This is a genomic window from Cupriavidus sp. CER-90 (genome assembly GCF_057652055.1).
In genome coordinates, this window is record NZ_JBYGYM010000001.1 from 2,045,662 (window position 1) to 2,159,413 (window position 113,752).

Genomic DNA, 113,752 nt, shown 5'->3' on the forward strand with positions numbered 1-113,752 from the left:
GGTGCCGCGCGAGCGCCGCGCCCAGGCCGTGGGCCTGGTCATGCTGGGCCTGACCGTGGCGACGCTGGTGGGCGTGCCCATCGCGGCCGGCATCGGCACGTGGCTGGGCTGGCGCGCCGCGTTCATGATCGTGGGCGCGATTGGCGCGCTGACGGTGCTGCTGGTCTGGCGCTGGGTGCCGTTCGTCCCGGCCGACCGCCATGCCAGCCCGCTGCGCGAACTGTCGGCGCTGGCGCGCAAGCAGGTGTGGTTCACGCTGGCCATCGGCGCGATCGGCTTTGGCGGCATGTTCGCCGTGTTCAGCTATGTCAAGCCGACCATGCTCGAAGTGGCGCACATGCCGGCCAGCGGCATTCCGATCGTGCTGGCGCTGTTCGGCGTCGGCATGGTGGCCGGCAACCTGGCGGGCGCCAAACTGGCCGACCGCGCATTGATGCCGACCGTGGGCGGTGTGCTGGTGTGGTCGGCGCTGGTGCTCGGCGCGTTCGTGTTCACGGCGCACCACGCCTGGCTGGCGTCGCTGAACGTGATGCTGGTGGGGACGGCGGTGGCGTTGGGCCCGCCGCTGCAGATCCGGCTGATGGACGTGGCCGGCGATGCACAGACGCTGGCCGCCGCGCTCAATCATTCGGCCTTCAACATGGCCAACGCGCTGGGCGCGTGGCTGGGCGGCGTGACCATCGCCGCCGGCATGGGCTGGACATCCACGGGCTGGGTGGGCGCGCTGCTGGCGCTGGGCGGCCTGGTGGTGTTCGCGTGGTCACTGTCCAGCGCGCCGCGCCGCGACGTTACCGTGACGGCTTGATGTCGGGGTTGGCGGCAGGCGCGCCGGCTGGCTTGGCCGCGGGCTCGCCGGCCGGCTGCGGCGCGGGGCTGGCATGCTCGCGCGCCGCCGCATCGATCACGCGATGCACGAACTCCAGCTTGGCCACCACGGCCGGCGACAGTGTGAACGGGTAGCCATCCGGCACGCCCAGGCTGCGGTTCAGGCTGTTCAGTACGTAGGTCAGCGGAAACCAGCGTTGCATCAGGCTGCGGAAGCTGGCGTCCTCCACGGGCGTCCGGTCGGTCAGCGTCGGCTCGCGCGGGCTTTCCGGCTTGAGCACCAGCCCGCACGACTGGGCTGTGTCAAGCGTATCCACCATATGCAGGTAGTGGGCCCAGGTTTCGGCCCAGTCTTCCCACGGGTGCATCGTCGCGTAGGCGCTGACGAACGACGCCTGCCAGTCGGGCGGCGCCCCATGGTCGTAGTGCCGTTGCAACGCCGCCGCGTAGTCGGCGCGTTCGTCGCCGAACAGCTTGCGGAACGGTTCGATGCGCCGCGTGCCGGCAACCAGCCGGTTGAAGTAGAAATGTCCCACCTCGTGCCGGAAGTGCCCCAGCAGGGTGCGATAGGATTCGCCCATCTCGGTGCGGGTGCGCTCGCGGTACGCGTCGTCGGCTTCGGCGATGTTGATGGTGATGCGGCCGTTGTCGTGCCCGGTCATCGCCGGGTCGTGCGGGCCGGTGTTGGCCAGGAAGTCGAACTGCAGGCCCGATACGGGGTCGTCGTCGCGCGAGATGACCGGCAACCCCAGCGACAGCAGCGTATAGAGCAGGCGCCGCTTGGCGGATTCCAGCCGGTACCAGTACAGGCGGTTCTCGGGTGCGTCGAGGTTGGGGATGGTGTGGGTCAGCTTGCACGCCTCGCACAGCGTGCCGGGATCGTCCGCGGGCACCATCCAGTTGCAGACGGCTTCCACCTGGTAGTTGTGACAGCGGCGAAACATGACGCCGTGGGCATCGGGATGCAGGCTGCGCCAGCCGGCAGCATCGTCGCCCTCGAAGGCTGCCAGCTGCGATATCGCAGGAATGAAGCCAAGCGTGGCCTGGCAGCGTTCGCAGGCGATGTTCTCGAAGAACACCAGGTTGTCGCAGCGATTGCAGTGGAACGTCTTCATGGCGCCGGCTCCCCTTGCCGGGCAGGCGGCGCCCGGTTGCCCTGATCGTGCCCGCAACGGAGCGGGCCGGCAACCGGAGGCTGTCCTACAAAGGCGGCCTGGGCCGCCGCCAGGTCAGAAGAACGACGAGTCGTCGTCCTGGCTGGCGTCGACGTAGTCGTCCAGCCCGTTGTCCAGGTTGCCGTTGTCGGCCAGCAGCGCGTTGTCGCGCTGGCTGCCGCCACCGTTATCGTCGCCGTAGAAGTTGTTCACCACGGTCTCGGAACCTGCCGCCGGCTGGCCGCCAAAAAACCCACCGCCGCTGTTGCCGCGATGGAACAGGTTTTCGATCCCCTGGAACAGCATCGCGCCGCCCGCCACACCGGCAGCCGTGGTGGCGATGGTGCCGAGCGTGCCGCCCAGCCCGCCGCCCAGGAAGCCCGGACGGGCCGCCGGGGCCGATTGTGCCGATTGTGCCGGCGCGGCCTGGTACTGCGGTGCGGCAGGGGGCGCGGAAGGATAGGGCTGCTGCGGCGCGTACTGCGGCGGGTAGTGCGGCGGGTACTGCGGCGCCGGGGCAGCCTGCGGCGCGCGGCCGGCGCTGTTGCCCCAGGTGGCGTCGTTGTCCAGGAAGCCGCGTCCGCCGGTGCCATTGGCGGCCTGCGCCGCCTGCAGCTGCGCCTGGAGCGAATGGATCTGCGCCTGCGCCTGTTGCAGCGCGCGGTCGAGCAGCATCGACCGCTGCACCAGCAGATAGGCGGTATCAGGCTGGCGGGCGGCGGCATCGGCAATCATTGCCGCCGCCTGGGCGTCCTTGTTGTCCACGCGCGCCTGGGTCAGCTGGTTCAGGAAGGCTTCCAGTGCTTGCACGTCTTGGGGAGTCATGGCTTCACCTCTTGGGGTTCAGTTGCGGTACGGCTCAAATCTAGGGCCGCAGACTTAAACGAAACTTAAAGCAACCGGCGGGGCCGGGGGCTACACTTTTGTTTCGAATGATCTTCACGCGAAACAATTCATGTCCGCCCTGCGCACGCTCTATCCCGAAATCGAACCCTACGAGACCGGCACGCTCGACGTGGGCGACGGTCATGTCCTGTATTTCGAACGCGTCGGCACGCGCGGCGCCAAGCCGGCCGTCTTCTTGCATGGCGGGCCCGGCGGCGGCATTTCGCCGGACCATCGCCGCCTGTTCGATCCGGCGCGCTACGACGTGCTGCTGTTCGACCAGCGCGGCTGCGGGCAATCCACGCCGCATGCGTCGCTGGAGGCCAATACCACCTGGCATCTGGTGGACGACATCGAGAAGCTGCGCCAGTTGATCGGCGTGGAACAATGGCTGGTGTTCGGCGGCTCCTGGGGCTCCACGCTGGCGCTGGCCTACGCGCAGACCCATCCGGCGCGTGTCAGCGAACTGGTGCTGCGCGGCGTCTACACGGTCTCGCAGGCCGAGCTCGACTGGTACTACCAGTTCGGCGTGTCGGAGATGTTTCCCGACAGCTGGGCGCGCTTCCAGGCCCCGGTGCCTGCCGCCGAGCGCGGCAACATGATGGCGGCCTATCGAAAGCTGCTGACCGGCGATGACCGGCAGAAGCAACTGGAAGCCGCGCGCGCCTGGAGCGTCTGGGAAGCCGAGACCATCACGCTGCTGCCCAACCCGGACATTGCGGCCAAGCACGACGAAGGGCACTTCGCGCTGGCCTTCGCGCGCATCGAGAACCACTACTTCACCCATCGCGGCTGGCTCGACGACGGCCAGCTGCTGCGCGATGCCCACAAGCTGGCCGGCATTCCCGGCGTGATCGTGCATGGCCGCTACGACATGCCGTGCCCGGCACGCTATGCCTGGGCGCTGCATCAGGCATGGCCCGACGCCGACTTCCACCTGATCGAAGGCGCGGGCCATGCATGGACAGAGCCCGGCATCATGGACCAGCTCCTGGCCGCCACCGACCGCTTTGCGGCGTAGATTCGCGGCAAATCGAGGAAAGGATCTACCCGCCGCAAAGCGCGTGGCGATCGAACGATCGTGCGCCTATACTGGCCTCTGTTGCGTTGCAGCAATGTCTGCCGGACGGGCGGACATGGTTGTTGCAGGGTCCGAAGTCAGAGTCTGGAGAGCACGATGGTTCCTTGCGAACTTTGCAAGAACCTGCTGGGTCGTCCCGGTCATGTTCCGCCCCATCCGCGCCTGGCGCGGTCCGGTGATGCGACGATGCACGCCGGCAGGCAGGTCTTTGTCTACACATGCCAGCATTGCCATCAGAGGATCGTGCTGTCCACGCACGATGATGGCGCCGATTACTGGACCGGGCACGAGCCCGGCGGACCCTAGGCCCGCCGGGGCCGCGCCCGTAGCGGCCGTCAGGTGCCCAGCGCCGCCGCCATGTTTTCCACGCGCAGCGTCTGGGGTTCGGACAGCGAGATATTGGCCGCCCGCAGCCGCTTGAGGATCTCGAACAGCAGGTCGCTCTTGGTGCCCGCCGCAATGCGCGGACTGCTCACATAGCCCGTGACGCTCAGCGTGATGCCATTGGGCGCCAGCTGGCTGAACGTGACCGATGGCGCGGGAATGTCCAGGATGCTGTCGTTCTCGCGGTAGACCTCCAGCAGCAGGTCGCGCACCGCTTCGGGGTCGGTGTTGAGCGGGAACGTGAGCTGCAGCGTGGCCACGCCCTGCGTGCTGTTGCTCATCGTGACGTTGCGAACATTCTGCGAGATCAGCTGCGAGTTCGGCACGATCACCGTCGAGCGGTCTCCCAGCTGGATTTCCGTGGCGCGCACGTTGATGCGGCGGATATCGCCTTCCACGCCGGCCAGGCTGACCATGTCGCCCACTTTCACCGGGCGCTCGGTCAGCAGGATCAGGCCCGACACGAAGTTCTTCACGATCTCCTGCAGGCCAAAGCCGATACCCACTGACAGCGCGCTGACGATCCACGCCAGGTTTTCCCATTTCACGCCCAGCAGCGACAGCGTCAGCAGCACCAGCAACACGTAGCCGACATTGCTGAACAGCGTGATCAGCGATGCGCGCAGGCCCGGCTCGGCGCAGAGCTTGGGCAGCAGTTCGGCGTCGAGCCAGCGGCGCACCGAGCGCAGCAGCCAGATGCCCACGGTCAGCGCGATCACCGCATTGAGGATGCGGTCCGGCATGATGTTCATGCTGCGCAGCCGTTCGCCGCCCAGCACGATCAGCAGGCTGTTGAGCAGGTCTACCGGCGTGGTGCCGAAGCCGCCCGTCAGCAGGGCCAGCACCGCCAGCAACAGCAGCACGCTGGCACCGATGCCGGACAGCACCGTCGACACCTGTTCCAGGTGCGAATCGCCCACCCCGAACAACTGCTTGATGATCCGGCCGCTGCGATGGCTGGCCGAGAACAGCGCCTCGCAGATGTCGCGCGTCAGCTGGGTCAGCAGGTACAGGCTGCACAGCACGATGTCGAACCAGACCAGTTCGTAGGTCAGGAAGCGCGCGAAGCTGATGTAGCCGATCAGCAGCGCACCGAACGACACCGCCACGATCAGGGTGACGGCCGCGTGGATCAGCCCGGCCAGCGTGGCGCGCTCTTCAGGCCGCTCGCCGGCGGCCACCAGTTCGCTGCGCACGCGGTTGGCGCGCAGCAGCGCCGCACCGATGGTCAGCACCACCACCAGCGAGACCAGGCCGCGTCCGAGCAGCGTGACCTGCACCGTGGTATCGGCCATGCGGTTCAGTTGTTCCACCGTGCCCGCGAGCAGCAGCAGGCCCGCCAGCACCGTGGGAAACGGCCGCATCGCCAGCGCCACCGGGTCCGCCAGCGCGGGCAGCCGCCAGCTCGGATGCCGCGTGCAGAGCAGCGCGCGCCCCAGGCCGGCGATCAGCGCGCTGGTCATGGTCAGCTTGGCGATCTCGTTCATCAGGTCCTGCAGCGCGGGCGATATCTCGTCGCCGCCCGTAAAGGCCGCATAGACGATGCGCACGGCCAGCGCCGTGGTGGCCACGGTGGTCAGCGCCGTGGCCAGGGCCAGCGCGCTGCGGCGCAGGCGCGTTTCAGGCAGCTGGGTCAGGCAGAACCATGCCAGCCCGCGTTCCAGCAGGCGCCGGCCCAGCGACCAGACCGCCAGCGCCAGGGCCAGCAGGATGATGGTCTTGCCGCGCTGCGATGCATCCCAGGCCAGCCGGATGCGGGGCCCGATGTCGTCGGTAAAGTTGCCCAGGCGCTCGCGGTCTTCCTCGGACACCTTGAACAGCGGCGTCCAGAAGGCGGGGTTCAGGATGCTGTCCGAGCGCAGCGCGAGCTGGTCCTTCAGGCGGCTGCGCTGCAGCTTGGCCAGCTGGTCGCGCAGGTGGGCGATGTTGTCCTTGCTGTCGGCGGCCTGCTTCAGTTCGTCGTCGAGCTGGCTCTTGCGCGCGTTCAGCTCCGCCCGCTGCCTGATGACGGCGGGCGCTTCCTTGGCGGCGTCCTTGGCCTTGCTGTCAGGGCTGGCTTCGGGCGGCGGCCCGAGCAGGTCTACCTGTGCCTGCAACTGGGCGCGCTGCGGCGTCAGCGCCGCCGTGAGCTTGTCGACATCGTCGTCGAGCTGCTTCAGTGTGTCGTTGAGATCGCCCAGCTTGATGATGCCGGACGCACTGGACGCCTGCTGTTTCACGCGATCCTGCTCGGACTGCAGGCGTTTCAGTTCGGAGATGGCTTCGGCGTGCGTCAGCGTGGGAATTTGCTGCGCTTCCGCCTCGGAGGCGGGTTCGGCCGCGAAACCTGCGGGCACTTGAATCAGTGCCGCGATGACAAGGCTCATGATGAGCCAGGAGATTCGGCGCATGACTTGGGGCGCGGTGGTTGACCGGCCCGGCAGTATAAAAGCCGCGCTCCGCTGGCCCGGTGTACATTACGCCTTGCACTGCACAGCTACACATGCTGTTACATAATCGCCGCTCCCGGGGCCACCTCGGGGACCACGAAAGGACGCCCCCGCCATGACGCTAGCGATCGAACGCCTTGACCATATCGTGCTCAATGTGAAGGACGTGGAGGCCAGCGTGGCCTGGTACGAACAGGTGCTGGGCATGCAGCGCGAAGACTTCGCGTCCCGCACGGGCCAGCGCGTGTCCGTCAAGTTCGGTCAGCAGAAAATCAACCTGCGCCCGGTGGACGAAGACACGGTGGCGTGGTTCACCGGCGTCCACCCGACATCGGGCAGCGACGATCTGTGCTTTATCACGAAGATGCCGCCGCAGGAGGTGGTCGCCCATTTCCTGGCACACAAGGTGGCCGTGGAAGTGGGACCGGTGCAGCGCACCGGCGCGCTGGGGCCGATGACGTCCGTGTATTGCCGCGATCCCGACGGCAACCTGATCGAAGTGGCGAGTTATCCGGTGTAGCAATACGCCTCGTGCGGCGAGTGCCTGCCCTCTCCCCCAACCCCTCTCCCGCGCGCGGGAGAGGGGAGCCACCCGGCAGCGTGCGACATGCCGCCCGCTGACTTCCCCTTGCGCATCATGAAGTCCGCTGCACCGCTTGCATTCACGCTGTTTGCCGTCACCGCCGCCCATGCCGCCGGCGACATCGACAAGGGCAAGGACATCTTCGCCACGCGCTGTGCGTCGTGCCACCACGTGGGTCCGTCGGCCCGGGCGGCCTTCGGGCCGCAGCTGAACGGCGTGTTCGGCCGCAAGGCTGGCGGGACCGATGACTACCGTTATTCCGATGCGATGAAGGCGTCCCCCGTGGTCTGGGGCGACGACACGCTGCGCGCGTTCCTGCAATCGCCGGCCAAGGTCGTGCCTGGTACGAAGATGCGCTTCTGGGGCATGAGCAACGCGCGCCAGCTGGACGACCTGCTGGCCTACCTGCGCACGTTCCCGCCGCAGCCATAGCGGCAGCCGTTATGCCACGTGGGCTTCGAGGATGTCGATCATCCGCTGCGCCAGCGGGGACAGGTAGGCCCCTGCGCGAGTGATCACGCCCACGCGGCGCCCCAGGTCCAGCGCATCGGCGCGCAAGGCAATGGGCCGCAGGCCCAGGCGCTTGCTGTTGGTGGTCGATCCGGCAATGCACAGCATCTCGGTGCCGCGCACCAGGTCGAACAGCGTGGCGCTGCCGAAATCGGTCTCCACGCGCAGCAGGGGCGCCGGCAGGCCGATGCTGGCAAAGGCGCTGTCGATCTGCTGGCGGATCAGTACGTGCCCGGTCGGCAGCAGCCAGTGCTGGCCCACCAGATCGGCCAGCGTCAGGTCGCGCCGGCGCTGCAGCGGATGGTTTTCATCGGCCACCACGGCCAGGCGGTCGGTAAACAGTTCTCGCGTGGCCAGCGCCGGGTTGGCCTGGCGCGGCAGCGGGGCCACGGCCAGGTCCAGATCGCCGGCCTGCACCTGGTCCATCAGCTCGCGCGCCACGCGCATGCTCAGGCGCAGCCGCGCCACGGGCCGTTCGCGCAGCAACTGCTGGCAGGCGCCCAGCACCAGCGCGTTGGGCATCGAAGGCGAATAGCCCAGCCGCAGCAGGCCCTGTTCGCCGGTCTGGATGCCGCGCATCTCCTTGATGGCATCGTCGTATTCGAGCCGTATGCGCCGTGCCCGCTCCAGGAATACCGTGCCGGCCTGGGTCACGCGCATGCCCAGCGTGGTGCGCTCGAACAGCGGTACGCCAAGTTGCGCCTCGACCCGCTGGATCGCCTTGGTCAGCGCGGGCTGGGTCATCCCAAGGGCCTCCGCCGCGCGCCCAATGCCGCCGTGGGCGCCCACCGCCAGCACATAGTCCAGATCACGCGTTTCCATCGTGTCTTGTGTTCCTCATTCCTGTTGGTTATGACTTGATGCCAGTCGCGACATTGTGGTGATGCCCGCCATCTTACAGACTTGGCTCACACCACAACATTCCAATGGGAGACCACGATGACGTTCGCCTACTTCCTCCGGCGTGCGGCGCGCTACTGGGGCGACAACCCCGCCGTGCTGTACCGCGACCGCGTGCTGACCTACCGCCAGCTGGACGAACGCTCGACCCGGCTGGCCAATGCGCTGCTGGCGCTGGGCCTGCGGAAGGGCGACCGCGTGGCGATCCAGTCGCGCAACTGCCCGCAGATCGTCGAGATCGAATGTGCGCTGTACAAGGCAGGGCTGGTCAAGGCGGCGCTGAATCCGCGCTTCACCGCTAACGAGGCATCGGACGTGGTCGAGAACTGCACCCCGCGCGTGATGATCGCGGGGCCCGGCTATACCGGCTATACCCGTGACACACGCGGGTTTGGCTGCGTCGAGCATTTCATTGCCATTGCGGGCGCGGACGAAGGTGCCTATGCAGCCTACGAATCCCTCATCGAGCGCGGCGCGAATTCGGCAATCGACTATGTTCCGCGGCCCGACGACCTGGCCGTGCTGCATTTTTCGTCCGGTTCGACGGGCAAGATCAAGGCGGCCATGCAGAGCTACGGCAACCGGCTGGCGTCGATGCGCAAGATGATCCTGACCATGGACCGCCCGGCGCGCCCCGGCGACCGGCTGGCGCTGATCGGCCCGGTCACGCATGCGTCGGGCATGCTGGTGCAGCCCTATCTGTTCCTGGGCGCCACGCTGGTGCTGTTCGAGAAGTTCGAGCCCGCCGGCTTTCTGGCCGATGTGGCGCGCCTGAAGCTGACCCACGTCTTTATGGTGCCGGCCATGATCAACATGCTGCTGGCCGAGCCGACCCTGGCCACGGCCGACCTGAGCAGCCTCAAGACGCTGGCCTACGGCGCCGCGCCGATGGCGCCGGCGCGCATCCGCGAGGCCTGGGAACGCATCGGCCCGGTGCTGTCGCAAGGCTACGGCGCCAGTGAATCGACCTCGGGCGTGACGCGCCTGTCCACGGCCGACCACGCGCTGGCGATCGAAAGCAAGCCCGAGCGGCTGGCATCGTGCGGCCGTGCGCTGGGCGAAACCGAAGTGCGCGTGGTCAACGAACGTGGGGAGGAAGTCAGCGGCGATGAAATTGGCGAACTGGTGATCCGGGGCGAGGACGTGTTCCAGGGCTACTGGGGCGAGCCCGATCTGACGCGCGAAGTGCTGATCGACGGCTGGCTGCATACCGGCGACCTGGCGCGCGTGGATGCCGATGGCTACCTGTACCTGGTGGACCGCAAGAAGGACATGATCATCTCGGGCGGCTTCAACGTGTATCCGACCGAGGTCGAAGCCACGCTGTACCAGCATCCCGACGTGATGGAAGCCTGCGTGATCAGCGTGCCCGACGACACCTGGGGCGAAAGCGTCAAGGCTGTGGTGGCGCTATGGCCGGGCCGGCAGGCCAGCGCCGCCGAGCTGATCGGGCACTGCCGCGCGCGCATTGCCGACTACAAGTCGCCGCGTTCGGTGGATTTCGTCGCCGAACTGCCCAAGAACGCCAGCGGCAAGCTGGCACGCAAGCTGGTGCGCGAGCAGTACTGGCTCGGCGCCAGCCGCCGCGTGAACTGATCCACGGAGAAGAGACACATGTTCGACCATCTGACCAATCCCGTGCTGATCGAAACGCGCGCGGCGGTGCAGCGATTCATCGACGAGGAACTGCTGCCGCTGGAACGCGAACTGGGCCTGGGCACCGAAGACCCGTGGCCGCGTGATGTGCTGCGCAACGTCTGGCGCCGCTCCAGCGAACTGGGGCTGTACGCGGCCTGCCTGCCGGTGGAGCTGGGCGGCAAGGGCCTCAATATCTCGGAACAGTGCGCGCTGAAGGCCGATCTGGCCGCCAGCGGCGCGGTGCTGGCGCCGCACGTGCTGGGCGACCTGGGCGGGCCGCCGCGCGTGGGCAATATGCTCAAGTACGCCACGCCGGACCAGGTGGCGCGCTATTTCCGGCCGGTGATCCGGGGCCAGAAATCCACCTGCTTCGCGCTGACCGAGCCGCATTCGGGCTCCGATGCGCAGAGCATCCGCACCAGCGCGGTGGTGGAGGGCGACGAGCTGGTCATCAACGGCGAGAAGCACTACATCAGCGGCGCGCCGTTTGCGGACTTCGCCATCGTGATGTGCGTGACCGATACCACCACCACGCCGCCGTCGATCACGGCCGTGCTGGTCGATCTGGACCTGCCCGGCGTGACCGTCAGCACCGAGTACGTGCCGATGTCGGGCCAGCATATCGACGCCGACATCCGCTTCGAGAACGTGCGCGTGCCGCGCGCCAACATCTTTGGCGGCGAAGGCCGGGGGTTCAAGCTGGGTATGTCACGCATCAACGTGAACCGGCTGCTGCATTGCCCGTCGATGCTGGGGCTGGCCACGCGCGCCTACGAGGCATCGGTGGCATACGCGGGCCAGCGCCGCCAGTTTGGCGGGCCGATTGCGCGCTTCCAGGCCATCCAGCATATGCTGGCCGACATGGCGGCGGCGCTGTGGGCGTGCGAGAGCATGATCGCCCAGACCGCGCTGCTGGCCGATGCCGGTGCCGACCTGCGCATGAAGGCGGCCGCGTGCAAGCTGTTCGTGTCGGAACGCTGCTTCGAGGTGGCCGACAAGGCCGTGCAGATCCACGGCAACCTGGGCGTCACGCGCGGGCATCCAGTCGAGCAGACCTGGCGCAAGCTGCGCATGTTCCGCATTTTCACCGGCACCAGCGAGATCCAGCGCAACACCATCGCCAAGGCCATCCTGGACCCGGCTGGGGCCTGACTGCGCGCCACACACACGCCGCACATCAAAAAAACGCAGGAGACAACATGAATCGTCGTCAATGGCTGGCTACGGCAGGCGCCGCAGCCGGTTCCGCCGCACTGGGCGGCGTGATGAGCCGCGTGGCCGTGGCCGCCGCGCCGTATCCGTCGCGCCCGATCCGGCTGATCGTGCCGTTTATCGCGGGCACCGCGCCCGATTCCATCGCCCGCACCCTCTCGGCGGAACTGTCGCCGGTGCTGGGGCAGCCGCTGGTGGTGGAAAACATCGGCGGGGCCGGCGGCATCATCGGCGCCCGGGCGCTGAAGCGCGCCGAGCCCGATGGCTACACGCTAGGCATCCTGGCCAACCAGCATGTGATCAACGTGCATCTGTACAAGGACCAGCCCTACGACGCCCCCCGCGACTTCACGGCGATCTCGGCGCTGTCGGGCGGCCCGGTGATCCTGGCCGTGCCGGCGTCGTCGCCATTCAGGACGGCGCGCGAGCTGATCGACGCGATGAAACAGAAGCCCGGCGCGCTGAACTACGGCTCTGGCGGCAAGGGCAGCGTCTCGCATCTGGCCGTGGAATCGCTGCTGCACCAGCACCATGTCGAAGCCGTGCATATCCCGTACAAGGGCGCCAGCGAAATCCTCACGTCGATGCTGAGCGGCCAGACGCAGTTCGGCATGCCGGTGATGTCCACGGCGGCGCCGTTCCTGCGCAACGGCCAGATCCGTGCGCTGGCGGTGTCATCGGCTGCGCGGACCAGCTACTTCCCGAACGTGCCGACGCTGGCCGAATCGCTGCCGCCCGGCTTCGTGCTCGATAACTGGAGCGGCCTGTTCGCCCCGGCAGGCTTGCCGGCGCCCATGGCGAAACGGCTATTCGATGCGGTGGCGGCGCTGCAGGCGAGCGGCAAGCTCGACGCGACGATGAAGGCCAATGCGGGGGAGATTCGGAAAAGCGATTCACCGGATCAGTTCACGCGGATGGTGGCGGCGGATAATGCGCGGTATGGGAAGCTGATTGGGGAGATTGGGATGCGGGGGGAGGCGGGGTGAGGCGGCGGAAGCGTTGACTGTTGGAAAAGAAAAAACCCCTGGGGAAAGGCCAGGGGTTTTTTTGAGTGCTCAGACGGTATGCCGATCAGCCTCCAGCAGCGGGCTGCTGGCCGCCGTTGTTGCCGCCTGCAGCAGCAGCAACCGGGCAACCGGCCGGAGCATAAGAATCTTTGAAGGTGCTTGCGTTCGCCTTTGCACTGGCGCACGACCAGCTTCCGTTAGCTGCGCGAGTGATGGTGATCGTTGCGCCTGCGATAGCCGTTTGAGCCTTGTTGCCCAGCGTACCCACGTAGTTCAGAGTGCCGTCTGCGCCAGCAGCAATGTTTGCTGCGAACGGAAGCGCGTCGGCCTTCAGAAGATCCGAGGTAACGTAACCGACCTTGTCGGCGGTGATGGTCGTGTCGCCCTGGTTCAGGCGGTCTTCGATTGCCGTCTTGTATGCCGACAATTCGCTAACAGCACGCGCAACTTGCGACTTCGCCACGTAATCCTGATATTGCGGAATCGCAATAGCAGCCAGGATACCGATGATCGCGACCACGATCATCAGTTCGATCAGCGTGAAACCCTTCTGGACCCGTTGGTGGATTCCCATCCGTGCTTTTTTCATGGAATTGACCCCTTTGAATTAGTTGAGAACAGCAGTTGCTGTCAGGGTCCTATAGAGCAACAGGTGTGCCAGGCCAGATTCCGACTAGAAATCGTTGAAATGTGAGATTTCTTGTCACCTGTAACCAAATGTGTCTGCCAAATCTTGTCACCCTACTCTGGTAGGGTGTGGCTAAAGATGCATAAAGTGACGGTTTTTGTCAGAGAAAGTGGCGCTTAATTCGCCCTTAATGTGAGGTCAGCGCGGTTGAAACACGATCACGGCCATGCCAGCGACGGCGATTGTGACACCTGTCATATCCCAGACGCTGGGCCGCACGCCGTCCACCAGCCAGAGCCAGACGATAGCTACTGCTATATAGATACCGCCGTAGGCGGCATAGACCCGGCCCGAGGCGTCGGGGTGCAAGGTCAGCAGCCAGGCAAAGACCGCCAGCGACGCCGCGCCGGGCAGCAGCACCCAGGAGCTGGCGTTCTGACGCAGCCAGAGGTAGGGCAGGTAGCAGCCGAGGATCTCGGCCAGCGCGGTCAGGAAGTAGAGTGCTACGGTCTTCATTGGATTGTTTGTCTTGGTTGATGGAAGGTGCCGGCGGTTCAAATTGCCACATGCCGGCAAGCAGAACCTCGATGCCCTTTCCCCCGGCCCCTCTCCCATTGCATGGGAGAGGGGAGAACACCCGAGGGCTTCGAAGGCTGGCGGTTCGCTCCCCTCTCCCGCACGGCGGGAGAGGGGTCGGGGGAGAGGGCAAGCCCATCCCCATCCACCGCCCCCAAATCCCACTACGCCACCGCCGCCTTCAACGCCGCCACCAGCGGCTTCACCAGATCGTTCTCCTCCGACTCGCGCCGCCACATCAGGCCCACGGGCGGCAAGTCCCAACTAAGCGAAAACGGCAGCGTCGCCGCGTCGCCCAGTTCGATCAGTTCGGCGGCCACGGCACGCGGCACGATGGTGATGGCGTCGGGCTGGCTGCGCAGCAGCGTGGCCATCGGCTTGATCGAGTAGGTTTCGACGATCGGCAGCGGCGGCGCCACGCCGGCCACCGCGAACATCGTATTGATGGTGCGGCGTACCGGCGTATGCGGCGGCGGCAGGATCCAGTCGAGTTCGGCCAGCCGCTTCCAGTCGAGGTCGCCGCGCGACAGCCGCGCCCTGGCCCGCGAAGGTACCACGAGCACGGGCTCTTCCCGGTACAGCGGCTCCTGCACGATGTCTTCCCCTGCCAGATAGAACGAGCGCGCAATCGCGCAGTCCAGTTCGTGCTGGCGCAGCGCGCCGACCAGTTCGTCGGTGGTGCCCTCGCGCACGACCACCGAGAGGCGCGGCTGCTGGTTGAGCCCGTACGCCAGCGCGGCGTCCAGCACCGCGCGGGCCGTGTACGGGATCACGCCCAGCCGCAGCCGGCCACGCCGGCCGGCCTCGATCACCGCCAGTTGCCGGCCCAGCGCCTCGGCATCGGCCAGCGTCATGCGCGCGTGGCTCAGCACGGCCGCGCCGGTGGCCGTGGGCTCCAGGCCGTTGCGCGTGCGCGTGAACAGCGGCGTCATGAAGATGTCCTCGATCTCGCGCAGCGCCTTGGTCACGGCCGGCTGGGACAGGTTCATCTCGGCCGCCACGCGCGACACGGATCGCTGCCGCTCCAGCGCCAGCAGCAGCGGCAAATGGCGCAAACGCAGGCGCGACACGATCTGATGCAGCAGCTTGTCGGTGGCAATCGGCATGGGGCGGGGCGAGAAGGCGGCAATGGGTATAACCGAATGGTAATGCAACGATAAGTAATTCGACGTTGGCAGTTATTTTGGCTGCCTATACTCGAATCACAAATCAAATGCATCAAACAGGAGTCATTTGCACATGTTCACGACACGCCCCGAGATCGTCGGCACGTTCGGCGTCGCTGCTTCCACCCACTGGCTGGCCACCCAGACGGCCATGGGCGTGCTGGAGCGCGGCGGCAACGCATTCGACGCGGCCGTGGCGGCGGGCTTCGTGCTGCAGGTGGTGGAACCGCACCTGAACGGCCCCGGCGGCGAGGTGCCGATCCTGTTCTGGAGCGAAAAGGACCGCGCGGTGCGCTCGGTCTGCGGCCAGGGCCCGGCCCCGGCGCTGGCCGACCCCGAGGCGCTGCGCAAGCAGGGCATGGAACTGATGCCCGGTATCGGCCTGATGCCCGCCACGGTGCCCGGCGCGTTTGGCGCCTGGCTGACCATGCTGCGCGACCACGGCACGTGGTCGCTGGCCGACGTGCTGGCCCCGGCCATCGGCTATGCGCGCAATGGCTTCCCGCTGGTGCCGCGCATCTCGCAGGCCATCCTGGCCGTGCAGCAATTGTTCCGTGACGAATGGCACAGCTCGGCCGAAACCTGGCTGCCCGATGGCCGCGTGCCGCGCCCCGGCGCGCTGCATACGCTGCCCGTGCTGGCCGATACCTACACGCGCATCGTCGAGACGGCCGTGAGCCGGAGCGACAGCCGCGAAGGCCAGATCGACGCGGCGATGCACTGCTGGTATCGCGGCTTCGTGGCCGAGGCCATCGACGCATACTGCCGCACCACCCCCGTGCGCGACACCACCGGCGAAAAGCACACCGGCTTGCTGCGCTACGACGATCTGGCCGGCTGGAAGCCCACCGTGGAGGCGCCGGTCTCGCTCGACTTTGGCCGCTATGCGGTGGCCAAGTGCGATATCTGGAGCCAGGGCCCGATGTTCCTGCAGCAGCTTGGCATGCTGCGCCACGCCAATCTGGATGCGCACGCGCCGACCTCGCCCGAATTCGTCCACACCATTGCCGAGGCCGCCAAGCTGGCGATGGCCGACCGCACGGCCTGGTACGGCGATCCGTTGTTCGAGGACAGTCCGCTCTGCGCGCTGCTCAATCCGCATTACCTGGCCGCGCGGGCCACGCTGATTGGCGACCGCGCGTCGCTGACGATGCAGCCGGGCGCGCTCAAGGGCCGCGCGCCGCGCATGCCGGACCTGACCGTGGCCGACCGTACGCTGGCCGCGGCCGATACGCGCTTCGGCATCGGCGAGCCCACGTTCGCGGCGCTGCCGCCGGTCAGCGAATGGGCCGAGCGCGAAGTGTTCGTCGGCGATACCTGCCATATCGACGTGATCGACCGCCACGGCAACATGGTGGCGGCCACGCCGTCGGGCGGCTGGCTGTCGTCGAGCCCCACCATTCCGGCGCTGGGCTTTGCGCTGAACACGCGCCTGCAGATGACGTGGCTGGAGCCGGGCCTGCCCAACACGCTGGCACCGGGCAAGCGCCCATGCACCACGTTGTCGCCGTCGCTGTGCCTGCGCGATGGGGAACCGTACATGGTCTTCGGCACGCCCGGCGGCGACCAGCAGGACCAATGGTCGCTGGCCTTCTTCATGCGCCATGCGGTACACGGCATGAACCTGCAGGAAGCCATCGACGCGCCGGCCTGGCATATCGACCATTTCCCGCAATCGTTCTGGCCGCGCCAGACCACGCTGAACCGCATCACCGTCGAGTCGCGCTTCCCGGCCGCCACCATCGAAGCCCTGCGCGCCCGCGGGCACGAAGTTCGCGTAGGGGAAGACTGGTCCGAAGGCCGCATGTCGGCGTGCATGCGCGAGCGCGACGGCAAGGGTCGCCTGGTGCTGCGCGCGGGCGCCAATGCGCGCGGCATGCAGGGTTATGCCGTGGGCCGCTGAATCGCATCACATTAGACAGTCCGAAGACAGAAGGGGAGTTGCATCATGAGGTCCGTATTGAAAAGCCTGCTGTGCGGCGCCGCCGCGCTGGCCATGTCGTTCGCCGGCCACGCCGGGGCCGCCGACGCCTATCCCGCCAAGCCGGTCACGCTGATCGTGCCCTGGGCCGCCGGCGGTTCCACCGACATCCTGGCGCGCGTGCTGTCCGAGCACCTGACAAAGTCGCTGGGCCAGCCGGTGATCGTCGACAACAAGCCCGGTGCGTCGGGCAACATCGGCTCGGCGATGGTGGCGCGTGCCCAGCCCGACGGCTACACGCTGCTGATCGGCTCGATGAGCACGCACGCCATGAACCCGGCGCTGATGGCCAACATGCCGTTCAAGGGCGTGGAGGATTTCACGCCGCTGGGCCTGCTGGCCTACGTGACCAACACGATGGTGGTGCATCCGTCGGTGCCGGCCAATAACGTCAAGGAACTGGTCGCGTACGCCCGCGCCAATCCGGGCAAGCTGGCCTACGCCAGCGCCGGGCCCGGCTCGACCAACCACCTGAGCGCCGTGCTGTTCGAGAAGATGGCGGGCATCCAGATGCTGCACGTGCCCTACAAGGGCGGTGCGCCGGCCGTGGTGGATACCGTGGCGGGCCAGACCCAGCTGCTGTTCTCGGCCGGCACGCAGACGCTGCCGCACGTGAAGGCCGGCAAGCTGAAGCTGCTGGCCGTGACCGAGGCCAGGCGGTCGCCGCTGCTGCCCAATGTGCCCACCGTGGGCGAGACCATCCCCGGGTATGAACTGTCGGTGTGGTACGGCGCGTTCGGTCCGAAAAACATGCCGCCCGCGCTGGTGGCCAGGCTGAACACCGAAATCAACCGCGTGATGTCGCTGCCGGAGGTCAAGGCCAAGATGGATGCGATCGGCGTGGAAACGGCTACCTCGACGCCGCAGGAGTTTGGCAAGATCCTGCGCCGCGATGCCGACCGCTACGGCAAGCTGATCAAGGACCTGGGCATCCACGGAGAGTGACGATGGCAAGCGTCGATACGCTGGGCCACTGGCAAACGCACCTGCATCCGCTGTTCGACCGCCTGCGCGCCGCCGCCACGCCGCAGGCCGTCATGGACGCCGTTGGCGCAGCCACGCTCGATATCGTCGGGCCGGGTTTGCTGACGATCAACGCCTGGCACGTGGAAAGCCGCGAAATCCGCCGGCTCTGGTCGTCGGACCCGGCGTCCTATCCGCCCGGCGGCAAGAAGGTCAAGGGCGATACGGGCTGGACACGCCAGCTGCTGGACCGTGGCGAAGTCTTCATGGGCGAAGGCGACGCGGCGCTGGCCGCCGTGTTCGACGACATCGCCACGATCCGCGCGCTGGGCCTGAACGGCGTGGTCAACGTGCCGCTGTGCCACGGTGGCCGGGTAATCGGCACGTTCAACTACCTGTCCGGCGTGGAATCGTGGACGGCCGAGGACATCACGGCGCTGCGGATATTGGGGCAGTTTGCGGCGGGGGCTGTCCACGAGGCCAGCGCGGACTGATTGTTGTCTCCCTCTTCAGCAGTGCGGGAGAGGGGAGCAAGCTGACGAAGGTTGAATGGCGGGTGGTTTTCTCTGTAGTGGTCAAGTTTTTTCAGACAGGTGTTAGGGTGGTCTGTTGGAACTTGTCCTCGTAGTCTGTTGGCGACGCGTAGCCCAGTGTCGAATGCAAGCGCACCGGGTTGTAGAAGCCCACGATGTACTGCGTGATGTCACGCCGGGCTTCGGCCCGGTCGGCGTACCGCCTCTGCCAGACCCGCTCCATCTTCAGGTTCAGGAAGAAGCGTTCGGCTACGGCGTTATCCCAGCAATCGCCCGACCGGCTCATGCTGCAAACCAGGCCGTGGCGCGCCAGCAATCCCTGGTACTCCTCGCTTGCATACTGGCTGCCCCGGTCCGAATGCACGATCAGTCCGGGCGCCGGATTGCGCTGCACGATGGCCATCTTGAGGGCCGACGCCACCAGCGCGGCGGGCATGGCCGCTGCGCTGGCCCAGCCCACGACCTTGCGCGAATACAGGTCCAACACCACCGCCAGATACAACCAACCTTCCCCCGTGCGCACATACGTGATGTCCGACACCCAGGCCCGGTTGGGCTGTGCGGGCCTGAACTGCCTGCTCAGCACGTTCGGCGCCATCGGTTTGCCATGCCGACTGTCAGTCGTCGCCACGAACTTGCGCTTCCACACCGGGCGCAGATTCTCCTGGCGCATCAGCGTGCGGGCTCGATAGCGCCCGATCTTCATCCCCTGTTTGTCCAGATCCTGCGCCACGCGCCGGCTGCCGTAGGTACGTCCGCTGGCCTCGAACGCCGCCCGCACATACACCGCCTGCCGCAAGGCCTTCTCCTTGGCGGCAGGCGCTCGCCCGGCCGCGTAATACCCCGCCCGGCTCACGCCCAGCACCCGGCATGCCCGACTGATGGAGATCGCCTCCTTCTGCAATCCGCTAACCACTCGATAGATCACTTGAGTTCGCGGGCGAAGAAGGCCGATGCCTTTTTTAGGATCAGATTGTCCTCCTTCAGGCGGCGGTTTTCCTCTTCGAGCTGGCGAATGCGCTGCTGCTCAGGCGTCAGCGGCTTGCCCACTCCCTTGCCGCCAGCCACTTCAAGGTCGTACTGGACCAGCCACCGGCGTAAGGCGGTCTCGCCAATGGCCATCGTGTGGCAAACCTCGGCGACCGATAGGCCCTGATCCCGGACCATCCGGACTACCTCCAGCTTGAAGGCAGCGTCAAACTTGCGGCGTTGCTTTGTCATGTCGTCTTTCCTCGTCGATCGTGATTTTCCACCTATCGACCTGTCTGAGGAAATTGGACCACTACACTCCCCTCTCCCGCTTGCGGGAGAGGGGCGGGGGAGAGGGCGGGCCGTTCAATCTGCGACAAGTCGGCAAGCAGAGCCACCGATGCCCTCTCCCCCAACCCCTCTCCCGCCTTGCGGGAGAGGGGAGAAGCCGACGGAGGTTGAATGGCGGGTGGTGTTCTCCGGCTCCCGCCGTGCGGGAGAGGGAGCAAGCCGACGGAGATTGAATGGCGGGTGGTTTTCTCCGCTCTCCCGCTTGCGGTAGAGGGCGGGCCGTTCAATCCGCGACAAGTCGGCAAGCAGAGCCACCGATGCCCTCTCCCCCAACCCCTCTCCCGCCTTGCGGGAGAGGGGAGAAGCCGACGGAGGTTGAATGGCGGCGCCGTGCGACAGAGGGCGCAAGCCGACGGAGGTTGAATGGCGGGTGGTTTTCTCTGTAGTGGTCCAATTTCCTCAGACAGGTCGATAGGTGGAAAATCACGATCGACGAGGAAAGACGACATGACAAAGCAACGCCGCAAGTTTGACGCCGCCTTCAAGCTGGAGGTAGTCCGGATGGTCCGGGATCAGGGCCTATCGGTCGCCGAGGTTTGCCACACGATGGCGATTGGCGAGACCGCCTTACGCCGGTGGCTGGTCCAGTACGACCTTGAAGTGGCTGGCGGCAAGGGAGTGGGCAAGCCGCTGACGCCTGAGCAGCAGCGCATTCGCCAGCTCGAAGAGGAAAACCGCCGCCTGAAGGAGGACAATCTGATCCTAAAAAAGGCATCGGCCTTCTTCGCCCGCGAACTCAAGTGATCTATCGAGTGGTTAGCGGATTGCAGAAGGAGGCGATCTCCATCAGTCGGGCATGCCGGGTGCTGGGCGTGAGCCGGGCGGGTTATTACGCGGCCGGGCGCGCGCCTGCCGCCAAGGAGAAGGCCTTGCGGCAGGCGGTGTATGTGCGGGCGGCGTTCGAGGCCAGCGGACGTACCTACGGCAGCCGGCGCGTGGCGCAGGATCTGGACAAACAGGGGATGAAGATCGGGCGCTATCGAGCCCGCACGCTGATGCGCCAGGAGAATCTGCGCCCGGTGTGGAAGCGCAAGTTCGTGGCGACGACTGACAGCCGGCATGGCAGGCCGATGGCGCCGAACGTGCTGAGCAGGCAGTTCAGGCCCGCACAGCCCAACCGGGCCTGGGTGTCGGACATCACGTATGTGCGCACGGGGGAAGGCTGGTTGTATCTGGCGGTGGTGTTGGACCTGTATTCGCGCAAGGTCGTGGGCTGGGCCAGCGCAGCGGCCATGCCGGCCGCGCTGGTGGCGTCGGCCTTGAAGATGGCCATCCTGCAGCGCAATCCGGCGCCCGGACTGATCGTGCATTCGGACCGGGGCAGCCAGTATGCAAGCGAGGAGTACCAGGGGTTGCTAGCGCGCCACGGCCTGGTTTGCAGCATGAGCCGGTCGGGCGATTGCTGGGATAACGCCGTAGCCGAACGCTTCTTCCTGAACCTGAAGATGGAGCGGGTCTGGCAGAGGCGGTACGCCGACCGGGCCGAAGCCCGGCGCGACATCACGCAGTACATCGTGGGCTTCTACAACCCGGTGCGCTTGCATTCGACACTGGGCTACGCGTCGCCAACAGACTACGAGGACAAGTTCCAACAGACCACCCTAACACCTGTCTGAAAAAACTTGACCACTACACTCCCCTCTCCCGCTTGCGGGAGAGGGGCGGGGGAGAGGGCGGGCCGTTCAATCTGCGACAAGTCGGCAAGCAGAGCCACCGTTGCCCTCTCCCCCAACCCCTCTCCCGCCCTGCGGGAGAGGGGAGCAAAGAGCGCGGCAGGCGGTCGACTACTCCGTCGTACTCGCGCTCCAGAACGCCTGGCTGACCACGCTGGTGCCGCCCAGGCGGGTCACGATCTGGTCGAGCACATCGCCATCGACCGATGTGGCTGCCAGCGCCGCTTCGATTTCCACATCCTGTTCGCCGAACGCGCGCACTTCGAGGTCGCGCGTCGGATACTGGGCCGCCTCCAGCGCCTCTTCCAGCAGGCGCATCGCCGTTTTCTGGTAGTCGCGGGCCGCGATCACGTGCACGGTGTGCGTGACCTCCACGGCCGTGGTGTCCAGCGGCTGGCGGTTGATCCGGTCAACCACCGGGCGCAGCAGCGTGTTGGCGGCCAGGATGAACAGCGCGGCAATGGCGGCTTCGGCGATCATGTCGGCGCCGGCGCAGGCGCCCACCGCCGCCGAGCACCACAGCGTGGCGGCGGTATTGAGCCCGCGCACGTTGCCTTCCTCGCGCATGATCACGCCCGCGCCGAGGAAGCCGATGCCCGAGACCACGTACGCAATCACGCGCACCGCGCCGTCATGCCCAGCGATATGGTTGGCCAGGTCGACGAAGATGGCCGCGCCCACCGCCACCAGCACATTGGTGCGCAGGCCGGCCGTGCGCTGGCGGTACTGTCGCTCGAAGCCGATCATGCCGCCCAGGATGAAGGCGGCGGCCAGGCTGATGGCGGTATCGAGCAGCGATTGCGGATTGATGTTCTGCAGGGCTTCCAGGGACATGGGCGGCATCCGGTCGGGCCAAAAACTGGCGCGATTGTGGCACAGCTGCCCCCGTTCCCTGAAACTTCCTGTTCAGCGCCAGCTGCCGGTGGCCAGGGCCTGCGGCGACGCGCCATCGGGATCGATGTCCCAGCGCAGCGGCAGGGCGCGGTCGCGCCGCACGATCTGCTCCGGCGTGAATCGCCACAGCCGTTGCGCACCGTCGAAGGTGGCAATTTCTGGCGAATCGATGATGACTTCGGTGCGGCCGCTCAGTTGCAGCAGGTCGCCGGTGGCATAGCTCACGAACACCAGGCCGGCCACCGGATTGGCCATCATGTTGCCGAGCGTGTTGAAGAACGTGTTGCCCTGGAAGTCTGGAATCGTCAGGGTGCCATCGTCATCGACGCGCACAAAGCCGGGCTTGCCGCCGCGATGCGAGACATCCACCTGGCGCAGCCTGCCGGGCAGGTCCACATAGGTGGCCACGAAAAACGAATCGGCATGGCGGATCAGCGTCCGCGCGCGGGCATCCAGCGCATCGAGCATCTCGGGCGGCTCGCTGGCCGGCGTGGCCGGGTCGCGGGTCATCACGGGCGCGCGCTTTTGGATGTACTGCGGGCAGTTGCCGAAACTCTGGCCCACCGCCACCTGAAAGCCCTGGGCGCCCGTTGTGGCATCGCGATGGATCGTGCCGTTCATCCGGTTGCGGCGCCGGGTATGCGGCTGGATGCCCAGCAGCCCGATGGCGTTGCCGTCCTCCATGCCCGCGTCGGCCGGATCAGCGGCGTCGCGCACCATCGCCACGTCGAGCTGGCGCGGATCGGGCGAATGGAGGAAGCCCGGATGACCGCCGCGCACCGTCGCCCAGGGCCGTCCATCCGGCGCCACCGCGCCAATCACGATCGACGGCAACATGGCGAAGAAGTCGCGATGCTGGTCCGGCATGTAGTCGCGCACCACGCGCGAGCCCACTTCGGCCAGGCGTTCCTCGGCGCCGATGCTGGCTTGCAGCAGGCGCTCGCCGGTATGCCAGGGCGAACCGGGCAGGATTTCCACGTGCGGAACCGGATGCGGGGTCATGACGGACTCCTGAAGTTATGCGGGATGCCGGAATGGCGGGAAGCGCCGGGCGGGTTCAGGCGGCCAGGCCGACCGGCGTGGTCTGGAACGGAACAAAGCCGGGCAACGCTTCCACGCGCGCCAGCCACTGGCGCACATTCGCGTAGTCCTTCAGATCGACAAAGCCCTCGGGCGCGCGCGCCGTGTAGCTGTACAGCGCCACGTCGGCAATGGTCGGATGATCGGCGGCAAGCCAGGCGCGGCCAGCCAGCGCGTCGTCCACGCGCTTGAGCACTACATGTGCGCGTTCGATCGCATCCTTGCTGTCGTACGGGGCCTGGAAGACAGTGATGATGCGGGCGCGGGCCGGGCCAAATGCGATGTCGCCCGCCGCCACAGACAGCCAGCGTTGCACGGCGGCGGCCTCGGCGGGGGCTTCGGGCAGCCAGTCGGTGCGGCCCAGCTTCTTGCTCAGGTAGACCAGGATCGCGTTCGAATCGCTGACCACCGTATCGCCATCGACCAGCACGGGCACCTGGCCGAACGGATTCATGGCCAGGAACTCCGGCGTCCTGTGGGCGCGTGCCAGCAGGTCCACATCGATCCACTCGGCAGGCTGGCCCAGCAGCGACAGAAAGAGCCAGGCGCGGTGCGAATGTCCGGAAAGCGGGTGGCCGTACAGTTTCATGATGGATGTCCTTGGTCGATTATTGTGGTGTCGGACGCAAACGCTGCGTACGGATCGACTATAGACACCCGGCAAAGCGGGAAAAACCGGTGGTGCCCGAAGGGACTCTTGCGAAATCCAGAAGAATCAGCGGTTTTGGGTGGTGTCGGGGATCTTCAGCGAAGCCTGGGCGCGCAGTAGCGCCACGGCCAGGTCGATAAAGGCGCGCACCTTGTGCATGGCGTGCCGGCCCTCGCGGTGGATGACGTGGATCGGCAAGGGGTCGGGTTCGTAGTCTTCCAGCACGATCCGCAGCCTGCCGTCGCGCAGTTCGTCGGCAATCTGGTAAGACAGCACGCGCGTCAGCCCGAAGCCGGCCACGGCGGCGGCAATCGCGGAATCGTTGGTGGTGGTGGCCAGGCGTGGGGTCAGCCGCACGGGCAGCGGCTCGGCATTGCGCATGAAGCGCCATTCGGGCGCGGTGGAGATGCCCGTGGTCTGGATCACCGCATGGCGCGCCAGGTCGTCGGGCGTGGCCGGTGTGCCGTGTTGCGCCAGGTAGTCCGGCGCGGCACAGACCACCCGCCGCACGTGGCCCACCGGGATGGCCTGCAGCGAAGAACTGGGCAGCGGGCCGATGCGAACGCCAACGTCGATGCCCTCGTCGATGAAATTCACCACGCGGTCGACGAACATGCAATCGACATCGACCTCCGGATAGCGGCGCAGGTACTCGACCACCACCGGCGTGACAAAGCGCCGGCCAAACAGCACCGACGCGGTGATCGACAGCCGGCCGCGCGGCGCCTCGTGCGCGCCGGCGGCGGCCAGTTCGGCGTCGTCGATCTCTGCCAGGATGCGGCGGCAGTTCTCGTAGTAGGCGGTGCCGGTGGGGGTGGGGCGCACCACGCGCGTGGTGCGCGTCAGCAGGCGTACGCCCAGATGCGTTTCCAGGTCGGTCACGATGCGGCTGACCACGCTCAGCGACGCATCGAGCTTGCGCGCCGCGGGCGTGAAGCCGCCGCATTCCACGACGGCCACGTAGGTCTTCATTGCTTGCAGTCGGTCCACGGCGTCTTTCGCGATTGGCGTCAGTGAGCCGCCGGGTCTTCGGCGTTGTTCAGGTCCCAGCAGGCGATGAACAGCGCGGCGATCAGCGGCCCGATCACAAAGCCGTTCAGCCCGAACAGCGCCATGCCGCCCAGCGTGGAGATCAGCACCACGTAGTCCGGCATCTGGGTGTCCTTGCCCACCAGGATCGGGCGCAGCACGTTGTCGACCAGGCCGATGACCACCAGGCCAAAGCCGATCAGCACGCAGCCCTTGAGCACCGAGCCGGTCAGCAGGAAGTAGACCGCCACCGGCGCCCAGATCAGGCCCGCACCGACGGCCGGCAGCAGCGACAGGAACGCCATCACCACGCCCCACAGCAGCGACCCCTGGATGCCCAGCACCGCGAAGATGCCACCGCCCAGCACGCCTTGCACCGCCGCCACGGCGATATTGCCCTTGACCGTCGCGCGCACGACCGTGGTGAACTTCTGGATCAGGTGCTGCTTGTGGGCCGCGCTCAGCGGCACGGCCAGCCGTATCCGGCGCGACAGCTGCGGGCCATCGCGCAGCAGGAAGAACAGCAGGTACAGCATGATGCCGAAGCCGATCACGAACTGCGCCGTGTTCTGGCCGATGCTCAGTGCGCGCGTGGCCAGCATCTGGCTGGCGGACAGCGCGCTGGCGCTGAGCTTGTCCTTGAGGTCGGAAATGCTGGCCAGGTCGGCGCGCGCCAGCATGTCGCGCACGAAAGGCGGCAGCGCATCGGCGGCGGACTGGAAGTAGTGGCCGAAGTTGATCCGGCCGGACCGGATGTTGTCGTAGAGGTTCACGCCCTCCTGGATCAGCGACATCGTGATCACGATCATCGGCAGGATTACCAGCAGCAGCACCAGCAGCAGCGTCAGCAACGCCGCGATGTTGTTGCGGCCACGCAGCGCCGCCACCAGCCGCCGCTGCAGCGGCGCAAAGATGATGGCCAGCACCGCGCCCCAGAACACCGCGCCGTAGAAGGGCAGAAGAATCCAGAAAAATGCGATGGTGACTAGTGCCAGCAACAGCAGGAACGTCTTGTGATGCAGACCGTCGGGGTCGGCCATGGGTCGAGCCTCAGATTGCGAGCCAGTGGCCATTCTACGATGTTTGCCGAATGGCGCCGTGGCGGTCGGCCTGCCGGGCGTTCAGTCGGCGCCGGGGCCGCCGGTGGTGGGCGGGTCGCCGGCACCCGTGGATTCCGCCACCAGGCTGTCCCACATCGACAGCAGCCGGACGGCGCACGGATAGAGCCGGCGCGCGGCGGCCGTGGGGTGCATCGACGCAGCCTCGCGGGAGAACAGCGTGGTGCCGAGCCGATCCTCCAGCCGGCGGATCGCATAGTGGATGCAGGCGGCGCGGATGCCGGTGTGGCGCTCCGCCGCGATGGCCGATTCGTGCTGCATCAGCATGACAAAGCGGCGCAATTGGGTCGTGTTGATGTGTCGGACGGGCAGGGGCGCATGCAGGCTGTCCGGCGGGCGGACCGGCAGGGAGCGCGCCAGACGCGGGCGGCGCGGCGCGCTGCCGAGAAGTGCGGAGTCCGGCTTTGCTTTGTCAATGTCCCACATTCTCGTGCTGCCCAAGGCGGTATTGCAATGAGGCCGGATTGTGCAGCGATTCGCTGCGCAGGCACTTGTCCCCCGACAAGTTGCGCAGCGTGCGACGGCAAAGAGGCCACGCAGGCCCGCGCGGCACCGCGTATCGACATCGGAATTCTCCGAATCGACGCGATGACGCGGATCGCAATTCGACGATTTTCTTCGACGTGGCAGGGGATTACGTCAACGACGCGTCCAACCTGCTGCGTGCCAACGACGCGATGCGGGTGTCAGCCAGCGGGACGCTGACCAACACCGGGACGCTCGCCTCGGCGGGAACGCTGACGGTGTCGGGCGCAAATGTGGTGAACGGCGCATCGGCGGATATCAATTCGGCGAACACCACCGTCACCGCGGGCAACCAGGTATCGAACGCCGGACGCATCGAGGGGGATACGGTCCAGCTCCACGGCCCGTCGGTGATCAACACGGGTACAGTGATCGGCAACAACGTCCAGGTGCAAGGGTCCGATATCGTCAACAACGGACCCTCGGCGCTGATGGCTGCCGTCCAGAACCTGAACCTGTACGCCGGCAACGCGGTGCAAAACCTTGATGGGGCCACGCTCTATAGCGCGGGCAACCTGCAGATCGCCCGCGATGGCACGCGAGACCCGAATACCGGCCTGCTGGCCAACCAGACCAACACGCTGATCAATCGCTCGGCCACGATCGAGGCGGACGGCGACATCGACATCGCGGCCAACCAGGTCAGCAACACCCGCACGAGCATTGTGACGACGACTGGCACGCCGGTGCAGACGGCGGTCAAGACGCTCCGATTGTGGCAGGCGGGGTTAAGCGATGGGGAGCTCAACCAACATCACAGCATTACGTTCCCCGGCTGGCGCTGGAGCACTCGGCGTGCGCAGGTCAGTACACCGCAGACCGACGCGCTGCTTGCGCCTGTCACCGTGACGGTGGACAAGGCGACGGTGACGAACCTGGACACCAGCAAACAGACGTTGTCGTTCACACAGTCGCCCGTCGAGGAGTACGGGGACCCGGCGGCAATGCGCTTGTTGTTACTGTATGGCATGAAGGTGGACAACCGATCGCGCCCTGTGGCAATTTGTTCTCCGCGACTTCGCCCGAACGCGCCAACCCAGGTCCGCTGGGCGGGCCGCTCACGCCGGAACAGAAGGCTATGCCCGCGAATACGCCGAACCCACAACTGGGCATGGCGGCAGGCGCTGGCCTTGGTCTCGTGGCGCTAGGAACAGTTGCTCCGGCCATCGCAACCGGATGGGCACTTGGTAGCGCTTATGATTACGCGGGCGACACTGTCAATCTTGTGTACGGCCTGAGCAAGGATGCGCCGAACGTCGGAAAGTCTATTGGTGTGGGTGCGATTGCGGGGGCGTTCGTGCCGCTCGGGTTGCCAATGACCCAGTTTGGAGCAGGTGTTCCCAAGCCAGTTGGCACTGTTATGAATCAAATGATACAGATTATTCCGGGGCCGATGCAGACTGCAATCGAAAGTGATATCAGTAAGAGATAATCCCCATGACTCCCGAACGAAGAAGCTTCCTTCGCAGAATGCTGATGGGATATCTAGGCTGTCTTTCACTTCCCCTATTCGCACTGGTATTTAGTCTTGCGCAAGGAGCAAGTTGGAGGCCTGTTATCTCCGGTGCCCCGATTTATTTGACATTCATCATTGCGTTAACCTATCAATTTATAAAGGATTGGCGGAAATTACGCCGAGATGAACGTGGCAAGCCCGAACCTCCGCCAAGAAAAGGATATTGGGACAGGGACTGACCGATTTAATCGGCAGTTGCATCCGGATGAACGGAAGTGGGCGAAGAATAATGCTCAGAAATTTGCGGAGTATTACAAAGATAAGACGGGTGACGCCATTTCCGTTGCTGATGCGGAAAACCTGCTCCTCGCCGGTGGATACCGACTCGTTGACTCTGCCGCCAAGAACGCCCCAGGCGCGGATTCGGTTGCCACAGAGTATATTTCCCGCAATGGCGGGGCGTTGTTCGGCGCCACTGATACGGAGCGAAGGGATTATGGAGAGTACGGGAATCTCAATGGGGCACCGACCCTCGAGCAGAGAGCCCTCAATACTTCGCATACTCTAATCCCTGCCTGACTCCTGCCATGGCTCTCCCTCCGCAATCCTTTGCGCCACTGACACAAACCGTTGCACATGCCGGTCGTCGGTGTCCTGCTGCGTGGCCAGTGCGATGCCGATGCGGTTGGTCGGGCGCGGGCTGGACAGGCGCAGAAAGCGCACACGCCGGTTGGTGTAGCGCGCGGTCACGCCCGGCACCAGCGCCACGCCCAATCCGCTTTCCACCAGGCTGACGATGGTCTGCACCTGCACGGCTTCCTGCGTGATGCGCGGCACGAAGCCGGCCTGCTGGCATAGCAGCATCGCCACGGCTTGCAGGTTCGGCACGTCGGCACTGGGATGCATGATGAACGGCTCGTCGGCCAGCGCCTTCAGCGCGATACTGTCCTGGCTGGCGAAGCGGCTGTCGGCGGGGACGGCGGCCATGAACGAATCTGACTCCAGCGGCAGCAGCTGAAACGGCCCGCTGTTCAGGATCGGAAAACGCACGAGGCCGGCGTCGAGCTGGCCGCGCTCGATGCGGTCCAGGATCGCCGCCGAGGTCGATTCATGCAGGATCAGCTCGATGCCGGGGTGTTCGCCGCGAAAAGCAGGGATCAGCCGGGGTAGCAGCGCATAGGTGGCCGATCCGACAAAACCCACGCGCAGCGCGCCGCGCTCGCCATGGGCGGCCGATTGGGCGGCGGCGCGGGCCTGCTCCGCATGGAACAGCGCACGACGCGCATCGTTCAGCGCGGCCTCGCCGGCCTGGGTCAGGCGCACGCCACGGGTCGTGCGCACGAATAGCGGCGTGCCTAGCGACGCCTCCAGCTTGCGGATCGAGATGGACAGCGGCGGCTGCGCCATATGCAGGCGCTCGGCGGCACGGTGGAAGTTGCCGGTCTCGGCAAGCACGACAAACTGCTGAAGCTGGCGCAGGTCCATGGCGATATACGGGCGATATACAGCAGATATCAGTTCCTAAATATCTAATATTAGACGCAAGCGGCCGACTGGACTACGCTAGGCCCCCATCAGATCCATAAAAGCCATAAGGAGACACCGCGATGCTGCCCTTGTCAGGTATCCGTGTCGTCGACCTGTCGACAGTCGTGATGGGCCCCTACGCCAGCCAGTGGCTGGCCGACCTGGGTGCCGAAGTGATCAAGGTGGAAACGCCGGACGGCGATTCCACGCGCCGCACCGGCCCGGCCACTGAAGATGGCATGTCCGCCATTTTTCTGGGCGTGAACCGCAGCAAGAAGAGCGTGGTGCTGAACCTGAAGCAGCCGGCCGCGCAGGCGGCACTGCACAGGCTGCTGGACACGGCCGATGTGTTCGTGCACAGCATGCGCCCGCAGAAGCTGGGCAAGCTGGACCTGGACCCGGCCAGCGTCATGGCGCGCCATCCGCAGCTGGTCTACGTGAGCCTGCTGGGTTTCGCCGAGGATGGCCCCTATGGCGGCCGCCCGGCCTACGACGACATCATCCAGGGGCTGTGCGGCAATGCCGCGCTGATGGCCGCGCAGACCGGCACCGTGCGCTACTTCCCGACCATCTCGGCGGACAAGACCAGCGGCCTGGTGGCCGCGCTGTCGATTTCCGCCGCGCTGGCCGGCCGTGCGCGTAACGGCGGCAAGGGTGGCCTGGTCGAAGTGCCGATGTTCGAGTCCATGGTGGCGTTCAACCTGGTCGAGCATCTGTACGGCCAGCATTTCGAGCCGCCGCGCGCCACGGCCGGCTATCCGCGCGTGCTGGCGCCGTTGCGCAGGCCTTACCAGACGGCCGACGGCTACGTCTGCATGATGCCGTACACCGATGCCCACTGGCGCGACTTCTTCCGGGCGGCCGGCCGCGACGACCTGGCCGCCGATGCACGCTTCACCGACATCGCCGCGCGCACGCGCCATATCGAGACGCTTTACGAAATGACCGGCGAACTGGTGCGCGAGCGCAGCACCGACGACTGGCTGGCGCTGTGCGAAACGCTGCAGATTCCGGTGGCGCGCGTGAATGACCTGGACGAGCTGGTGGATGACCCGCACCTGCGGGCCACGGGCTTCTTCGACCAGGTGGACGACCCGGCCATGGGCACGCTGCGCTTTCCGGGCGCGCCGGTGCGCTTCGACGGCGAGCGCGCGCATGCCGCCGTACCGCCGCGCCTGGGCGAGCACACGCGCGAAGTGCTGGGCAGTCTGGGCCTGAGCGACGCCGAGATTGCCGCGCTGGGCGATTGAGCCGCGAACACCCCCATCGACACACGACACGGAGACCACATGACCGCAGCACAGCCGCAACGCCTGGGACAGGGCTTCTACTGGCAGGACATCCGGGAAGGGCAGGTATTCGAGACCTTCCGCCGCACCGTGACCGAGACCGACCTGGTCAACTTCATTTCGGTCACCGGCATGCTGGAGGCCATTTTTATCGAGGAAGGCTACGAGGCCGGCGCGATCCAGGGCCGTCCCGTGCCGGCCGCGCTGACCTATGCGCTGATCGAGGGCTTCATCCTGCAGACGATGATCCAGGGCACGGGCCTGGCCATGCTGGAGCTGACCCAGAAGATTCACGGCCCGGTGCTGGTGGGCGACACGATCCACGCGCGCATCACCGTGACCGGCGTGCGGCCGACGTCGAAGAGCGGCCGCGCCGTGGTGGATTCGTCGATCGAGGTGTTCAACCAGCGCCAGGCGCTGGTCATGACCTATACCGCGCGGCGGCTGCTGGCCGGACGCGAGGCCTGACACGGTCCGACGGCCCGACGGCGTGACGGCGTGACGGCAAGTCACGCCCGTCGCGCCGGGGCAGGACACGGTTTTTACCGGAGGAGACAACCATGCCCACACAGAGCAGAATTGCCAGGCATTGCTTCAACATTTCCACGCGCCGCGCATGGCTGCTGGCACTGACGGGGTGCGCGCTGGCCGTCGCCGCGCTGCCTCGCCCGGTGCTGGCCGCCACCTATCCCGACCGGCCGATCCGGCTGGTGGTGCCGTTCCCGCCCGGCGGGCCCACCGACCTGGTGTCGCGCGTGATCGCACGAAAGATGTCGGACGAACTGGGCCAGCAGGTGCTGGTCGACAACCGGCCGGGCGCCAACGGCAATATCGGCAACGAGATCGTCGCCAAGGCGCCCGCCGATGGCTACACGGTGCTGTACAACACGTCGTCGATTGCCCTGAGCCAGGCGCTGTACAAGAAGCTGCCCTACGACGTGAAGCGCGACCTGCTGCCCGTGGCCATGACGGCCAATGTGCCGCTGGTGCTCGAAGTCAACGCGCAGGTGCCGGCGAACACGGTGCCTGAATTCGTGGCGTGGCTCAAGTCGCATCCCGGCAAGATGACGTACGGGTCGGCCGGCAACGGCAATGTCACGCATCTGGCCGCGTTCCTGTTCCTGCAGGCCAACGGACTGGACGCGGTGCATGCGCCGTACAAGGGCAGCGCGCCCGCGCTGACCGATCTGGCCAGCGGCCAGGTGCAGTTCATGACCGATACGATCAATTCGTCGCTGCCGTTTATCCGCGACAAGCGCATGAAGGCGCTGGCCGTCACCAGTGCCGCGCGCAGTGCGCAGTTGCCGGATGTGCCGACGCTGGCGGAATCGGGCATGCAGGGGTTCGAGGTGGGTGCCTGGCAGGGCATGATGGTGCCGGCGAAAACGCCGCCCGACATCGTGCGCAAGCTCAACGCCGCCGCGCTGAAGGCGCTGGGCTCGGCCGACGTGCGGGCCAGCCTGGCCGCGCAGGGCGCCGAAGCGCGCGGCTCCAGCCCCGATGCCTACGCGAAATACCTGACGCAGGAAATCGACCGCTGGCAGAAGGTGGTCAAGGACACCGGCGTCACGCTGGACTGACCGGCAACCGGTAAATGGATCGGTAAAGGAGTCGACATTGCATCCGTTGTTTGGCACGTTCGCGCTGACCGCGTTGCCTGCCGGGGCCGCCGCGTTCCGGCAGGAAGTGAAGGCCTTCCTGCGGGATCACCTGCCCGCGCTGCCGCCCGATGTACGGGCACGCTCGTGGATGGGTTTCGATGCCGGCTTCAGCCGCGCGCTGGCCCGGCGCGGATGGGTCGGTATCACGCTGCCCGCGCAGTACGGCGGGGCCGGTCTGGACGCGTTCTCGCGCTTCGTGCTGGTGGAGGAATTGCTGGCCTGCGGCGCGCCGGTTTCAGCGCACTGGATTGCCGACCGTCAGAGCGGCCCGCTGATCCTGCGCTATGGCAGCGACGCACAACGGGCGTTCTACCTGCCGCGCATCTGCCGCGGCGAGGCGTTCTTCTGCATCGGCATGAGCGAGCCCAATTCGGGCTCCGACCTGGCCAGCGTGGCCACGCGTGCGGTGCCGCTGCCCGATGGCGGGTGGCGCCTGAACGGCCGCAAGATCTGGACGACCAATGCCGACCGCTGCCACTTCATGCTGGCGCTGGTGCGGACGTCGGGCGAGACCGCAGACCGGCAGAAGGGGTTGTCGCAGGTGATCGTCGACCTGTCGCTGCCGGGCGTGACCGTGCGGCCGATCCACGACCTGGCCGGCGACGCGCATTTCTCGGAAGTCAGCTTTGAAGACGTGCAGTTGCCCGCCGACGCGCTGGTCGGGCAGGAGGGCGCCGGCTGGGAGCAGGTCAACGCGGAACTGGCTTTCGAGCGCAGCGGCCCCGAACGGCTGTATTCGAGCGTGGTGCTGCTCGATGCATGGATGGCCGCCCTGCGTCGGCAGCCGGCGGTGCAGCGCGATCTGGTGACTGTCGGGCGGATCATGGGGCAACTGGCCACGCTGCGCGCCATGTCCCTGGCCGTGACCGCAAGGCTGGCAGCCGGAGAAAGCCCGCTGGTCGAGGCCGCGCTGGTCAAGGACCTGGGCACCGGGCTGGAACAGTCGATCGGCGCGCTGGCCGAGGCGGCATTGGGCGACGATGCCGACCTGGCCGCCGATGCCGACCTGTATCGCACGGCGGCCTATGTGAGCCAGATCTCGCCGACCTATTCGCTGCGCGGCGGCACGCGCGAGATCCTGCGCGGGATGATCGCGCGCGGCCTGGGCCTACGCTGACACGGAGAGAGGGCATGGACGACATCTACGCCAATGCGCTGGAAACGGTGCTGCGCGATCACTGCACGCCAGCCGTGGTGCGGGCCATCGAGGCGGGTTCCGGGTCCGCGGCATCCGCGCTCTGGACGCAGCTCGATGCCAGCGGCTTCGCGGACAGCCTGCTGCCCGACGCCGGACTCGCGCTGCGCAACCTGTTGCCGATGCTGTGGGTCACCGGCCGCTACGCGACCCCGCTGCCGCTGGGCCAGACGATGTTTGCGCGCGCGCTGCTGCACGCGGGCGGCGTGGCGATACCGGACGGCCCCATCGCACTGGCCAGTTTCGGCGTGCCAGCGCGGACCCTGGTTGCCGACGGCGCCACGGCAAGCTGGTTCCTGGCGCAGCACGCGGATCGCGCCTGGCTGCTGCCGCGCGACGCCGCCGATGTGGCGCCGACCGGGGTGCACGGCGACCTCGCCGTCAGCATCGCCGGCACGCCGGCGTCAGCCTTTGCCTTGCCGTCGGGCACGCTGCGCACGATAGGCGCCGCACTGCATGCCGCGCAGATGGCCGGGGCCATCGCCCGTGTGTTCGATCTGACCCTGCAGTACGCCAACGACCGCGTGCAGTTTGGCCGGCCCGTGGGCAAGTTCCAGGCGATCCAGCACCAGATCAGCGTGATGGCCGAGCACGTGGCGGCCACCCGCATGGCCGCGCAGATCGCATTCTCCGGCGATGGGGCGACCCCGCATCGCATGCACGCGGCCATCGCCAAGTTCGTGGCCAGCGAAGCGGTTGCGCCGGTCACGTCGATGGCGCACGCCGTGCACGGGGCCATCGGCGTGACCGCCGAATACGACCTGCAGCTTTACACGCGACGGCTGCACGCCTGGCGCGTGGCCGACGGGTCGGAACGATACTGGGCCCGCGAGATCGGCCAGGCGGCCTGCCAGGCGAACGGTGGTGCGGTGGACATCATCCGTGCCTGGAGCGGCGAGGCCGCGTAGCGCGACGGGGAACGACGATCAGGCCGGCAGTACCGTGGTCCAGTAGCGGGTCAGGAAATGGATACGTACGGGCAGCATGCCGCGCAGTGCGTCGAGGATGCGGTCTGTGTCGGCAAGGGGGAACGTGCCCGACACGCGCAAATCCGCGATGGCCGGATCGCAGCGCAGATGGCCCGGGCGGTAGCGGTCGACATCGGCCAGGAACGCATCGAGCCGCATGTCGGCCGCCACCAGCATGCCGTCGGTCCAGGCGGTGGCGGCGTCGAACAGCGGCGCGGGTGCCTCCACGCCCTGCGCCGTGAACTGCGCGGCCTGGCCGGCCATGACGATGCGTTCGGCGGCGGCGGCCTCGGCGGGTCTCACAGATACGGCGCCTTCGGTCACACCAATCCAGCCCGCATCGGTGAGATGCCGTACCGCGAAGCGCGTACCCAGCGGCCGCAGCGTGGCGGCTTGCGTGGCGACGACGAACGGGCGCGGCGCGGGCGCGGTATCGCGCGCGGTTTCGATGTCGATTTCGCCACGCTTCAGGACCACGCGGCGCTCGGTTGCCGAGAACGCGATGTCGATGGCGGTATCGGTATTGAGCCGCAGGTGCGTGCCGTCGTCGAGCGTGAGCCGGCGCTGCTCGCCCACGGCGGTGGCGGCATCGGCGAGCCATCCCTGCAGCGGCGTGTGTTCGCGCGTTATCCACGCCACCCCGCCGCCCACGAACAATGTGGCGAGCGCGCGCACGGCCTGGCGGCGCCCGGCCGACCGGGGTGGCGTCAGCGCGGCACTGGTCACGGTGCTGGCCAGCGGCGATGCCACGCCGCGCAGCCGCGCCAGCCGGGCATTGACGGCTTCGATATGCGCCCATGCGCGGGCGTGTTCCGGATGCTGATCGAGCCAGCGGCGCCATGCCGCACGGGTGGCGTCATCGGCATCGCTGCCTTGCAGCGTGACCAGCCATTCCACGGCGGCATGCGCCACTTCGGACCTGACGGCAACGGTCGGGGCGGTTGCGCGGGTCATGACGCGGCCATCGCGAAATAGCACTGCGTGCCGGCGCGGATCAGATAGCGTTTGACGGTGGTGACGGAGATCCTCAGCGCAGCGGCGATGTCGGACTGGCTCAGGCCATCCAGTTGCGCCATCAGGAAGGCGCGCTGCACCGGCACGGGCAAGCCATCCAGCAGTTCGGCGATTTCCTGCAGGGTTTCGAGCAGGATGGCGCGTTCCTCGACCGAGGGCACCAGCGACGGCGGCTGGTGCGCCAGTGCTTCCAGGTACGCCTGTTCGAGCTTGTCGCGGCGCCACTGATTGGCCATCACGCGTTGTGCGACGGTAGTCAGAAAGGCGCGCGGCTCAAGGATGGAAGGGGATTCCTCGCGGGCCAGCAGGCGCATGAACGTGTCCTGCGCCAGGTCCGCCGAACGGTGCCAGCAGCCCACCTTGCGGTGCAGCCAGCCCAGCAGCCAGCGGTGGTGGTTGCTGTATAGCGCGTGAATGTCCTGATGTGGACCGGCGTCGGCGGCCATTGTCCTTTCCTTGTCGCCGCGGCGGGCCTGCTGAGGTACGAATACCGTGGAAATGAGAATCGTTATTATATGGAGGCATGCGGCAGCGGGCAAATGGAACTTTGGGGGCACGTGGCGAACGTCGTGCCGGTGCCACGCTTGGGGCGTGAGGCCGTCCTCAGTGGGCGGTCAGTGGGCGGTCATTTCCACGCGGCAGTCCATTTCCGGTTTGCCGGGCAAGACGAGCCGGGCATTCGGGCCTTTGTCCCAGAACTGGGCCTCGCCGTCCTTGAGCGTGGCGGCATAGCGCGCGCCCGAGGCCGCGGGGGCTTGCTGAAGCACGATTTGCTGATCGAGCCATCGCAGATAGGCGTAGCCGGGGTCGGTCTGCACGAAGGTGCCGGCGATCACCGCCTCCACGCCGGGGCAACGGATATTGAACGGGCCCCGGCTGATGCCCCGGTCGTCCTGGGTGCGGGCGCCTGCGTAGCCGTGACGCAGGTCGAAGATGCGCTGCAGGTAGGTGGTGGTGGTGCAGGCGTGCGCGTCGTCGGCCTTCCAGCAGTCGTTGCGGCCCTTGATCCAGCCCCGTTGCTCGGCGATCAGCGATTTCTTCTGCGCTGTCGGCAGCGACCGGGCATCGAGCGCCAGGCCGTAGAGCCGGGTGGTTTCGCGATCCAGCCGCGCCAGGGCGGCGTCCTTGCACACCAGCTGTTCGATCTGGCCCTCTGCCTTCTTGCAGTCGAAGCTCGGCGTGGCCGTGGGCTGCGCGGCGTGTGCCGGGCTGGCGAGAACCAGAATGGCCAGGAGCAGGGTCGGGACGGTCGGCAGGGCGCGGTGGCTGGGCATGGCAGGAACTCCTGCGGGCCGCTCAGCCCGCGTTGCGATCGATCACGACGAAATGCTTGCGCACCGGTTCGATGACTTCGAAGACGCCTTCGAAGCCCGCGGGGATCACGCAGGCATCGCCCGGGCCGAACTCCCGTGCGCTACCAGTATGGCTGGTGATGCGCAGCCGGCCACTGATCACGCAGAAGAATTCTTCCTTGCCGGCCGGAAAGGCGATGCGCCACGCGCCCGGCTGGCACGCCCAGATGCCACAGTCGAAATCGCCCTGCTCGGCGCTGTAGTGCGTCCACGTGGTGCGATCCGGATTGCCCGCCACCAGGCGGTCGGGACGTGGGTTGTCGTGGGCAGGCGCCGGTTCGGCACGGAAATCGACCAGGGAGACGGGTGCGGGGGACGTGGGATGCGACATCGATGGCAACCCGGCGAGAGCCGGGCCAGGCAGGGTGTAAAGCCGTAAGTGTAGCCGCCGATGGCAGGCCTGCCCGGTCGCCGGCCGGGCTTGAGCGGGCTTGAGCGGGCATCGGTCAGCGGCCGGCCGCCTTGTCGCGCAGGAAGGCAACCAGCGTCGTGACGGCACGCGTCTGGTAGCGGGCCGGCATGTACAACAGGTACATGGTGGTGCGCAGGAACGCCAGATCCTGGGGCGGCAGCGGCAATTGCAGCAAGGTGCCGGCGGCCAGGTCCCCATCGACCATGTAGTGGGGCACCAGTCCCACGCCCAGCCCTTTCAGGATGGCGTCGCGCAGGAAGAAAAAGTTTGCCGACATCAGCCGGGGGCGGATATTGGGCACCCCGCCCGCCGCGCCCGCCCGGCCGGCCGCATGCAGTTTCTGGCCGGTCAGTTCGGACGTGATCAGCGGCAGGTCCCGAAACTGGTCGAGCGTGCGCGGCATGCCGTATTGACGTACGAGCTGCGGGGTGGCGCAGGCGACATATTCGACATCGCCCAGGCTGTGGGCCACCGCATTGGTTGGCGCTTCTGCCATGACGCGGATGGAGAAGTCCACCGCCCCCTTGATCAGGTCCTCGATGTCGTTATCGAAGATGACGTTGAGCGTAATGGCCGGGTACATCGTCATGAATTCGATGAACCACGCCGACATGGTGTGCTGGCCGAACCCGCTCGGCACGCTGAGCCGCACCGTGCCGCTCAGGCGCTTGCCCAGGCTCTGCACCGATTCCTGGGCGGCCATCAGTTCCTGGCGGATGGCGCGGCCATGTTCGTAGAGTTGCCATCCCAGTTCGGTGGGTTCGAGCTGCCGGGTGCTCCGCCTGAGCAGTTCGGCGCCCAGTTGCCGCTCGAAATGATTGAGCCGCTTGCTCACATTGGCGCGGCTCATGCCCAGCTGGCTCGCGGCGCGGCTCAGGTTTCCGGCGTCGATGATATCGACCAGCAATGCGAGCGCGTTCAGGTCCATTGTCAACCTTGAGTATGCAGATATGTTGAAATCCGGTTGCAATTGTCAAGGATTGGGAACATATGGACAATGCTTGCTCGTAAAGACAACCGGACCTCCTTGGCAGGAACCGATCCGGACGCGGGGAGACGCATCAAAATGAAGCAAGAAAACATGGCATCGCTGCCGCTGGCCGGCGTGCGGGTGCTGGACCTGTCACGTGTACTGGCAGGCCCGATGTGCGCGATGGCGCTGGGTGACCTTGGCGCGGACGTCATCAAGGTGGAACATCCCGCCCGGGGTGACGATACCCGCGACTGGGGCGTGCGCATCGGCACGCGCAATACCTCCTACTTCAATAGCGCCAACCGCAACAAGCGGTCGGTGACGCTGGACCTGCAAAGCGAAGCGGGCCTGGCGCTGGCGCGACAACTCGCCGCGCAGTGCGACGTGGTGATCCAGAACTTCAAGGTGGGCGGCGCCGAGAAACTCGGCCTCGGCTACGAACAGCTCAGCGAAATCAATCCGCGCCTGGTCTACTGCTCGATTTCCGGCTATGCCCGGTTCACCCCGGAAGCCGAACGCCCTGGCTACGACCTGGTGGTGCAGGGCGAGTCCGGCGTGATGGCGACCAACGGCGAGGCCGGCCAAGGCCCGCTGAAGTTCGGCGTGGCGGCCGTGGACATGTTCACGGGCATGTATTCCGCCCAGGCCATCCTGGCCGCGCTGTTCGCGCGCCAGGCTAGCGGCCGCGGCCGCCACGTGCAAATGGCGCTCTACGACTGCGGCGTAATGATCACGTCCTACTACGGCATGGAGGCCTTGCTCAAGGCCGGCGATACGCCCAAGTTCGGCAATGCGCATCCGTCCATCGTCCCCTATGGCGTGTTCGAGGCGGCCGACGGGCCGCTGGTCATCACGGTGGGCAACAACGGACAGTTCCAGCGATTCTGCCGCGACGTCATCGGCTGCCCGGAATGGGCGGACGATGAACGCTTTGCCACCAACACGGCCCGCTCGGCGCATCGCGACGTGCTGCTTGCGCAGGTACGCGAACGGCTCCAACGCTTCACGCGTGCCGACCTGCTGCAGCGCCTGACGGCTGCCCAGATCCCGTGCGGCGAGGTGCTGGGCATGCTCGACGCCCTGCAATCCGAACGTACCGCGCAGGCGGGCCTGCTGCATCGCTTCGAAGACAGCGAGGCCGGCACACAGGCCGTGCTGGCCCCGCCTTATGCGTTCGATGGCCAGCGTCTGCCGGTGCGCATGCCGCCTCCCCACATGGGCCAGCACACGCACGAGGTGTTCAAGGAATTGCTGAAGCTCGACGACAACGCCATCGCGGATCTGCAATCCCGGGGCGTGATCTGACACCCCGAATTTTCGATCGACAGGAGACAAGACAATGACCAAGCTGCTACTGGGCCGCCGCCAGGTACTGAAGGCGGGTGCCGCCGCGTCGATGGCCGCCGTGATGCCCTCGGTGCTGGCCAAGACCGGCTGGCCCGACAAGTTCATCAAGATGGTGGTGGCCTTCCCCGCCGGCGGCCCCACCGATACCGCCGCGCGCATCGTGGCGCAGAAGCTGTCGGAACGGCTCGGGCAGCAGGTCATCATCGAGAACAAGCCCGGTGCCTCGGGGTCGATCGGCACGGCCAGCTTCCTCCGCAGCCCGGCCGATGGCTACAACCTGTCGATGTTCGGCATGCCGGCCCTGCTGGCGCCGCTGATGTACAAGACCAACGCCTACGACGTCAAGAAGGACTTCCTGTCCGTGGCCACGGTCTATGTGCTGCCGATGGCCATCGTCATCAACCCGGCCGTGGTGCCGCATGTCGAGACGCTGGCCGACCTGATCCGCTTTGCCAAGGCCAGCAAGGCCCCGTTGAGCTATACCAGTTCGGGCACCGGCAGCTTTGGTCACCTGGCCATGGAACAGCTCAAGGACCTGGGCGGCTTCGACGTGCTGCACGTGCCCTACCGTGGCAGCGCCCCGGCCGTGGCCGACCTGCTGGGCGGCCAGGTGGGCATCATGTTTGCCGACGTGGTCGCCGCGTTGCCCCATATCCGCGCCGGCAAGCTCAAGGCCATCGCGCTGAGCTCACCCAACGCCCGGGTGCTGCTGCCGGGCGTGAAGACCGTCTCGGAGCAGGGCTTCCCGGGCTTTGACTTCGATTCCTGGGGCGGCCTTATTGCGCCGTTGGCCACCCCGCAGCCTGTCGTCGATCGCATCGCCAGCGAAACGCGCGACATCCTCGGCAAGGACACGGAACTGCAGCAGAAGCTGGTCAGCGCCGGCGCCATCGCGTCGTTCCAGGACGGCAGGCAGATGCAGGCGCGGCTCAACAAGGACTACGACCGCTGGAGCGCCATCGTCAAGGCAAAGGGCATCAGTGCGAGCTGAGGCGGGTCGCCGCCGGCCGTCGTCCGGCACGTGAATGCGGCACGGGGGCCGGCATGCGTGGCCCCGGCGGCCCCCTGCCGAAAGGATCGATCAGCCGCACGCCGGTCTGGGCGAAGTCCCGCACGTTGCGCGTGACGACGGCCAGCCCGTGAATCATGGCGGTGGCCGCGATCATCTTGTCCAGCGGGTTCTCCGGATGGGGCACCCGCAGGTGGCCCCATAGCTCGACCACGCGGCCGTCCACGCCAAGGATGTTGTGTGCGTAGCGACGTTGGACCGCCAGCAGCCATTCATCGAGCGCCTGGCATTGCTGCCGGTCGCCCCGGAAGCGTTTCAGTTCCACGCCGCGCCGCAGTTCTCCCATCGTGACCACCGACACGAACAGGGCGTGGCCATCGGCCTCGGCATCGTCGAAGAAGGCCCGCACGCCGGGATCGGCCCGGCGCCCCTTGCGGCTTTCGCTGATGACATCGGTATCGATCAGGTACATGTGCCGGCCCCCCCGTCAGTGAATCCGTGCGAAGTCCTGGTCGTCGTACGCGTCGCCAGGCGGAATCGTCTTGAGGAACGCCGCGAACGTCGGCTTGCGGGCGGATCTGGCGCGGCTCGTACGCGGTTTGCCGCCGCTGCGTGACCGATCGCCCGCGTCGGGGCCGGCCGTGCCTTCATCGAGACCACCGGCATTGGATTTGTCGTGCTGTTTCATGCTGGACCTCCGTCATGAGTGAATGAGCGAGGCGCCATCTTGCATCCGGAAAGGCCCGAAATTTGTGTCCGGATGTGACGGGTGAGCGACTGTTGATCCAGCGCAATGTGGTGCCCGGCGTGGGCGGGGAGGCCAGGTCGGGCTCCCAAAAGAAAATACCCCGACGCGCGGGATCGTCGGGGTAGTAAGAGTTGCCAAGTCGTTTGGAGTCGTGTCGAAATGACCCCGCATCAGTGTGACGTTCCCTGCCAGCTACGCCAATAACTCACATGAGTTATTGGCGTATGCGGAACAATCCCGGGGAAACGCCCTATTGCGTCGCGGAATTCTGAACAAAGGAATGAAATTCCGATTGGGGGCCGTGGCACGCCCCGCCAGCCGTTGTTTCATCGCGACCCGCGCGGGGTCAAGCCATCATTCGCCAGTGTCCGGCCGGCCCGCCTTGCTGCGTTGCGCCGGGTGCCATGGATACAGTGCCAATAGGGCGCTGACCACGCCGTTGGTCCAGCCGAAGCCGTCCTGGAGCGGGTACTCGCCCCCGCCGCCGCCCTCGGCGCCTCCGGTGCGGCGGCGCTGCAGCCGGTATTTCTCCACCAGCTTGTATTCCGAGACATAGAGGCTGGCCACCGTCTGGAGCCAGCGGTGCGCAATGTCGTCGGCCAGCGCGTCGCAGCCATAGCGCCGCAGGCCCATGATGCCGATCCACTGCAGCGGCGCCCAGCCGTTGGGCCGGTCCCATTGCTCGCCGGAATCGATCTCCGTGGTGGCCAGGCCGCCTTCCTCGACCAGCCGGGCGGCCACCACGCCCGCCACCTGCGCCGCTTGTTCCGCGGTGGCCAGGCCCAGGAACAGCGGCATCAGGGTGGCTGCGCTCAGGCAGGGACGTGGCGTGCCGCGATGCCAGTCGAAGTCGACGAACGCGCCCGTGCCGGCGTCCCACATGATCGTGGCGATGGCCAGCCGGCGATGGTCCGCTGCTTCGCGATAGCGCGTGGCGCGGTCGATGTCGCCGGCGCGCTCGCACAGTTCGCCCAGGCGGCACTCGGTATGCCAGAGCAGGGCGTTCAGGTCGATGGGCAGGATCGCCGTGGTGCGGATGGTGGCCAGGTCGCAGGTTGGCTGACTGCCAGCCGGCGCCGGGTCGCACCAGCGCGAACTGAAGTCCCAGCCCGATTCGGCCGCGGCGCGCAGGTCGCGGAATACCAGGTGCGCGGGCCGGTCGGCGCGCCGGGCCGTGGCCACGTCTTCCAGGTACGCTTCCTCGCGCGGATGGGCGCGGTCGTCCCAGTAACGGTTGAGCAATGCGCCGCCGGGCAGGCGCACCAGGCGCCGGTAGGCGGTGCCGGGGGCCAGGTGGGCGGCGCCGTCCATCCAGAACGCATATTCGCGCTCGAGCTGGGGCAGGTAGCGTACCGCCGCATCGACGCCCTGGTCTTCGAACAGGTCGGTCATCAGCGCGAATACGGGCGGCTGCGAACGGCTCAGGTAATAAGATCGCGTGCCGTTGGGCACCAGCCCGTAGGTGTCCAGCAGGTAGGCGAAGTTGTCGGCCATGGCGCGCAGCAGGTCGTGCCGGCCGCTGGCCGACAGGCCCAGCATGGTGAAGTACGAATCCCAGTAGTACAGCTCTCGGAAGCGCCCGCCAGGCACGACATAGGGTTGGGGCAGCGGCAGCAGCGAGCATCGCGGCGGATGTTCGGCCGGTTCGCGCGTGAGGACGGGCCACAGCCCGTCGATGTGCTCGCGCAGCGAATTGTCCGGATCGGACTGGTAGTGATCGTCCGGAACCGTCTCGCGGGCGAAATAGTTGCGCACGAAGGCTTCGAGCGAAAAGTCGGGCGCGTCGCGCTCGGCGCGGTAGCGCGACAGGATGGCCTCGGGCGCATCGAGCGGAATGCAGTCGGGAAAGGTCTTGCTGTCCGCAAACATGCCGCTGGCCTGCACGGCGACGAACAGCTCGGCATAGCGTTCCGCTGGCGACATGGTGTCGGCGTCCGCGCATCCCGGCAGCGTGCACGGGGCGGGGGTGGGCAAATGGGTGATCGCGGGCGCGTGCCCGTGGCAATGCGGCGGCAACGGGGGCAGGCCCGGCACCGGCCCCGGGCCCGAGGCCCCAGCCGTGGCGGCCGGCGCGGAAACCGGGGCTGCGGGATGCGGGTCGGCATCCGCCTTGGCGGGCTCCGTTCGGGCGGGGACATGCGGCGTGCCGCCGGCCGACTCGACGTTATTGTTCCGCATAGTTCCAGAGGAGTCCGCCATCGATCACGAGCGTGGCGCCGGTGATGTAGTCGGCATCGGCGCTTGCCAGGTAGGCCACCAGTCCGGCCACTTCGTCGGGCTTGCCCAGCCGCCCCAGCGGGATGCTGGCCAGCAACGCCTGCAGTTCGGCGCGGTCGGCCATCAGCTTGCGGTTGATCGGTGTCTGGATGGCACCCGGTGCGATGTTGTTGACCGTGATGCCGGCCGGTGCCAGTTCGATGGCCAGGTTGCGCATCATCATGCGCAGGCCGCCCTTGCTGGCGCAGTAGCTCGTGAAATGGGGAAAAGGCAGGTCTTCGTGCACGGAGCTGATGTTGATGACCTTGCCCCCCAGCTTGCGCGCCAGCCGGTGCTTCACGAACTGCGGCGTGAGAAAGAACGGCCCCTTAAGATTGGTATAGAGCACGCGGTCGTAGTCGGCCTCGGACACCTCGGCAAACGGTGCCCGCACTTCGACGCCGGCGTTGTTGACCAGGATGTCGAGGCTGCCGGACGGTGCGACCGCCGCCACGGCCTGGTCGACGATGGCAAAGGCCTGCGCCACGTTGCCGATATCGCCCGCCACCACATGGGCGCGGCGGCCCGCGGCGCGCACGCCATCGGCCGTCTCCGCAGACTCGGCGTCGAGCTTGTGCACCGCAACAACGATATCGGCGCCTTCCTGGGCCAGGCGCAACGCGATGGCGCGGCCGATGCCACCCGCGCCACCGGTGACCAGAGCCGTCTTGCCTTGCAGCCGCATGGGGAACCTCCTGCATTCAGGGTGGTGTCACCGTCAGAGCCACGCGCCGGGCGCGAAGTTCAAACGTCGCCACGACTTGTTCCGACCTTGCCACGCCCGATGGCGGCCCGGTGTCGGCGCAGTCCGAATCCGGTGTCGGCCGGGGGCTCAATCGTGCGTGGCGGGGTCAGGGGCGGCGGTCTGGCCGCCAGGCTCGGAAGGGTCGCCCGGTTCGGGCGGGTCGCCAGCTTCGGAAGGGTCGGAGGGGTCGGTCGCCAGGCCCAGCTGGGCCAGCACGCTGGCGGCCGCCTGTGCCACGGTGCCCGCATGGGCCGGCATGATCAGGTGGGCGATTTCGCGGTAGAGCGGATCGCGCTCGCAGAACAGGGCTTCGAGCCGGGCGCGCGGGTTGTCCACTTGCAGCAACGGGCGGTTGCGGTTGCGGCGAACGCGGCGCCACAGTTCGGGCAGCGCCGCGTCCAGATAGATCACGTGGCCACGGGCGCGCAGCATTTCGCGGTTTTCGGGCCGCAGCACGATGCCGCCGCCGGTGGCCAGCACGATGCCGCTGCGCTGCGTCAGTTCGTCGAGGATGCGCGTTTCACGGCGGCGGAAACCTTCCTCGCCTTCCAGCTCGAAGATGGTGGTGATGCGCACCCCGCAGCGCGATTCGATCTCGTGGTCGGTATCGAAGAACGGACGGCCAAGCCGACGCGCGACGGTTCGCCCGATCGTCGTCTTGCCGGCCCCCATGAAGCCGATGAAAAAGAGGTTGTCTGACGCGGATCGGGGTTCCAAAAGTGTGCGCCGTAGCGTGCCGTCCCATTCTTCGCAACGGTAGCACGTAATGGCGTTTTCGCCATAGCGCAGCCGATTGGCGGGACGAAGCGGGATCGGCGCACTTCGCCTCGCGGTGCCGCGGCCGTCTCTCAGTGCCCGGCCACGGTCTGGCCGGCCGGTTCGCCGCCGTCCGCTGCGGCGCCTGCCCCGGAGAACTGCTTGACCACCAGTGCCCCGGCGGCGATGAACGCCGGCACCGTCAGCAGCGTGAAGATGGCGTCGAAACCAAGGTGCATGCGCAGCAGTTCGGCGCCCAGCAGCGCACCGGCAATGCCGCCAAAGCGGCCGATGCCGAGCATCCAGGCCACGCCGGTGGCACGGCCCTGCGTGGGGTAGAAGCTCGCTGCCAGCGTGGGCATCGACGACTGCGCGCCATTCATGGCCGTGCCGGCCAGGAAGATCAGCAGGCCGAGTACGAACTGGTCGCCGCCCGCGCCATGGCCCACGGTGTAGATCAGGACGCCGGTCAGCGCATAGGTGAACGCAATCACCTTGTTCGGGTTGAAGCGGTCCATGAACCAGCCGGCGGCAATCGTGCCGATGCCACCGCCCAGCGGGAACAGCGCGGTCAGCAGCGAGGCGCGCTGCAGCGTGAATCCGGCGTCCTTCATCAGCGTCGGCATCCAGCTGGTCAGCAGGTAGAAGATCACCAGGCCCATGAAGTACGTGAGCCAGAGCATGGCCGATCCCACGCGATAGCGCGGCGCCAGTACCGTGCCCACGGCTGACCTGGCTGCGGGCGCCGCCTCGTTAATCGTGAACACCTGTGCGGCGCCTAGCGCGGCGCCGGTCACGCGTGCCAGCACCTTGCGGATCTGGTCGGCGGGGTACTGGCGCACCACCATGTAGCGGATCGACTCCGGCAGGGCGGCCACCAGCACCACGGCCAGCACCAGCGGCACGATGCCGCCGAAGACCAGCACGCTGTGCCAGCCGAAATGCGGAATGATGGCTGCCGCGAAGAAGCCGCCGCCAGCCGACCCTAGCGGGAAGCCGCAGAACATCGTGTTCACCAGGATTGCGCGGCGGCGGGCCGGTGCGTACTCGGACATCAGCGTCACCGCATTGGGCATCGCGGCGCCAAGCCCGACGCCCGTCAGGAATCGCAGCACGGTCAGCCACGTCACCGACGGTGCGAAGGCCGTGGCCAGGCTGCATGCGCCGAAGAAGAACACCGACAGCACCAGCACGCGCTTGCGGCCCACGCGGTCGGCCATCGGCCCGGCGAAGATCGCGCCAAACGCCAGCCCGAACAGCGCGGCGCTCATGACCGGCCCGAGCGACGATTTCTCGATGCCCCACTCCTGGACAAGGGCCGGGGCGATATACCCCATGGCCGCCGTATCGAAGCCGTCAATCGCGACGATGAGGAAACATAGAATCAGGATGAGCCACTGATACGCGGAGAAGCGGTGGCTGTCGATAAATGACTGCACGTCGAGCGTGCCAGTCGCGGGGCGCGGGGGCTGGGACATGGGGTCTCCGTTCTTCGGATCGTTTCAGGCCCGATCAGGCGGTCTGTCGGGCGCTTCTTGTTCGTGATTCGCCTTGTTTGTTCTAAAGGCGAACTCATGTTCTCGATAGGAACGGATCATACGCAGCGTTTTTCGCGGCGAAATATCGGCGTTAACCCGCAAGCGGGGCGACGGCCGACGGGGGCCAAAGCGCGCTGGCCCGCGTGGCTAAAGGGCTGGCGGCGGGATGGAAGGGGTCGCAAGATTTTTTTCGGCGCGGGCGGGACGAATGGCAAAAGTGCCGCGCAGCGATCAGGCCCCCGGCTCAATGACGGCTGAACGGCGGCCGGGATCGGCTCAGCCGGGCTGGGCCGCGATGCGCCGGATGGTTTCCGCAAACGCCTCGGCTACCGGCCCCAGCGTGCGGTCGCTTCGGCGCAGCAGGCCGATCGGTTCCTCGGTGCCTTGCGTATCGACCGGCAGCAGCACCATTTCGCCGGCCGCCACCGCCCGGCGCGTGGCCGACAACGGCGCGGCCCACACGCTGTCGCCCTGCTGCGTGAGCAGGCGCCCCAGGTAGGCGTCGGCGGTTTCCAGGCAGCCTTCCGGCAACGCGAAGCCGTGGCGGGCCAGCAGGCTTTCGGTGCTGTGGCGCGGGATGGAACCGACGGCCGGCACCACCATCGGCCACGCCACCACGTCGCGCAGGCTCGGGCGGGGCTGCGCCGCCAGCGGGTGTCCGGCACGCACGGCCAGCACCAGCGGCTCCGCCGCCAGCGATTCGAACCACAGCCCTTCCATGGCCGCCGGGTCGTCCATGCGGCCGATCACGACGTCCAGCACATCGGCCTTGAGCAGGTCGATTAATGTGCGGTTCATGCCGCTCTGCACGGCCAGCGCCACCTCGGGATGCGTGGTGCGGAAGGCGGTCACGGCATCGAGCAGCAGCGCGGGCACGATGCTGGGCAGGGCGCCCACGCGGATGCGCTCGTGGCGCGTGGCGTCGCTGGCCGCGAGGCTGTCGGCGGCGGCGTCGATGTCCTCGAGGATCCGCAGCGCATGGCGCAGGAAGCGCATGCCGGCCGCGGTCAGGTTGGTGCCGGCCCGCTGGCGCACCAGCAGCCGGGCGCCGACCAGTTCCTCCAGTTCGGTCAGCGTCTTCGACACCGCCGGCTGCGTCAGGCCGAGCTGCTCGCCGGCCCGCCCCAGATGCTGCGCCTGGGCCACGGCTACGAAGCAGTGCAGGTGCCGCAGCCGGATGCGGCTGCGAAAGGCATCAACGGCGGAGTGGGGCGCGGGAGGGCGTTCCATTATAAAAATTCATCGTAATTACGCCAAATCTCAATTTACATGACTTCTGACGTTGCATACAGTCCACCCCATCGATTCACACCAACAACGGAGACAGCGCGATGCCCCACCGCTCCGATCGCCCCGCCCAGTACCGCCGGCCGTACTGGGACACCCAGCCCGAATACCGTTTCGACCCCTATGCCTCGACGCAACTGCGCTCGCCGGCCCAGCCGCTGATCGCGCTGCCGCAGTCGCTGTCCGAAGTCACGGGGCCGACGTTTGGTCCCGAGTTCGTCCGCGAGGGCGACAACGACCTGACCGTCGGCAACGGCGGCGCGCCGATTGGCGAACGCATGCTGGTCACGGGCCGCGTGCTGGACGAGAACGGGCGTCCGGTGCCCAACGCGCTGATCGAGGTCTGGCAGGCCAACGCCGCGGGCCGCTACACGCACAAGCGCGACCAGCACGACGCGCCGCTGGACCCGCACTTTTCCGGCGAAGGCCGCACCATCACCGACGCCAACGGCCAGTACCAGTTCAAGACGATCAAGCCGGGCGCCTACCCCTGGCGTAACCATCACAACGCCTGGCGGCCGCAGCACATCCATTTTTCGCTGTTCGGCAACGCCTACGCCACGCGGCTGGTCACGCAGATGTATTTCCCGGGCGATCCGCTGCTGGCGTACGACCCGATCTTCCAGTGCGTGCCCGACGAGAAGGCGCGCAATCGCCTGATCGCCACGTTCGACTGGGAAACCACGGCACCCGAGTACGCGCTCGGCTACCGTTTCGATATCGTGCTGCGTGGCCGCGATGCCACGCCGATGGAGTAAGGCCATGCTGTACGCCACCGCATCCCAGACCGTAGGTCCGTACCTGCATATCGGCCTGACCGGCCTGAACTGCGCCGACCTGACCGCCGACGCGCCCGACCTGGCCGCGCAACGCATCGTGATCGAAGGCCGCGTGGTCGATGGTCGCGGCGAACCCGTGCCCGACGGCATGGCCGAGATCTGGCAGGCCAACCCTGCCGGCCGCTACCGTCATCCCGAAGATGCCCGCGAACTGCCGCTGGTGCCGGGCTTCACCGGCTTTGGCCGTGTGCCCACCGAGGCCGATGGCTCGTTCCGCTTCACCACGGTCAAGCCCGGCACCGTGCCCGATGGCAATGGGCGTCCGCAGGCGCCGCACATCATGGTGTCGGTCTTCACGCGGGGACTGGTCAAGCATGTGGCCACGCGCCTGTACTTTCCCGAGGACACGGCCGCGCACGGCGCCGATGCGGTGCTGTCGCGGGTGCCCGCCGACCGGCGCGACACGCTGATCGCCAGGGCCGAAGGCCAGAACCGCTACCGCTGGGACGTCGTGCTGCAGGGCCCGGGCGAAACGGTGTTCTTCGATATCTGATACGTCGCCATCGTTGCCCGCCTGGCATGAACGCGGCGCCGGCTCACACCGGTGCCGCGTTTTGCATCACAATCGGCGCATTCCTTGCCGGCAACTCAAACGGTTCGCCCCCAACCGACCATGCCAACGTTTTCCCGCCTGACCGATCCGATGTTCGGCAGCCCCGCCGTGCTCGATATCTTTTCCGACACCGGCACGGTGCGCCGCATGCTCGATGTGGAAGCCGCGCTGGCGCGCGCCGAGGCACGCTGCGGCGTCATTCCCGAAGCGGCCGCCCAGATCATCGAACAGGTCTGTGCCGGCGACCCGGCCAAGGTGATCGACTTCGACGCGCTTGCGCAGGCCGCCGCCTCGGCCGGCAACCTGGCAATTCCGTTCGTCAAGCAATTGACGGCCGCCGTCACCCAGCGCGATGCCGAGGCCGGCCGCTACGTGCACTGGGGCGCCACGAGCCAGGACATCATCGATACGGCATTGGTGCTGCAGCTTGCCGACGCCTTGCAGGACATCGATGCCGGCCTGCTGGCTCTTGGCGATGCCTGTGCGGCGCAGGCCGTCGCCCATCGCGCCACGCCGATGGTGGCGCGCACCTGGCTGCAGCACGCGCTGCCCACCACGTTTGGCCTGAAGGCCGCCGGCTGGCTCGATGCCTTGCGCCGCGATCTGGCCCGACTTGACCTGGCGCGCACGCACGGGCGGGCGGTGCAGTTCGGCGGTGCGGCCGGCACGCTGGCCAGCCTGGGCGACGCCGCGCCGGCGGTTGCCGCGCAGCTTGCGCAGGGGCTGCAACTCGATCTTCCCGCGCTGCCGTGGCATGCGCACCGCGACCGCATGGTCGAAGTGGCCACCACGCTTGGCATGCTGACCGGCACGCTGGGAAAGATGGCGCGCGATATCTCGCTGCTGATGCAGACCGAAGTGGCCGAGGTGGCGGAACCATCGGGGCCGGGCCGGGGCGGCTCCAGCACGATGCCGCACAAGCGCAACCCCGTGGGCTGCGCGGCGGTGCTGACCGCGGCCGTGCGGATGCCGCCCCTGGTTGCCACGATGCTGGCCGGCATGACGCAGGAGCACGAGCGCGCGCTGGGCGGCTGGCAGGCCGAGTGGGACACCTTGCCGCAGATCGTCACGCTGGCCGCCGGCGCGCTGCGCCAGATGACCGACGTGGTGGCCGGCCTGCAGGTTGACGCTGCCCGCATGCGCCAGAACCTCGATATCACGCATGGCCTGATCCTTGGCGAAGCGGCCATGCTCGAACTCGGCCGGCGCATCGGCCGGCTGCCCGCCCATCATCTGGTGGAGCAGGCGTCGCGCCGCGCCGTGGCCGACGGTACGACGCTGCGCGACGCGCTGGCGCGCACGCTGGCCGACGATCCATCGCACCAGGGCCTGCTCGACGACGCCACGCTCGACCGGCTCGGCGACTCCGCGCAGTACGCGGGCCAATCCACAAGCTTCGCCGATGCCGCCGTGCAAGCCTGGCGGCACGCGCGGGCGCACCGCAACCACGCCTGACTGGAGACGACCTTGCCTTACCTCGATCACGCCGGTGCCCGGCTGTTCTATACCGTAGACGGCCCCGACACCGCGCCCGTCATCATCTTCTCGAACTCGATGGGTACCGACCACACGATGTGGAAGCCGCAGGCCGATGCGCTGGCCGGCCGCTTCCGCGTGGTGCGCCACGACATGCGCGGACACGGCCGGTCATCGACCGATGCGTCCGAGGCAACCATCGACGTGCTGGGGCGTGACGTCCTGGCGATCCTGGACGCGCTGCAGGTGGACCAGGCCGTGTTCTGCGGCCTGTCGATCGGAGGCCTGATTGGCCAATGGCTGGCCGTGAATGCCCCCGGGCGGTTCTCGAAGGTCATCGTCGCGAATACGGCGCCGAAGATCGGCACGGCGGATGCATGGCGCGCGCGCATCGACGGGGTGTTGCGCGACGGCATGGCGCCGCTGGTCGATGCCTCGCTCGGCCGCTGGTTCACCGAGAATTTCCGCAGTACCGCGGGCGGCGCGCTGGACGACCTGCGCGCGGTGCTGCAGGGTCTGGACCCGCGCGGCTACGCGCTGGGCTGCACGGCGCTGCGCGATGCCGACCTGCGCGAGGCCGTGAAGACGATCGCGGTGCCGGTGCTGGTGATTGCCGGCAGCGACGATCCATCGACCACCGCCGCCGAGGGCAGGGCGCTGGCCGATGCCATCCCCGGCGCACGCTATGTCGAGCTGCCGGCCGCGCATCTTTCCAACCGCGAGCAGCCCGGGCGGTTCACGGCGGCACTGCTGGACTTCATCCATGGCCGCTTGCCCGTGACCGACGACCACGCGCGCTACGAGGCGGGGCTGTCGGTGCGCCGCGCGGTGCTGGGCAGCGCCCACGTGGATCGTTCGCTGCAGAAGCTGACGCCGCTGAACGAAGAGTTCCAGAACCTGATCACGCGCTATGCGTGGGGCGAGATCTGGACGCGCGAAGGCTTGCCGCGCCATACGCGCAGCCTGGTGACCATCGCGATGATGGTGGCGCTGAACCGTTCGGAGGAGCTGAAGCTGCATCTGCGCGCGGCGGCCAACAACGGGGTGACGCGCGACGAGATCAAGGAGGTACTGCTGCAGACCGCCATCTACTGCGGCGTGCCGGCCGCCAATTCGGCCTTCCATATGGCCGAGGAAATCTTCGCGGAAGCTGACAAGGCGCGCGCCTGACGCGCGCCGCAGCCGCATCGGCGCTCAGCCTTCCCGCGTGGCGAATGCGGGAAGGCGCGCACGCCCCGATTCGCGGAACGCGGTGGGCGTCTGGCCCGCCAGCCGCGCAAAGAAGCGCGAGAAGTAGCCGGCATCCGAAAACCCCAGCGTCATGGCGATCTGCTTGATATCGAGATCGCTGAACAGCAGGTCGCGCTGGGCTTCCGCCAGCACGCGGGCGTGAATCAGCTGCAGCGCGCTCTGTCCGGCCAGCTGGCGGCAGATGCGGTTGAGCTGGGTGGGCGTGATGCCGATCGTGTCGGCGTAGTACGCCATTTCCTTCTGCTCGCGATAGTCGGTCTCCAGCAGCTGCTGGAACTGCTGGAAATGGCGGGCGGGCCGGCTGCTGGCACGCGTGGCGGCAGGCGCCGATGCCTCGGCAATGCGTGCGATGCCCACCAGCACCAGCGTGAGTAGCGCCGACAGCGCGGCGCCGCGCCAAGGGGCCACCGAGGCCATCTCCATCCTGAACATCGCCAGCGCGCTGGCCAGCGGGTGCTTGCGCGCCACGCGCTCGTGGCGCGGATGCTCGAACAGCGGCAGCGTGCCCGGCACGCCGGCCAGCAGCGTGCGCAGGTAGCTGTCGGTCATCGTCACGATAATGCCGTCCACGTCGGGCGAAAACACGAACCCATGCACATGGTGGGGCGGCACGCAGATCAGCGATCCGCCGGCCAGGCGCTCGCGCCGGCCGTCGAGCAGCGCCTCGCCGCTGCCGCTGTGGATGTACAGAATTTGAAGGAATCGCTCGTGCCGGTGAGGTTTGATCTCCCACGCGTAAAGCTGGCTGCGCGACGCGATCGATTCGAAATGGAGCTGGTCCAGCAACGGCTCGGCCGAATTGACGCCGTAGAGCGAATAGGTGGGGACGGTTCTCATGGGGGCGCGCTGCATGGTTCCGGGAATGTTCGAATTTTCACGTTCTTGGTTCGATCTGTCCATTCCGGCCGGGCGCGCGACGCTCTATCGTTGAGCCCAATAACCACATTCCAGATCAGGAGACACGCCATGGCCCCCAATGGCTCGCCGCATTCCCGTTCCACCCGCGTCGCCATCGTCGGCGCCGGCCCTGCCGGCCTGCTGCTCGGCCAGTTGCTGACCGTGGCCGGCATCGACAATATCGTCATCGAACAGCGCAGCCCCGAGTATGTGCAGGGCCGCATTCGCGCGGGCATTCTCGAATGCGTGACCGTGGAGGCGCTGCGGCGTGCGGGCGTCGATGGGCGCCTGCGCGAGGAAGGATTGGTGCATCACGGCATCGAACTGTCGTTCGGTGGCGCGCGGCACCGGATCGACTTCCACGCGCTGATCGGCCGCGACGTGACCGTGTACGGCCAGACAGAGGTCACGCGCGATCTGATGGCGGCGCGCCAGGCGGCCGGCGTGCCGACCGTCTACGAGGCGCAGGACGTTGCACTGCACGATTTCGATGGCGGACGCCCGCGCGTGTCGTATCGCAAGGACGGCGTCGAGCACGAGGTGGTCTGCGACTTCATCGCTGGCTGCGACGGGTTCCACGGTGTCAGCCGGGCCAGCGTGCCCGCGCCATCGAAGCGGATCTTCGAACGGGTGTATCCGTTTGGCTGGCTGGGCATCCTTTCGGACACGCCGCCCGTGGCCGACGAGCTGATCTACGCCAGTCACGAACGAGGGTTTGCGCTGTGCAGCATGCGCTCGAAGACGCGCAGCCGGTATTACGTGCAAGTGCCGTCGACCGAGAAGGCCCAGGACTGGTCCGATGCGCGTTTCTGGGATGAACTGCGCAGCCGGCTCGACCCGCAGGCGGCAGAATCGCTGGTCACGGGCCCGAGCATCGAAAAGAGCATTGCGCCGCTGCGCAGCTTTGTATGCGAGCCGATGCGTTACGGACGGTTGTTCCTGGCCGGAGACGCCGCGCATATCGTGCCGCCCACCGGGGCCAAGGGCTTGAACCTGGCCGCCAGCGACGTGCTCTACCTGGCTGACGGCTTTATCGCGCACTACCTGCACGATGATTCGCACGAGCTGGATCGCTATTCCGCGAAGTGCCTGGGCCGGGTGTGGAAGGCCGAGCGGTTCTCGTGGTGGATGACATCGCTGCTGCACCGCTTTCCGGATGCCGACGACTTTGCGCACCGCATCCAGCAGGCCGAGCTTGAGTATCTGGTCAGCTCGGAGGCGGCATGCCGGTCACTGGCGGAAAACTATGTCGGGTTGCCACGCTGAAGGCAACGTATCCATATGCCATGAATATGAATGGATAGGTTGGCATATATTTTACGTGGCATCACCCCGGTGATACCGTCTCGCTCCAGCATGCCGGCACAAGTACCGGCTGGACTGGAGGAGACGAACGATGAGAATCGGATACATGGGCAGCCACCCTGCGTGGCGGCTGGCCGCTGCATTGTCAGTGGCACTGCTGGTGTCCGCCTGCGGCGGCGGCGAGGATGCACCCGCCACGGCCAGCCAAGGCAACACGGGCGACACGGGCAACACCGGGGCCGGCGGTGATGCGGGACCGGCACCGGCCGCGCCGGCGCTCAGTGCGCTGGAGGCCTGCAACGCGCTCAATAGCGCGAGCCTGCCGGCATCGAGCCTGGCCTTGGCTTCGGGCGGCGCCACCGTCAGCAAGGCCACGCTGATCGCGGCCGATGCCCCCGGCAACAGGCTGGGCGAGTACTGCCAGGTGCGCGGCGCGATTGCCCCGGTCGATGCGTCGGCGTCCAGCATCCAGTTCGCCGTCAATCTGCCCACGCAGTGGAATGGCAAGGGCATCCAGTTCGGCGGTGGCGGTTTTGACGGCACGCTGATCGACGGCACCGAGACCGTGCGATTTGCGTTGCCCGGCGACCCCGCACCGCTGTCGCGTGGCTACGCCACGTGGGGCGACGACTCGGGTCACCAGAGTTCCAGCATCACCGATGGCCGCTTTGCCACCAATGACGAGCAACTGGCCAACTATGGCGGCGACACGCTCAAGAAAACGCACGATGTGGCGATCGCGCTGATCACGCAACGCTATGGCAAGGCGCCGGCGCGCGCGTATTTCCTCGGCACCTCGACGGGCGGCCGCGATGCGCTGCGCTATATCCAGCGATGGCCGGCGGACTACGCCGGCGTGATCGCCAACGAGCCCGCGCTCAACTACACGGGCACGCGGCTGTCGAACGTGGCCGTGGGCCGGGCGCTGTACCTCAACGGCGGCGCAGGCTGGCTCAATATCAACAAGACGCTGATGGTGCAGAAGGCGGCCATGGACGCGTGCGACACGCTCGACGGCGTGGCCGACAAGGTGGTCAGTAACGTGGAGGGCTGCCGCGTGGGCGCCATGCAGGTGCTGGCCAGCCTGCGTTGCGCGGGGGGCGCCGATACCGGCGACACCTGCCTGTCCGATGCGCAGATCGCCACGGTCAAGACCATCGAGCAGCCGCTGCAGCTCGGCTATCCGCTGGCCAATGGCGTGACGGTTGCCGGCGGCTACAACCTCATGGAAGGCGCGCTGGTGGCGGGGCCATTCACCACGCGCGACCTCGGTACGCGCGCGGTGCCGGGCAATCCGGCCACCACGGCAGACGCCAACATGTACGTGACCGGCGACCAGTGGGTGAAGTATTTCGTCACCCGCAATGCCACGTTCGATGCGCTGACCTTCGATCCGGCCAGCCCTGGGAGCTGGACGTCGCGCGTGCAGGCCGTGTCGGCCCTGACCGACGCCACCAACCCCGACCTGTCCGCCTTTCTGGCCAAGGGTGGCCGCCTGATCATGCTGCACGGTCTGGCCGACGAAGTCATCAGCCCCAATTCCACCATCGCGTGGTACAAGGCCGTCATTTCGCAGGTGGGGCAGGCGGCGGTGGACCAGGGCATCCGGTTCTATACCGTGCCCGGCATGGGCCACGGTACGGGCAGCTTCCTGCCGGCGTGGAATTCGCTGACCGCACTCGAAAACTGGGTCGAGATGGGCGTGGCGCCGGGCACCCGTGAAGTGATGGACACCAACGCGGGCACCTACGGCCGCACCCGGCCGCTGTGCCAGTACCCGTCGTGGCCCAGGTACAAGGGCACCGGCAGCGTGGACGCCGCCATCAACTACACGTGCGAAGGGGCTTCGGGCATCGTGCAGTCCTGCCTGAACCTGCCGTCGGTGGCCACCACCTGGAAGGGCGGCAACACCCATGGCGAGGAACTGTCGGTCCGCATCGACCCCGCCACGCTCAAGTACACCGTGACGATCGATGCGAGCGCCCAGCGTGCGGCCAACACCGTGCTGAACGGACAGCTCGTCTCGCTGGGTGGCTGCACGTACGCCAGCGATGAAAACGGCGCGCAGTTCTCGTTGACCGGCGGCGGTGTGCTGGCGGGCGGCGTCAAGCCGGTATCGGGGGGCGGGTTCCTGCCGCTGGTGGCGTTCCAGAACGTCTCTGCCGACTACAAGGCGGTGGCCGATATCTACAACGTCAACGGCATCCAGACCGCCGTCGCCGACGGATCGGTCACGGTACGCAACGGCTCGGCGCGGCTGCGGTCGTCGGCGGCCACGTGGCAGACGTGCGCGGCCACGGCCAGCGGCGGCTATATCGTCTATGACGCCGCGTGCACGAACACGGCCAAGGGCTACATCGTCTGGAACGCTGCCCGCAACGCGTTCGATTACTTCGTGGGCGGCACCATCGCGGCGGGTGATGGCGTGCTGAGCGGGTCGCTGATCAGCGGCATGGTCAATGGTGCGCCGGTACCGGTGGTCCTGACGCGTTCGGCCACCGCGTACGGCATGAACATCTACGCGCAGCAATCGACAGCAGGCCTGGCGGCCGGCGCCGCAGATGGCGCCTATCGCGTGATGGCCACCACAGGCGAGCAGGTCAATGCCGACCTGAACGGCACGCGCATCGTGCGTAACGGGGCGTCGGGCACGCTGGCCTACAACAGTCCGGTGCCGGGCGTGATCGGTGCAACGGGTGGGGTGGTCGCGTCCTACCTGTACAACAGCGGCCTGCTGATCGGCACGGCCGCCGGGCGCTTCGAGGTCGGGTTGCTGCACTGACGCCCGCCGCGCTGCCAGGGGATCGCCCCCGTGCTCGCGGGAGCGTTGGGGCGATCCCGGCTGGCAGCTATGCTTCTTCCTGCGCTGTCTTGCGGTGGCGTGTGGCGATGCGGTGGGTCAGGGCCACCAGTGCCGTCAGTGCGGCGTCATCCTGGCCCTCGCGGTAACCGAGCGTCAGCGGTGCGCGCAGCCGGTCGGCCTCGACCATCCGGCAGTAGGCCACGCCGTGACGGTTCAGGCCGGCCATCGATGCCGGCACCACACTCACACCGGCGCCGGCCGCGACGAGATTCAGGTTGGTCAGCATCCGTTCGACTTCGGCGCCGATGCGTGGCGTGAAGCCCAGCGCCTCGCATTCGCGCAGCAGGTCGCCGTACATGCCCGGCGCGCCCGGTCGCCGTACCAGGATGAACGGGTCGGATGCCAGCTCGCTCAGCGACACGGGCGCCCCAGCGTTCTGACCGCGCAAGGCACGGCGCCGCAGCAGGGCATGATCGAGCGGCAAGGCAATCACCATTTCCTCTTCCAGCAGCAGGTCGAAGCGCACGCCCTCGGGATGCGATACCGGTGCGCGCAGCAGGGCGGCGTTCAGCGTGCCGTCGGCCAGCCGTTCGATCGCTTCCGCGGCGTTGCATTCGGTCAGGGACAGCGCCACGCGCGGAAAATGCCGGCGGCAGGCGCGCAGTACCTCGGGCGTGAGCTTGTGGGCGGCCGCGGAACTGGTGAAGCCGATGGCCAGCGCCCCTTCGTCGCCCCGCGCCATGCGCTGCATGCGTGCGCGCATCTGCTCGATCCGGGCGAACAGATCCACCGCATCGGCATGCAGCGCCGTGCCGGCAGGCGTGAGCGCCACGCCGCGCGGCAGCCGTTCGAACAGGGTCACGCCAAGCTCGGCTTCCAGCACCTTGAGTTGCTGCGAAAGCGGGGGTTGCTGAATGCCAAGCTGTTCGGCGGCGCGCGTGACGGACCGGGTTTCCGCCACGGCCAGGAAGTAGCGCAGGTGTCTCAGCTCCATGGATCTATATCCAACACATATGGAAGTCTTGTGAGACATATATTTTACGTGCGGCCGGCGTGGCCGTAGTATTGGCGTTTCGCCCGATGCGCGCGGGCGGCCAGAACATCAAAGGAGACAGCTTCATGCGCCGCATTACGCAATACTTGGCCGTCACCGCCGTGGTCGCGGCGGTTTCGGTGCTGGCCGGTTGCGCCGGCCAGACCGGCACAACGGCTGCCATGGCTGTCACACCCGGCGCGCCCGGCGCAACCGGCGTCAAGCCTCAGTGGCAGCGCGTGCACCTGGGCAAGGGGGCCGGCTATGACTTCCCGGTCTATGCCAATCACGCGCTGAACGGCGACCTGCGCGGTATCCGTGAAGTGGTGTTCGTCCAGCATGGCTTGCAGCGCAATGGCGACGACTACTACGACGCGGGCGCGGCCTTGTTGAAGGCCAGCGGCCGGAACCCCGGCGAGGTGCTGCTGGTGGCGCCCAATTTCCCGGGCACGCCCGACGCCGCCAAGCATTTCGACAACATGCCGGTGTGGACCGTGCAGGGCTGGATCGGCGGCGAGGACGCGGTGTCCGGCCCCGGCGCCGGCGTCAGTTCGCTGCAGGTGATCGACGATCTGCTGGCCTACGTCACCGACAGGCAGCGCCTGCCGATGGTGCGCAAGGTCACCGTGGCCGGCCATTCGGGCGGGGCGCAGATCGTGCATCGGTACGCCGTGCTGAACAACGTGGACGAGACGGTGCGGGCGTCCGGCATCGACCTGCGCTACGTGGTGGCCAATCCGTCGTCCTACCTGTACTTCACGCCGGATCGTCCGGTGGCGCCGGATTACCGCCGCTTCGCGCCCTACAGCACCAGTACCTGTGCCGATTACGACAAGTACCGCTATGGCATGCGCGACATGGTGGCTTACGCGCGCGGCGCCGATGGCATGACGCTCTATCGGCGCTACATGCAGCGCCAGGTCACCTACATGGTGGGTAGCGAAGACAACGATCCGAACCATCGGGTTCTGGACAAGGCTTGCGGCGCCGAAGCCGAAGGTCCCACGCGCCTGCAGCGGGCACGCGCTTACTGGCGCTATGAGCAGGCCCTGGCCACGCCGGGGCAGGCCAGCGCGCACCGGTCGTTCGAGGTGGTGGGCGTGGGGCATGACCAGGCCCGCATGTTCGGTTCGCAGTGCGGCGCGCAGGCGGTCTTCGGCATGGACCCCGCCGCCAACGGCAATGGGGCGGCCTGTCGCGCGCCGCAGCAGTGAGATGACGGGCGTCTGGACACGTTGATATCGTCCGGCGGGTTTGTCCGGGCGGCAGACGTTGGCGCGCGGTGCTACGATGCCGCAGTTTTCCCCGACACCTGCCGCCGCCTTCATGTCAGTTCGTGCTCGCCGGCGCGTCACTGCGGCATTGCTGGCCATGCCGTTCGCGCGTCCCTGGCGGCCTGCCGCCGCTGCCCCGTTTCCGTCTCACGTTCCGCCCCTGCATCTATTGGTGGGCTACGCCGCCGGTGGCGGCGCGGACCATGTCGCGCGCATCGTGGCGGACGGTCTTGGCGCCGACGGCGAGCCCACGGTCGTCGACAATCGACCGGGTGCCTCTGGTCAGATTGCGATGCATGAAGCCGCACGCGCTGGCGCCGACCGCCAGACGCTGCTGCTGGGCACGGTCGGCTCGGTCAGCATCGGGCCGCTGCTGGCCAGCAGCCCCGAGGCGCCGGCGCGCCAGCTGCAACCGCTGGCGATCGTTGCCAGCACGCCCCACGTGCTGCTGATGGCTGGGGACGGTACGCGCTCGCAGCCGGAGCAGGCTCGCGCCACGCTGCAACGCCTGCTCGACAACGCCCGGCAACGTCCCGGCGAAATCGCCTATGCCTCGCTTGGCATGCATTCCAGCGCCCATCTGGTGGGTGAACTGATGTGCCGGCAGGCCGGCGTTTCCATGGCCCATGTTCCGTATCCCGGCAGCGCGCGTGCGCTGGTGGACTTGCAGGGCGGGCACGTGGCAGTGCTCGTCAGTACCTTGCAGGCCGCGTTGCCATTGATGCGGCAAGGCCGCGTGCGTGCCCTGGCGGTGACGGGAAGGTTGCGTAGTCCGCTGGCGCCCGCGGTGCCGACATTCGCCGAAGCGGGCATTGCCGGCATGCAGCAGGACGCCTGGTATGGCGTGCTGGCGTCCCCTGGCGTGCCAGAGGTACGCCGCACCGCGTTGTCCGCGCGACTGGCCCGGCTACTGCGCGAGCCATCGCTGCGGCAGCGCCTGGCGCAGGACGGCGCCGAGCCGCTGAGCCTGACCGGCCGGCAGGCCATCGACTATCTCGAACAGCAGCGTGAAGTGTGGCGGCAGGCGTTGGCGGTGGTGTCGGGCCGGCTGGGCTGAGCAGGGGATTGCAATCCCGAGCAAATAAGCGAGATACGCCTGCCCAACTAGAACGAAAGACGCCGGAACATCCATGGCGGATGTTCCGGCGCGGGGTCCCGCTTCCATGAGGCCGCGTCCTGACTTCAGACGTGGTGTGACAACCGTGGAGATGTCACTGCGGGACCCGGAAAGGAGAGGAAGTCGGCAGGATTACTGCTGACGGTTCTTCTGCTGCTGGGAGCCTTGCTGCGATCCCTGCTGGCTGCCTGTGCCGCTTTGCTGCTGGTGCTGGCCGGAGCTCTTGTCCTGGTTGCCCATCTGACCACCACCTTGCTGGCGTTGCTGATCCTGGCTACCTTGCTGCTGGTTGCCGCGCTGGCCGCCTTGCTGCTCCTGCTGCCTTTGTCCCGATTGGGATTGGCCACCTTGCTGTCCGGATTGGCTACCTTGCTGCTGTCCCATTGCTGTCTCCAAGTCCAAGTCGCGGCGGGCTGCCGCATTGAATAATGCAGCAATCCGCGTGCCAAACGCCAAAGTCGGGGGTATGGCATCTGGCAGACAGGCAGGTAACCCATGCGAGACATGCGCTTTGCCCCGATTTACAACGCATGCATGCTTTTCACGCGGGAAGGGCCGCACGGCCCGCGAGGCCGCGTGCCGACGTGGGCGCATGCTCTCCGGCATCGGCCTGCCGTACGGACCTCGGCACACCACGCGTCGTCCTTGAAGGGGCTTTGGAACGCTATTTGCAGCGTCATGGGCAAGCTGCCGGTGACCGTGCAAGCCGTACGCGCCGTACGAGCCGTACGGGCCGTACGAGCCGTACAAGCGCCAGGCGCGTTGCCCATGGTTCCGGCAATCATCCATCTGCGATGCCAACGCAAACAAGGAGAGCGCACATGAAAATCGTACCCAAGCTTCGCATTGCCCTGACGGTTGCCGCGCTGGCTGCCGCCGGCGGCGCCCACGCACTCGACAATGGCGGCTTCATGAAGATTGCCGATAAGAGCACGACCAGCGGATCGGCAATGCATCCCGCCCCGGCGAACAATGCGTCGGGCACGTCCGGCACGTCCGGCCGTACCGACGGTGACCGCACGACCGGGGCCACCACGGAATCCAGGACGGATGCTGGCGCGGACAACGCCAAGCAGGCCGTGACGGACGGGGCCCTCACAACCAAGATCAAGACCAAGCTGCTGGCGACCAAGGATCTGAAGTCCACTGGCATCCACGTCAAGACCAAGGATCGGGTGGTGGACCTGAGCGGTTCGGTGCCGAGCGCCGAACAGAAGCAGATGGCCGTGGACACGGTGAAGTCGGTGGAAGGGGTGGATTCCGTGAAGGACAACCTGAAGGTGTCGTCACGCTGAGGCAGGAAGGTGTTGCCGTCCGAGATTGTTAGTAACGGTTGATGATGCGCGGCGACCCAGGTCGCCACTGCGCTGAGCCGCGACTCTCCCACGTGTCGCGGCTCTTTTTCGTGTGCGTCGGGCAGGGTGGGGCCGTGGTGGCGACCTGCATCACGGACGCCCGGGATCAGGCGGCCTTGCGGGCGGTGGTGCGTGCGGCCTTGACTGTTTCGGCCTTGACTGTTTTCTTCGCGGTCGCCTTGCGCGCGGGGGCTTTCTTTGCAGTGCTCGCGGCGCTCCTGGCGTTGCGCTCGGCGGTGGCAGACGCGGTGCCAGACGCGGTGCCAGTCGACTTCGGTGAGGCCTTCGCGCGTGCTGGCCGCTCGCTGGTGCCCGGTTTGCGGTTGCCCGCCGCACCGCGTGGGACGGTTTTCTTGCGCGCTGTGGTGGCTGCTTTCGAGGGCTCGCCATCGCTGGCTGACGTCTCGCCAGCGGCTGCGCCGCCCTTGTCCCGTTGTCCCAGGCTCTGCTTGAGCAGCGCCATCATGTCGATCACCTTGGCACCCTTGCGGGCGGGCGCGGCGGTCTCGTCGGCGGCAGGCGTCAGCAGATGCGTCTTGCCGGCCTTGACCCGGGCGTGAATGCGGGCCAGCAAGTCCTCGCGATAGGTGTCGTGGTATTGCTCGGGGTTGAAGTCCTCGCTCATGTCTTCCACGAGCCTGGTGGCCATCTGTACCTCGCGGGCGCTGGCGGCGTGCTTCTTGCCGCCCGGCAGGCTCAGGTCGGCCACCGGCACCACTTCGTCCGCGAAGCGCATCGTGTTGAGTACCAGCGCCTTGCCGGCGACCAGCAACGCCGCCAGATGCTGGCGGTTGCGCAGCACCACCAGCGCCAGGGCGGCGCGTCCGGTCTTGCGCATGGTTTCGTGCAGCAGTGCATAGCCGCGTTCGCCGCGCTTGTCCGGCTCCAGGTAATAGGGGGTGTCGAAGAAATAGGGCGGAATCGCGGCGGCGTCGACGAAGCTGACGATATCCACGGTCTGGGTGGCTTCGACGTTGGCCTGCCGGAAGTCCTCGTCAGTCAGGACGACGTACTCGTCCTTTTCGTACTCGTAGCCCTTGACGATATCGTCGCGCTCCACCGGCTTGCCGGTGTGCTTGTTGATGCGCTGATAGCCCACCGGCGCCATGTCGCGCTTGTCCAGCAAGTCGAGATCGAGCGACTGCGTGCGTGACGCAGGCTTGACCGATATGGGGATGTTCACCAGCCCGAAGCTGATGGCGCCTTTCCAGATTGCGCGCGACATGGCCGGTCAGCCGATCAGGCCGCGTGGGGCCGGGCGGTCCGCGCGCTGCGGCGGCGGTGGGGGCAGGTCGCCGGGAGGCGGATCGTTGACCGGTTCCGGCGTCGTGTCAGGCGGCTCCGGCGGCGGCGTTTCCGGCTTCGGTGGCGTGATATCCGGTTCGGGTGTGATATGCATTGCGTTCCTTGTGCGGGCGCTTGCCCCTCAGGCGTCCAGTTCCTCGAGCAGGCGCGTCAGTGCGTTGAGATCCGCTGGCTTCACCAGATGCATGTCGAAGCCCGCGGCGCGGGTACGGCGCCGGTCGTCGGGCTGGCCGAATCCGGTCAGCGCCACCAGCCGGGCATTGCGCAGTTCGGGAATCTCGCGCAGCCGCCGGGCGGTTTCGAAGCCGTCCATGGTCGGCATGCCCAGATCCAGCAGGACGACGTCCGGTCGCACGCTGGCGGCGCACGCGATGGCGCTCTGGCCATCGGGCGCGGTCACCACGGTGTGGCCCAGCGTCTCCAGCGTCATCGTCATGGCCTCCAGGGCGTCGATGTTGTCATCCACGAGCATGATCGTGTGCGCGGCCGTGGAGGCCACGCGGGTCTTGCCGCTCGTCGGATGCCAGGTCTGCCAGGGCTCCACTGGCAGTTCGACGATGAAGGTGCTGCCAAGGTTCCGGCCCGGGCTTTCGGCGCTGATGCGGCCGCCGTGCAGGGTCACCAGCTTCTGGACCAGCGTCAGGCCGATGCCGGCGCCTTCGCGCGCGGCAAAGGCATCGGGGTCCGTGATGCCCGCCTGCGGGTCTTCGGCCTGGGCCTGCTGCGTTGGCTGGGCGGGCTGCTGCGCCGCGCGTTCGGCAGCCGGCCGGTCATCGTGTTCGCCGGCGCCGTGTGCGTCCGCGTCGCCGCCGCCCGCTGCAGGCGCCAGCGGGTCGAAGAGTTGCCGCTGCATGTCTGTCGACAGCCCGTTGCCGTTGTCGCGCACGCGCACCACGACCTTGCCATCGGAGGCCGTGGCCTCGACGGCGATCTGGCCGCCTTCGGGCGTGAACTTGGCGGCGTTATGCAGCAGGTTGGCAAAGATCTGCGTGAGCCGCACCATATCGCCCCGCACCGGCAGCGGCTGCTCCGGCAGCGCCAGGCGCAGCGTGTGGCGGCGAGATTCCAGCAGCGGACGTACGGTTTCCACCGCCGTGTTCAGGGCGCCGCGCAGTTCCACCAAGTCGCGGCGCAGGGTGATCTTGCCCTGGTTGAAGCGCGACACATCGAGCAGTTCGTCCACCAGGCGGGTGAGGTGATGCAGCTGGCGGCTGATGATGTCGCGCGCCCGGAACATGTCTTCGCGGCTTGGCGAAAACTGCTGAAGCAGGTCCACGGCGCTGCGCATCGGCGCCAGCGGATTGCGCAGTTCGTGCGCCAGCATGGCCAGGAATTCGTCCTTGCGGCGCTCTTCGTTATGCAGGGTGCGCTCGGCGCGGTTGTGGCGCGTCACGTCCTGGCAGATACCGGCCACGCGCAGGCATCGCCCATCGGCACCGCGTACCGGGAACGCCCGCATATGCACTTCGCGGATCTCGCCGTTCGGGCGTTCGAGCTGGAATTCCGAATCCAGACGGCCGTCGCGCAGCATGCTTTGCCATTCGGCTTCCAGGCGCGCGCGATCGTCGGATGTCACCCACTTCAGCCAGCAGGTGGGGTCTTGCTTGACCGAATCGGCCGGGCGGCCCCACAAGGCCTCGAAGGACGGGCTCATGAACAGGAAGCGGTGGGCCGCTGGATCGATGATCCAGACCACATCGGCGAAGGCCTCGGCCAGTTGGCGGAACAGGTCTTCGTTCTCGTGCAGCGCCTGCGAGGTGCGCCGGTAGGCGTCCTCGGCGCCCCGCATGCGCAGCAGCGCGTTGATGTTCGACACCAGTTCCTCGGGCTCCACCGGCTCGACCAGAAAGCTGTCCGCGCCGCCGTCCAGCGCCTGCACGCGGCGATGCGAGTCCGTCACGCCGGGCGAGGTCAGCAGCACCATGGTCCGGGCGGTCTGCGGATCGCTCTTGATCAGGCGGCAAACGTCCAGGCCATCGATGTCGGACAGCGGGCCCGCGAGCAGCACCAGGTCTGGCGCGTGCTGGCGAACCAGTGACAGCGCGGCCTGGCCGTCGGATGCCTCCAGCACGGCGAAGTCTGCACGGTTCAGGATGCGGCTCTTGACGTAGCGCGGCCCCTCGCGGCCCTCGACATTGAGGACGAGCGGTCGACGCGTCGGGTGGTGGGCAGGCGTGGCATTCATGGCTGACGGGCGGCAGACAACGCCGCTTTGGCTTTGGTAATGGCAAAGTCGGGTGAGCGCAGGGCACGAACCGGCGCGACGCGGCCCCAAGCGGCGTCCCGAGGTGGCGCCGACCTATCTTGAATTGTAGTTTTTACCTTCATTCCGCCCATATCGATTGTATTTATGACATTGGTGCGTTGCGCGGCCGGCAGATGTCAGCCGCCCGGCGCGTAGACGTGCAGCCGCGTACCCGCGGCGCGTGCGTCCGCCGGGGAAGCCAGCAGATAAGCCAGTGCGAGCATCAGCACGCCGATCAGGGCGCGCTGCCAGAATTCGCTCGAGTACCAGGGATCGGGGTCTTGTTTCATCGTTTCCAGTCCAACCGGGGCGGCGACAGGCCCAGGTTCTGGGTGCAGTGTGGCAAGAACCGTGCCGCACATGGCGCGATGGCTGACAGACGGACGCCGACAGGGGACGGGCGTTGTGGCGTGGGGGAGGCGTGTGCCGCGCTTCAGGCGGCGTCGAGCTGCCTGCGGGCCTGGGTCAGCGTCTGGCGAACCTTGTCGTGGCCAGCCCACGGGTCGTGGCGCGCCAGTTCGTCCAGGCGGGTGGCCACGTTGGCGATCGTCCATTGCGCGGCGCCCGTCAGGTCATCCAGTTCATCCCAGCTGACCGGAATCGACACGCCGAGGCCGGGACGCGCCCGGGCCGAGAAGGCGGCCGCCGTGGTAGCGCCGACACCATTGCGCAGGTAATCAATGAAAATCTTGCCAACCCGGTTGCGCGGACCGCTCTTCGATACAAAGCGTTCGGGGATCGTCCGGGCCATGTGCGTCACCGCGTCCTGCGCGAAGTCGCGCACGGCATCCCAGCCCGCGCGCGCGGCCAGCGGCACCACCACATGCAGCCCCTTGCCGCCGCTGGTTTTGAGGAAGCTCTGCAGCGACAGTGCGTCGAGCAGCGCCTTGACCAGGCTGGCCGCCTCCTGGATCTCGCGCCAGCTGACGCCTTCGCCCGGGTCGATGTCGAAGACGATCTGGTCGGGCTTGTCGATGTTGCGCGCCCTGGCATTCCAGGTGTGGAATTCCACGACGTTCAGCTGCGCCGCTTCCACGATGGCGGCGGCCGAGGTGATCTCCAGCAGGGGCGGATGGCCGGGCCAGAGTTCGGGGTCCAGGGCGTTGACGCCCTTCAGGTGCAGCGTGTCGCCATGGCGCTGGAAGAACTGCTCGCCGTCGATGCCGGAGGGCGCGCGAACCAGCGCCAGCGGGCGCCCGCGCAGGAACGGCAGCATCAGGCCGGAGGCGTGGGCGTAGTAGCCGACCAGATCGCCCTTGGTCAGTCCGGTGGATTTGTCGATCACGCGGTCGGCATGGCTGACCACGACATTGCCGATGGCAGCCTTGGTGCCTTTTCGCGGGGGCGCACCGGCGGTGGTCTTGGTGGCGGCGCTGGTGGTGGCGCTGGTGGCGGCCTTGGCGGCAGTCTTCGTAGCAGTCTTCGTGGCGGCTTTCATGGCGGTCTTCCCCGAGGGCGTGCGGCCCGGCGCGTCCGCCTTGGCGGGCACCTCCAGCGTGACCGAGGCCGCCGGCTTGTCGGTGCGCAGGGCGTGGAACACGGAATGGCGGATGCGGCCTTCGCGGGTCCAGGCGCCGAAGGTCACCTCGGCCACCAGCCTGGGCTTGACCCAATGGCCCTTGATGCCGCGCGGCAGCGGGTCGAACGGCGTGTCGTCGGTGCGCAGCGGTTCGAGCTGCTTGCGCAGCGCATCGAGCATGGCCGTGTCGAAGCCGGTGCCGACATTGCCGACATAGCGCAGTTTGCCGTCGGCATCATGCACGCCCAGCAGCAGCGATCCGAGCCCGCTGCGGCTGCCCTTGGGGTCGGTGTAGCCGCCGATCACGAATTCCTGCCGGTTCTGGCACTTGAGCTTGATCCATGATGGCGCGCGTGAACTGACGTAGGGCGCATCCACCCGCTTGCCGATGATGCCTTCGAGTTTCATGCGGCACGCTGCATCGAGCATGTCGGCCGGGGCGCCTTCGAAGTTGTCGCTGAAGCGCACGCGGCCCGACGTGTGACTGGCCAGCAGCCCGCGCAGCAGGGCCCGTCGCTCGGCCAGCGGCACCGCGCGCAGGTCATGCCCGGCAAACCACGGCAGGTCGAACACGTAGAACTGGATCGATTCGGCATGCGCGGTTTCGAAGGCATTCTGCAGCGCCTGGAAGTCGGTGATGCCGTCCTTGTCCACCACGACGATTTCGCCGTCGAGCCAGCCGTCGGGCCAGCCCAGTGCGGCGATCTCGGCCGCGAGCGCGCGCAGCTTCGCGGTCCAGTCGTTGCCATTGCGGGTGAACAGCCGTACATCGGCGCCATCGATGCGCGCCACGATGCGGTAGCCGTCGAACTTGATCTCGTATTGCCATTGGCTGGGGTCGGCGGGCGGCTTGTCGACCAGCGTGGCCAGTTGCGGCGCCAGCGCCAGGGGCAGGGCGGCCTTTTTGGCGCCGACAGGCAGCGCGGGCATCTTGCTGGCGGCCTTGCCGCCTTGGCCGCCCGTCTTCGACGTCTTTTTCGAGGCTGGCTTGTCCTTCCCGGTCGCGGCCGTTTTCGTCGGCGCCTTGGCCGTGCCGGCCAGCACGCTGTCGGGCATGGCCTCCACCACGTCGAACTCCGACGCGGGCCGCGCGAATTCGTCGCGCTCCTTGATCAGCAGCCACGCGTTGTCGTCGCGCGCCTTCTTGCCGCCCATGCGCACCAGCGTCCAGTGGCCCTGCAGCTTTTCACCGCGCAGTTCGAACTTGAGCTTGCCGTCCCGATAGCCGGCCTCGGGGTCCGTATCGGGGATCCATTCGCCGCGATCCCAGACGATCACCGTGCCCGCGCCGTAGTGGCCGGCGGGGATGACCCCCTCGAAATCGGCGTAATCGAGCGGATGGTCTTCCACGTGCACGGCCATGCGCTTGTCTGCCGGATCGTAGCTGGGCCCCTTCGGCACGGCCCAGCTCTTGAGCGTGCCGTCCAGTTCCAGCCGGAAGTCGTAGTGCAGCCGGCGCGCCGCGTGCTTCTGGATGACGAACGCGTGGGCGCCGTTGCCGGCGGCGGCCTTGCCCTTGCCGGCCTTCGCGGTCCGAGGGGCCTGCTTGCCGCTCGGTTCCGGCGTGGCCGCGAAGTCGCGCTTGCGCTGGTATTTGCCCAGCGGGGCGTCTGTAGAGGCGGAGGCTGCAGCGGACTTGGCCATGGGACGGATCTGAGGCGGTGGAGTCATTTCAGCTTATGCAGCGCACCCGACGTGCGAAAGCGGGAGCCGTCCTACAACGGGGGGCGGATTTTTCCCGGGTTTGTTTCCGGGTTTGTAATTCCTGACCGGACTTGCTGCGGTGCACATCGGCGCACGCGGCTCGCCTGTGCGGGCACGGGATGTGCGATTGGCAGCAACGGGCTTGGCCCAATCCTTTCCATCCCCAGCTAGAGAGGCAACATGAAGACGCTGAAGAAGATTGGCTCGCAGGTCATCGTGCTGACGGGCGCCACGAGCGGCGTGGGACTTATCACCGCGCGCAAGGCTGCCGCGCTGGGCGCCAGGCTGGTGCTGGTGGCGCGCGGCGAGGACGCCTTGCACAAACTGGCCGAGGAACTTCGCGAACACGGCACCGAAGTCATTACCGTCGCCGCCGATGTCGGCAAGCACGAGGACGTGGCCGCGGTCGCGCAGGCGGCCATTGACCGCTTTGGCGGCTTCGATACCTGGATCAACAACGCCGGCGTGACGATCTTCGGCCGCCACGACGATGTGCCGCTCGAAGATCACCGGCGGCTGTTCGAAACCAATTACTGGGGCGTCGTGCACGGATCGCTGGCCGCCGTGGCGCACCTGCGCCAGAACGGCGGGGCCATCATCAACATGGGAAGCGAGTCGTGCGACTGTCCGCTGCCGCTGCAAAGCGCCTATGTGGCGTCGCAGCATGCGATCAAGGGCTTTACCGACACGCTACGGCTGGAGCTCGAGCAGGAAAAGGCGCCGGTGTCGGTCACGCTGATCAAGGCGGCGGGGATGGATACGCCCATCGTCACCCACGCAAAAAACTTCCTCCACGTGGAGCCGAGGCAGGCGTCGCCGCTCTACGACCCATCGATGGCCGCCGAGGCGATCCTGTTTGCCGCGGAACACCCGCGCCGCGACATGTTCGTGGGGGCATCGGCCAAGGCGTATTCGGCAGCGGCGTACTACGCGCCGCACGCGTTCGACCGCTTCATGCGGCGCTTCATGGGTCGCGCCCAGCAGACCGCCATGCCGGCGGGGCCGCGCGACGACAACGCGTTGCACGCCGCCGGCAACAGTCTGATAGAGCGGACCGGAGACCGCCGGACCATGAAATCGTGTCCCTATACGGCCTCCACCCGCCATCCGATCCTGACGACGGCGCTGGTGGTGGGCGCCTCGGCCGCCATGGCCGCGCTGGTACGCCACCGGCGCGGGTAGGCAGCCGGCAGGTCTGCCGTTCAGAGGATCGTATCGACCACGCCGCCATCCACGCGCAGCGCGGCGCCCGTGGTGGCCGACGCCTGCCTGGAGCACGCGTAGACGATCATGTTGGCCACCTCGTCGACCGTGGCCGCACGCTGGATCAGCGACGTGCTGCGGTGCGCCTTGACGAAATCGGCGGCCACCTCTTCGGCCGATTTGCCGGTCTTCGCGATGTCATCCTTGAGCATGGCTTCGACGCCCTCGGACAGCGTGGGGCCGGGCAGCACCGAATTGACCGTCACGCCGGTGCCGGCCAGCCGCTTGGCCAGTACGCGCGACACCGCCAGCTGGGCGGTCTTGGTGAACCCGTAGTGGATCATCTCCACCGGGATATTGACGCCCGACTCCGAGGCCACGAACACGATGCGGCCCCACTTGCGCTGGACCATGCCCGGCGCATAGGCGCGCGACAGCCGCACCCCGGTCAGCACGTTGACTTCGAAGAAGCGCGACCATTCGCTGTCCGGGATCTCGAAGAAGTCCTGCGGCTGGAAGATGCCAAGGTTGTTCACCAGGATGTCGATGTCGGGATGGGCCTTGACGAGCGTGTCGCAGACGGCGGCATCGACCAGGTCGCCGGCAAAGCCGGCCACGTCGGCACCGGGCACGGCGGCGTTCAGCGCGGCAATGGCCTTGTCGACACTGGCCTGGCTGCGGCCGTTGAGAATCACGCGTGCGCCCGAGCCGGCCAGCCCGCGCGCCGTGGCAAAGCCGATGCCGGCGGTGGATCCGGTTACCAGGGCGGTCTTGCCCGACAGGTCGATCTTCATGTGAACTCCAAGGGTAGGTAGGCCCGTCAAGTGTATGAAGCCGGCGGCAATGTGCAAGGCTGGCGTGCGGAATGCAGCATTCCCGCCGTGCGATGCCGCAAAAAACAAAAAAGGCCGCAATCGCTTGCGGCCTTTGCTGCTTGCCCAGGGCGGGCAGGCGCTTACTGGAACAGCTTCATCGCCTGGGTGATGGTGTTCGACACACCCCACACCAGCGGGACCAGCACGTAGAGCCAGAAGGCGGCCAGCAGGGCCTTGTTGGTCGGTCGTGCGCTGAGGTTCTGGTTTTCCATTTGCATGACTCCTGATCAGTGGGCCGCGCCGGCACTGGCGCCCAGCCGGGCCACGTCGGCATCGCTCATGTGGTGCTTCGCGTTGACGCGCGACACCAGCAGGTTGCAGATGAAACCCACGACCAGCAGGCCGGCCATGATGTGCAGCGTCATGGCATAGGCCTGGGCGCCGGTCACGCCGTGCGCCACCTGGTATTCGCGGATGTAGTTCACCAGCACCGGGCCGGCGATGCCCGCGGCCGCCCAGGCGGTCAGCAGACGGCCGTGGATGCCGCCCACGAAGGCGGTACCGAACATGTCGGCCAGGTAGGCCGGGATGGTGGCGAAACCGCCGCCGTACATCGACATGATCACGCAGTAGCCCAGCACGAACAGCGCGATATTGCCGCTGGCGCCCAGTTGCGGCACCAGCCAGTACAGCACGGCGCCCAGCGCGAAGAACACGAAGTAGGTGTTCTTGCGGCCGATCCAGTCCGACGACGAGGCCCAGAAGAAGCGGCCACCCATGTTGAACAGCGACAGCAGGCCCACAAAGCCGGCGGCGGCCGCGGCGGTCACGCTGCCCTTGAAGCTTTCCTGGATCAGAAGCGACGCCTGGCCGAGCACGCCGATACCGGCCGTCACGTTCAGGAACAGCACCAGCCACAGCAGGTAGAACTGCGGCGTCTTCAGTGCCTCGTCGATATGCACGTGGTTACGCGTGATCATCTTGTTCTCGACCACGGGCGGGGTCCAGCCTTCCGGCTTCCAGCCCGGCGGCGGGACGCGGATTGCCAGCGAGCCGATGGTCATCGAGATGAAGTAGCCCACGCCCATGACCAGGAAGGTCTGGGTCACGCCCACCGAGGTGGCGCTCTTGAAGTAGTTCATCAGCGCCACGGACAGCGGCGCGGCAATCATCGCGCCGCCGCCGAAGCCCATGATGGCCATGCCGGTTGCCATGCCGCGACGGTCCGGGAACCAGCGGATCAGCGTGGACACCGGCGACACATAGCCGAGGCCCAGCCCGATGCCGCCCAGCACGCCGTAGCCCAGGTAAAGCAGGACGATCTGGTGGGTATAGACGCCCAGCGCCGAAATCAGGAAACCGCCGCCAAAGCAGCAGGCCGCCGTGAACATCGTGCGGCGGGGGCCGACGCGCTCCAGCCATTTGCCGGCAAATGCGGCCGAAATGCCCAGGAAGAAAATCGCCAGCGAGAAAATCCAGCCCAGCGTGGTCAGCTTCCAGTCGTCAGCTGCGGATTCGGTAATGCCGATCACCTTGGAAAGGGGGGCATTGAATACCGAGAATGCATAGGCCTGGCCGATACAGAGATGTACCGCCAGCGCGGCGGGCGGCACCATCCAGCGGGAAAATCCCGGCTTGGCGTAGGTTGCTTCCTTCGAGAAGAACGGCGCCGGCCCTTGGGACGCCATGCCGCCTTCATTCATAACACTGCTCATTGGATGTTCTCCAGTCGTGGATCCTCGGTAATCCGTCCGTGCAGTCTGGCGCGTCCGCCGGGTCTGGCTGGCCCGTCGGTTGACCCCGTCACACCCTCGGTGCGGATGACCTCCAGAGGTTGTCGCCGTACCGGGCTTTCAGAGACGTTTTGGCCCGGAAATGGCGACGGTTGCTACGGGTTGCTACAAAACGGATAAACGGAACCGGGCACGCGAACGCGCGCCGGCATGGCCCGAAAGGGCCGGGAATGAGGGCGGCTGGAGACGCTGGGTGCGTCCCGTCATGGAATGGATCATTGTTTTTCCGGCTGGGGCGAACAATATATGCACGCAGTTGCATATATTGCCGTGGAAAATATTATGCGCAGAACCATATCCCCCCGGATTGATCACTTCAATAGGCTAAAGATGACATATTCCGCGAATACCTGAATTTCTGGTGCTCATGAGAAAAAATCGGCAGTGGTTTCCTGTATCCGTTTGATTTTCACAACACTCTGGCCGCCATTCGACGGCCCCGCTTACCCCTTTGCCGGGCAAACATCCGCCATGGATTGGCCTGGTCATATGTCAGGACACGTTGTCATGCGGCTGACATGGGCGGCCACTACGATCCGTCCCGGTGGCGGTTTTCCTCTGCCATGAAAGAACAAGCCGGTCGAACCAGAAATGGGGTGCAACGGGCGACATAGTGGGTGTCGTGCGGACCGGCGAATTGACACGCTGCGGCCAGATCCTGGCCGCGGCGTTTTTTTTGCCTGCGATTTGTACCGCCCCCTCTGTGGGACAGGCAACAGGTGTTGGATGTATGAGTCATTCACGTCGGGTTCAACTTGTTGTCATAAACGGTCCATAGGATGCGTTCCGGCGCGGTCTTGTGCCGCCGACCTCACAACCGCGAATGGCCGGCCATGGGCATGGCGCGTTCGATAACAACCAGACGGGAACCATACAGATGTTCGAAAAACCTGACGCTTCGCGCCGCAAGGCCCTGAAATTCCTGGCCGGCGCGCCGATGCTGCCGCTGGGCCTGGCTTCCACCTCGCTGCTGGCGGGTTGCGGCGGCGGCGACGATGCGCCTGCCGTGACCCCGGGCGCCACCACGCCCCCGGGCACGGTCACGCCGAGCTTCGTTTCGGCAGAGTTCACGGGCATGGCCGCGCCTTCGCTGAGCAACCCGGCCGCCATGGCCACGACCACGGTCGGCTCCAGCCTGTCGGTGAAGCTGAGCGACGGCAGCACGCAGACCTACAAGCTGGCGTACCAGCCGTTCTTCATGACGGGCGACATGGTGCCGGACGGCAACGGCGGCCAGATCCTGGCCGGCGGCTACTTCAACATCAACAACAGCCCGATCATCGATCCGTCGGTGAGCGGCACCAGGCAGTTCTTCTCCGATTCGCCGGATGGCACGTCGCTGCTGAAGATCGACGGCGCCAAGGTGGCCGGCGTGAAGGGCAACACGGTCTTCGCCGTGGTGCAGTTCGAATACACGACGTGGGACCAGGCCAAGGCCAAGGACATGTACGGCCGCCTGCCGTCCCCGATCGCCGTGCTGACGCTGGACCAGGACCCCGCCACCGGCAAGCTGACGCTGGTGAAGTACCACAACGTGGACACGTCGGGCGCCAACGGCCTGTGGATTACCTGCGGCGCCAGCCTGTCGCCGTGGAACACCCATCTGTCGAGCGAGGAGTACGAACCGGACGCGCGCACCGCCGACACGAACCAGCAGTGCATCGACTATGCGCTGAACCTGTACGGCACCTCGACGATCAAGTTCAACCCCTACCTGTACGGCCACCTGCCGGAAGTCACGGTCAACCCCGACGGCACGGGCTCGATCAAGAAACACTACTGCGTGGGCCGTATCTCGCACGAGCTGGTGCAGGTGATGCCTGACAACCGCACCGTGCTGATGGGCGACGACGCCACCAACAGCGGCCTGTTCGTGTTCGTCGCCGACCAGGAAAAGGACCTGTCCGCCGGTACGCTGTACGTGGCCAAGGTGGGTTCGGGCTTCTCGGTGGACCCCGCCGCACCCGGCGCCGACCTCACCTGGATCAGGCTGGGCCATGCCACGAGCGCGCAGGTGGAAGCCTGGGCCAAGTCGCACACGTTCGCCGACATCATGGATTACTCGGCTACCGATCCGTCGGACAGCACGTACACGAAGATCATGCTCGGCGGTGCGGCGCAGTGGGTCCGCGTCAAGCCGGGCAAGGATCTGGTCGCCGCGTTCCTGGAAACCCACCGCTACGCAGCGCTGAAGGGCGGCAGCATGGGCTTCACCAAGATGGAAGGCACCACGGTCAACATCAAGGACAAGATCGCCTACTCGGCGCTGCAGAACATCGTCGATTCGATGGTGGTCAACAACACGGCCAAGGGCTGGTACGCCGAGAGCGGCATCAGCGTGCCGGCTGCCATCAACTCCGGCGGCGTACTGCAGCACAAGCTGGCCGGCGGCCAGAAGGACACGGCCGGCGCCCCCATCAACAGCGAATGGATGCCGGTGCATACCCAGGCGCTGATCGTCGGCAAGGACATCACGGCTGACGCGCTGGGCAACACGGCGGACCCGGAAACCATCGGCAACCCGGACAACCTGAAGTTCTCGGAAAAGCTGCGCACGCTGTTCATCGGCGAGGACAGCAGCCGCCACACCAACAATTTCCTGTGGGCGTACAACGTCGACACAAAGAAGCTGTCGCGCCTGATGTCGGTGCCGGCCGGTGCGGAATCGACGGGCCTGCACGCCGTGGACGAGATCAACGGCTGGACCTACATCATGAGCAACTTCCAGCACGCTGGCGACGGCATCAAGGCGCAGGTCAAGGCGCAGGTGGAGCCGCTGGTGTTCGCCAACTACAAGAACGGCCTGGGGGCCTCGGTCGGTTACCTGACGGCCGACGCCACGAGCATGAAGCTGGGCAAGTAATTCCGGCTGCCGTCAGGCATCAGGGCGCCGCGGGCCGAAGGGTCCGCGGCGTTTTCCTTTGCCTCGAAGATCCCGGGGCGTTCAGAACGCCTCGTTGATCTGGAAGTAGACGCCCTTGGTGCTGCGGCCGACGCCGACGTCGAACCGCACGTTGACGCGTGGCTTGAACTCGAAGCGGTAGCCCACGCCCGCGTTCGGCAGCCAGTGGGCCGACGTCAGGGCGCCGGGGTTGCCGGCGATGGCGCCGGTGCCCGCCCAGAACACCATGCCCTGGCGCCCGGCGATATGCCAGCGGTATTCCACCTGCGCGGTCAGCATGGCCTTGTCGCGATACTGGCCCATGAAATAGCCGCGCATGCGCCGGTTGTCGCCAAGCTTGGACATCATGCTCCAGGGCACATCGCCCCAGTTGAACTTGCCGTAGACGTCGAAGGCCAGCACATCGCGATCGCGCATCCGGAAGTAGTGGTCGTAGATGATTTCCAGCGATTCGAAGTCGTTGTCGCTGCCGATGGCGCGCCGGTAGACCGTGCCATTGACCAGCAGCGCCTGGCCCTTGTAGGGGTTGGGCAGGAAGTCGCGCGTGTCGTACGAGAAATGCGCGGTCAGCCCGCTGCTGAGCACCCGCGTGCCGTGCGGGTCGGTGGCCAGCGCGCTGCTGGCGCCGCGCTCCAGCTGGGCGGCATTGTCGTACTCGAAATCGTAGCCGCCGCCCACGTAGGTATTGGGGCGCACCCGCACCATGACGCGGGGCTGCACCACGATGCCGCGCCGCGTGTAGCCTTCCTTGTTGGCGTCGTTGATGGCGTTGTCGTAGCCGATGCCCCAGTACGAGGTGGGCATGTTGATCAGGGCGCCGCTGAAGACAAAGCGATAGCTGTCATCGGCGAAGAACGTGTTGTTGTCCACGCCGATACCCACGGCGCCCGAGGTGGTCAGAAAGCCGTGCAGGTTCAGCGTCGACAGCTGCGTGTCCTTCTCGGCGTTCTTCGGCTTGTACAAGCCCACCGCGGCGGCCCCCACGCCCAGTCCCATCTCGGGGTTGTAGAACGGTCCGGGCAGCACGCCCCAGTCGATGCCATGGCTCAGGTCCACTTCCTTCGACGCGCCGAGCTTGTTCAGCACCTTGTCGATCCAGCTTACGTGCTCGGGCTCGGGCCGGGGCGCCGGCGCCGCGTCGGCGGTGGAGATCTGTGCCCCCGCGCTGCCGGCGCAGACTGCCAGCAGCATCGTGCACAGAGTGGCCGGAAGCGGGGCGGCGCGCATGGTCGTCAGAACCGGAAGAACCCGGTGGCGATGATGTTGTTGCGGTTGTAGCCATAGCCGACCTCCATCAGCAGGCCAAAGCTGCGGTTGATCGTCCAGCTGGCGCCGACAGAGCCGCTCCAGTACCCCGTCACATGCTCGCCGATCCGGTAGTTCAGCCGCGCGGTCTGGCCGTCGGTGTCGGGCAGCGGCACGTCGAAATGCCCGGTGATGGTGGCGCGCGTGCGAAAGTACGTGGCGCCGACATACGGGGTCAGCAGGCCCAGCCCATGGCCCAGCCGGATATTCCAGCCCACGCGCGGCCCGATGTTGATCGACTTGATGGGCGTCTCGGACATGGTGATGTCCGCCACCGTGTACGTCACCGGCAGCGAAAAGAACAGCTGCCTGTAAGTGCCTACCAGCGTGAATCCGCCGCCATAGGTGTGCCCGCTGTAGTTGGCGTGCTGGGTGGGCAGCTTGATCGGCTGGCCGCAAGCCGCCCGCGGCCGGCGCCCGCCACAGCCGACGTTGATGCCGAAGAAGCGTTCCAGATCGGTCAGCGACGAAAAACCGATGTCGATCGATCCGCTGCCCTGCACGTTGCCGACGATGCCGTACACATTCATGAACGGAAACAGCCAGGCCCCCACCTGCACCTGGTTCGACGTGTTGTGGATGCGCGATTGCTGGAACTGGACGAAATCGGCCGCACGCAGCGGATTGCTGCCGGCGGAGACCTGCAGGTCGCTAAGCTGGTAACGCTGGTAGCCGTCGAAGTACGAATAGCCGATGTCGTACGGATTGGGCAGGTTGTAGCCCTTGTCGATCACGCGCTGGGCGAAGAAGGGCAGCGCGCGGTCCCATAGCGGCGGTTCGGCCGGCGCGGGTTCCGGTGTTCCCACCGGGCCCACGATGCCGCGATACGGACCCGAATGCGTATCGGGCGACGCCGTGGCGGCCGCGGCGCCGCCGCTGCCGCCCGTCGTCCACGCCCAGGCAAGGCCCGGCAGGGCGAGCGCCGCCGCCGCCGTCAGGCTGGCCAGCCTGGGGCGCAGGGACACTCGGACGGTGGCGCCGCGCTGGCTGCCGCAGGCGGACATGGATGGCTGGATTCCTGGGGATCGATGCGAATGGCACCGATATTCCCCGATTGCCCGCCAGCGCCGAAGTGAATGTTTTCGAAAAGCGACTTAGGAGATTCAGCGTGTGCGTCGGTTCATCGACTTCGTGGCCAAAGCGGGCGTGCGGCGCGCTGACAGGAGCCTGCGCAGGAACTTGCCTGCCGGCGGTGTCAGCTGGTATGGATCGGCGCGAGCGCTGCCTTCGGCGCGCTGGCCGAGGGGATGGCGGGGGTGGTGGCTGCGGCGGTGCCTGGGCCGGTCGCGGTATCGCAATGGCATGCGGCGGGCCTGACCTGCTGACGCTGATGGGCGTTGGCACGCGCGCGCTCGATCACGGCAAAGTCGGGACCGGCAACGGCGGACAGCGAGGCAAGGAGGGAGGCTGCGCCACACAGGGCGAGCAGGGCCGACTTCATCAAAGACTCCGGGGGGTGGGGAAACCGTTGGCTGCGATGATCCGCCTTTCCGGGTATAGCGTCCAAGACCGGTTTGTTATGCGGGGGATAGGCTGGGCCAATAGTGCGCCGCAGGCTGCGCAACCCGTACGGGCTGGCCCGCATGGCGTCGCGCATCGTGGGTGGCCGTGGCGCGCCGCAGCAGATCGAGCGGGATGCCGAATCTGTCATGGAATGATGATTCCACGTCGTGGCCCGGCGGCCAGCCCACACTGCGTTTCAGCGACGGCAGGCCGGCGCGCCCGTGCGGTGCCTCGAACAGCAGCCGCATCAGCCGCTGCGTCCGGCACAGGTCTCCGAAGGCGGCACCTTCCGCAAACAGTGCGCGCCGGATACGTTCGGGCGGCACACCCAGCAAGCCGGCAGCGAATTCGGCACGCCATGGCAGATCGGGTTGCAGAAAGATGCGCCGCGACAGCACGCGATGCAGCAGCGGGGGATCGGCAAGGTCAGTTGCCGGCGCGATGTCGATCCGGCAGCCGGCCGGCTGCGCCAGGCTGCCGGCCACCAGCAGGTCGAAGCCCTGGAACGGTTCTACCCTGCACGGCAGGCCCGGTACCAGCATGCGATCGAATCCGTCGCGCCGTAAAACGGCCGTGCCACGCGTGGCCGTGACCGTGACCGGAAACGCCGGCGCCAGCCGCGCCAGGCGCAGGTGCGACGCCGACTCGATGCTGAGCCGCATGTCGGCAGCCGGCTAGAGCACGCCCTTGGCGCGCAGGTCCGCCACGGCCTGCGGCCCCAGCCCCAGGCATTCGCGCAGCACTTCTTCCGTGTGCTGGCCCAGCGCGGGCGGCGCGTGGCGCAGCGTGGGCGGCGTGTCGGACAACCGTAGCGGACTGGCGGTGGAGCAGATCCGGTTCACGGTGTCGGCCTCCGGGCGGGCGGCCGTCGCATAGCGATACTGCTCCACGCGCAGCCCGCGATGCTGCACGTGCGCGTCGGCGAACGCCTGCCCGATGTCGTTGATCGGGCCGCAGGGCACCGACGCCGCCTCGAGCAGGCCGATCCATTCGTGGGTCGGCCTGGCGCGCGTGACCTCGCACATCATCGGAATCAGCGTGTCGCGATGGGTGACGCGGGCGCTGTTGGTGGCGTAACGCTCGTCGCGTGCCCAGTCGACATCGGCCACTTCGCAGAAACGCGCGAACTGGCCGTCATTGCCGATGGCCAGCAGCATGTTGCCGTCCCGGGTCGGAAAGTCCTGGTAGGGCACCACGCTCGGATGCACATTGCCCTGCCGCGTCGGCACGACGCCGGCGTTCAGGTACCCGGCGCCCTGGTTGGCCAGTACCGCCATGGCCACGTCGAGCAGTGCGATGTCGATCTGCTGGCCGCGCCCGGTGTGGTGGCGGGCCTCGATCGCGCCAAGGATGGCCGTGGTGGCATACATGCCCGTGAACACGTCGATCACCGCCACGCCTACGCGCAACGGGCCGCCGCCCGGTTCGCCATCGGGCTGGCCCGTGATGCTCATCAGCCCGCTCATGGCCTGCACCAGCAGGTCGTAACCGGGCCGTGCGGCATAGGGCCCGGTCTGGCCGAACCCGGTAATCGAGCAGTAGACCAGGCGCGGGTTCAGCGCGCTGAGCGTCTCGTAGTCGAGCCCGTAGCGTTTGAGGCTGCCGGTCTTGTAGTTCTCGATGACCACGTCGCTCTGCTGCGCCAGTTCGCGCACCAGCTTCTGGCCCTCGGCCGTGCCGATGTCCACGGTCACCGAGCGCTTGTTGCGGTTGCACGCCGCGAAGTAGCTGGCCTGGCGCGTGGGACCGTCATCGCCATCCAGGTACGGCGGCCCCCAATGCCGGGTGTCGTCGCCGGCGCCGGGCTTTTCGATCTTGATGACGTCGGCGCCCATGTCGGCCAGGTTCTGCGTACACCAGGGACCCGCCAGCACGCGCGACAGGTCCAGTACGCGCAGATGGCTGAGGGCGCCGGTCTGCCGCGACGGCGGCGGCAGGCCGGAGGTAGGTTCGTTGGAATCGGTCATGGCAAAAGGAATCAGGCGAATTGGGCGGGGCGGGCCATCAGGCAATCTCGGCCCAGCCATGGCTGAGCACGACCTTGTCGCGCTCCAGCACCCTGGCGCGCAGCTGGAACTGGCCGGCATGCTGCGGGTCGCGCCAGATCTCCGTCACCAGCGTCTCACCGGGGAACACCGGCGCGGCAAAGCGGATATCGAACGCGCGCAACCGTGCCGGGTCATGGCCGGGACATTGCCGCAGCAACGCGTGGGCCACCAGCCCGTAGCTGGCCAGGCCATGCAGGATCGGCCGCTCGAATCCGGCGGCGCCGGCCACGGCAGGATCGGCGTGCAGCGGATTGAAGTCGCCCAGCAGGCGGTACAGCAGCGCCGCCTCGGGCCGCGTGGGCTGGGTATCGACGAAATCGGGCGGACGGTCTTCGGGCACCGGGCGCAGTGCCGGCAGCGGTTCGTCGCTGGGTTGGCCGCCATCGAGCGTGCTGTAGCCGCCGTCGCCGCGCAGGAACGACACTTGCTGGATGGTGGCCAGCAACTCGCCTTGCACGGTTTCCAGCCGGCGCTCGGTGACCATGATGGCGCCTTTGCCTGCGCCCTTGTCGGTCAGGTGGGTGATGCGGTTATGACCGACCACCTCGGCATCCGCGGGCAGCGGGCGATGCAGCCGCAGCCGCTGCTCGCCGTGCAACAGCTTGACCCAGTCGATGCCGGTATCGGGCTCGCGGGCCCAGAAGCCGGGATAGCCCAGCACCACGGCCTGCGACGGCAGCGCGCGCAGCCCGCCTGGCGTGCCTTCGTAGACGAAGGGCAGGGCCGACGCGTTCATCGGGTCGTTGCCCAGGCCAAGGCTCAGCGCGTACAGCATGGTGTCGCGCATCGTGTAGTGCTGGCGCACCGGGGGAAAGGCGCGGTTGCGCAGGTGCTGGTAGCGGATGGCCATCGGCTGCTCCGCTCAGGACGCTTCGGCCGGCGCGAAGACGGGCATGGGTGCGCCGCCTTCGGTCTCGGCAAAGCGCACCTTCACGCGCTGGCCGATGCGCACGCTGTCCAGGTCCGTATCGACGATATGGGTGAGCATGGTCACGCCTTCATCGAGCTTCACATAGGCGATGCAGAACGGATGGGGGCCCGCGCGGCGGGTGATGCTGAACGAGTAGATCTCGCCTAGGCCGCTGGCGTCCTTCCAGTCGGTGTCGCCCATGCAGAACGGGCACAGCGCACGCGGATACCAGTGGGGCTTGCCGCACGCCTTGCAGTGGCGCACCAGCAGGCGGCCTTCGCGGGCGGCTTGCCAGAACGGCGCGTTGTCGGGCAGTTCGTCCGGGGACTTGAGAACGGTGGGAACGTAGGGAGTGGTCATGGTTAGCCTCGCGCTTATTCGCGTTCCAGGATCAGGGTGGCCGAGCCATGGCGCGATCCCATGTAGCCGCCGGTCCCCTGGGCCAGCGCAAGCTGGCAGTTCTTGACCTGCACGGCCGGATGGGCCTCGCCGCGCAGCTGGCGTACGGCCTCGATCACCTTGGTGATGCCGCCGCGGTTGGCCGGGTGGTTGTTGCACAGCCCGCCGCCATCGGTGTTGACCGGCAGCTTGCCCACGCCCGAGATCAGGTTGCCGTCCATCACGAACTTGCCGCCTTCGCCTTTCTTGCAGAAGCCCAGGTCTTCCAGCTGCATCAGCACGGTGATGGTGAAGCTGTCGTAGATCGATGCGTACTGGATATCGGACGGGGTGACGCCCGCCTCGGCAAAGGCGGCCGCGCCGGACACGCGGGCGGCCGACCATGACAGGTCCACCTGCCCGCCGAGCAGGCCCTTGACGTGTTCGCCCGCGCCCAGCACCTTGATCTTCGGCCGGTTCAGCTTCGCCGCGATCTCGGGCCGCGCCACCACCAGCGCACCGCCGCCATCGGATACCACGCAGCAGTCCAGACGATGCAGCGGATCGGAGATCATCGGCGAGTTCAGCACGTCCTCGACCGTCACCCGTTCACGCAACATCGCGTTGGGGTTGTGCTGCGCGTGATGCGAGGCGGCCACCTTGATCCACGCAAGCTGCTCGGGCGTGGTGCCGAACTCGTACATGTGGCGCTGCGCCACCATCGCGTACAGGTTGACGGTGACGGGGCTGAACGGCGCCTCGAACGGCTGGTCGGGCAGGTTCGCGCCCCAATTGCGGGCCTGCGTGCCGCTGGAGCCCTCCGAGCGTGGACGCCCGGCCAGCGTGATCAGCGCCACGTTGCACTTGCCGGCGGCAATCGCCTGGGCCGCGTGCGAGACGTGCGCGATATAGGACGACCCGCCCATTTCGCTCGAATCCACATGGCGCGCGTTCAGCCCGAGGTAGTCGACCATGTTGACCATGCCCAGGCCGGGCGCGTCGCCGGCGCAGAAGTAGCCGTCCACGTCGGCCAGCGTCAGGCCGGCGTCTTCCAGCGCGCCCCGGGCGCTTTCGGCGTGCAGTTGCGGCACGGTCTTGTCCGGTGCCTTGCGGGTCGGGTGCTCGTAGGCGCCGACGATGTATGCCTTGCCATGGATGCTCATGGATGTGTCTTCCTTCTGATTTCTGGTGTGCGGATCAGGCCGCGATGGGGGCCATGGAGGCGCTGTAGCGTTCGCTATGCAGGTCGGTGTCGCCGAGCAGCACATCGGTCATGGCCAGCGCCTTGAAATAGTCGCCAACTTCGAGCTCGTCGGTCATGCCCATGCCGCCATGCAGCTGCACGGCCTGCTGGCCGACAAAGCGTGCCGCGCGTGCCGTGACCACCTTGGCGGCCGATACCTTGCGGCGGCGTTCGTCGGCGTCGGTGGCATCCAGCCCCTGGGCGGCCACGTAGGCCATCGACAGCGCCAGTTCCTTCTGCAGCAGCATGTCGGCCATGCGGTGCTGCAACGCCTGGAACGATGCCAGCGGCTTGCCGAACTGCTTGCGCGCGCCCAGGTATTCGGCGGTGATCTCGATCAGCCGCTCCATCGCGCCGGCCGCCGCCGCGCACTGCGCGGCAATGCCGTGGTCGATGCCGAGTTCCAGCGCCTGCAGTCCGTTGACGGTGACCAGCGTGGCCGGCACATCGGTCAGCTTCAGGTCCGCGCCGGTCAGGCGGTCGATGGTCGGGTAGGCGGTCACGGTGAGCCCCGTCGCATCGCGGCTGACCAGGAACAGCGCCAGCGTGCCATCGAGCTTTGCCGAGACCAGGTAGGTATCGGCCGCACCGCCATGCCACACCACCGACTTTGCGCCGCTCAGCACGTAGCCGTTCGGTTCGCGCTGGCGCGCTTCGGTCTGGGCGGCGTCCAGCCGATAGCGCGTGGTGGGTTCCAGATAGGCCAGCGCCAGCACCTTGCTGCCATCGGCGATGGCGGGCAGCCATTCGGCCTGCTGCGCGGCCGGCGCATGGTGCGCCAGGATGGCCGTGGCAATGGCCGCCGGAATCACCGGCTCCTGCACCAGCCCGCGGCCCAGTTCGCGTTGCACCACCACCTGGCTGGCCGGGCCCTCGCCAAAGCCGCCATGGTCCGTCGGAACGGTCAGGCCCAGCACGCCCATGTCGGCCAGTTGCCGCCACGTGGCGCGGTCGAAGCCGCCGTGCTCGCGCGCATTGCGGCGGCGATGCTCGAACGAATACTCGGATGCGACAAAGCGGCGCAGGCTGTCGGCCAGCATCTGCTGTTCTTCGCTGTAGGTGAAATCCATGCCTGTCGTCCCCTGCGTTAGAAACCGATGATCATCTTCGAGATGATGTTTTTCTGGACTTCGGTCGAGCCGCCGTAGATCGTGGTCTTGCGCATGTCGTAATAGGTGGATGCGGCGGGCGCGGCCCAGTCCGGGCCGCTCACGGGCTGCGGCGCGCCGGGCTCCATCCAGTCCGGCGAATACGGCCAGCCGTTCGGGCCAGCCACTTCCATCTGCAGCATCGCAATGTCCTGCTGCAGTTCGGAGCCGCGAATCTTGACGATCGACGCCTCGGGACCGGGCGTGCCGGCGGCCTGGGTGGCAACGCGCAGCAGCAGCATTTCAAGCGCCAGCAGATCCATCTCCACGCGGGCGATCTTGTCGCGCATGCGCACGTCTTCGATCAGCGGGCGGCCCCGGCCGTCGGTGGTCTCGGCCGCGTAGTGCCGCAACTGGCGCAATTCGCGATAGCAGTGGCCGATGCCGGCAATACCGGTGCGTTCGTGCCCCAGCAGGTACTTGGCGTAGGTCCAGCCCTTGTTTTCTTCGCCCAGCAGGTTTTCCACCGGCACCTCGACGTCCTCGAACCAGGTTTCGTTCACGTCATGGCCGCCGTCCAGCGTCTTGATCGGCCGCACCGTCACGCCGGGCGACTTCATGTCGATCAGCAGCATCGAGATGCCTTCCTGCGGCTTGGCCTCGGCGTCCGTGCGCACGAGGCAGAAGATCCAGTCGGCAAAGTGGGCCATCGTCGTCCAGGTCTTCTGACCGTTGACGATGTACTTGTCGCCCTTGCGCACCGCGCGGGTCCGCAGCGATGCCAGGTCGGAGCCGGCGCCCGGCTCGGAATAGCCCTGACACCAGAAGTCTTCCACGGTCGGGATGCGCGGCAGGAAGCGCGCCTTGTGCTCGGCGCTGGCGTACTTCATCAGCACCGGGCCGATCATCGTCAGCCCGAACGGCAGCATGCGCGGCGCGCCGGCGCGGAAGGTCTCGATCTCGAAGATCAGGCGCTGCAGCGCGTTCCAGCCCGTGCCGCCCCACTCGGTGGGCCACGTCGGCGCCCCCCAGCCCTGGGCGTGCAGGATGCGGTGCCAGCGCACATAGTCGTCCTTCTCCACACGGCGATGGCCCAGCACCTTGTCGCGGATGTCGGCGGGCAGGCTGGCCCGCACAAAGGCGCCGACTTCCTCGCGAAAGGCTTCTTCTTCTCTTGTGAAACGCAGGTCCATGAACTGTCTCCGGTCAGTGAAAACGATTCTATGGGCGTGTACGCCACGCTGGTTCGAGATTGCCGAATCCAGCCTTCCGGATACCGAAATGCATGGCCGCCGCGTTCCGCAGCGCGGTTTCAGGCCAGCGAAGCCGGCCCTTGTGATTTACGAATGGCGCCTGCCAGGCTTTGGCGCCATGCTGCGCGAACCTCTTCATCGCATTCAGCAAGGACGGCTAGCGTGACCACCCGGATTCATGAGCTGCTTGACCATTGGTTGGCCGAGGCCCCCGATCAACCGTTTCTCCACCTGCCGGACGGCCGCAGCCTCAGCTTTGCCGATCTGGGCGCGCTGACGGACACGGCCGAGGCGGAACTGCGCGAACTCGACGTGCGGCCCGGTGACCGCGTGATGGTGGTGGCCGAGAACTGTCCCGAGCACGCCGCGCTGATCCTGGGCTGCAGCCGCGTGGGCGCGTGGTCGTGCGGCGTCAATGCCCGCATGGCCGACGGCGAGATCGATGCCTTCGCCGCCCGTGCCGATGCCCGGCTGGTGTACTTCACCGCCGCGGCGTCGCGCGCCGCCGCCGCGCACGCGCAACGTTTCGGGGCCGCACCGTCGGGGCTGCCGGGCATGCATCGGTCGGCGGTGCGTGCCGATGCCCTGCAGGAGCCGGCGCCGCTGCGCGACGACGTGGCCGCCCTGATCTTCACATCGGGCACCACGGGCGAGCCCAAGGGCGTGATGCTGACGCATGACGCCCTGATCCATTTCGCCCGAGTGACGCGCGATGCCCGTGCGCTAGGTCCGGCCGACCGCAGCTATGCCTTCGTGCCGATGACCCATATCTTCGGCCTGGGCACCGTGCTGCTCAGTTCGCTGCTGGCCGGCGCGCAGCTGGTGATGCGGCCGCAGTTCGATCCCGCCGACCTGCTCGACGCGCTGGCCCGTCACGGCGTGTCGCAGTTGCAGGGGCCGCCCACGCTGTTCTCGCGGCTGCTGGCTTACCTGCAGGAACAGGGCATCGCGCAGCCGGTGGCGCCGGCGCTGCGCTACCTCTACACCGGCGCGGGTCCGCTCGACCTGTCGCTGAAGACGCGCGTGGAAGCGACGTTCGGCCTGACGCTGCACCATGGCTATGGCCTGTCCGAATATGCGGGATCGGTCCATGTGACGCGCCTGGGCGAACAGCGCGCCGATACCAGCGCGGGCTACGCCGTGGCCGAGGCCGAGGTGCAAGTGACAGATCCCGTCACCGGCCTGCCATTGCCGCTGGGCCAGCGCGGCGAACTCTGGCTGCGGGGCAGGGGGCTGATGCCGGGCTACTTCCGCGATGCGGCGGCGACGGCGGCGGTGATGCGCGAGGGCGGCTGGTACGCCAGCGGCGACCTCGGCGAGATGCATGCCGATGGCGCGCTGTTCGTGGTCGGTCGCCTCAAGGAGATGATCATCCGCTCGGGCTTCAACGTCTACCCGGCCGAGGTGGAGTCCGCGCTCAACACCCATCCGAGCATCCAGCGGTCCGCGGTAGTCGGCGTGGCCGAGGGCGACGGCAACGAGGAGATCGTCGCCTTCGTGGAACTGCGCCCCGGCGCGGCGCTGGAACCGGAGGCGTTGCGCAGCCACCTGCACGGCCGCCTGGCGCCGTACAAGCGGCCGGCGCGCATCGTGGCGCTGCCCGAACTGCCCACCAATATCAACGGCAAGATCCTCAAGCGCGTGCTGCAGGAGCAGGCCGGTTCGATGTCGACCCAAGGAGACCCAGCATGAACCCATCGTCCGCCATGCGCAGGCGCCTGTTGGCCGCCGGCCTGTTCGGCGCCGCAGCGCACCCGTTTGCGTCGTTCGCCACGGAAACGTGGCCGGCCAAGCCCGTGCGCGTGATCGTGCCATTTCCGCCTGGCGGTCCGGTGGACAGCACCGCGCGCATCTTCAGCCAGAAGCTGGGCGAGATCTGGAAGCAACCGATCGTCATCGACAACCGCGCCGGCGCGGGCGGCACCATCGGCGCCACCATCGCCGCCAAGGAAGCCCCCGATGGCTACACGCTGTTCCTGGGATCGATCCATCACGCGGTCAACCCGTCGCTGATGGGCAAGCTGCCGTACGATATCGAGAAGGACTTTGCGCCAGTCAGCTTTGCCGCGATGTTCCCGGTGTTCGTCGTTGCGCATCCGTCGGTGCCCGCCAGCAACATCAAGGATCTGATCGCCTACGCCAAAAGCGGCCACACGCTGGCCTACGGGTCGTCCGGCAATGGTGGCGGCACGCATCTGGCGGGCGAGCTGTTCAACATCGAAGCGGGCACCAAGCTGCAGCACGTACCGTACAAGGGCAGCGGGCCAGCCATGAACGATCTGCTGGGTGGCCAGGTGCAGCTGATGTTCAGCGACGCGCCTACCGCGCTGCAACATATCAAGTCGGGACGCATCAAGGTGCTGGGCGTGGCCAGCCGCAAGCGTTCGGGCATGTTGCCCGACGTGCCGACCGTTGCCGAATCGGGGCTGCCCGGCTACGAGGCCTATTCCTGGGCCGCACTGTTCGCGCCGGCCCAGACGCCGAAGCCGATCCTCGACAAGATCAATGCCGATTTCAACGTCGCCATGAAGGACGCCGGCGTCAAGCAGCGGCTGCTGCAGGCTGGCGCCGAAGCGGACGCCGGCACGCAGGACCAGATGCGCCAGCGCCTGCACAGCGAAATCGAGAAGTGGCGCAAGGTGATCCAGACGGCGGGGATTACGGCGGGGTGAGCGTCAAGCCAATGCGATTTCCGCCGTTATGCGCTCCCCTCTCGCACGCCGTGGGGGAGGCGTTGGGGGTGAGGGCGTTGAGGCTCTGCTTGCCGATATGTCGATGATAGAGCCGCCAAGCCCTCTCCCCCGGCCCCTCTCCCGCAATGCGGGAGAGGGGAGCAAACCAGCGGGAGATGGGAGCAAACCGGCGGGAGATGGGAGCAAACCGTCAGCCTGCTACAGCCGGCCACTGGAACAGCGGCGGCTCTTTTTCCTTGAAGCGGCGCACGGCCTCGTGGTGGTAGTCGGTGGTAAAGGCGATGCCCTGGCCGAGCGATTCCAGTTCCAGCATGGTGCGCACGTCGGCACCGTTCGACAGATTCAGCGCCCGCTTGGTCAGCGCGAAGGCCGTCGGCGACGCCCCGGCCAGTCCGCGTGCCAGCTGCGCGGCGCGTGCGTGAAGCTGGTCCTGTTCGACGATCTCGAACACGGCGCCCATCTGCCGGGCTTCTTCAGCGCCGACTTCTCGGGCGCTGAAGACCAGGTCCCGGGCGCGTGCCATGCCCACCACGCGCGGCAGCGTGTACAGTGCGCCGCAATCGGGCACCAGGCCGACCTTCATGAACGGCATGCAAAAGCGCGCGCGCGGCGTGGCCACGATGAAATCGGCCAGCAATGCCAGGCTGAAGCCGGCGCCATACGCCACGCCATCCACGGCGGCCACGACCGGGCGGTCCAGATCGACAAGCAGGGCGATCCAGCCGTGCAGGTCGTCCATGCGATTGCGCCCGGCGTCGGCGGCGGTGACGTTCATCGCGCGGATATCGCCGCCGGAGCAGAAGTCGGTGCCGGCGCCGCGCAGCACCACGGCACGCACCGTACGGTCGGCGCGGATCTGCTGCACGGCGTCGCGCAGGGCATCGCGCATCGGGCCGTTCAGTGCGTTCTTGTTCTGGGGGCGGTTCAGCGTCAGCGTGGCAATGCCGTCGGCGATGTCCACCAGCAAGGTCTGTTCTTCTGCCATCGGGTGTCTCCATGAGGGTTCGATGGCACAGCTTGACCGATGCGCGGCCGCGCGGCTATTTGCATGTTTTGAATCCGGCATTCGCCGGCAGTGAAGGCGTCTCGGTAATTGCGAGAATGGAAAAAGTGCCGGCGTTCGGGGGATAATCGCTGGTTACCCTGGAGACAACGACATGCGCTTCGATCTGGTCGATCTGAATCTCTTCACGCATATTGCGGAAGCCAGCAGCCTGACCCGCGGTGCAGAACGTTGCCACCTGTCGCTGCCGGCGGCCAGCACGCGCATCAAGAACCTGGAAGAGCAGGTGGGGGTCAAGCTGCTGAGCCGCAGCAGCCAGGGCGTGAAGGTCACGCCCGCCGGCGAGACACTGCTGGCCCACGCGCGCCGGGTGCTGCGGCAGATCGAGCAGCTCAGCGGCGACCTGCAGGAGTACGCGTCCGGCATCAAGGGCCATGTGCGGGTGTTCGCCAACACCACGGCCATGAGCGAGTTCCTGCCCGGGGTGCTGCGTACGTACCTGGTCAATCATCCCGACGTCACCGTCGATATCCGCGAGCGGCTCAGCCCCGACATCGTGCGGGCCGTGCAGGAAGGCATGGTCGATATCGGCATCGCCGCCAGCGGCGTCAACATGGACGGGCTGGAGGTGATGCCGTACCGGCTAGACCGCCTGGTGCTGGCCACGGCGCTGAGCCACCCGCTGGCCCAGCGCAAGCGGGTGCGGTTTGTCGAGACGCTGGACTACGACTTCATCGGCCTGCCCGAGGAAAGCGCGATCCACAACTTCCTGAAACGCGCCGCCTCCGACCTGCAGCGCCAGTTGCACTGGCGCATCCAGGTCAGCAATTTCGAGACGGCGGGCCGGATGATCGAGGCCAATGTCGGCATCGGCGTGCTGCCGGAGAGCACCGCGCGCCGCCATGCGCAGACCATGGCGCTGAATATCGTGCAGATCGAGGACGACTGGGCCGAACGCAAGCTGCAGATCTGCGTGGCGGACCTGGACGCGCTGCCGGTCTTCGCGCGCAAGCTGGTGGACCTGCTGGTGGAAGACGGCACCGGCAACCCGGCCTGACGGCCGAGCGCGCGGGTGCCTGGGCGCGGAAAGCTAGGCCATTTCGGCGACGATGCCGCGCAACTGGTGCTTGTGCAGCTTGCCGCTGGCGGTAGTGGGAATGGCCGGTACGCGCACGATCTGCGCGGGGCGCTTGTACGGCGACAGCCGCTCGGCAAGATAGGCGTGCAGTTCGGCGGCATCGAAGGTCTCGCCCTCGCGCAATTCCACGAATGCCACGATCTCCTCGTTGCCATCGGCCGCGGGTCGGCCAACCACGGCGGACATCCGCACCGACGGGTGCGTGTTGATGACCGATTCCACCTCGATCGGATAGACGCTGAAACCCGAGCGGATGATCAGGTCGCGCGTGCGCCCGACGATATACAGCGCGCCATCCGGCCCCAGCCGGCCGATATCGCCCGTGTTGAGCCAGCCGTCGGGGCGCAGGGCCTCCGCCGTCTGGATGGGGTCCCGATAGTAGCCGCGCATGACGCCAGGGCCTTTCACCCATAGCTCGCCAGCCGTGCCCGGTGGCACCGTTTCGCCGTGGGCATCGACGATGCGCAGTTCGGCCCCTTCGACAATCTCGCCGGCCGAGCAGTCGCTGCGCGGGCGGTCCATGCGGGTAATGAACAGCGAACCCGCGTATTCGGTCATGCCATAGCCATGGTGCAGCGGCTGGCCGAAGACGGCTTCGACGTTGCGCTTGAGCGTGGGCTCCAGCGGGCCGCCGCCGGTATAGAGATAGCGCAGGCGTTTGGGGTGCAGCGTCGCGATGCCCTGTTTCTGCAGGTGCACCAGGATGCGGCTGAACATGGCCGGCACGCCCTGCAGGATGGAGATCGCGTCGCGTTGCAGCGCGGCGCAGGCGTCGGTGACATTGAACCGGGCCACCAGGTACAGGCTGCCGCCGCCCTGGAAGGTGGCCAGCAGCAGCGTGGCGAGCCCGAAGATATGGGACATCGGCATCACCGCGTAGGCGCAGTCGCCCGGCCCGATCCTGCGGGTGTCGGCCGTGACGCGCGCATAGTGCAGCAGGCCGCGATGCGTGACCATCACGCCCTTGGGCTGGCCCGTGGTGCCCGACGTGTAGATCAGCGCGGCCACCTCGTGCGCCAGCGCCTGTGGCTCGCGCTCGCTGCGCGCGTCCACATCGGCAGCCATCAGCGGCCCCAGTCCGGGCGGGGCGATCTCGCGGGCGCGGTAGCGCAGGCCGTGGCGCAGCGCATCGGGGGATGCGGCGTGCGTGAACAGCATCAACCGCGGCGTGCAGTGTGCGCGGATTTCCTCGATCTCGCGCGCCGTCAGCCGGGCGTTGGTCACCACCGGCCAGGCGCCCAGTTCGGATAGCGCAAAGACCAGCGTGATGACCGCCAGGCAATTTTCGCCGGTGATCATGACCCGGTCGCCGGTGCCGACGCCCTGGCCCTCCAGATACTGCCGCGCCAGCCCGACGCCTTCCCAGAGCTGCGCAAAGCTCACCGTGCGCTCGCCTTCATGCACGGCCACGTGGTCGGGCGCATGGGCCGCCCAATGGCGGGGAATGTCGCTGATGCGATTCGCGATGGCTCGGTCCTGCGGCATCTCGCTCAAGTCCTTTGCAGAGTGGATTTCGGAGTGGCGCCGGCCCCCGCAGTCACACGGATGCCGGCTCGTCGCAGTGTATGGGCAGCCAGGGGGCCGCGCAATTCGTCATCGGGAAAGCGGTACTTCGCCGGGGCGGAACGGCGCGCCCCGGGGGGTGGCAAGCTATTCCACCTCGATCCTGGCTGTCTTGACCACGTTGCCCCACAGGGCCAGTTCCTTCTTGATACGGTCCTGCAGCGGCGCCGGGCCGGTGATGTTCAGGTCGTAGCCGCCGTCGGCCATGCGGGCGCGGAACGCCGGGTCCTGGCCCACGGTCTGCTGGGCCTTGACCAGCCGGTCGGTCACGTCGGCAGGCATGCCGAGCGGGCCGACCAGCCCGTACCAGCCGGTCAGGTCATATTGCTTGAGCCCCGACTCGACCAGCGTGGGCACCGTTGGCAGCGCGGCGTTGCGGGTCTTCGACGTCACGGCCAGCGCGCGCACCTTGCCGCCCTGGATATGGCCGATGGCGGTGCCGGTGATGTCGAACATGAACGTCACCTTGCCGCTGATGACGTCGGCCATGGCCGGTGCGTTGCCCTTGTACGGCACATGCAGCATCTTCACGCCGGTCATCTGCGCCAGCAGTTCGGCGGACAGGTGGTTCGAGGCGCCGATGCCGGCCGACCCGAAGCTCACATCGCCCGGATGCTTGCGCGCATACGACACAAGTTCGTCGACGTTCTTCGCCGGGAAGTCCTTGTTGATGAGCAGGACGTTGGTGTAGTCGGTAATCAGACCCACGTAGGTGAAGTCCTGCGCCGGCTTGAAGCTGACCGATTTCTGGATCAGCGGCGTCATCGTCATCGTGGGGCTGGCCACGAAGTAGAGCGTGTAGCCGTCGGGCTTGGCGCTGGTGGTCATGCCGGCCGCGATGGCGCCGCTGGCACCGGCGCGGTTATCGACGATGACCGGCTGCTTGAGCACGCGGCCCATGTAGTCCGCGTAGATGCGCGCGGCGGTGTCAACGGGGCCGCCCGGCGCATAGCCCACCAGCAGCCGCACCGGGCGCGAGGGATAGGTGTCGGCCAGGGCCGCTCCGTGGGCCAGCGCCAGCACGGCGCCGGCAAGCATGATTCGCAGCATGGTCTCCTCCTGTTTCTGTATCAGGCTGTTGTTGGGGAGACTTTGCGGCACGCCCGCCGGTCAGGCAATTTGCATTTGTTGAAGGTGGGCTTTGTTGAAGCGATAGCGGGCACGCCGGCCCGCTTCCCGCCTTGCCCGCCAGGCTTCAGTCGAGCTGGATGCGTGCCGTGCGCACGATTTCCGCCCATTTCGGGGTGTCGTTGCTGACCACCGTGGCCAGTTCGGCCGGGCTGGAGGCCACCGGTTGCAGGCCCATGGCGGCAAGCCGCTGCGACACGTCGGGCTGCTTCACGATACGGCCGATTTCGGCCGCCAGCCGGTCGGCAATCGGCTGCGGCGTACCGGCGGGCAGGAACATGCCGAACCAGCCATTGGGCTCGAATCCGCGCAGGCCGGCCTCCGAAAACGTGGGGACGGCTGGCAGCGCCGCGTGCCGCTGCGTGCCCGTGATGCCCAGCACGCGAAACTTGCCGCCGGCCAGGTAACTGTTGGCCGACGTGACATCGACAAACGCGGCATCCACCTGACCGCCAAGGATGTCGCTGACCAGCGGCGCCGCGCCCTTGTACGGAATATGGACGATGTCGATGCCGGCCTGGATCTTGAACTGCTCGCCATGCAGGTGCGACGACGTGCCGTTGCCGTACGAGCCGTAGCTGAGCTTGCCGGGGCTGGCCTTGGCCAGCGCGATGAACTCGGCCAGCGTGCGCGCCGGCACGCGCGACGGCACCACGAACAGGTCGGACGAACGCGCTACCAGCGACACGGGCAGGAAATCCCGCTCCACGTTGTATGGCATCTTCCGGTACAGGCTGGGCGACTGGATCATCGCGGTGATGGCCAGCAGCAGCGTGTACCCGTCGGGCGCGGCCTTGGCGACGATGTCGTTGCCCAGGATGCCGCTGGCGCCGGGCTTGTTGTCGACCACCACCGGTTGCTTCCAGGCCTGCGCCAGCTGCTGCCCGATCAGCCGCGCGATGGTATCGGCACCGCCACCCGCCGGATACGGTACGACCAGCCGTAGCGGCCGGCCTGGATAGGTGCTGTCGGCCCGGACGGGCCAGCTTGCCAATGCCGCCGCGCCGCCCAATGCCGCGGCCTGGCCCATCCAATGTCTCCTGCTGTGCTGCATGTCAGTCTCCCAGGTCTGGTCTTTTATGTCGCGTCGCCCGGCGCGATGACGCCTGCGCGGGCCAGGGCCGTGACTTCGTCGTCGCCATAGCCCAGCTCGGCCAGGATGGCCCGGCTCTGCCGGCCAAGCGTCTCGCCGGCATGGCGATAGGCCGGCGGCGTTGCCGAATAGCGCACGGGATGGGCAATCTGCGGCAGCGTGTCCGCATCGCCCGGGTCAGTGACGGGCACATCGACCACCATGCGGCGCGCGCGCAACTGCGGATGGCAGGCCGACTCCTCCAGCGTGAGCACGGGTTCCACGCAGCAGTCCACGTTGGCAAACACCGCGCACCAGTGCGTATATGGCTGGCTGCGGAACACGTGGGCGATCTCGCGCTTCAGGCGCGGCATGTCGGCTTGCGCCAGCGCGAACCATTCCGGACGCCCCATCGCATCGCAGAAACGTTCGAGAAATTGCGGTTCCAGGCTGCCGACCGAGAAATGCCGGCCGTCGGCCGTGGCGTAGTAGTCATAGAAGGCGCCGCCGTTCAGGCGCTCCGACCCCGGGCGCGGGGCAGGGCTGCCGGCCAGGTGGGCCGCACCCGACATGGCGTTCAGGCTGAACGCGGCATCGGTCATGCTGACATCCACGTGCTGGCCCTCGCCGGTGCGGTGCCGGTGCGCCAGTGCCGCCAGGATGGCCACGCTGGCGTGCAGGCTGCCGCCCGCGATATCGGCCACCTGGATGCCCAGCGGGGCGGGATGGTCGTGGCCGTTGTAGCTGGCCGCGCCGGCAATGGCCAGGTAGTTGATGTCGTGGCCGGCGCGGTTGCGGTAGGGGCCGTCCTGCCCGTAGCCGGTGATCGAGCAGTAGATCAGCGCCGGCTGGATGGCGCGCAGCTGCTCGTAACCCAGGCCCAGACGGGTCATGACGCCGGGCCGGAACTGCTCGACCACGATGTCATGCGTGCGCAGCAGCCGCTGCACGATCCCGATGGCCTCGGGCTGCTTGAGATCCAGTGCCAGCGAACGCTTGTTCCGGTTGAGCCAGGCGTGGACGGCCGATACGCCATGCCGTTGCGGTGCCAGCCGCCGCACGGGATCGGCACGCGTGGGTGCCTCGATCCGGATCACGTCGGCGCCCAGGTCCGCCAGCGCCAGGGTCGCGAACGGCCCCGGCAGCAGCGTCGAAAAGTCCAGAACCCTCAGCCCTGCCAGCGGTCCGCTCATGCCCGTGTCACCCGTGTGTTGAAGTCCGGCCGATTCTTTCACCGGGGGCAAGGCCTGTCTTGGTCCGTTCGGACCAATCGCACCGCAGCATGCAAATTGGTTCGTTCGGAGCACGACACGGCGCCGGGGCGTCCGTACAGTCGGTGCCCAGGACATGACATTCACCGCCAGGCCATGCACCTGGCGTTCGCATCACATCAAGGAGGCGACACATGTATCTGACGCAGGGGCTGCATCGCTGCATGCAGCAGACGCCCGAGAGCCGTGCCAGCGTCTTTGGCGGCCGCACCCGTACGTTCCGGGCATTGCATGACCGCGTGGCGCGGCTGGCCGGTGCGCTGCGGGCGCTGGGCATGGCGCCCGACGACCGCGTGGGCATGCTGGCGCTGAACTCGGACCGCTATATCGAATACATGCTCGCGGTGTGGTGGGGCGGCGGCGTGCTGAATCCGGTCAATATCCGCTGGAGCGTGCCCGAGATCGTGTATTCGCTGGACGATTGCGATACCGGCATCCTGATCGTCGACGACCAGTTCGTGCCGATGGTGGCCGGCATCGTGGCCACGGCCAGGCGGCCGCCGCGCGTGATCTACGCTGGGGAGCGCGAAGTGCCTGACGGCATGCTCGACTACGAGGCGCTGATCGCCGAGGCCGGGCCGGTGGCCGACGTGTTCCGTGGCGGCGAGGACCTGGCCTCGATCATGTACACGGGCGGCACCACCGGCAAGCCCAAGGGCGTGATGCAGTCGCACCTGAATCTCTGGGCATCGGCGGTCTCGCGCATGGCCGAGTTTCGCACCGGGCATGGCACCTTCGTGTCGCTGCACGTGGCGCCGCTGTTCCACACCGCTGCGATGGCGCGGGCCGTCGGGCATATCGTGGCCGGCGACGTGCAGGTGATCCATCCGGGGTTTGCCCCGGCGGCGGTGCTGCAGACCATCGAGCGCGAGCGCATCGAGGAACTGATGATGGTGCCGACGATGCTGCAGGCCGTGCTGGACGATCCGTCCTTTGGCGATCACGACCTGTCGAGCCTGCAGCGCATCTACTACGGCGCCTCGCCGATTGCGGCCGGGGTGCTGGACCGCGCGCTGGCGGCCATGCCGGACGTCGCGTTCTATCACGCCTATGGCATGACCGAGGCGTCGCCGGTCATCAGCGTCAATCCGCCCGACAACCATGGCCCGGCGGGTCGCGCCAGCGGCCTGTATCGCTCGGCGGGGCGCGCCGGCTTCGGCGTGACGATGCGCATCGTCGATCCGCAGGGCAACGAACTGCCGCGCAATCGCGTGGGCGAGATCATCGTGCGCGGCGCCAATATCACGCGCGGCTACTGGAACCGGCCGCAGGAGACCGCGCAGGCGCTGCGCGACGGTTGGCTCTACACCGGCGATGGCGGCTACATGGACGACGACGGCTACCTGTTCATCGTGGACCGGCTCAAGGACATGATCGTCACCGGCGGCGAGAACGTCTATTCGGCGGAAGTGGAGAGCGTGCTGTCGCTGCATCCGGAGGTGGCCAGCTGCGCGGTGATCGGCATTCCCGACGAACGCTGGGGCGAGGCCGTGCATGCGGTGGTGGTGCCGCGCGCCGGAATGTCGCCGACCGACGTGGCGTTGCGCGAGCATTGTCGCGCGGCGCTGGCCAGCTACAAGTGCCCCAAGAGTTTCGAGTTCCGGCCGGCGCTGCCGCTGTCGGCCGCCGGAAAGATCCTCAAGCGCGATCTGCGCGAGCAGTACTGGCGCGGCCAGACGCGCCAGGTGAGCTGAACCGCTTTACCCGATTTCCCCGATTCCCCCGGTTTCACGCATTCCCCAATCTTCAAGGAAACGAACATGAGCAGGAAAGTGTTGGTTGCAGGCGTCGGCATGATTCCGTTCACCAAGGCCGGTGCCAGCGATGACTACCCGGTCATGGGTGCCAACGCGGCTCGCGCGGCGCTGGCCGATGCCCGCGTCGATTACGCGCTGGTGGAGCAGGCCTACGTGGGCTATGTGTACGGCGACTCCACGGCCGGCCAGGCCGCCATCTACGGCGTGGGGCTGACCGGCATCCCGGTCATCAACGTCAACAACAACTGCGCCACCGGATCGACGGCGTTGTTCCTAGCGCGCCAGGCGGTGGCCAGCGGCGCCATCGAGTGTGCCATCGCGGTGGGTTTCGAGCAGATGGTGCCCGGTGCCTTGAAGGGCGCCTATACCGACCGTCCGTCGCCGATGGCCCGCTTTGTCGATGCCATGCAGGCCATCCAGGGGTTTGATGAAACCGCGCCACGTGCCGCCCAGTTCTTCGGCGGCGCAGGCCGCGACTACATCAAGGAATACGACATCCGGCCCGATACGTTCGGCCGCATCTCGGTCAAGGCGCGCCAGCACGCTGCGCGCAATCCGTTCGCGGTGTTCCGCAATACGGTCACGCTGGAAGAGGTGATGGCGTCGCCCGCCGTGTTCGAGCCGCTGACCCGCCTGCAATGCTGCCCGCCCACCTGTGGCGCGGCGGCGGCCATCGTGTGCTCCGAAGACTTCGCGAAGCGGCACGGCCTGGATACGCGCGTGGCGATTCGCGCCCAGTCGATGACCACCGACCGGAACAGCACGTTCGACGAAGGCGACATGCGCAAGGTGGTGGGCTACGACATGACCCGGGCCGCCGCGCAGGCCGTGTACGAGGCATCGGGCGTGGCGCCCACCGACATCGACGTGGTGGAGCTGCACGACTGCTTTACCGCCAACGAGCTGATCACGTATGAAGGGCTTGGCCTGACGCCCGAAGGCACCGCCGAGAAATTCATCCTCGACGGCGACAACACCTATGGCGGCCGCGTGGTGACCAATCCGTCCGGCGGCCTGCTGTCGAAGGGGCATCCGCTTGGCGCAACGGGCCTGGCGCAATGCGCCGAACTGGTATGGCAACTGCGTGGCCAGGCGCAGGACCGGCAGGTGGCGGGCGCGCGACTGGCGCTGCAGCACAACCTTGGCCTGGGCGGCGCCTGCGTGGTGACGCTGTACGAGCGTCAGTAAGGAGTCCCAGATGCTGGACAAGAAACATATCGGCACGGTGGTGTCGCGCCACGTGGCCGAGGTGGAAGCCGGACGCCTGCGCTTCTTCGCCAAGGCCACGGGCCAGGCGGACGCCCGCTACACCGATGCCGAAGCCGCCAAAGCCGCAGGGTATCCGGGGCTGCCGGTGCCGCCGACATTCCTCTTCTGCCTGGAAATGGAGGCGCCGAATCCGCGCGCCACGCTGGACCTGCTGGGCATCGATATTGGCCGCGTCCTGCATGGCGAACAGGCGTTCCGCTACCACCGCATGGCGTTCGCCGGCGAGCGGCTGCACTTCGAGACGCGCATCGCGGACATCTACGAAAAGAAAGGCGGGGCCCTGGGCTTCGTGGTGCGCGACACGCGCGTCACCGATGCCGACGGCGCCGCCGTGGCGGACCTGCGCAGCGTGGTCGTGGTGCGCAACAGCCAGGAGGCCGCATGAATCCGGTTCGATTCGAAGCACTGGAGGTGGGCAGCACGCTGCCGCCGTTCACCGCCGAGCCGCTGAGCCGGCTCACGCTGGCGCTCTACGCCGGGGCATCCGGCGATCACAACCCGATCCACGTCGACACCGACTTCGCCAGACGCGCCGGCATGCCCGATGTGTTTGCGCACGGCATGCTGTCGATGGCCTATCTTGGCCGCCTGTTGACAAACTGGGCCCCACAGCACGCGATCCGCGAGTTCTCGGTGCGTTTCGCGGCCATCACCCATGTGGGCGATGTGGTCTCGTGCACGGGCGTGGTCACGCAGAAGGACGAGGCGGCGGGGACGGTGCGCATCGCACTGACCACGCGCAACCAGCAGGGCGACATCAAATTGACGGGCGAGGCGCTGATCGTGCCCGGCCGCTGAACATCAAGGGAGACAACACAAATGAGCAAGCTCAATGGCAAGGTTGCCATCGTATCGGGTTCGGGCCGTGGTATTGGCCGCGAGATTGCGCTGAAGCTGGCCGGCGAGGGCGCCGCCGTGGTGGTCAACGACCTGGACGCCGAGCCGGCGAATGCCGTGGTGCGCGAGATCGTGGCGGCAGGCGGGCGGGCCGTGGCCTGCACGGGCAGCGTCACCGAAGCGGACTTCGGCCAGCGTTTCGTACAGACCGCGCTGCAGTCGTTCGGCGCGCTCGACATCATCGTCAACAACGCCGGCTATACGTGGGACAACGTGATCCAGAAGATGACCGACGAACAATGGTCGTCGATCATGGACGTGCACGTGACGGCACCGTTCCGCATCCTGCGCGCGGCGGCGGACCATTTCAGGGAGACCGCCAAGGCGGAGGCCGAGGCCGGCCAGGAGATCTTCCGCAAGGTGGTCAACATCTCTTCGGTGTCGGGCGTGATGGGCAATGCGGGCCAGGCCAACTATTCGGCCGCCAAGGCCGCCATCAACGGGCTGACCCGCGCGCTGGCCAAGGAGTGGGGCCGCTACAAGGTCAACGTCAACAGCGTGGCCTTCGGCCTGATCAAGACACGCCTGACCGAAGCCGTGGCCGGAGACGGCAACAACTCGACCATCGACATCGCCGGCAAGGAGATCAAGGTGGGCGTCAATGCGCAGTTGATGAAGAACGTCGAGGCCATGATCCCGGTGGGGCGCGGTGGCACGCCGGCCGAGGCCGCCGGGGCGGTCTACCTGCTGTGCATTCCGGAGTCGAACTACATCAGCGGCCAGGTGCTGGTGGTGGGCGGCGGACGTCCATGAACCACGCGCAACGCAAAGGAGCACAGCCATGCCGACAAGCCAGAGCCCGTGGATGACCGAGGATCTGTCGATATTCCAGGACGCGATCCGCAAGTTCATCGAGCGCGAACTCGTGCCGCACGAGGAACGCTGGGGGAAGCAGCAGCATGTGGACCGCGAGACCTGGCGCAAGGCCGGCGAGGTCGGCATGCTCTGCGCCAGCATTCCCGAAGCCTATGGCGGCGGGGGCGGGTCGTTCGCGCATGAAGCGATCATCGCCTACGAGCAGGCGCGCGCCATGGCGACCAGCCTGGGTACCAACGTGCACAGCGCCATCGTGGCGCACTACATCCTGCGCTATGGCTCCGAGGCGCAGAAGCAGCGGTGGCTGCCGAAGATGGCCACCGGCGAGATGGTCGGCGCGATTGCGATGTCGGAGCCCGGCGCCGGATCGGACCTGAAGAGCGTCAAGACGCGCGCGGTGCACGACGGCGCGCACTATGTCATCAACGGCTCGAAGACCTTTATCTCGAACGGCCTGCTGGCCGACCTGGTCCTGGTGGTGGTCAAGACGGACCCGGACAAGGGTGCGAAGGGCGTGTCGATCGTGGTGGTGGAGACGGCCGGGCTGGAAGGCTTCCGGCGCGGCCGCGTGCTGGAGAAGATCGGGCAGAAGGGGCAGGACACCGCCGAGCTGTTCTTCGACAACGTGCGCGTGCCCCGCGAAAACCTGCTTGGCGCCGAGGAAGGGCGTGGCTTCTACCAGCTGATGCAGCAGCTGCCGCAGGAACGCATGGTGATCGCGCTGGGCGCACTGGGGTCGATGGAGCGTGCGCTGGAGACGACTGTGGCCTACGTGCGCGACCGGCAGGTCTTCGGCGCGCCGTTGCTGGCGATGCAAAACACGCGTTTCAAGCTGGCCGAATGCAAGACGCACGCCACCGTGGCGCGTGCCTTTGTCGATGACTGCATGGGCAAGGTGCTGCGCGGCGAGCTGACCGCCGAGACCGCGGCCATGGCGAAGTGGTGGTGCACGCAGAAGAGCTGCGAGATCATCGACGAATGCCTGCAGTTGCACGGTGGCTACGGCTACATGGCCGAGTATCCGATCGCGCGGCTCTACGTCAACGCGCGCGTGGGCAAGATCTACGGCGGGTCGAACGAGATCATGAAGGAACTGATCGCGCGGACGTTGTAGGCGGGCTGGGCTTTTCTCCCCTCTCCCGCCTGCGGGGAGGGGAGCCTTTCAGCCAGTCAGTCCAGCAACCCCCTCGCGCGCGCAATCGCCACCACCTCGGTGCGGCTTTGCGCGCCAAGCTTGGCGCTGATGCGGCGCAGGTGCGATTTCACGGTCAGTTCGGAGACGAAGAGCTTCTCGGCAATCGCGCGATTGCGGTGGCCCAGCGACAGCATCCGCAGGACGTCGAGTTCGCGGGCCGTCAGCGCGTCGAGGCCCGCGTCCGGTGCGGGCGGGCTCTGGAATGGCGACGGGGCGGCCGTGCCAGTGTTTTCCGACATGCCCATGCGCGCCAGCAGCGCCGGCACGAAGGTCGCGGCCACGCCGGACACCGTGCCGCCGCGTTGCGTGACCAGCCACCGCCGCAGCAGGCCGGCCAGGCGGTCGCCTTCGTCGGCGAAGGTGCGGATCAGTCCCTCGTGGCTGGCCACGCGCAGGGCGGCGGTCAGCGCGTCGAAGGCGGCCCGTTCCTCGCCCACCGAATCGAGCGCCATCGCATGCAGCAACCGCAGCTTGAGCAGGCGCCAGTGGCGCTGCTGCGCGGCAGCCGTGGCGATGGCGGCAGCCAGTGCATCGCACACCGCGCGACTGGGGCCGCGGGCAATGTCGAGCCGCCAGCGCGCTATCGTCGGGGTGTCCACCTCATTGCCGTAGCCGGCGTCGTCGAGGGCTTCCCACGCGCCGTGCGCCTGCGCGGCATCCAGCGACTGCGCGGCGGCATCGAGTGCGCCGTCGAGCGTGGCCACACGTGCGCGCTCGAGCCACGCCGAGCAGATTGCCCGCTGCGATTGCACCTGGCGGCCCAGTTCATCGAGTTCGTGCAGGCGGCGGTGCCAGAGGTCGCGATCGCCGCGCGCCAGCGCAATCCGGGCGCTGAGGATATGGCAGGTCGTCATCGAATCGACCGGGCCGGTCATCTTGGCAAACGGCAGCGTGTCGTTGACAAAGCGCGCCGCTTCATCGATCTGGTCCGATTCATAGACCAGCAGCCCCAGGATCACGCCCGCCGCGGCGCGGCCGCCGGTGACCGCGTCCGGACGCTCCTGCCACGCCTGCTGTGCCGTGCGCAGCCGGGCCATCGAACGTCCCAGCCTGCCGTGGATCAGGTCGATGATGCTCTCCAGGCAGTCGGCCACGCTGCGCAGCAATGCGGCCCCGGGCGCGGCCCCGAGCCGACCGCTGGCACCGGCATGGGCCAGCACCTGGCGCGCTTCGTCGTGCCGGCGCCCCGACACCAGGCCATATGCCACCGAATTGGCCAGCATCCAGTACTGGAACGAGTCGTCGGGTGGCAGGCGGTCGAGCAGCGGCAGGCCGGTGCGGCGGCAGGCATCGATCTGGTCCGTCATCGCGAACAGCACGCAACGGAGCGTTTCGGCCTGCAGCTGCACCGCTTCGCGTGCCGCGTCGGCGGTCGTGTCGTCTGCAATCTGCTGCACCGTGGCCATGGCTTCGTCGAAGCGGCGGTTCAGCAGCAAGGTCCATGCGGCGCTGATGCGCACGCGCGGGTCGGCGGTACGCAGCTTGTCGCGGACCAGATCGAACCAGCGGGACAGCAGCCTGACGCGCCCGTTGTTGAGCAGGGCGTCGGCGTGCTGTGCCATCAGTGCGATGGCTTCGTGGTGCAGGCCCGCGCGCAGCAGATGATCGATGGCAGGGACGGGCCGGTCGGCCGCCAGATACCAGCGCGCTGCCGCTGCGTGCAGCGCGGCTTCGCGTGCCGGGTCGAGCGCGTGCAGCCGATGCTGCAGGAAGCTGGCGAACAGGCTGTGGTAGCGGTACTCGTCGTGTTCGCCGTTGAGCGGGAACAGGAACAGGTTGTTGCGCTCCAGCGTGGCCAGCATGGCCTGGCTATCGGTGCGGCCCAGGATGGCATCGCACAGCGGCGCCGACAGTTGCGACAGGATGCTGGTTTCGAGCAGGAAGCTGCGCACGGCGTCGGTCTGCCCGCCGAGGATGTCCTCGGCAAGATACTCGGCCAGTTCGGTGTTCGAGCCCGAAAACGACGAGACAAAGCGGCCGTAATCGGTGCGCTGCCGCAGCGACAACGTGGCGAGGAAGATGGCGGTCGCCCAGCCCTCGGTATAGCGGTGCAGCCTCGATATCTCCGCATCGCCGAGCGGAAGGCCGCATTTGTCGCGGATGAACACCGTGGCTTCGGGCAGGGTGAACCGCAGTGCGCCAGGTTGCAGTTCCAGCAGATTGCCCCGGGCGCGGAGGCGGCCCAGGCCGAGCGCAGGCATGGTGCGCGAGGCCACCACCAGCGTGCCGACGGGCGGCAGCGATTCCAGCAGCAGCTGCACGAAGTTCAGCACGGATTCGCTCTGGATCGTTTCGAAGTCGTCGAGCAGGATCGCGAACGGTGCCTTCTGCGAGGCTACGGCGGCAATCACGCTGGCCGCCAGCCGTTCGGCGGAGGCCGATGCCTGCGGCGTGTCGGGCGCGAGTGCGCGCAGCCCCGCGCCCAGGTGCCCCAGGAAGCGCGGCAGGTCGTTGTCGGCGGCATCCAGCCGCAGCCACGCCGTGGTGTGCCCCAGCGACTGCCGCGCGGCCAGGTACTGCTGCATCAGCGTGGTCTTGCCGAAGCCGGCCGGCGCACGGATCAGCACCAGCCGCGCGCTGTGGGCGGTCAGCATGCTGTCCACCAGGTGCGGACGTGCCAGATGGGACTCGGCACAGGCCGGTGGCACCAGTTTCGACGCAACAATCGTCGGCATCGTCGGCATCGCCTGCGGCCTCGCGGTGCCGTCGGCGTCGTGCCGCCGCGCACCCGGCGGGCTGGGCTGCATGGCGGAGGGTCTCCTGGATCGATGTTCTTGTGGCCGCGATTGTTACATGGGTTTTGCGCGCATGGATACCCGGGGCCGCCCCGGTTTGCGGCAGGCGAAGGCCCGATTCGCAAATCGCAAATACGCAAGGCGGCGCCCCGTACTATCGTTGGGCGGCCTGCCTCCCCGATGACTTCCAGACTCCACGATGACCCTCCCATCCATGGTGCCCGCATCGACCGCCTGCCGCGCTGCGCACTGGCCGTCAGGGCTACCGCGCACGATCCACGTACCGGCCACCAGCCTGGTCTACAACGTCGAACACGCGGCGCGCCGCTATCCCGGCAAGACGGCGATCCAGTACTTTGGCACCGCCATTCCGTACACGCAGCTGCTGGAAGAGATCGAGCGGCTGGCCGGCTACCTGCAGCAGGACTGCGGCGTCCAGCCCGGTGACCGCGTGATGCTGTGCGCGCAGAATTGCCCGCAATACATCATTGCCAGTTACGCAATTCTGCGGGCCGAGGCCGTGCTGGTGCCGGCCAACCCGATGTGGCTGACCGGCGAGATCGAACATGTGGCGGCCGACAGCGGCGCACGCGTGGCCATCGTTGCCGAAGACCTCTATGCGCAGGTGGCGCCGCTGCACGGGCAGGCCATCGAACGCGTCATCACCTTTGCCTATGCCGATGCGCTTGCCGACGACGGCGGCCTGCCGGTGCCCGGGTGGGTACGGGATCGCAACCCGCCGCCCGCGTCCGGCACGGCCGGGCCGGCCACGACGTGGCTGGCGGCGATTGCGGCAAAGCGCGTGCCGTGGCCGCACCAGGCCGGCCCGGACACCCTGGCGCTGCTGGCCTACACATCGGGCACCACCGGACGGCCGAAGGGATGCATGCACACGCATCGCTCGCTGATGTGCGCGGCGGCCGGTTCGCAGGTCTGGCGCGCAAACGGGCCCGAGAGTGTGTTCCTGGCCGTGGCGCCGCTGTTCCACATGCTCGGCCTGCAGAACGGCATGCACGCGCCGCTGTACCTGGGCGCGACCATCGTGCTGATGCCGCGCTGGGATGCGGCGCTGGCGGCGGCGCTGATCGAGCGTTTCCGGGTCACCAACTGGAATGCACCCCCGGCGATGCTGGTGGACTTCTTTGCGCAGCCCGGCATCGATGCCCGCGACCTGTCCAGCCTGGCGTTCCTGGGCGGCGGTGGCGCGGCCATGCCCGAAGCGGTTGCCACCACGCTGCAAACGCGCTTCGGCCTGCCCTATGTGGAAGCGTATGGCATGACCGAGACGGCGGCGTTCATCCTGTCGAATCCGCGCCATCGCGCCAAGCGCGAGTGCCTGGGCGTGGCCACGTTCGGCGTGGACGCGCGCGTGGTGGACCCGGCCACGCTTGCCGAGCTGCCGCCCGGCGAAACCGGCGAGATCGTGCTGCACGGCGGTCAGATCATGGCCGGCTACTGGCGCAATGCCGAGGCCGACGCCGAAACCTTCATCGAGATCGACGGCAAGCGTTTCCTGCGCACGGGCGACCTGGGCTACGTGGACGACGAGGGCTACTTTTTCATGCGCGACCGGCTCAAGCGCATGATCAACGCCAACGGCTACAAGGTGTGGCCCGCGGAGGTGGAGAGTCTGCTGTACGGCCATCCGGCCATCCACGAGGCCTGCGTGGTCGCCGCGCGGGATGCCCGCCGCGGCGAAACGGTAAAGGCCGTGGTGGTGCTGAAGCCAGGACACCATGGGGCGCCGGGCACCGACGAGGCGTCGATCATCGCGTGGTGTAAAGAGCACATGGCGACCTACAAGGCGCCGCGCATCGTCCGCTTCGTGGAGGCGTTGCCCAAGTCCGGAACGGGCAAGATTCAGTGGCGCGTCCTGCAGGAGATGGAAGACTGACGCGGTCCATTGTTGATTTCAGATCAACATTTATTCGCCAATACGCGGCTTAATCTGCAAAGGTAGCTTCGGCATACTGCGGTCATTCCAGCTGAATCCGCAATGTCACAGGAGTTACCCGATGAGCATCCCGTCTTTTGGTGTTGGCACGTTCCGTCTGACCGGCCAGGCCGCCGTGGATTCGGTGCGTAACGCGCTGGATCTGGGCTACCGGGCGGTCGATACCGCGCAGATCTATGGCAACGAGGCCGACGTGGGCCAGGCCATCGACGAAAGCGGCATCAAGCGCGACGCGCTGTTCGTGACCACCAAGATCTGGACCGAGAACTACGCCGCCGACAAGCTCGTGCCAAGCCTGCGCGAGAGCCTGGACAAGCTGCGCACCGACTACGTGGACCTGACGCTGATCCACTGGCCGGCGCCGGGCAATGGCGTGTCGCTGCCCGAGTTCATGGGCGCGCTGGCCGAGGCCAAGGCGCGCGGCCTGACCCGCCAGATCGGCGTGTCGAATTTCAATATCGCGCTGACGCAGCAGGCCATCGACGTGGTGGGCCGGGGCGAGATCGCGACCAACCAGATCGAACTGAGCCCGTACCTGCAGAACCGCAAGCTCACCGCATACCTGAAGGAACAGGGCGTTGCCGTGACGTCGTACATGACGCTGGCCTACGGCAAGGTGCTGAAGGACCCGGTGCTGGCGCGCATCGCCGCGAAGCACAACGCCACGGTGGCCCAGGTGGCGCTGGCGTGGGCGCTGCAGCTTGGCTATGCGGTGATTCCGTCGTCGACCAAGCGCGAGAACCTGGCCAGCAACCTGCTGGCGCGTGACCTGACGCTCGATGCCGACGACATGGCGGCCATCGCCGCGCTGGAGCGCAACGGCCGCGAGGTCAGCCCCGCGGGCCTGGCGCCGGCGTGGGACTGATCCAATCGATCCACACAGGAGTTTCCCGATGCGCCAACCTTCGATCGAACCCGCTTCGCAGGCACCGCTGTTCCAGCCCCTGTCGCTGGGCCGCCTGACCCTGCCCAACCGCATCGTCATGCCGCCAATGACGCGTTCGCGCGCCAGCCAGCCCGGCGATGTGCCCAATGACCTGATGGCCAACTACTACGCGCAGCGCGCCGGCGCCGGCCTGATCGTCAGCGAAGGCACGTGGATTTCGCCGCTGGGCAAGGGCTATGCGTGGACGCCCGGCATCCATACGCCCGAGCAGGTGGCCGGCTGGCGCAAGGTCACGCGCGCCGTGCATGCCGCCGGCGGCCGCATCTTCGCGCAACTGTGGCACGTGGGCCGGCTCAGCCATATCAGCCTGCTGGACGGCCAGTGTCCGGTCTCGTCGTCGGCGATCCAGGCACAGGGCGTCAACGTCTTCGTGGCAGAGCGCGACGGCACGCCGGGCTTCGTGCAGGCATCGCAGCCGCGTGCGCTGAGCGTGGACGAGATCCACGCCATCGTCGACGAATACCGCCAGGCCGCGCGCAACGCGATGGCGGCCGGTTTCGACGGCGTGGAGCTGCACGCCGCCAATGGATACCTGGTCAACCAGTTCATCGACTCCGGGGCCAACCACCGCACCGACGAATACGGCGGATCGCTGGACAACCGCCTGCGCTTCCTGGGCGAGGTGGCCCAGGCGCTGATCGAGGGCACGGGCGGCAAGGATCGGGTGGGCATCCGCCTGGCGCCACTGACCACGCTGAACGGCTGCGTCGATGCGGACCCGGAAACCACCTATACGGCCGCGGCAAAGCGGCTGGGCGAGCTGGGCGTTGGCTACATCCACATTGCGGAGGCCGACTGGGACGATGCCCCGCATATGCCGCTGGCGTTCAAGCAGCGCCTGCGCGAGGTATTCCGGGGCGCGCTGATCTACGCCGGCAAGTACACCGCCGAGCGCGCCAATGCCGCGCTGCGCGAAGGCTGGGCCGACCTGATCGCCTTCGGCCGTCCGTTCGTGGCCAACCCCGACCTGCCCGAGCGCCTGCGCACCGGCGCCGCGCTGAATCCACACGACCGCAACACGCTGTTCGGCGGCGGGGCAGAGGGGCTGACCGACTATCCCGCGCTGTCCGCCAGGGCCGCCTGATATATAGAGCCATGCAAGACGGCGGCGCCCGGGCGCGCTCGAAAAGGAACTCATAGCCGTTTTCCTAGTCAATTGTTGCGTTCGGTTACAATGCTGTGCCGCACCAATGCTGTCGGCATTGTCTGCCCAATGTCTGCAATCGCGCCCCCATCTTGTTACGTTTCGTTCTCTTCCTGCTGACTGCCATGTGCCTGTCCGCGCTGTCCTTTGCGGCAGCGGCGAACGTGCGCGCGGCTGCGCCGCAAGTCGAGCCAGCGATCCATGCGGTCAAGGCGGCACCGGCCGAGGGGCCCGACTATGCGTCGCTGGCAACCGGCGACGACCTGGCCCAACTGGTGCTGCCGGGCGACCCCGATTTCGGTGCCGACGACGAGGTCGTCGATGATGGCCCGCCGCCGGGCTACTGCAATATCTGGTCGGCTGACCTGCTCGACCCGCTCGATCTGTTCGATGCGGTCGACGAAACCAGCGCACTCTTTGTCCTCCCCAATTTCGAACCCGCCGAATCCGTGAGCGACCGCTTCCAGGCGCCCACCGCGCGTACCACGTTCGAATCCGAAGGCCTGTTCCGGCCGCCCAATCTCCGCGCCTGAGTCTCCCGGCCACCGTCCCGGCTGATGCCGGACGGTGCGCTCGTCCTTGCCTTTGCGCCCCCTGATGCCCGCGACCGCCCTGCGTCGCGGCTGAAAGCGTTTGCCGTTTGCCGCCCGGTGTCCCGATGCCGGCCGGCACGCGGCGCGCCTGTCGTGGGTGGCCGGGCAAGCCGTACCGTTTGAACCATTCCGACATGAAGACCAAGACATCGTTGACCTGGGTCGCGTCGCTGTCGTTCGTGGCGGCGCCGGCCTGGGCCGTTCCGCCCGTGCCAGCCCCTGCGCCTGCCAACGCGCCTGCCAACGCACCCGCAAAAATGGCCCATACCGGCACGCAGGCCGGCGCTGGCCAGTTGCCGGCTGCGACACCCGCCACCGGCACCACGGCGCCTGGCATGAAGCTGGCGGCCAAGGCCATGCCGCGTGCCACCACGCCCGAGGCGGAATCCTTCGGGTTGCCGCAGTTGCTGGAACTCGCGCAATCGACCAACAAGGGCGCGGAGGCCGCGCAGGCCAATGTGGATGCTGCGACTGCCGCCATCAGTAGCGCCCGTGCGTATCCGAACCCGCAGGTGGAAGTGATGTACGGGCGGCTGTCCGGCAAGCAGCCGGGCGTGGCCAGCGGCAATGCGCCGTCGTATGCCGTCGTCCAGAAGTTCGACTATCCGAACCAGCGCAACCTGCGCCAGCAGATGGCCGGCCGTGGGCTCGAGGCATCCGAGGCCCAGCGCCAGACCTTCCGTGCCGAACTGGCCGCGCGGGTCAAGACGGCGTACTTCCAGGTGTTGCGGCGCGAGACCGAACTGGCCGCCGCGCGCGAGGACCTGAACCTGATGCGCCAGATCCAGGAGCGCGCCAAGGTGCGCGTGGATGTGGGCGAAGCGCCACGCTACGAGCTGATCAAGGCCGATACCGAACTGCTGGCGGCGCAGAAGACGCTGCAGACGGCCGAATTGCGCGTCGATCAGTCCAAGGCCACGCTGCGCCAGCAGGTGGGCGGCGCCATGCCGGTGCGCTTCGGGCTGGTGGGCAGCCTGGCCAATACGCCCGACGTGCCGAACCTGGCCCTGCTGCGCGACAGCATGCAGGCCAACAACGCCGAACTGAACCAGCGCCGCAGCGAACTGGAACGCGCCCGCCTGGGCGTGGACTACCAGCGTTCGCTGCGCTGGCCCGAGGTGTCGCTGCGCGCCAGTACCGATCGCCAGCCGGACAACAACGTCTCGCAGATCGGCCTGGTGATGACGATTCCGTTGTGGGACCGCCGCAGCGGCCCGGTGGGCGAAGCCACGGCGCAGGCCACGCAGGCGCGTACCGCGCTGGAGGCGCGCGAGTTCGAACTCGCGCAGGAGCTGGACACCGCCTACCAGCAGTATGAGATCACGCAGGCGCAGGTCACCGCGCTGGAATCGGGCATCGTGCGCGAAGCCGAATCGGCGCTGGGCGTGGCGGAAGCCGCCTACCGCTTTGGCGAGCGCGGCATTCTCGACTATCTCGACGCCCAGCGCGTGCTGCGCAATGCGCGCAGCGAACTGATCAACGCGCAGTACGAACTGCAGATCGCCGCCATCCAGATCGAAAAGCTCATGTCGGCCACGCCTGGCGCCGCTGCCGTCGTGCCCTCCCGGCCCGTCTCCCAGAATCTGAACTGAACATGCGTCCCTCTCATTCCCTGCTTTCCATTGCCGCCGCCGTCGTGATGGTGATGTCGCTGGCCGGCTGCTCCAAGGAACCCGAAGCCGTTGCCGAGGCGCCCAAGCTGCCGCCCGGCATCGTCAAGGCCGAAGACAACCTGCAGAAGACCCTCAAGGTGGCACCCGTGGCATCGTCCCCGTTCAGCGAGATGCTGCGCGTGGCGGGCCGTATCGACTTCGACGAACAGCGTGTGTCGCGCATCGGCGCCACCGTCACCGGCCGTGTGACCGATCTCTACGCCATCCTGGGCGATGAAGTGAAGGCCGGCCAGGTGCTGGCCCGGCTGCACAGCAGCGAACTTGGCGCCGCGCAGATGGCCTTCCTGAAGGCCGAGGCCCAGAACGACCTGCAGGCCCGCAATGCCGAGCGTGCGCGGCAGCTGTTCGACGCCGACGTGATCGGCCGCGCCGAACTGCAGCGCCGCCAGAGCGAATATGCGATTGCCGCCGCGGAGATGCGCGCCTATCGCGACCAGCTGCGCGTGCTGGGCATGTCCGCGCAGGCCATTGCCACGCTGGCGAAGAACGGCAGCATCGAGTCGTATTCGCCGGTGTTTTCCAGCATCAGCGGCACCGTGGTGGAGCGCAACGTGGCCCAGGGCCAGGTGGTGCAGCCGGCCGACGCGCTGTACACCGTGGCCGACCTGTCGCGGGTCTGGGTGGTGGCCGAGGTGCCCGAGCAGCAGGCGGCCCAGGTGGCCGAAGGCCAGGCTGTCGACATCGAGGTGCCGTCCCTGGCCAATACCAACGGCCGCATCACGGGCAAGCTGATCTACGTGGGCCGTACCGTGAATCCGCAATCGCGCACGGTGCTGGTCCGTACCGAGCTGGAGAACAAGGAAGGGCGCCTGAAGCCGGCCATGCTGGCCAGCATGCTGATCGCGGGCAAGCCCGTGGATACGCTGGTGGTGCCCGGTTCCGCCGTGGTGCGCGACGGCAACGACGAGCAGGTCTACGTGGAAACGGCGCCCGGCCAGTATCGCCTGACCAAGGTGAAGCTGGGTTCGGAAAGCGACGGCATGCGCGTGGTGCAGAGCGGTATCAAGGCGGGCGATCGCGTGGTCGTGGAGGGTGCGTTCCACCTCGACAACGAACGCAAGCGCCTGGAACAGGGGTAAGCCGCCATGATGACATCGCTTGTGGAGGCCGCGATCAAGCAGCGGCTGGTGGTGTGCGTGGTGGCGGTGGTGCTGTTCTTCTTTGGCCTGCGCGCGGCCGGCAAGCTGTCGGTCGATGCCTTCCCGGACGTGACCAACGTCCAGGTGCAGATCGCCACCGAAGCCACCGGCCGCTCGCCCGAGGAGGTGGAGCGCTTTGTCACCGTGCCCATCGAAATGTCGATGACCGGCCTGCCCGGACTCGAGGAGATGCGGTCGCTGAACAAGGCCGGCCTGTCGCTGATCACGCTCGTGTTCACGGACAAGACCGACGTCTACTTCGCGCGGCAGCTCGTCATGGAGCGGCTGATCGAGGTGTCCGGCCGCATGCCGGAAGGCGTGACGCCGGTGCTGGGTCCGGTGTCCACCGGGCTGGGCGAGGTCTACCAGTACACGCTGGACCGCCCCGACGACGGTGACCGCGAACTGACGCAGGAAGAGCTGGCCGAGCGCCGCATCGCGCAGGACTGGGTGGTGCGCCCGCTGCTGCGATCGATCCCGGGCGTGGCCGAAATCAACTCGCAGGGCGGCTACGTGCGGCAGTACCAGGCACTGGTCAACCCGGAGCGCATGCGGCATTACGAGGTCAGCCTGCAGCAGGTGTACCAGGCGCTGGCGCGCAATAACGCCAACTCGGGCGGCGGCGTGCTGCCGCACTACGCGGAGCAGTACCTGATTCGCGGCGTGGGGCTGGCCAAGGGCGTGGACGATATCGGCAGCATCGTGCTCAAGGAGATCAATGGCACGCCGGTCTACCTGCGCGACGTGGCGCAGGTGACGATCGGCCACGAGGTGCGCCAGGGGGCCGTGGTCAAGAACGGCCAGACCGAAGCCGTGGGCGGCATCGTGATGATGATGCGCGCCGGCAACGCCAAGGAGGTGGTGAGCCGCGTCAAGACGCGTGTGGCGGAGATCAACGAGAAGGGCATGATCCCCGGCGGCCTCCAGATCGTGCCGTACTACGACCGCAGCGAGCTGGTGGACGCCGCGCTGTGGACGGTCACCAAGGTGCTGCTCGAAGGCGTGGTGCTGGTGGTGATCGTGCTGTTCCTGTTCCTGGGGGACGTGCGCTCGTCGGTCATCGTGCTGGCCACGCTGGTGCTGACGCCGTTGCTGACGTTCATGGTGATGAACCGGATCGGGCTGTCGGCCAACCTGATGTCGCTGGGCGGGCTGGCCATCGCCATCGGCCTGATGGTGGATGGCTCGGTGGTGGTCGTCGAGAACGCGTTCGAGCGGCTGGGCCATGCGGACAAGTCGGGGCTGACCCGCAACCAGATCCTGGTCAAGGCGGTGCAGGAAGTGGCCACGCCGGTGATTGTCGGTGTGGGCATCATCATCCTGGTGTTCCTGCCGCTGATGACGCTGCAGGGCATGGAAGGCAAGATGTTCGCGCCGCTGGCCATCACGATCTCGATTGCGCTGGCCATCTCGCTGTTCCTGTCGCTGACGCTGTCGCCGGTGCTGTCGTCGTACCTGCTCAAGGGCGGTGCCGAGCATGACACGCGCGTGATCGCGTTCATGAAGCGGCACTACCTGCGCATGCTGCACTGGGCGCTGCGCAACAGCAGGAAGACGGTGCTGTCGGCGGTGGGCCTGTTCGCGGCCACGGTGATGATCGTACCGATGCTCGGGACGTCGTTCATTCCGGAGATGAAGGAAGGGTCGATCGTGCCGGCGCTGGACCGCGTGCCGAACATCTCGCTCGAAGAGTCGATCAAGCTGGAACGGCAGGCCAACAAGCTGGTGCTGGAGGTGCCGGGCGTGAAGTCGGTGGTGTCCGGCGTGGGCCGTGGCGAAAGCCCGGCCGATCCGCAGGGCCAGAACGAGTCGACGCCGATCGCCAGCCTCAAGGACCGCGACGAGTGGCCGGAGGGCTGGACGCAGGACGACATCGCCAGCGCCATCCGCGAAAAGCTCAAGGCCATACCGGGCGTGCAGATCGTGATGGCGCAGCCGATCTCGGACCGCGTGGACGAGATGGTCAGCGGCGTGCGTTCCGATATCGCCGTGAAGATCTTTGGCGATGATCTCGACCGCCTTCGCGGCCTGGCCGGCGAGATCGCGCGCGTGGCGGGCGGCATCAAGGGCGCAGAGGATGTACGTATCGAGCGGATTTCGGGCCAGCAGTACCTGTCGATCGAGATCGATCGCCAGGCGATTGCGCGCTACGGGCTGAACGTGTCGGACATCCACGACATCATCGAGATCGCCATCGGCGGCAAGCGCGCCACGGACATCTTCGAGGGCGAGCGCCGCTTTGCGGCGGCGGTGCGCCTGCCGGAGGAGTTCCGCGGCAACGTGCAGGCCATCCGCCAGTTGCTGGTGCAGGCGCCCGATGGCGTCCAGGTGCCGCTGCAGAGCGTGGCGAAGATCGAGGTCAGCGATGGCCCG

Annotated in this window: 101 protein-coding genes (2 of these 101 running past the window's edge); 48 read left to right on the forward strand and 53 right to left on the reverse strand. The window is 67.2% G+C overall.

What is annotated here, in order from left to right:
- Positions 1–805 carry the 3' portion of an MFS transporter gene (locus AC24R4_RS09070; RefSeq protein WP_400395211.1) on the forward strand. It extends 440 nt beyond the left edge of the window, so the window shows 805 of its 1,245 coding nt (coding positions 441–1,245); the start codon falls outside the window, past its left edge; it ends in the stop codon at positions 803–805.
- Here AC24R4_RS09070 and AC24R4_RS09075 read toward each other — a convergent pair.
- Complete coding sequence (locus AC24R4_RS09075; protein ID WP_400395209.1) at positions 789–1,940, reverse strand: zinc-binding metallopeptidase family protein; 1,152 nt, start codon at positions 1,938–1,940, stop codon at positions 789–791. The two genes, AC24R4_RS09070 and AC24R4_RS09075, sit on opposite strands and share 17 nt — an antisense overlap.
- A gap of 114 nt (positions 1,941–2,054) precedes the next feature.
- On the reverse strand, positions 2,055–2,804 hold the full coding sequence (locus tag AC24R4_RS09080) for a DUF2076 domain-containing protein (RefSeq protein WP_487522786.1): 750 nt from the start codon (positions 2,802–2,804) through the stop codon (positions 2,055–2,057).
- Between the two features lie 130 nt (positions 2,805–2,934).
- On the opposite strand from AC24R4_RS09080, the gene pip reads away from it, so the two are divergent.
- Positions 2,935–3,885 carry a prolyl aminopeptidase gene (gene pip / locus AC24R4_RS09085; RefSeq protein WP_400395297.1) on the forward strand — a complete coding sequence of 317 codons (951 nt, stop codon included), beginning with the start codon at positions 2,935–2,937 and terminating at the stop codon, positions 3,883–3,885.
- Positions 3,886–4,280: 395 nt separating this feature from the next.
- Here the strand turns inward: pip and AC24R4_RS09090 are convergent, their stop codons facing one another.
- Complete coding sequence (locus AC24R4_RS09090; RefSeq protein ID WP_400395299.1) at positions 4,281–6,719, reverse strand: DUF3772 domain-containing protein; 2,439 nt, start codon at positions 6,717–6,719, stop codon at positions 4,281–4,283.
- A 154-nt stretch (positions 6,720–6,873) separates the two neighbouring features.
- Between AC24R4_RS09090 and AC24R4_RS09095 the strand changes: the two genes are divergently transcribed.
- Together AC24R4_RS09095 and AC24R4_RS09100 are read left to right on the forward strand one after the other, a co-directional pair.
- Positions 6,874–7,278 carry a VOC family protein gene (locus tag AC24R4_RS09095; RefSeq protein ID WP_400395301.1) on the forward strand — a complete coding sequence of 135 codons (405 nt, stop codon included), beginning with the start codon at positions 6,874–6,876 and terminating at the stop codon, positions 7,276–7,278.
- A gap of 117 nt (positions 7,279–7,395) precedes the next feature.
- Positions 7,396–7,773 (forward strand): c-type cytochrome, encoded by a 378-nt coding sequence (locus AC24R4_RS09100; protein WP_487523001.1) that lies wholly within the window; start codon positions 7,396–7,398, stop codon positions 7,771–7,773.
- Positions 7,774–7,782: 9 nt separating this feature from the next.
- Here AC24R4_RS09100 and AC24R4_RS09105 read toward each other — a convergent pair whose 3' ends face one another.
- Complete coding sequence (locus AC24R4_RS09105) at positions 7,783–8,673, reverse strand: LysR family transcriptional regulator (protein ID WP_400395054.1); 891 nt, start codon at positions 8,671–8,673, stop codon at positions 7,783–7,785.
- Positions 8,674–8,790: 117 nt separating this feature from the next.
- On the opposite strand from AC24R4_RS09105, the gene AC24R4_RS09110 reads away from it, so the two are divergent.
- From AC24R4_RS09110 to AC24R4_RS09120, 3 genes are read left to right on the forward strand one after another with little or no spacing between them, the layout of a single operon-like run.
- Positions 8,791–10,347, forward strand: coding sequence for an AMP-binding protein (locus AC24R4_RS09110; protein WP_400395052.1), 1,557 nt, complete (start codon positions 8,791–8,793; stop codon positions 10,345–10,347).
- A gap of 18 nt (positions 10,348–10,365) precedes the next feature.
- Positions 10,366–11,541, forward strand: a complete 1,176-nt coding sequence (locus tag AC24R4_RS09115; protein ID WP_400395050.1) for an acyl-CoA dehydrogenase family protein — start codon at positions 10,366–10,368, stop codon at positions 11,539–11,541.
- 47 nt (positions 11,542–11,588) lie between these two features.
- Positions 11,589–12,587, forward strand: a complete 999-nt coding sequence (locus AC24R4_RS09120; protein ID WP_400395048.1) for a tripartite tricarboxylate transporter substrate-binding protein — start codon at positions 11,589–11,591, stop codon at positions 12,585–12,587.
- 85 nt (positions 12,588–12,672) lie between these two features.
- On the opposite strand, the gene AC24R4_RS09125 is transcribed toward AC24R4_RS09120, so the two are convergent.
- The 3 genes from AC24R4_RS09125 to AC24R4_RS09135 form a co-directional block, all read right to left on the reverse strand.
- Positions 12,673–13,197: a pilin gene (locus AC24R4_RS09125; RefSeq protein WP_487522787.1), complete on the reverse strand. Its 525-nt coding sequence runs from the start codon at positions 13,195–13,197 to the stop codon at positions 12,673–12,675.
- Between the two features lie 237 nt (positions 13,198–13,434).
- Positions 13,435–13,752 carry a YnfA family protein gene (locus tag AC24R4_RS09130; RefSeq protein ID WP_487522788.1) on the reverse strand — a complete coding sequence of 106 codons (318 nt, stop codon included), beginning with the start codon at positions 13,750–13,752 and terminating at the stop codon, positions 13,435–13,437.
- Positions 13,753–13,976: 224 nt separating this feature from the next.
- Positions 13,977–14,918 (reverse strand): LysR substrate-binding domain-containing protein, encoded by a 942-nt coding sequence (locus tag AC24R4_RS09135; RefSeq protein ID WP_400395525.1) that lies wholly within the window; start codon positions 14,916–14,918, stop codon positions 13,977–13,979.
- 133 nt (positions 14,919–15,051) lie between these two features.
- Between AC24R4_RS09135 and AC24R4_RS09140 the strand changes: the two genes are divergently transcribed.
- Genes AC24R4_RS09140 through AC24R4_RS09150 form a run of 3 tightly spaced genes read left to right on the forward strand, consistent with a single transcriptional unit; the run spans position 15,052 to position 18,416 of the window.
- On the forward strand, positions 15,052–16,881 hold the full coding sequence (locus tag AC24R4_RS09140) for a gamma-glutamyltransferase family protein (RefSeq protein ID WP_400395522.1): 1,830 nt from the start codon (positions 15,052–15,054) through the stop codon (positions 16,879–16,881).
- Between the two features lie 45 nt (positions 16,882–16,926).
- Complete coding sequence (locus AC24R4_RS09145; RefSeq protein WP_400395520.1) at positions 16,927–17,904, forward strand: Bug family tripartite tricarboxylate transporter substrate binding protein; 978 nt, start codon at positions 16,927–16,929, stop codon at positions 17,902–17,904.
- 2 nt (positions 17,905–17,906) lie between these two features.
- Positions 17,907–18,416 (forward strand): GAF domain-containing protein, encoded by a 510-nt coding sequence (locus AC24R4_RS09150; RefSeq protein WP_487522789.1) that lies wholly within the window; start codon positions 17,907–17,909, stop codon positions 18,414–18,416.
- 91 nt (positions 18,417–18,507) lie between these two features.
- Here AC24R4_RS09150 and AC24R4_RS09155 read toward each other — a convergent pair.
- A protein-coding gene (locus AC24R4_RS09155) for an IS3 family transposase (protein WP_487522790.1) occupies positions 18,508–19,676 on the reverse strand; the annotation gives its coding sequence in 2 pieces (ribosomal slippage) (positions 18,508–19,409 and positions 19,409–19,676; 1,170 coding nt in all).
- Positions 19,677–20,222: 546 nt separating this feature from the next.
- Between AC24R4_RS09155 and AC24R4_RS09160 the strand changes: the two genes are divergently transcribed.
- Positions 20,223–21,391, forward strand: a protein-coding gene (locus AC24R4_RS09160; protein WP_487522791.1) for an IS3 family transposase whose coding sequence is annotated in 2 segments (ribosomal slippage) — positions 20,223–20,490 and positions 20,490–21,391 — 1,170 coding nt in all. Because the reading frame shifts where the segments join, the coding sequence is not laid out codon by codon here.
- A gap of 168 nt (positions 21,392–21,559) precedes the next feature.
- Here the strand turns inward: AC24R4_RS09160 and AC24R4_RS09165 are convergent.
- From AC24R4_RS09165 to AC24R4_RS09190, 6 genes are all read right to left on the reverse strand, one after another.
- Entirely contained in the window at positions 21,560–22,282 is a 723-nt protein-coding gene (locus AC24R4_RS09165; RefSeq protein ID WP_400397222.1) for an MgtC/SapB family protein, read from the reverse strand.
- 72 nt (positions 22,283–22,354) lie between these two features.
- Complete coding sequence (locus AC24R4_RS09170) at positions 22,355–23,344, reverse strand: flavin-nucleotide-binding protein (protein WP_487522792.1); 990 nt, start codon at positions 23,342–23,344, stop codon at positions 22,355–22,357.
- A 55-nt stretch (positions 23,345–23,399) separates the two neighbouring features.
- Positions 23,400–24,011: a glutathione S-transferase family protein gene (locus tag AC24R4_RS09175; RefSeq protein ID WP_400396132.1), complete on the reverse strand. Its 612-nt coding sequence runs from the start codon at positions 24,009–24,011 to the stop codon at positions 23,400–23,402.
- A 126-nt stretch (positions 24,012–24,137) separates the two neighbouring features.
- A complete protein-coding gene (locus AC24R4_RS09180) occupies positions 24,138–25,061 on the reverse strand; it encodes a LysR family transcriptional regulator (RefSeq protein ID WP_400396131.1) in 924 nt (307 codons plus the stop codon).
- A 20-nt stretch (positions 25,062–25,081) separates the two neighbouring features.
- Complete coding sequence (locus tag AC24R4_RS09185; protein WP_487522793.1) at positions 25,082–26,140, reverse strand: AI-2E family transporter; 1,059 nt, start codon at positions 26,138–26,140, stop codon at positions 25,082–25,084.
- A gap of 81 nt (positions 26,141–26,221) precedes the next feature.
- On the reverse strand, positions 26,222–26,644 hold the full coding sequence (locus AC24R4_RS09190; protein WP_487522794.1) for a LysR family transcriptional regulator: 423 nt from the start codon (positions 26,642–26,644) through the stop codon (positions 26,222–26,224).
- A 65-nt stretch (positions 26,645–26,709) separates the two neighbouring features.
- Between AC24R4_RS09190 and AC24R4_RS09195 the strand changes: the two genes are divergently transcribed.
- Both AC24R4_RS09195 and AC24R4_RS09200 read left to right on the forward strand, forming a co-directional pair.
- On the forward strand, positions 26,710–27,891 hold the full coding sequence (locus tag AC24R4_RS09195) for a hypothetical protein (protein WP_487522795.1): 1,182 nt from the start codon (positions 26,710–26,712) through the stop codon (positions 27,889–27,891).
- A 491-nt stretch (positions 27,892–28,382) separates the two neighbouring features.
- Complete coding sequence (locus AC24R4_RS09200; RefSeq protein ID WP_487522796.1) at positions 28,383–28,778, forward strand: hypothetical protein; 396 nt, start codon at positions 28,383–28,385, stop codon at positions 28,776–28,778.
- Here AC24R4_RS09200 and AC24R4_RS09205 read toward each other — a convergent pair.
- Positions 28,764–29,684, reverse strand: coding sequence for a LysR family transcriptional regulator (locus AC24R4_RS09205; protein WP_487522797.1), 921 nt, complete (start codon positions 29,682–29,684; stop codon positions 28,764–28,766). The genes AC24R4_RS09200 and AC24R4_RS09205 overlap by 15 nt on opposite strands.
- 122 nt (positions 29,685–29,806) lie before the next feature.
- Between AC24R4_RS09205 and AC24R4_RS09210 the strand changes: the two genes are divergently transcribed.
- From AC24R4_RS09210 to AC24R4_RS09230, 5 genes are all read left to right on the forward strand, one after another.
- Positions 29,807–30,976, forward strand: coding sequence for a CaiB/BaiF CoA transferase family protein (locus tag AC24R4_RS09210; RefSeq protein WP_400396305.1), 1,170 nt, complete (start codon positions 29,807–29,809; stop codon positions 30,974–30,976).
- A 39-nt stretch (positions 30,977–31,015) separates the two neighbouring features.
- The gene (locus AC24R4_RS09215; RefSeq protein ID WP_400396307.1) at positions 31,016–31,483 is read left to right on the forward strand and encodes a MaoC family dehydratase; all 468 of its coding nucleotides are present in this window, start codon (positions 31,016–31,018) and stop codon (positions 31,481–31,483) included.
- A 92-nt stretch (positions 31,484–31,575) separates the two neighbouring features.
- Complete coding sequence (locus AC24R4_RS09220; protein WP_487522798.1) at positions 31,576–32,595, forward strand: Bug family tripartite tricarboxylate transporter substrate binding protein; 1,020 nt, start codon at positions 31,576–31,578, stop codon at positions 32,593–32,595.
- A 37-nt stretch (positions 32,596–32,632) separates the two neighbouring features.
- Positions 32,633–33,793 (forward strand): acyl-CoA dehydrogenase family protein, encoded by a 1,161-nt coding sequence (locus AC24R4_RS09225; protein ID WP_400396254.1) that lies wholly within the window; start codon positions 32,633–32,635, stop codon positions 33,791–33,793.
- Between the two features lie 14 nt (positions 33,794–33,807).
- Complete coding sequence (locus AC24R4_RS09230; RefSeq protein WP_487522799.1) at positions 33,808–34,779, forward strand: acyl-CoA dehydrogenase family protein; 972 nt, start codon at positions 33,808–33,810, stop codon at positions 34,777–34,779.
- Positions 34,780–34,797: 18 nt separating this feature from the next.
- Here the strand turns inward: AC24R4_RS09230 and AC24R4_RS09235 are convergent, their stop codons facing one another.
- The 5 genes from AC24R4_RS09235 to AC24R4_RS09255 all read right to left on the reverse strand — a co-directional run bounded on the left by AC24R4_RS09235 (position 34,798) and on the right by AC24R4_RS09255 (position 38,545).
- Complete coding sequence (locus AC24R4_RS09235; protein WP_487522800.1) at positions 34,798–35,793, reverse strand: FecR domain-containing protein; 996 nt, start codon at positions 35,791–35,793, stop codon at positions 34,798–34,800.
- Positions 35,790–36,299 (reverse strand): sigma-70 family RNA polymerase sigma factor, encoded by a 510-nt coding sequence (locus AC24R4_RS09240; protein WP_487522801.1) that lies wholly within the window; start codon positions 36,297–36,299, stop codon positions 35,790–35,792. The genes AC24R4_RS09235 and AC24R4_RS09240 overlap by 4 nt, the downstream gene beginning before the upstream one ends.
- A 168-nt stretch (positions 36,300–36,467) precedes the next feature.
- A complete protein-coding gene (locus AC24R4_RS09245) occupies positions 36,468–37,127 on the reverse strand; it encodes an MliC family protein (RefSeq protein WP_487522803.1) in 660 nt (219 codons plus the stop codon).
- Between the two features lie 22 nt (positions 37,128–37,149).
- Positions 37,150–37,536, reverse strand: coding sequence for a cupin domain-containing protein (locus AC24R4_RS09250; RefSeq protein ID WP_153949383.1), 387 nt, complete (start codon positions 37,534–37,536; stop codon positions 37,150–37,152).
- Between the two features lie 115 nt (positions 37,537–37,651).
- Complete coding sequence (locus AC24R4_RS09255) at positions 37,652–38,545, reverse strand: LysR family transcriptional regulator (protein WP_153949384.1); 894 nt, start codon at positions 38,543–38,545, stop codon at positions 37,652–37,654.
- 138 nt (positions 38,546–38,683) lie between these two features.
- On the opposite strand from AC24R4_RS09255, the gene AC24R4_RS09260 reads away from it, so the two are divergent.
- Both AC24R4_RS09260 and AC24R4_RS09265 read left to right on the forward strand, forming a co-directional pair.
- The gene (locus AC24R4_RS09260; RefSeq protein WP_400395963.1) at positions 38,684–39,895 is read left to right on the forward strand and encodes a CaiB/BaiF CoA transferase family protein; all 1,212 of its coding nucleotides are present in this window, start codon (positions 38,684–38,686) and stop codon (positions 39,893–39,895) included.
- Positions 39,896–39,929: 34 nt separating this feature from the next.
- The gene (locus AC24R4_RS09265) at positions 39,930–40,928 is read left to right on the forward strand and encodes a tripartite tricarboxylate transporter substrate binding protein (protein WP_400395961.1); all 999 of its coding nucleotides are present in this window, start codon (positions 39,930–39,932) and stop codon (positions 40,926–40,928) included.
- Here AC24R4_RS09265 and AC24R4_RS09270 read toward each other — a convergent pair.
- The 7 genes from AC24R4_RS09270 to AC24R4_RS09300 all read right to left on the reverse strand — a co-directional run bounded on the left by AC24R4_RS09270 (position 40,915) and on the right by AC24R4_RS09300 (position 48,219).
- Positions 40,915–41,418, reverse strand: a complete 504-nt coding sequence (locus tag AC24R4_RS09270; RefSeq protein ID WP_487522804.1) for a PIN domain-containing protein — start codon at positions 41,416–41,418, stop codon at positions 40,915–40,917. The two genes, AC24R4_RS09265 and AC24R4_RS09270, sit on opposite strands and share 14 nt — an antisense overlap.
- Positions 41,419–41,433: 15 nt before the next feature.
- Entirely contained in the window at positions 41,434–41,634 is a 201-nt protein-coding gene (locus tag AC24R4_RS09275) for a hypothetical protein (protein ID WP_487522805.1), read from the reverse strand.
- Between the two features lie 414 nt (positions 41,635–42,048).
- Positions 42,049–43,872 carry an alpha,alpha-trehalase TreF gene (gene treF, locus AC24R4_RS09280; protein WP_487522806.1) on the reverse strand — a complete coding sequence of 608 codons (1,824 nt, stop codon included), beginning with the start codon at positions 43,870–43,872 and terminating at the stop codon, positions 42,049–42,051.
- Positions 43,859–44,635, reverse strand: coding sequence for an SDR family NAD(P)-dependent oxidoreductase (locus AC24R4_RS09285; protein WP_487522807.1), 777 nt, complete (start codon positions 44,633–44,635; stop codon positions 43,859–43,861). The genes treF and AC24R4_RS09285 overlap by 14 nt, the downstream gene beginning before the upstream one ends.
- A gap of 147 nt (positions 44,636–44,782) precedes the next feature.
- The gene (locus AC24R4_RS09290; protein ID WP_487523002.1) at positions 44,783–45,367 is read right to left on the reverse strand and encodes a shikimate kinase; all 585 of its coding nucleotides are present in this window, start codon (positions 45,365–45,367) and stop codon (positions 44,783–44,785) included.
- A gap of 176 nt (positions 45,368–45,543) precedes the next feature.
- Positions 45,544–46,929: an aromatic acid/H+ symport family MFS transporter gene (locus tag AC24R4_RS09295; RefSeq protein ID WP_487522808.1), complete on the reverse strand. Its 1,386-nt coding sequence runs from the start codon at positions 46,927–46,929 to the stop codon at positions 45,544–45,546.
- Positions 46,930–47,265: 336 nt separating this feature from the next.
- Entirely contained in the window at positions 47,266–48,219 is a 954-nt protein-coding gene (locus AC24R4_RS09300; protein WP_487522809.1) for a LysR substrate-binding domain-containing protein, read from the reverse strand.
- Between the two features lie 101 nt (positions 48,220–48,320).
- On the opposite strand from AC24R4_RS09300, the gene pcaH reads away from it, so the two are divergent.
- The 4 genes from pcaH to pcaDC all read left to right on the forward strand — a co-directional run bounded on the left by pcaH (position 48,321) and on the right by pcaDC (position 52,314).
- A complete protein-coding gene (gene pcaH, locus AC24R4_RS09305) occupies positions 48,321–49,034 on the forward strand; it encodes a protocatechuate 3,4-dioxygenase subunit beta (protein WP_400396239.1) in 714 nt (237 codons plus the stop codon).
- A 4-nt stretch (positions 49,035–49,038) separates the two neighbouring features.
- The gene (gene pcaG / locus AC24R4_RS09310) at positions 49,039–49,608 is read left to right on the forward strand and encodes a protocatechuate 3,4-dioxygenase subunit alpha (RefSeq protein WP_400396241.1); all 570 of its coding nucleotides are present in this window, start codon (positions 49,039–49,041) and stop codon (positions 49,606–49,608) included.
- Positions 49,609–49,728: 120 nt separating this feature from the next.
- Positions 49,729–51,123 (forward strand): 3-carboxy-cis,cis-muconate cycloisomerase, encoded by a 1,395-nt coding sequence (locus AC24R4_RS09315; RefSeq protein WP_487522810.1) that lies wholly within the window; start codon positions 49,729–49,731, stop codon positions 51,121–51,123.
- A 12-nt stretch (positions 51,124–51,135) separates the two neighbouring features.
- Positions 51,136–52,314 (forward strand): bifunctional 3-oxoadipate enol-lactonase/4-carboxymuconolactone decarboxylase PcaDC, encoded by a 1,179-nt coding sequence (gene pcaDC, locus AC24R4_RS09320; RefSeq protein WP_400397429.1) that lies wholly within the window; start codon positions 51,136–51,138, stop codon positions 52,312–52,314.
- Between the two features lie 24 nt (positions 52,315–52,338).
- Here pcaDC and AC24R4_RS09325 read toward each other — a convergent pair whose 3' ends face one another.
- Positions 52,339–53,232, reverse strand: coding sequence for a helix-turn-helix domain-containing protein (locus AC24R4_RS09325; RefSeq protein ID WP_487522811.1), 894 nt, complete (start codon positions 53,230–53,232; stop codon positions 52,339–52,341).
- A 129-nt stretch (positions 53,233–53,361) separates the two neighbouring features.
- Between AC24R4_RS09325 and pobA the strand changes: the two genes are divergently transcribed.
- On the forward strand, positions 53,362–54,558 hold the full coding sequence (pobA, locus tag AC24R4_RS09330; RefSeq protein ID WP_487522812.1) for a 4-hydroxybenzoate 3-monooxygenase: 1,197 nt from the start codon (positions 53,362–53,364) through the stop codon (positions 54,556–54,558).
- 130 nt (positions 54,559–54,688) lie between these two features.
- Positions 54,689–57,379, forward strand: coding sequence for a tannase/feruloyl esterase family alpha/beta hydrolase (locus AC24R4_RS09335; RefSeq protein ID WP_400395790.1), 2,691 nt, complete (start codon positions 54,689–54,691; stop codon positions 57,377–57,379).
- Positions 57,380–57,446: 67 nt separating this feature from the next.
- Here AC24R4_RS09335 and AC24R4_RS09340 read toward each other — a convergent pair whose 3' ends face one another.
- Positions 57,447–58,394 carry a LysR family transcriptional regulator gene (locus tag AC24R4_RS09340; protein WP_400395792.1) on the reverse strand — a complete coding sequence of 316 codons (948 nt, stop codon included), beginning with the start codon at positions 58,392–58,394 and terminating at the stop codon, positions 57,447–57,449.
- Positions 58,395–58,519: 125 nt separating this feature from the next.
- Here AC24R4_RS09340 and AC24R4_RS09345 point away from each other — a divergent pair, with 125 nt between their 5' ends.
- From AC24R4_RS09345 to AC24R4_RS09360, 4 genes are all read left to right on the forward strand, one after another.
- A complete protein-coding gene (locus AC24R4_RS09345) occupies positions 58,520–59,647 on the forward strand; it encodes an alpha/beta fold hydrolase (protein WP_400396892.1) in 1,128 nt (375 codons plus the stop codon).
- Between the two features lie 112 nt (positions 59,648–59,759).
- Positions 59,760–60,764, forward strand: coding sequence for a tripartite tricarboxylate transporter substrate binding protein (locus AC24R4_RS09350; RefSeq protein ID WP_487522813.1), 1,005 nt, complete (start codon positions 59,760–59,762; stop codon positions 60,762–60,764).
- A gap of 225 nt (positions 60,765–60,989) precedes the next feature.
- Positions 60,990–61,253, forward strand: a complete 264-nt coding sequence (locus AC24R4_RS09355; RefSeq protein ID WP_487522814.1) for a hypothetical protein — start codon at positions 60,990–60,992, stop codon at positions 61,251–61,253.
- 392 nt (positions 61,254–61,645) lie between these two features.
- The gene (locus AC24R4_RS09360) at positions 61,646–62,119 is read left to right on the forward strand and encodes a BON domain-containing protein (protein WP_487522815.1); all 474 of its coding nucleotides are present in this window, start codon (positions 61,646–61,648) and stop codon (positions 62,117–62,119) included.
- Positions 62,120–62,285: 166 nt separating this feature from the next.
- Here AC24R4_RS09360 and ku read toward each other — a convergent pair whose 3' ends face one another.
- From ku to ligD, 5 genes are all read right to left on the reverse strand, one after another.
- Positions 62,286–63,404, reverse strand: coding sequence for a non-homologous end joining protein Ku (ku, locus tag AC24R4_RS09365; protein WP_487522816.1), 1,119 nt, complete (start codon positions 63,402–63,404; stop codon positions 62,286–62,288).
- Positions 63,405–63,410: 6 nt separating this feature from the next.
- Positions 63,411–63,578, reverse strand: a complete 168-nt coding sequence (locus AC24R4_RS09370) for a hypothetical protein (protein ID WP_400397069.1) — start codon at positions 63,576–63,578, stop codon at positions 63,411–63,413.
- A gap of 27 nt (positions 63,579–63,605) precedes the next feature.
- A complete protein-coding gene (locus AC24R4_RS09375) occupies positions 63,606–65,669 on the reverse strand; it encodes a hybrid sensor histidine kinase/response regulator (protein WP_487522817.1) in 2,064 nt (687 codons plus the stop codon).
- A gap of 197 nt (positions 65,670–65,866) precedes the next feature.
- Positions 65,867–66,019, reverse strand: a complete 153-nt coding sequence (locus AC24R4_RS09380) for a hypothetical protein (RefSeq protein ID WP_487522818.1) — start codon at positions 66,017–66,019, stop codon at positions 65,867–65,869.
- A gap of 143 nt (positions 66,020–66,162) precedes the next feature.
- Positions 66,163–68,892 (reverse strand): DNA ligase D, encoded by a 2,730-nt coding sequence (gene ligD, locus AC24R4_RS09385; protein WP_487522819.1) that lies wholly within the window; start codon positions 68,890–68,892, stop codon positions 66,163–66,165.
- Between the two features lie 240 nt (positions 68,893–69,132).
- Between ligD and AC24R4_RS09390 the strand changes: the two genes are divergently transcribed.
- A complete protein-coding gene (locus tag AC24R4_RS09390) occupies positions 69,133–70,134 on the forward strand; it encodes an SDR family oxidoreductase (protein WP_487522820.1) in 1,002 nt (333 codons plus the stop codon).
- Between the two features lie 20 nt (positions 70,135–70,154).
- On the opposite strand, the gene AC24R4_RS09395 is transcribed toward AC24R4_RS09390, so the two are convergent.
- From AC24R4_RS09395 to AC24R4_RS09405, 3 genes are all read right to left on the reverse strand, one after another.
- Positions 70,155–70,949, reverse strand: coding sequence for an SDR family NAD(P)-dependent oxidoreductase (locus tag AC24R4_RS09395; protein WP_487522821.1), 795 nt, complete (start codon positions 70,947–70,949; stop codon positions 70,155–70,157).
- A 161-nt stretch (positions 70,950–71,110) separates the two neighbouring features.
- A complete protein-coding gene (locus AC24R4_RS09400) occupies positions 71,111–71,242 on the reverse strand; it encodes an MFS transporter small subunit (RefSeq protein ID WP_400394472.1) in 132 nt (43 codons plus the stop codon).
- A 15-nt stretch (positions 71,243–71,257) separates the two neighbouring features.
- Positions 71,258–72,685 (reverse strand): L-lactate MFS transporter, encoded by a 1,428-nt coding sequence (locus tag AC24R4_RS09405; RefSeq protein ID WP_400394474.1) that lies wholly within the window; start codon positions 72,683–72,685, stop codon positions 71,258–71,260.
- A 955-nt stretch (positions 72,686–73,640) separates the two neighbouring features.
- Here AC24R4_RS09405 and AC24R4_RS09410 point away from each other — a divergent pair.
- The gene (locus AC24R4_RS09410) at positions 73,641–75,626 is read left to right on the forward strand and encodes a PhoX family protein (RefSeq protein ID WP_400394476.1); all 1,986 of its coding nucleotides are present in this window, start codon (positions 73,641–73,643) and stop codon (positions 75,624–75,626) included.
- A gap of 81 nt (positions 75,627–75,707) precedes the next feature.
- On the opposite strand, the gene AC24R4_RS09415 is transcribed toward AC24R4_RS09410, so the two are convergent.
- The 10 genes from AC24R4_RS09415 to AC24R4_RS09460 form a co-directional block, all read right to left on the reverse strand.
- Positions 75,708–76,856, reverse strand: coding sequence for a BamA/TamA family outer membrane protein (locus tag AC24R4_RS09415; protein WP_400394478.1), 1,149 nt, complete (start codon positions 76,854–76,856; stop codon positions 75,708–75,710).
- A 41-nt stretch (positions 76,857–76,897) separates the two neighbouring features.
- Complete coding sequence (locus AC24R4_RS09420; protein ID WP_487522822.1) at positions 76,898–77,974, reverse strand: hypothetical protein; 1,077 nt, start codon at positions 77,972–77,974, stop codon at positions 76,898–76,900.
- A gap of 191 nt (positions 77,975–78,165) precedes the next feature.
- Positions 78,166–78,411 (reverse strand): hypothetical protein, encoded by a 246-nt coding sequence (locus AC24R4_RS09425; protein WP_487522823.1) that lies wholly within the window; start codon positions 78,409–78,411, stop codon positions 78,166–78,168.
- A 76-nt stretch (positions 78,412–78,487) separates the two neighbouring features.
- A complete protein-coding gene (locus AC24R4_RS09430; RefSeq protein ID WP_487522824.1) occupies positions 78,488–79,135 on the reverse strand; it encodes an AraC family transcriptional regulator in 648 nt (215 codons plus the stop codon).
- Between the two features lie 12 nt (positions 79,136–79,147).
- On the reverse strand, positions 79,148–80,440 hold the full coding sequence (locus AC24R4_RS09435) for a CaiB/BaiF CoA transferase family protein (RefSeq protein WP_400395505.1): 1,293 nt from the start codon (positions 80,438–80,440) through the stop codon (positions 79,148–79,150).
- Between the two features lie 37 nt (positions 80,441–80,477).
- Positions 80,478–81,371, reverse strand: coding sequence for a MaoC family dehydratase (locus AC24R4_RS09440; RefSeq protein ID WP_400395507.1), 894 nt, complete (start codon positions 81,369–81,371; stop codon positions 80,478–80,480).
- Positions 81,372–81,383: 12 nt separating this feature from the next.
- Positions 81,384–81,791 carry a Zn-ribbon domain-containing OB-fold protein gene (locus AC24R4_RS09445; protein ID WP_400395510.1) on the reverse strand — a complete coding sequence of 136 codons (408 nt, stop codon included), beginning with the start codon at positions 81,789–81,791 and terminating at the stop codon, positions 81,384–81,386.
- 14 nt (positions 81,792–81,805) lie between these two features.
- On the reverse strand, positions 81,806–82,972 hold the full coding sequence (locus tag AC24R4_RS09450; protein WP_400395512.1) for a thiolase domain-containing protein: 1,167 nt from the start codon (positions 82,970–82,972) through the stop codon (positions 81,806–81,808).
- A 34-nt stretch (positions 82,973–83,006) separates the two neighbouring features.
- Entirely contained in the window at positions 83,007–84,122 is a 1,116-nt protein-coding gene (locus tag AC24R4_RS09455) for an acyl-CoA dehydrogenase family protein (protein WP_487522825.1), read from the reverse strand.
- 17 nt (positions 84,123–84,139) lie between these two features.
- The gene (locus tag AC24R4_RS09460) at positions 84,140–85,333 is read right to left on the reverse strand and encodes an acyl-CoA dehydrogenase family protein (protein WP_400395490.1); all 1,194 of its coding nucleotides are present in this window, start codon (positions 85,331–85,333) and stop codon (positions 84,140–84,142) included.
- Between the two features lie 222 nt (positions 85,334–85,555).
- Between AC24R4_RS09460 and AC24R4_RS09465 the strand changes: the two genes are divergently transcribed.
- Both AC24R4_RS09465 and AC24R4_RS09470 read left to right on the forward strand, forming a co-directional pair.
- Positions 85,556–87,085, forward strand: a complete 1,530-nt coding sequence (locus tag AC24R4_RS09465) for a class I adenylate-forming enzyme family protein (RefSeq protein ID WP_400395488.1) — start codon at positions 85,556–85,558, stop codon at positions 87,083–87,085.
- Positions 87,082–88,065, forward strand: coding sequence for a tripartite tricarboxylate transporter substrate binding protein (locus AC24R4_RS09470; RefSeq protein WP_400395486.1), 984 nt, complete (start codon positions 87,082–87,084; stop codon positions 88,063–88,065). The genes AC24R4_RS09465 and AC24R4_RS09470 overlap by 4 nt, the downstream gene beginning before the upstream one ends.
- Positions 88,066–88,276: 211 nt before the next feature.
- Here the strand turns inward: AC24R4_RS09470 and AC24R4_RS09475 are convergent, their stop codons facing one another.
- Positions 88,277–89,071 (reverse strand): enoyl-CoA hydratase/isomerase family protein, encoded by a 795-nt coding sequence (locus AC24R4_RS09475; RefSeq protein WP_400396575.1) that lies wholly within the window; start codon positions 89,069–89,071, stop codon positions 88,277–88,279.
- A gap of 172 nt (positions 89,072–89,243) precedes the next feature.
- On the opposite strand from AC24R4_RS09475, the gene AC24R4_RS09480 reads away from it, so the two are divergent.
- The gene (locus AC24R4_RS09480) at positions 89,244–90,146 is read left to right on the forward strand and encodes a LysR family transcriptional regulator (protein ID WP_153949424.1); all 903 of its coding nucleotides are present in this window, start codon (positions 89,244–89,246) and stop codon (positions 90,144–90,146) included.
- A 33-nt stretch (positions 90,147–90,179) separates the two neighbouring features.
- Here the strand turns inward: AC24R4_RS09480 and AC24R4_RS09485 are convergent, their stop codons facing one another.
- The 4 genes from AC24R4_RS09485 to AC24R4_RS09500 form a co-directional block, all read right to left on the reverse strand.
- Entirely contained in the window at positions 90,180–91,712 is a 1,533-nt protein-coding gene (locus AC24R4_RS09485; RefSeq protein WP_487522826.1) for a class I adenylate-forming enzyme family protein, read from the reverse strand.
- A 165-nt stretch (positions 91,713–91,877) separates the two neighbouring features.
- Complete coding sequence (locus AC24R4_RS09490; RefSeq protein WP_153949426.1) at positions 91,878–92,840, reverse strand: Bug family tripartite tricarboxylate transporter substrate binding protein; 963 nt, start codon at positions 92,838–92,840, stop codon at positions 91,878–91,880.
- Positions 92,841–92,985: 145 nt separating this feature from the next.
- The gene (locus AC24R4_RS09495; protein ID WP_487522827.1) at positions 92,986–93,972 is read right to left on the reverse strand and encodes a tripartite tricarboxylate transporter substrate binding protein; all 987 of its coding nucleotides are present in this window, start codon (positions 93,970–93,972) and stop codon (positions 92,986–92,988) included.
- A 23-nt stretch (positions 93,973–93,995) separates the two neighbouring features.
- The gene (locus AC24R4_RS09500) at positions 93,996–95,183 is read right to left on the reverse strand and encodes a CaiB/BaiF CoA transferase family protein (protein WP_487522828.1); all 1,188 of its coding nucleotides are present in this window, start codon (positions 95,181–95,183) and stop codon (positions 93,996–93,998) included.
- A gap of 212 nt (positions 95,184–95,395) precedes the next feature.
- On the opposite strand from AC24R4_RS09500, the gene AC24R4_RS09505 reads away from it, so the two are divergent.
- The 6 genes from AC24R4_RS09505 to AC24R4_RS09530 all read left to right on the forward strand — a co-directional run bounded on the left by AC24R4_RS09505 (position 95,396) and on the right by AC24R4_RS09530 (position 101,114).
- On the forward strand, positions 95,396–96,955 hold the full coding sequence (locus AC24R4_RS09505; protein WP_487522829.1) for a long-chain-fatty-acid--CoA ligase: 1,560 nt from the start codon (positions 95,396–95,398) through the stop codon (positions 96,953–96,955).
- Positions 96,956–97,021: 66 nt separating this feature from the next.
- Positions 97,022–98,206, forward strand: coding sequence for a lipid-transfer protein (locus AC24R4_RS09510; RefSeq protein WP_487522830.1), 1,185 nt, complete (start codon positions 97,022–97,024; stop codon positions 98,204–98,206).
- A gap of 10 nt (positions 98,207–98,216) precedes the next feature.
- Positions 98,217–98,672: a MaoC family dehydratase N-terminal domain-containing protein gene (locus tag AC24R4_RS09515; protein WP_487522831.1), complete on the forward strand. Its 456-nt coding sequence runs from the start codon at positions 98,217–98,219 to the stop codon at positions 98,670–98,672.
- Positions 98,669–99,085 (forward strand): MaoC family dehydratase, encoded by a 417-nt coding sequence (locus AC24R4_RS09520; RefSeq protein WP_487522832.1) that lies wholly within the window; start codon positions 98,669–98,671, stop codon positions 99,083–99,085. The genes AC24R4_RS09515 and AC24R4_RS09520 overlap by 4 nt, the downstream gene beginning before the upstream one ends.
- A 21-nt stretch (positions 99,086–99,106) precedes the next feature.
- Positions 99,107–99,937 carry an SDR family NAD(P)-dependent oxidoreductase gene (locus tag AC24R4_RS09525; protein WP_487522833.1) on the forward strand — a complete coding sequence of 277 codons (831 nt, stop codon included), beginning with the start codon at positions 99,107–99,109 and terminating at the stop codon, positions 99,935–99,937.
- 28 nt (positions 99,938–99,965) lie between these two features.
- Positions 99,966–101,114 carry an acyl-CoA dehydrogenase family protein gene (locus tag AC24R4_RS09530; RefSeq protein ID WP_487522834.1) on the forward strand — a complete coding sequence of 383 codons (1,149 nt, stop codon included), beginning with the start codon at positions 99,966–99,968 and terminating at the stop codon, positions 101,112–101,114.
- 56 nt (positions 101,115–101,170) lie between these two features.
- Here the strand turns inward: AC24R4_RS09530 and AC24R4_RS09535 are convergent, their stop codons facing one another.
- Positions 101,171–103,942, reverse strand: a complete 2,772-nt coding sequence (locus tag AC24R4_RS09535; protein WP_487522835.1) for a winged helix-turn-helix domain-containing protein — start codon at positions 103,940–103,942, stop codon at positions 101,171–101,173.
- Between the two features lie 202 nt (positions 103,943–104,144).
- On the opposite strand from AC24R4_RS09535, the gene AC24R4_RS09540 reads away from it, so the two are divergent.
- From AC24R4_RS09540 to AC24R4_RS09570, 7 genes are all read left to right on the forward strand, one after another.
- On the forward strand, positions 104,145–105,824 hold the full coding sequence (locus AC24R4_RS09540; RefSeq protein WP_487523003.1) for a long-chain fatty acid--CoA ligase: 1,680 nt from the start codon (positions 104,145–104,147) through the stop codon (positions 105,822–105,824).
- 121 nt (positions 105,825–105,945) lie between these two features.
- Complete coding sequence (gene dkgB, locus AC24R4_RS09545; RefSeq protein ID WP_487522836.1) at positions 105,946–106,749, forward strand: 2,5-didehydrogluconate reductase DkgB; 804 nt, start codon at positions 105,946–105,948, stop codon at positions 106,747–106,749.
- 28 nt (positions 106,750–106,777) lie between these two features.
- On the forward strand, positions 106,778–107,914 hold the full coding sequence (locus tag AC24R4_RS09550) for an alkene reductase (RefSeq protein ID WP_487522838.1): 1,137 nt from the start codon (positions 106,778–106,780) through the stop codon (positions 107,912–107,914).
- Positions 107,915–108,066: 152 nt separating this feature from the next.
- On the forward strand, positions 108,067–108,507 hold the full coding sequence (locus AC24R4_RS09555; protein WP_487522839.1) for an auxiliary protein of the heavy metal cation-transporting efflux system HmyCBA: 441 nt from the start codon (positions 108,067–108,069) through the stop codon (positions 108,505–108,507).
- Between the two features lie 194 nt (positions 108,508–108,701).
- Positions 108,702–110,159, forward strand: coding sequence for a TolC family protein (locus AC24R4_RS09560; protein ID WP_487522840.1), 1,458 nt, complete (start codon positions 108,702–108,704; stop codon positions 110,157–110,159).
- A 2-nt stretch (positions 110,160–110,161) separates the two neighbouring features.
- A complete protein-coding gene (locus AC24R4_RS09565) occupies positions 110,162–111,319 on the forward strand; it encodes an efflux RND transporter periplasmic adaptor subunit (protein ID WP_153949438.1) in 1,158 nt (385 codons plus the stop codon).
- Positions 111,320–111,325: 6 nt separating this feature from the next.
- On the forward strand, positions 111,326–113,752 hold the 5' portion of the coding sequence (locus AC24R4_RS09570) for an efflux RND transporter permease subunit (RefSeq protein ID WP_400392844.1). The gene runs 690 nt beyond the window's last position; the window shows 2,427 of its 3,117 coding nt (coding positions 1–2,427); its start codon is at positions 111,326–111,328; its stop codon lies beyond the right edge, outside the window.

Bases quoted from the DNA above. Each gene is read 5' to 3' on its own strand.
- AC24R4_RS09075 (WP_400395209.1), bottom strand. From the start codon at position 1,940: ATGAAGACGTTCCACTGCAATCGCTGCGACAACCTGGTGTTCTTCGAG.
- AC24R4_RS09080 (WP_487522786.1), bottom strand. From the start codon at position 2,804: ATGACTCCCCAAGACGTGCAAGCACTGGAAGCCTTCCTGAACCAGCTG.
- pip (WP_400395297.1), top strand. From the start codon at position 2,935: ATGTCCGCCCTGCGCACGCTCTATCCCGAAATCGAACCCTACGAGACC.
- AC24R4_RS09090 (WP_400395299.1), bottom strand. From the start codon at position 6,719: ATGCGCCGAATCTCCTGGCTCATCATGAGCCTTGTCATCGCGGCACTG.
- AC24R4_RS09095 (WP_400395301.1), top strand. From the start codon at position 6,874: ATGACGCTAGCGATCGAACGCCTTGACCATATCGTGCTCAATGTGAAG.
- AC24R4_RS09100 (WP_487523001.1), top strand. From the start codon at position 7,396: ATGAAGTCCGCTGCACCGCTTGCATTCACGCTGTTTGCCGTCACCGCC.
- AC24R4_RS09105 (WP_400395054.1), bottom strand. From the start codon at position 8,673: ATGGAAACGCGTGATCTGGACTATGTGCTGGCGGTGGGCGCCCACGGC.
- AC24R4_RS09110 (WP_400395052.1), top strand. From the start codon at position 8,791: ATGACGTTCGCCTACTTCCTCCGGCGTGCGGCGCGCTACTGGGGCGAC.
- AC24R4_RS09115 (WP_400395050.1), top strand. From the start codon at position 10,366: ATGTTCGACCATCTGACCAATCCCGTGCTGATCGAAACGCGCGCGGCG.
- AC24R4_RS09120 (WP_400395048.1), top strand. From the start codon at position 11,589: ATGAATCGTCGTCAATGGCTGGCTACGGCAGGCGCCGCAGCCGGTTCC.
- AC24R4_RS09125 (WP_487522787.1), bottom strand. From the start codon at position 13,197: ATGAAAAAAGCACGGATGGGAATCCACCAACGGGTCCAGAAGGGTTTC.
- AC24R4_RS09130 (WP_487522788.1), bottom strand. From the start codon at position 13,752: ATGAAGACCGTAGCACTCTACTTCCTGACCGCGCTGGCCGAGATCCTC.
- AC24R4_RS09135 (WP_400395525.1), bottom strand. From the start codon at position 14,918: ATGCCGATTGCCACCGACAAGCTGCTGCATCAGATCGTGTCGCGCCTG.
- AC24R4_RS09140 (WP_400395522.1), top strand. From the start codon at position 15,052: ATGTTCACGACACGCCCCGAGATCGTCGGCACGTTCGGCGTCGCTGCT.
- AC24R4_RS09145 (WP_400395520.1), top strand. From the start codon at position 16,927: ATGAGGTCCGTATTGAAAAGCCTGCTGTGCGGCGCCGCCGCGCTGGCC.
- AC24R4_RS09150 (WP_487522789.1), top strand. From the start codon at position 17,907: ATGGCAAGCGTCGATACGCTGGGCCACTGGCAAACGCACCTGCATCCG.
- AC24R4_RS09165 (WP_400397222.1), bottom strand. From the start codon at position 22,282: ATGTCCCTGGAAGCCCTGCAGAACATCAATCCGCAATCGCTGCTCGAT.
- AC24R4_RS09170 (WP_487522792.1), bottom strand. From the start codon at position 23,344: ATGACCCCGCATCCGGTTCCGCACGTGGAAATCCTGCCCGGTTCGCCC.
- AC24R4_RS09175 (WP_400396132.1), bottom strand. From the start codon at position 24,011: ATGAAACTGTACGGCCACCCGCTTTCCGGACATTCGCACCGCGCCTGG.
- AC24R4_RS09185 (WP_487522793.1), bottom strand. From the start codon at position 26,140: ATGGCCGACCCCGACGGTCTGCATCACAAGACGTTCCTGCTGTTGCTG.
- AC24R4_RS09190 (WP_487522794.1), bottom strand. From the start codon at position 26,644: ATGTGGGACATTGACAAAGCAAAGCCGGACTCCGCACTTCTCGGCAGC.
- AC24R4_RS09200 (WP_487522796.1), top strand. From the start codon at position 28,383: ATGAACGTGGCAAGCCCGAACCTCCGCCAAGAAAAGGATATTGGGACA.
- AC24R4_RS09205 (WP_487522797.1), bottom strand. From the start codon at position 29,684: ATGGACCTGCGCCAGCTTCAGCAGTTTGTCGTGCTTGCCGAGACCGGC.
- AC24R4_RS09210 (WP_400396305.1), top strand. From the start codon at position 29,807: ATGCTGCCCTTGTCAGGTATCCGTGTCGTCGACCTGTCGACAGTCGTG.
- AC24R4_RS09215 (WP_400396307.1), top strand. From the start codon at position 31,016: ATGACCGCAGCACAGCCGCAACGCCTGGGACAGGGCTTCTACTGGCAG.
- AC24R4_RS09220 (WP_487522798.1), top strand. From the start codon at position 31,576: ATGCCCACACAGAGCAGAATTGCCAGGCATTGCTTCAACATTTCCACG.
- AC24R4_RS09230 (WP_487522799.1), top strand. From the start codon at position 33,808: ATGGACGACATCTACGCCAATGCGCTGGAAACGGTGCTGCGCGATCAC.
- AC24R4_RS09235 (WP_487522800.1), bottom strand. From the start codon at position 35,793: ATGACCCGCGCAACCGCCCCGACCGTTGCCGTCAGGTCCGAAGTGGCG.
- AC24R4_RS09240 (WP_487522801.1), bottom strand. From the start codon at position 36,299: ATGGCCGCCGACGCCGGTCCACATCAGGACATTCACGCGCTATACAGC.
- AC24R4_RS09245 (WP_487522803.1), bottom strand. From the start codon at position 37,127: ATGCCCAGCCACCGCGCCCTGCCGACCGTCCCGACCCTGCTCCTGGCC.
- AC24R4_RS09250 (WP_153949383.1), bottom strand. From the start codon at position 37,536: ATGTCGCATCCCACGTCCCCCGCACCCGTCTCCCTGGTCGATTTCCGT.
- AC24R4_RS09255 (WP_153949384.1), bottom strand. From the start codon at position 38,545: ATGGACCTGAACGCGCTCGCATTGCTGGTCGATATCATCGACGCCGGA.
- AC24R4_RS09260 (WP_400395963.1), top strand. From the start codon at position 38,684: ATGAAGCAAGAAAACATGGCATCGCTGCCGCTGGCCGGCGTGCGGGTG.
- AC24R4_RS09265 (WP_400395961.1), top strand. From the start codon at position 39,930: ATGACCAAGCTGCTACTGGGCCGCCGCCAGGTACTGAAGGCGGGTGCC.
- AC24R4_RS09270 (WP_487522804.1), bottom strand. From the start codon at position 41,418: ATGTACCTGATCGATACCGATGTCATCAGCGAAAGCCGCAAGGGGCGC.
- AC24R4_RS09275 (WP_487522805.1), bottom strand. From the start codon at position 41,634: ATGAAACAGCACGACAAATCCAATGCCGGTGGTCTCGATGAAGGCACG.
- treF (WP_487522806.1), bottom strand. From the start codon at position 43,872: ATGCGGAACAATAACGTCGAGTCGGCCGGCGGCACGCCGCATGTCCCC.
- AC24R4_RS09285 (WP_487522807.1), bottom strand. From the start codon at position 44,635: ATGCGGCTGCAAGGCAAGACGGCTCTGGTCACCGGTGGCGCGGGTGGC.
- AC24R4_RS09290 (WP_487523002.1), bottom strand. From the start codon at position 45,367: ATGGGGGCCGGCAAGACGACGATCGGGCGAACCGTCGCGCGTCGGCTT.
- AC24R4_RS09295 (WP_487522808.1), bottom strand. From the start codon at position 46,929: ATGTCCCAGCCCCCGCGCCCCGCGACTGGCACGCTCGACGTGCAGTCA.
- AC24R4_RS09300 (WP_487522809.1), bottom strand. From the start codon at position 48,219: ATGGAACGCCCTCCCGCGCCCCACTCCGCCGTTGATGCCTTTCGCAGC.
- pcaH (WP_400396239.1), top strand. From the start codon at position 48,321: ATGCCCCACCGCTCCGATCGCCCCGCCCAGTACCGCCGGCCGTACTGG.
- pcaG (WP_400396241.1), top strand. From the start codon at position 49,039: ATGCTGTACGCCACCGCATCCCAGACCGTAGGTCCGTACCTGCATATC.
- AC24R4_RS09315 (WP_487522810.1), top strand. From the start codon at position 49,729: ATGCCAACGTTTTCCCGCCTGACCGATCCGATGTTCGGCAGCCCCGCC.
- AC24R4_RS09325 (WP_487522811.1), bottom strand. From the start codon at position 53,232: ATGAGAACCGTCCCCACCTATTCGCTCTACGGCGTCAATTCGGCCGAG.
- pobA (WP_487522812.1), top strand. From the start codon at position 53,362: ATGGCCCCCAATGGCTCGCCGCATTCCCGTTCCACCCGCGTCGCCATC.
- AC24R4_RS09335 (WP_400395790.1), top strand. From the start codon at position 54,689: ATGAGAATCGGATACATGGGCAGCCACCCTGCGTGGCGGCTGGCCGCT.
- AC24R4_RS09340 (WP_400395792.1), bottom strand. From the start codon at position 58,394: ATGGAGCTGAGACACCTGCGCTACTTCCTGGCCGTGGCGGAAACCCGG.
- AC24R4_RS09345 (WP_400396892.1), top strand. From the start codon at position 58,520: ATGCGCCGCATTACGCAATACTTGGCCGTCACCGCCGTGGTCGCGGCG.
- AC24R4_RS09350 (WP_487522813.1), top strand. From the start codon at position 59,760: ATGTCAGTTCGTGCTCGCCGGCGCGTCACTGCGGCATTGCTGGCCATG.
- AC24R4_RS09360 (WP_487522815.1), top strand. From the start codon at position 61,646: ATGAAAATCGTACCCAAGCTTCGCATTGCCCTGACGGTTGCCGCGCTG.
- ku (WP_487522816.1), bottom strand. From the start codon at position 63,404: ATGTCGCGCGCAATCTGGAAAGGCGCCATCAGCTTCGGGCTGGTGAAC.
- AC24R4_RS09370 (WP_400397069.1), bottom strand. From the start codon at position 63,578: ATGCATATCACACCCGAACCGGATATCACGCCACCGAAGCCGGAAACG.
- AC24R4_RS09375 (WP_487522817.1), bottom strand. From the start codon at position 65,669: ATGAATGCCACGCCTGCCCACCACCCGACGCGTCGACCGCTCGTCCTC.
- AC24R4_RS09380 (WP_487522818.1), bottom strand. From the start codon at position 66,019: ATGAAACAAGACCCCGATCCCTGGTACTCGAGCGAATTCTGGCAGCGC.
- ligD (WP_487522819.1), bottom strand. From the start codon at position 68,892: ATGGCCAAGTCCGCTGCAGCCTCCGCCTCTACAGACGCCCCGCTGGGC.
- AC24R4_RS09390 (WP_487522820.1), top strand. From the start codon at position 69,133: ATGAAGACGCTGAAGAAGATTGGCTCGCAGGTCATCGTGCTGACGGGC.
- AC24R4_RS09395 (WP_487522821.1), bottom strand. From the start codon at position 70,949: ATGAAGATCGACCTGTCGGGCAAGACCGCCCTGGTAACCGGATCCACC.
- AC24R4_RS09400 (WP_400394472.1), bottom strand. From the start codon at position 71,242: ATGGAAAACCAGAACCTCAGCGCACGACCGACCAACAAGGCCCTGCTG.
- AC24R4_RS09405 (WP_400394474.1), bottom strand. From the start codon at position 72,685: ATGAGCAGTGTTATGAATGAAGGCGGCATGGCGTCCCAAGGGCCGGCG.
- AC24R4_RS09410 (WP_400394476.1), top strand. From the start codon at position 73,641: ATGTTCGAAAAACCTGACGCTTCGCGCCGCAAGGCCCTGAAATTCCTG.
- AC24R4_RS09415 (WP_400394478.1), bottom strand. From the start codon at position 76,856: ATGCTGCTGGCAGTCTGCGCCGGCAGCGCGGGGGCACAGATCTCCACC.
- AC24R4_RS09420 (WP_487522822.1), bottom strand. From the start codon at position 77,974: ATGTCCGCCTGCGGCAGCCAGCGCGGCGCCACCGTCCGAGTGTCCCTG.
- AC24R4_RS09425 (WP_487522823.1), bottom strand. From the start codon at position 78,411: ATGAAGTCGGCCCTGCTCGCCCTGTGTGGCGCAGCCTCCCTCCTTGCC.
- AC24R4_RS09430 (WP_487522824.1), bottom strand. From the start codon at position 79,135: ATGCGGCTCAGCATCGAGTCGGCGTCGCACCTGCGCCTGGCGCGGCTG.
- AC24R4_RS09435 (WP_400395505.1), bottom strand. From the start codon at position 80,440: ATGACCGATTCCAACGAACCTACCTCCGGCCTGCCGCCGCCGTCGCGG.
- AC24R4_RS09440 (WP_400395507.1), bottom strand. From the start codon at position 81,371: ATGGCCATCCGCTACCAGCACCTGCGCAACCGCGCCTTTCCCCCGGTG.
- AC24R4_RS09445 (WP_400395510.1), bottom strand. From the start codon at position 81,791: ATGACCACTCCCTACGTTCCCACCGTTCTCAAGTCCCCGGACGAACTG.
- AC24R4_RS09450 (WP_400395512.1), bottom strand. From the start codon at position 82,972: ATGAGCATCCATGGCAAGGCATACATCGTCGGCGCCTACGAGCACCCG.
- AC24R4_RS09455 (WP_487522825.1), bottom strand. From the start codon at position 84,122: ATGGATTTCACCTACAGCGAAGAACAGCAGATGCTGGCCGACAGCCTG.
- AC24R4_RS09460 (WP_400395490.1), bottom strand. From the start codon at position 85,333: ATGGACCTGCGTTTCACAAGAGAAGAAGAAGCCTTTCGCGAGGAAGTC.
- AC24R4_RS09470 (WP_400395486.1), top strand. From the start codon at position 87,082: ATGAACCCATCGTCCGCCATGCGCAGGCGCCTGTTGGCCGCCGGCCTG.
- AC24R4_RS09475 (WP_400396575.1), bottom strand. From the start codon at position 89,071: ATGGCAGAAGAACAGACCTTGCTGGTGGACATCGCCGACGGCATTGCC.
- AC24R4_RS09480 (WP_153949424.1), top strand. From the start codon at position 89,244: ATGCGCTTCGATCTGGTCGATCTGAATCTCTTCACGCATATTGCGGAA.
- AC24R4_RS09485 (WP_487522826.1), bottom strand. From the start codon at position 91,712: ATGCCGCAGGACCGAGCCATCGCGAATCGCATCAGCGACATTCCCCGC.
- AC24R4_RS09490 (WP_153949426.1), bottom strand. From the start codon at position 92,840: ATGCTGCGAATCATGCTTGCCGGCGCCGTGCTGGCGCTGGCCCACGGA.
- AC24R4_RS09495 (WP_487522827.1), bottom strand. From the start codon at position 93,972: ATGCAGCACAGCAGGAGACATTGGATGGGCCAGGCCGCGGCATTGGGC.
- AC24R4_RS09500 (WP_487522828.1), bottom strand. From the start codon at position 95,183: ATGAGCGGACCGCTGGCAGGGCTGAGGGTTCTGGACTTTTCGACGCTG.
- AC24R4_RS09505 (WP_487522829.1), top strand. From the start codon at position 95,396: ATGTATCTGACGCAGGGGCTGCATCGCTGCATGCAGCAGACGCCCGAG.
- AC24R4_RS09510 (WP_487522830.1), top strand. From the start codon at position 97,022: ATGAGCAGGAAAGTGTTGGTTGCAGGCGTCGGCATGATTCCGTTCACC.
- AC24R4_RS09515 (WP_487522831.1), top strand. From the start codon at position 98,217: ATGCTGGACAAGAAACATATCGGCACGGTGGTGTCGCGCCACGTGGCC.
- AC24R4_RS09520 (WP_487522832.1), top strand. From the start codon at position 98,669: ATGAATCCGGTTCGATTCGAAGCACTGGAGGTGGGCAGCACGCTGCCG.
- AC24R4_RS09525 (WP_487522833.1), top strand. From the start codon at position 99,107: ATGAGCAAGCTCAATGGCAAGGTTGCCATCGTATCGGGTTCGGGCCGT.
- AC24R4_RS09530 (WP_487522834.1), top strand. From the start codon at position 99,966: ATGCCGACAAGCCAGAGCCCGTGGATGACCGAGGATCTGTCGATATTC.
- AC24R4_RS09535 (WP_487522835.1), bottom strand. From the start codon at position 103,942: ATGCAGCCCAGCCCGCCGGGTGCGCGGCGGCACGACGCCGACGGCACC.
- AC24R4_RS09540 (WP_487523003.1), top strand. From the start codon at position 104,145: ATGGTGCCCGCATCGACCGCCTGCCGCGCTGCGCACTGGCCGTCAGGG.
- dkgB (WP_487522836.1), top strand. From the start codon at position 105,946: ATGAGCATCCCGTCTTTTGGTGTTGGCACGTTCCGTCTGACCGGCCAG.
- AC24R4_RS09550 (WP_487522838.1), top strand. From the start codon at position 106,778: ATGCGCCAACCTTCGATCGAACCCGCTTCGCAGGCACCGCTGTTCCAG.
- AC24R4_RS09560 (WP_487522840.1), top strand. From the start codon at position 108,702: ATGAAGACCAAGACATCGTTGACCTGGGTCGCGTCGCTGTCGTTCGTG.
- AC24R4_RS09565 (WP_153949438.1), top strand. From the start codon at position 110,162: ATGCGTCCCTCTCATTCCCTGCTTTCCATTGCCGCCGCCGTCGTGATG.